The sequence below is a fragment of the Noviherbaspirillum aerium genome (genome assembly GCF_008929045.1).
GTDB classification, from domain to species: Bacteria; Pseudomonadota; Gammaproteobacteria; order Burkholderiales; family Burkholderiaceae_D; genus Noviherbaspirillum; species Noviherbaspirillum aerium.
Genome location: NZ_VFAH01000004.1, coordinates 229760 through 344392 on the forward strand (window position 1 = coordinate 229760; position 114633 = coordinate 344392).

The 114633-nt window shown below is 58.5% G+C and carries 107 protein-coding genes and 4 tRNA genes (2 of these 111 only partly in view); 37 read left to right on the forward strand and 74 right to left on the reverse strand.

Annotation, left to right across the window (positions count from 1 at the left end):
* Both serB and FH061_RS08600 read left to right on the forward strand, forming a co-directional pair.
* Positions 1-511 carry the 3' portion of a phosphoserine phosphatase SerB gene (gene serB / locus FH061_RS08595; RefSeq protein WP_151634982.1) on the forward strand. Its footprint begins 338 nt before the window's first position, so the window shows 511 of its 849 coding nt (coding positions 339-849); its start codon lies beyond the left edge, outside the window; the stop codon is at positions 509-511.
* A 33-nt stretch (positions 512-544) separates the two neighbouring features.
* Positions 545-907, forward strand: coding sequence for a DUF4870 family protein (locus FH061_RS08600; RefSeq protein ID WP_151634984.1), 363 nt, complete (start codon positions 545-547; stop codon positions 905-907).
* A gap of 106 nt (positions 908-1013) precedes the next feature.
* Here the strand turns inward: FH061_RS08600 and FH061_RS08605 are convergent, their stop codons facing one another.
* The 5 genes from FH061_RS08605 to phaC form a co-directional block, all read right to left on the reverse strand.
* Complete coding sequence (locus tag FH061_RS08605; protein WP_151634986.1) at positions 1014-2201, reverse strand: cystathionine beta-lyase; 1188 nt, start codon at positions 2199-2201, stop codon at positions 1014-1016.
* Positions 2202-2224: 23 nt separating this feature from the next.
* Complete coding sequence (locus FH061_RS08610; protein ID WP_151634988.1) at positions 2225-2701, reverse strand: hypothetical protein; 477 nt, start codon at positions 2699-2701, stop codon at positions 2225-2227.
* Between the two features lie 11 nt (positions 2702-2712).
* Positions 2713-4071 (reverse strand): 30S ribosomal protein S12 methylthiotransferase RimO, encoded by a 1359-nt coding sequence (rimO, locus tag FH061_RS08615; RefSeq protein WP_151634990.1) that lies wholly within the window; start codon positions 4069-4071, stop codon positions 2713-2715.
* Positions 4072-4213: 142 nt separating this feature from the next.
* Complete coding sequence (gene phaR, locus FH061_RS08620) at positions 4214-4789, reverse strand: polyhydroxyalkanoate synthesis repressor PhaR (protein ID WP_151634992.1); 576 nt, start codon at positions 4787-4789, stop codon at positions 4214-4216.
* 351 nt (positions 4790-5140) lie between these two features.
* Entirely contained in the window at positions 5141-6865 is a 1725-nt protein-coding gene (gene phaC, locus FH061_RS08625) for a class I poly(R)-hydroxyalkanoic acid synthase (protein ID WP_404822432.1), read from the reverse strand.
* A gap of 65 nt (positions 6866-6930) precedes the next feature.
* On the opposite strand from phaC, the gene FH061_RS08630 reads away from it, so the two are divergent.
* A complete protein-coding gene (locus FH061_RS08630) occupies positions 6931-7179 on the forward strand; it encodes a hypothetical protein (protein WP_151634994.1) in 249 nt (82 codons plus the stop codon).
* A 36-nt stretch (positions 7180-7215) separates the two neighbouring features.
* On the opposite strand, the gene pgeF is transcribed toward FH061_RS08630, so the two are convergent.
* The gene (gene pgeF, locus FH061_RS08635; RefSeq protein ID WP_151634996.1) at positions 7216-7986 is read right to left on the reverse strand and encodes a peptidoglycan editing factor PgeF; all 771 of its coding nucleotides are present in this window, start codon (positions 7984-7986) and stop codon (positions 7216-7218) included.
* 5 nt (positions 7987-7991) lie between these two features.
* Positions 7992-9038 carry an RluA family pseudouridine synthase gene (locus FH061_RS08640; protein ID WP_151634998.1) on the reverse strand — a complete coding sequence of 349 codons (1047 nt, stop codon included), beginning with the start codon at positions 9036-9038 and terminating at the stop codon, positions 7992-7994.
* Between the two features lie 45 nt (positions 9039-9083).
* Between FH061_RS08640 and FH061_RS08645 the strand changes: the two genes are divergently transcribed.
* A complete protein-coding gene (locus FH061_RS08645) occupies positions 9084-9881 on the forward strand; it encodes an outer membrane protein assembly factor BamD (protein ID WP_151635000.1) in 798 nt (265 codons plus the stop codon).
* Positions 9882-10045: 164 nt separating this feature from the next.
* Here the strand turns inward: FH061_RS08645 and yaaA are convergent, their stop codons facing one another.
* Positions 10046-10822, reverse strand: a complete 777-nt coding sequence (yaaA, locus tag FH061_RS08650) for a peroxide stress protein YaaA (RefSeq protein ID WP_151635002.1) — start codon at positions 10820-10822, stop codon at positions 10046-10048.
* Positions 10823-10856: 34 nt separating this feature from the next.
* Here yaaA and FH061_RS08655 point away from each other — a divergent pair, with 34 nt between their 5' ends.
* The 3 genes from FH061_RS08655 to FH061_RS08665 all read left to right on the forward strand — a co-directional run bounded on the left by FH061_RS08655 (position 10857) and on the right by FH061_RS08665 (position 13906).
* On the forward strand, positions 10857-11306 hold the full coding sequence (locus tag FH061_RS08655; RefSeq protein WP_151635004.1) for a putative toxin-antitoxin system toxin component, PIN family: 450 nt from the start codon (positions 10857-10859) through the stop codon (positions 11304-11306).
* Between the two features lie 42 nt (positions 11307-11348).
* On the forward strand, positions 11349-12536 hold the full coding sequence (locus FH061_RS08660; RefSeq protein ID WP_404822434.1) for a pyridoxal phosphate-dependent aminotransferase: 1188 nt from the start codon (positions 11349-11351) through the stop codon (positions 12534-12536).
* A gap of 221 nt (positions 12537-12757) precedes the next feature.
* Positions 12758-13906 (forward strand): HD-GYP domain-containing protein, encoded by a 1149-nt coding sequence (locus tag FH061_RS08665; RefSeq protein ID WP_151635008.1) that lies wholly within the window; start codon positions 12758-12760, stop codon positions 13904-13906.
* An 81-nt stretch (positions 13907-13987) separates the two neighbouring features.
* Here the strand turns inward: FH061_RS08665 and FH061_RS08670 are convergent, their stop codons facing one another.
* Complete coding sequence (locus FH061_RS08670; protein WP_151635010.1) at positions 13988-14638, reverse strand: glutathione S-transferase; 651 nt, start codon at positions 14636-14638, stop codon at positions 13988-13990.
* 195 nt (positions 14639-14833) lie between these two features.
* Between FH061_RS08670 and FH061_RS08675 the strand changes: the two genes are divergently transcribed.
* From FH061_RS08675 to FH061_RS08695, 5 genes are all read left to right on the forward strand, one after another.
* The gene (locus FH061_RS08675) at positions 14834-15613 is read left to right on the forward strand and encodes an oxepin-CoA hydrolase, alternative type (RefSeq protein WP_151635012.1); all 780 of its coding nucleotides are present in this window, start codon (positions 14834-14836) and stop codon (positions 15611-15613) included.
* An 8-nt stretch (positions 15614-15621) separates the two neighbouring features.
* Positions 15622-16332, forward strand: coding sequence for a histidine phosphatase family protein (locus tag FH061_RS08680; protein WP_151635014.1), 711 nt, complete (start codon positions 15622-15624; stop codon positions 16330-16332).
* Positions 16333-16447: 115 nt separating this feature from the next.
* On the forward strand, positions 16448-17509 hold the full coding sequence (locus FH061_RS08685) for a phosphotransferase family protein (protein WP_151635016.1): 1062 nt from the start codon (positions 16448-16450) through the stop codon (positions 17507-17509).
* Positions 17510-17583: 74 nt separating this feature from the next.
* Positions 17584-18846 carry an acyl-CoA dehydrogenase family protein gene (locus FH061_RS08690; RefSeq protein WP_151635018.1) on the forward strand — a complete coding sequence of 421 codons (1263 nt, stop codon included), beginning with the start codon at positions 17584-17586 and terminating at the stop codon, positions 18844-18846.
* 131 nt (positions 18847-18977) lie between these two features.
* Entirely contained in the window at positions 18978-19670 is a 693-nt protein-coding gene (locus FH061_RS08695) for a glutathione binding-like protein (RefSeq protein ID WP_151635020.1), read from the forward strand.
* A gap of 63 nt (positions 19671-19733) precedes the next feature.
* On the opposite strand, the gene FH061_RS08700 is transcribed toward FH061_RS08695, so the two are convergent.
* From FH061_RS08700 to gcvH, 11 genes are all read right to left on the reverse strand, one after another.
* Positions 19734-20192: a MaoC family dehydratase gene (locus tag FH061_RS08700; protein ID WP_151635022.1), complete on the reverse strand. Its 459-nt coding sequence runs from the start codon at positions 20190-20192 to the stop codon at positions 19734-19736.
* A gap of 50 nt (positions 20193-20242) precedes the next feature.
* On the reverse strand, positions 20243-20701 hold the full coding sequence (locus tag FH061_RS08705; protein WP_151635024.1) for a MaoC family dehydratase: 459 nt from the start codon (positions 20699-20701) through the stop codon (positions 20243-20245).
* A gap of 18 nt (positions 20702-20719) precedes the next feature.
* Positions 20720-21859 carry an acyl-CoA dehydrogenase family protein gene (locus FH061_RS08710; RefSeq protein WP_151635026.1) on the reverse strand — a complete coding sequence of 380 codons (1140 nt, stop codon included), beginning with the start codon at positions 21857-21859 and terminating at the stop codon, positions 20720-20722.
* Between the two features lie 7 nt (positions 21860-21866).
* Positions 21867-23063: an acyl-CoA dehydrogenase family protein gene (locus tag FH061_RS08715; protein WP_151635028.1), complete on the reverse strand. Its 1197-nt coding sequence runs from the start codon at positions 23061-23063 to the stop codon at positions 21867-21869.
* A gap of 261 nt (positions 23064-23324) precedes the next feature.
* Positions 23325-23753, reverse strand: coding sequence for a DUF1178 family protein (locus FH061_RS08720; protein ID WP_151635030.1), 429 nt, complete (start codon positions 23751-23753; stop codon positions 23325-23327).
* 330 nt (positions 23754-24083) lie between these two features.
* Positions 24084-24368 (reverse strand): hypothetical protein, encoded by a 285-nt coding sequence (locus tag FH061_RS08725; protein ID WP_151635032.1) that lies wholly within the window; start codon positions 24366-24368, stop codon positions 24084-24086.
* A gap of 455 nt (positions 24369-24823) precedes the next feature.
* Positions 24824-25807 carry a lipoyl synthase gene (gene lipA / locus FH061_RS08730; RefSeq protein WP_151635034.1) on the reverse strand — a complete coding sequence of 328 codons (984 nt, stop codon included), beginning with the start codon at positions 25805-25807 and terminating at the stop codon, positions 24824-24826.
* 7 nt (positions 25808-25814) lie between these two features.
* Entirely contained in the window at positions 25815-26939 is a 1125-nt protein-coding gene (gene gcvT, locus FH061_RS08735; protein ID WP_151635036.1) for a glycine cleavage system aminomethyltransferase GcvT, read from the reverse strand.
* A gap of 61 nt (positions 26940-27000) precedes the next feature.
* Positions 27001-28380 (reverse strand): L-serine ammonia-lyase, encoded by a 1380-nt coding sequence (locus tag FH061_RS08740; RefSeq protein WP_151635038.1) that lies wholly within the window; start codon positions 28378-28380, stop codon positions 27001-27003.
* 99 nt (positions 28381-28479) lie between these two features.
* The gene (gene gcvP, locus FH061_RS08745; protein ID WP_151635040.1) at positions 28480-31347 is read right to left on the reverse strand and encodes an aminomethyl-transferring glycine dehydrogenase; all 2868 of its coding nucleotides are present in this window, start codon (positions 31345-31347) and stop codon (positions 28480-28482) included.
* A gap of 108 nt (positions 31348-31455) precedes the next feature.
* A complete protein-coding gene (gene gcvH / locus FH061_RS08750) occupies positions 31456-31836 on the reverse strand; it encodes a glycine cleavage system protein GcvH (protein ID WP_151635042.1) in 381 nt (126 codons plus the stop codon).
* 764 nt (positions 31837-32600) lie between these two features.
* Here gcvH and FH061_RS08755 point away from each other — a divergent pair.
* The 12 genes from FH061_RS08755 (at position 32601) to FH061_RS08810 (ending at position 45178) form a co-directional block, all read left to right on the forward strand.
* Positions 32601-35420: a monovalent cation/H+ antiporter subunit A gene (locus FH061_RS08755; RefSeq protein WP_151635044.1), complete on the forward strand. Its 2820-nt coding sequence runs from the start codon at positions 32601-32603 to the stop codon at positions 35418-35420.
* 2 nt (positions 35421-35422) lie between these two features.
* Entirely contained in the window at positions 35423-35758 is a 336-nt protein-coding gene (locus tag FH061_RS08760) for a Na+/H+ antiporter subunit C (RefSeq protein WP_151635046.1), read from the forward strand.
* A 1-nt stretch (position 35759) separates the two neighbouring features.
* A complete protein-coding gene (locus tag FH061_RS08765; RefSeq protein WP_151635048.1) occupies positions 35760-37316 on the forward strand; it encodes a monovalent cation/H+ antiporter subunit D in 1557 nt (518 codons plus the stop codon).
* The gene (locus FH061_RS08770; protein ID WP_151635050.1) at positions 37316-37810 is read left to right on the forward strand and encodes a Na+/H+ antiporter subunit E; all 495 of its coding nucleotides are present in this window, start codon (positions 37316-37318) and stop codon (positions 37808-37810) included. Before FH061_RS08765 ends, FH061_RS08770 begins: the two co-directional genes overlap by 1 nt.
* Complete coding sequence (locus FH061_RS08775; protein WP_151635052.1) at positions 37804-38073, forward strand: K+/H+ antiporter subunit F; 270 nt, start codon at positions 37804-37806, stop codon at positions 38071-38073. The genes FH061_RS08770 and FH061_RS08775 overlap by 7 nt, the downstream gene beginning before the upstream one ends.
* A gap of 11 nt (positions 38074-38084) precedes the next feature.
* A complete protein-coding gene (locus tag FH061_RS08780; RefSeq protein ID WP_151635054.1) occupies positions 38085-38426 on the forward strand; it encodes a Na+/H+ antiporter subunit G in 342 nt (113 codons plus the stop codon).
* 101 nt (positions 38427-38527) lie between these two features.
* Positions 38528-39592 carry a calcium/sodium antiporter gene (locus FH061_RS08785; protein ID WP_225984548.1) on the forward strand — a complete coding sequence of 355 codons (1065 nt, stop codon included), beginning with the start codon at positions 38528-38530 and terminating at the stop codon, positions 39590-39592.
* Positions 39593-39714: 122 nt separating this feature from the next.
* Positions 39715-40629 carry a sugar kinase gene (locus FH061_RS08790; protein ID WP_151635058.1) on the forward strand — a complete coding sequence of 305 codons (915 nt, stop codon included), beginning with the start codon at positions 39715-39717 and terminating at the stop codon, positions 40627-40629.
* Between the two features lie 64 nt (positions 40630-40693).
* A complete protein-coding gene (locus FH061_RS08795) occupies positions 40694-41116 on the forward strand; it encodes a universal stress protein (protein WP_151635060.1) in 423 nt (140 codons plus the stop codon).
* Positions 41117-41448: 332 nt separating this feature from the next.
* Positions 41449-42213: an SDR family NAD(P)-dependent oxidoreductase gene (locus tag FH061_RS08800; RefSeq protein ID WP_151635062.1), complete on the forward strand. Its 765-nt coding sequence runs from the start codon at positions 41449-41451 to the stop codon at positions 42211-42213.
* Between the two features lie 72 nt (positions 42214-42285).
* A complete protein-coding gene (treF, locus tag FH061_RS08805) occupies positions 42286-43965 on the forward strand; it encodes an alpha,alpha-trehalase TreF (protein WP_151635064.1) in 1680 nt (559 codons plus the stop codon).
* 403 nt (positions 43966-44368) lie between these two features.
* The gene (locus FH061_RS08810) at positions 44369-45178 is read left to right on the forward strand and encodes a YihY/virulence factor BrkB family protein (protein WP_264158732.1); all 810 of its coding nucleotides are present in this window, start codon (positions 44369-44371) and stop codon (positions 45176-45178) included.
* A gap of 3 nt (positions 45179-45181) precedes the next feature.
* Here FH061_RS08810 and FH061_RS08815 read toward each other — a convergent pair whose 3' ends face one another.
* From FH061_RS08815 to FH061_RS08840, 7 genes are all read right to left on the reverse strand, one after another.
* The gene (locus tag FH061_RS08815) at positions 45182-45700 is read right to left on the reverse strand and encodes a DUF421 domain-containing protein (protein ID WP_151635068.1); all 519 of its coding nucleotides are present in this window, start codon (positions 45698-45700) and stop codon (positions 45182-45184) included.
* A gap of 95 nt (positions 45701-45795) precedes the next feature.
* Positions 45796-46461, reverse strand: coding sequence for an MlaC/ttg2D family ABC transporter substrate-binding protein (locus FH061_RS08820; RefSeq protein ID WP_318840970.1), 666 nt, complete (start codon positions 46459-46461; stop codon positions 45796-45798).
* 58 nt (positions 46462-46519) lie between these two features.
* Positions 46520-47335, reverse strand: coding sequence for a PRC-barrel domain-containing protein (locus FH061_RS08825; RefSeq protein ID WP_151635070.1), 816 nt, complete (start codon positions 47333-47335; stop codon positions 46520-46522).
* Between the two features lie 134 nt (positions 47336-47469).
* On the reverse strand, positions 47470-47553 hold the full coding sequence (locus FH061_RS31975; protein ID WP_449866990.1) for a hypothetical protein: 84 nt from the start codon (positions 47551-47553) through the stop codon (positions 47470-47472).
* 153 nt (positions 47554-47706) lie between these two features.
* A complete protein-coding gene (locus tag FH061_RS08830) occupies positions 47707-48348 on the reverse strand; it encodes a DUF4142 domain-containing protein (RefSeq protein ID WP_192804969.1) in 642 nt (213 codons plus the stop codon).
* Positions 48349-48458: 110 nt separating this feature from the next.
* Positions 48459-48923 carry a hypothetical protein gene (locus tag FH061_RS08835; RefSeq protein ID WP_151635075.1) on the reverse strand — a complete coding sequence of 155 codons (465 nt, stop codon included), beginning with the start codon at positions 48921-48923 and terminating at the stop codon, positions 48459-48461.
* 170 nt (positions 48924-49093) lie between these two features.
* On the reverse strand, positions 49094-49876 hold the full coding sequence (locus FH061_RS08840; protein WP_192804970.1) for a lipid-binding SYLF domain-containing protein: 783 nt from the start codon (positions 49874-49876) through the stop codon (positions 49094-49096).
* Positions 49877-50790: 914 nt separating this feature from the next.
* On the opposite strand from FH061_RS08840, the gene FH061_RS08845 reads away from it, so the two are divergent.
* Complete coding sequence (locus FH061_RS08845) at positions 50791-51114, forward strand: hypothetical protein (protein ID WP_151635078.1); 324 nt, start codon at positions 50791-50793, stop codon at positions 51112-51114.
* Between the two features lie 148 nt (positions 51115-51262).
* On the opposite strand, the gene FH061_RS08850 is transcribed toward FH061_RS08845, so the two are convergent.
* Positions 51263-52351, reverse strand: a complete 1089-nt coding sequence (locus tag FH061_RS08850; RefSeq protein WP_151635080.1) for a glutathione S-transferase family protein — start codon at positions 52349-52351, stop codon at positions 51263-51265.
* Positions 52352-53085: 734 nt separating this feature from the next.
* Here FH061_RS08850 and FH061_RS08855 point away from each other — a divergent pair.
* The 3 genes from FH061_RS08855 (at position 53086) to FH061_RS08865 (ending at position 56587) form a co-directional block, all read left to right on the forward strand.
* Entirely contained in the window at positions 53086-54405 is a 1320-nt protein-coding gene (locus tag FH061_RS08855) for a DUF2254 domain-containing protein (RefSeq protein ID WP_192804971.1), read from the forward strand.
* Between the two features lie 375 nt (positions 54406-54780).
* On the forward strand, positions 54781-55473 hold the full coding sequence (locus FH061_RS08860; RefSeq protein ID WP_404822435.1) for a hypothetical protein: 693 nt from the start codon (positions 54781-54783) through the stop codon (positions 55471-55473).
* A 325-nt stretch (positions 55474-55798) separates the two neighbouring features.
* Positions 55799-56587, forward strand: a complete 789-nt coding sequence (locus tag FH061_RS08865; protein WP_151635086.1) for a hypothetical protein — start codon at positions 55799-55801, stop codon at positions 56585-56587.
* A 190-nt stretch (positions 56588-56777) separates the two neighbouring features.
* Here FH061_RS08865 and FH061_RS08870 read toward each other — a convergent pair whose 3' ends face one another.
* Together FH061_RS08870 and FH061_RS08875 are read right to left on the reverse strand one after the other, a co-directional pair.
* Entirely contained in the window at positions 56778-57779 is a 1002-nt protein-coding gene (locus FH061_RS08870; protein WP_151635088.1) for a mechanosensitive ion channel family protein, read from the reverse strand.
* A gap of 105 nt (positions 57780-57884) precedes the next feature.
* Entirely contained in the window at positions 57885-58541 is a 657-nt protein-coding gene (locus tag FH061_RS08875; RefSeq protein WP_151635090.1) for a pentapeptide repeat-containing protein, read from the reverse strand.
* A gap of 647 nt (positions 58542-59188) precedes the next feature.
* On the opposite strand from FH061_RS08875, the gene FH061_RS08880 reads away from it, so the two are divergent.
* Positions 59189-59566, forward strand: coding sequence for a four-helix bundle copper-binding protein (locus FH061_RS08880; protein ID WP_151635092.1), 378 nt, complete (start codon positions 59189-59191; stop codon positions 59564-59566).
* A gap of 127 nt (positions 59567-59693) precedes the next feature.
* Here the strand turns inward: FH061_RS08880 and FH061_RS08885 are convergent, their stop codons facing one another.
* The 5 genes from FH061_RS08885 to FH061_RS08905 all read right to left on the reverse strand — a co-directional run bounded on the left by FH061_RS08885 (position 59694) and on the right by FH061_RS08905 (position 64540).
* On the reverse strand, positions 59694-60293 hold the full coding sequence (locus FH061_RS08885; protein WP_151635094.1) for a beta/gamma crystallin domain-containing protein: 600 nt from the start codon (positions 60291-60293) through the stop codon (positions 59694-59696).
* A 276-nt stretch (positions 60294-60569) separates the two neighbouring features.
* Positions 60570-61592 carry an ATP-binding protein gene (locus FH061_RS08890; protein WP_404822433.1) on the reverse strand — a complete coding sequence of 341 codons (1023 nt, stop codon included), beginning with the start codon at positions 61590-61592 and terminating at the stop codon, positions 60570-60572.
* Positions 61593-61930: 338 nt separating this feature from the next.
* Positions 61931-62602: a response regulator gene (locus FH061_RS08895; RefSeq protein ID WP_151635098.1), complete on the reverse strand. Its 672-nt coding sequence runs from the start codon at positions 62600-62602 to the stop codon at positions 61931-61933.
* A 670-nt stretch (positions 62603-63272) separates the two neighbouring features.
* Entirely contained in the window at positions 63273-64172 is a 900-nt protein-coding gene (locus FH061_RS08900) for a haloalkane dehalogenase (RefSeq protein ID WP_151635100.1), read from the reverse strand.
* 275 nt (positions 64173-64447) lie between these two features.
* Positions 64448-64540 (reverse strand) — tRNA-Leu (locus FH061_RS08905).
* Positions 64541-64734: 194 nt separating this feature from the next.
* Here FH061_RS08905 and FH061_RS08910 point away from each other — a divergent pair.
* A complete protein-coding gene (locus tag FH061_RS08910) occupies positions 64735-64926 on the forward strand; it encodes a hypothetical protein (RefSeq protein ID WP_151635102.1) in 192 nt (63 codons plus the stop codon).
* A 368-nt stretch (positions 64927-65294) separates the two neighbouring features.
* Here the strand turns inward: FH061_RS08910 and FH061_RS08915 are convergent, their stop codons facing one another.
* From FH061_RS08915 to FH061_RS08945, 7 genes are all read right to left on the reverse strand, one after another.
* A complete protein-coding gene (locus tag FH061_RS08915) occupies positions 65295-65567 on the reverse strand; it encodes a DUF5985 family protein (RefSeq protein WP_151635104.1) in 273 nt (90 codons plus the stop codon).
* The gene (locus tag FH061_RS08920) at positions 65567-65824 is read right to left on the reverse strand and encodes a DUF5985 family protein (RefSeq protein ID WP_151635106.1); all 258 of its coding nucleotides are present in this window, start codon (positions 65822-65824) and stop codon (positions 65567-65569) included. Before FH061_RS08920 ends, FH061_RS08915 begins: the two co-directional genes overlap by 1 nt.
* A 4-nt stretch (positions 65825-65828) precedes the next feature.
* Positions 65829-66254, reverse strand: a complete 426-nt coding sequence (locus FH061_RS08925; protein WP_225984550.1) for a hypothetical protein — start codon at positions 66252-66254, stop codon at positions 65829-65831.
* A gap of 92 nt (positions 66255-66346) precedes the next feature.
* Positions 66347-67096 (reverse strand): trehalose-phosphatase, encoded by a 750-nt coding sequence (otsB, locus tag FH061_RS08930; RefSeq protein WP_192804972.1) that lies wholly within the window; start codon positions 67094-67096, stop codon positions 66347-66349.
* 29 nt (positions 67097-67125) lie between these two features.
* Positions 67126-69399: an alpha,alpha-trehalose-phosphate synthase (UDP-forming) gene (locus FH061_RS08935; RefSeq protein ID WP_225984551.1), complete on the reverse strand. Its 2274-nt coding sequence runs from the start codon at positions 69397-69399 to the stop codon at positions 67126-67128.
* 27 nt (positions 69400-69426) lie between these two features.
* Positions 69427-70509 carry a mechanosensitive ion channel family protein gene (locus FH061_RS08940; protein ID WP_225984552.1) on the reverse strand — a complete coding sequence of 361 codons (1083 nt, stop codon included), beginning with the start codon at positions 70507-70509 and terminating at the stop codon, positions 69427-69429.
* A gap of 995 nt (positions 70510-71504) precedes the next feature.
* Positions 71505-72521, reverse strand: coding sequence for a LacI family DNA-binding transcriptional regulator (locus FH061_RS08945; protein ID WP_318840971.1), 1017 nt, complete (start codon positions 72519-72521; stop codon positions 71505-71507).
* 866 nt (positions 72522-73387) lie between these two features.
* On the opposite strand from FH061_RS08945, the gene FH061_RS08950 reads away from it, so the two are divergent.
* The 4 genes from FH061_RS08950 to FH061_RS08965 all read left to right on the forward strand — a co-directional run bounded on the left by FH061_RS08950 (position 73388) and on the right by FH061_RS08965 (position 84197).
* Positions 73388-74809 (forward strand): alanine/glycine:cation symporter family protein, encoded by a 1422-nt coding sequence (locus FH061_RS08950; protein ID WP_151635114.1) that lies wholly within the window; start codon positions 73388-73390, stop codon positions 74807-74809.
* Positions 74810-76229: 1420 nt separating this feature from the next.
* Positions 76230-77747: a BCCT family transporter gene (locus FH061_RS08955; protein WP_151635116.1), complete on the forward strand. Its 1518-nt coding sequence runs from the start codon at positions 76230-76232 to the stop codon at positions 77745-77747.
* Between the two features lie 652 nt (positions 77748-78399).
* Positions 78400-80199, forward strand: a complete 1800-nt coding sequence (locus FH061_RS08960) for an autotransporter assembly complex protein TamA (RefSeq protein ID WP_151635118.1) — start codon at positions 78400-78402, stop codon at positions 80197-80199.
* An 8-nt stretch (positions 80200-80207) separates the two neighbouring features.
* Positions 80208-84197, forward strand: coding sequence for a translocation/assembly module TamB domain-containing protein (locus tag FH061_RS08965; RefSeq protein ID WP_192804973.1), 3990 nt, complete (start codon positions 80208-80210; stop codon positions 84195-84197).
* Positions 84198-84445: 248 nt separating this feature from the next.
* Here the strand turns inward: FH061_RS08965 and FH061_RS08970 are convergent.
* The 28 genes from FH061_RS08970 to FH061_RS09105 all read right to left on the reverse strand — a co-directional run bounded on the left by FH061_RS08970 (position 84446) and on the right by FH061_RS09105 (position 107365).
* Positions 84446-84519 (reverse strand) — tRNA-Cys (locus FH061_RS08970).
* A 113-nt stretch (positions 84520-84632) separates the two neighbouring features.
* Positions 84633-84708 (reverse strand) — tRNA-Gly (locus tag FH061_RS08975).
* A gap of 81 nt (positions 84709-84789) precedes the next feature.
* Positions 84790-84865, reverse strand: a tRNA-Gly gene (locus tag FH061_RS08980).
* A gap of 181 nt (positions 84866-85046) precedes the next feature.
* Positions 85047-85631, reverse strand: coding sequence for a CDP-diacylglycerol--glycerol-3-phosphate 3-phosphatidyltransferase (gene pgsA / locus FH061_RS08985; RefSeq protein ID WP_151635268.1), 585 nt, complete (start codon positions 85629-85631; stop codon positions 85047-85049).
* A gap of 83 nt (positions 85632-85714) precedes the next feature.
* On the reverse strand, positions 85715-87580 hold the full coding sequence (uvrC, locus tag FH061_RS08990) for an excinuclease ABC subunit UvrC (protein WP_151635122.1): 1866 nt from the start codon (positions 87578-87580) through the stop codon (positions 85715-85717).
* A gap of 13 nt (positions 87581-87593) precedes the next feature.
* Positions 87594-88646, reverse strand: coding sequence for a beta-N-acetylhexosaminidase (nagZ, locus tag FH061_RS08995; protein ID WP_151635124.1), 1053 nt, complete (start codon positions 88644-88646; stop codon positions 87594-87596).
* Positions 88643-89035: a holo-ACP synthase gene (acpS, locus tag FH061_RS09000; protein WP_151635126.1), complete on the reverse strand. Its 393-nt coding sequence runs from the start codon at positions 89033-89035 to the stop codon at positions 88643-88645. The genes nagZ and acpS overlap by 4 nt, the downstream gene beginning before the upstream one ends.
* A complete protein-coding gene (gene pdxJ, locus FH061_RS09005; protein ID WP_151635128.1) occupies positions 89032-89799 on the reverse strand; it encodes a pyridoxine 5'-phosphate synthase in 768 nt (255 codons plus the stop codon). The genes acpS and pdxJ overlap by 4 nt, the downstream gene beginning before the upstream one ends.
* 14 nt (positions 89800-89813) lie before the next feature.
* Positions 89814-90605, reverse strand: a complete 792-nt coding sequence (gene recO / locus FH061_RS09010; protein ID WP_225984562.1) for a DNA repair protein RecO — start codon at positions 90603-90605, stop codon at positions 89814-89816.
* 115 nt (positions 90606-90720) lie between these two features.
* A complete protein-coding gene (era, locus tag FH061_RS09015) occupies positions 90721-91623 on the reverse strand; it encodes a GTPase Era (RefSeq protein ID WP_151635132.1) in 903 nt (300 codons plus the stop codon).
* A complete protein-coding gene (gene rnc, locus FH061_RS09020; RefSeq protein WP_151635134.1) occupies positions 91620-92618 on the reverse strand; it encodes a ribonuclease III in 999 nt (332 codons plus the stop codon). The genes era and rnc overlap by 4 nt, the downstream gene beginning before the upstream one ends.
* A 29-nt stretch (positions 92619-92647) precedes the next feature.
* Positions 92648-93031 (reverse strand): DUF4845 domain-containing protein, encoded by a 384-nt coding sequence (locus FH061_RS09025; RefSeq protein WP_151635136.1) that lies wholly within the window; start codon positions 93029-93031, stop codon positions 92648-92650.
* Positions 93032-93052: 21 nt separating this feature from the next.
* Entirely contained in the window at positions 93053-93964 is a 912-nt protein-coding gene (gene lepB, locus FH061_RS09030; RefSeq protein ID WP_151635138.1) for a signal peptidase I, read from the reverse strand.
* Positions 93961-95754 carry a translation elongation factor 4 gene (gene lepA / locus FH061_RS09035; protein ID WP_151635140.1) on the reverse strand — a complete coding sequence of 598 codons (1794 nt, stop codon included), beginning with the start codon at positions 95752-95754 and terminating at the stop codon, positions 93961-93963. Before lepA ends, lepB begins: the two co-directional genes overlap by 4 nt.
* A 161-nt stretch (positions 95755-95915) precedes the next feature.
* Complete coding sequence (locus FH061_RS09040) at positions 95916-96185, reverse strand: glutaredoxin family protein (protein ID WP_151635142.1); 270 nt, start codon at positions 96183-96185, stop codon at positions 95916-95918.
* A gap of 299 nt (positions 96186-96484) precedes the next feature.
* On the reverse strand, positions 96485-97978 hold the full coding sequence (locus tag FH061_RS09045) for a DegQ family serine endoprotease (protein ID WP_151635144.1): 1494 nt from the start codon (positions 97976-97978) through the stop codon (positions 96485-96487).
* 17 nt (positions 97979-97995) lie between these two features.
* Complete coding sequence (locus FH061_RS09050) at positions 97996-99000, reverse strand: MucB/RseB C-terminal domain-containing protein (protein WP_151635146.1); 1005 nt, start codon at positions 98998-99000, stop codon at positions 97996-97998.
* Positions 99001-99005: 5 nt separating this feature from the next.
* Positions 99006-99662, reverse strand: a complete 657-nt coding sequence (locus FH061_RS09055; protein WP_151635148.1) for a sigma-E factor negative regulatory protein — start codon at positions 99660-99662, stop codon at positions 99006-99008.
* A 61-nt stretch (positions 99663-99723) separates the two neighbouring features.
* The gene (rpoE, locus tag FH061_RS09060; RefSeq protein WP_057293164.1) at positions 99724-100326 is read right to left on the reverse strand and encodes an RNA polymerase sigma factor RpoE; all 603 of its coding nucleotides are present in this window, start codon (positions 100324-100326) and stop codon (positions 99724-99726) included.
* A gap of 106 nt (positions 100327-100432) precedes the next feature.
* Positions 100433-100939 (reverse strand): protein YgfX, encoded by a 507-nt coding sequence (locus FH061_RS09065; RefSeq protein ID WP_318840972.1) that lies wholly within the window; start codon positions 100937-100939, stop codon positions 100433-100435.
* A 77-nt stretch (positions 100940-101016) separates the two neighbouring features.
* Positions 101017-102264: a beta-ketoacyl-ACP synthase II gene (gene fabF, locus FH061_RS09070; protein WP_151635151.1), complete on the reverse strand. Its 1248-nt coding sequence runs from the start codon at positions 102262-102264 to the stop codon at positions 101017-101019.
* Between the two features lie 30 nt (positions 102265-102294).
* Entirely contained in the window at positions 102295-102534 is a 240-nt protein-coding gene (acpP, locus tag FH061_RS09075; RefSeq protein WP_040041346.1) for an acyl carrier protein, read from the reverse strand.
* A 123-nt stretch (positions 102535-102657) separates the two neighbouring features.
* Positions 102658-103404: a 3-oxoacyl-ACP reductase FabG gene (gene fabG / locus FH061_RS09080; RefSeq protein WP_151635153.1), complete on the reverse strand. Its 747-nt coding sequence runs from the start codon at positions 103402-103404 to the stop codon at positions 102658-102660.
* Positions 103401-104333 carry an ACP S-malonyltransferase gene (gene fabD, locus FH061_RS09085; RefSeq protein WP_151635155.1) on the reverse strand — a complete coding sequence of 311 codons (933 nt, stop codon included), beginning with the start codon at positions 104331-104333 and terminating at the stop codon, positions 103401-103403. Before fabD ends, fabG begins: the two co-directional genes overlap by 4 nt.
* 18 nt (positions 104334-104351) lie before the next feature.
* Entirely contained in the window at positions 104352-105338 is a 987-nt protein-coding gene (locus FH061_RS09090; protein WP_151635157.1) for a beta-ketoacyl-ACP synthase III, read from the reverse strand.
* A gap of 16 nt (positions 105339-105354) precedes the next feature.
* Complete coding sequence (gene plsX / locus FH061_RS09095) at positions 105355-106431, reverse strand: phosphate acyltransferase PlsX (RefSeq protein ID WP_151635159.1); 1077 nt, start codon at positions 106429-106431, stop codon at positions 105355-105357.
* Between the two features lie 146 nt (positions 106432-106577).
* Positions 106578-106760 (reverse strand): 50S ribosomal protein L32, encoded by a 183-nt coding sequence (gene rpmF, locus FH061_RS09100; protein WP_057293158.1) that lies wholly within the window; start codon positions 106758-106760, stop codon positions 106578-106580.
* Between the two features lie 119 nt (positions 106761-106879).
* Positions 106880-107365 (reverse strand): YceD family protein, encoded by a 486-nt coding sequence (locus FH061_RS09105; protein WP_318840974.1) that lies wholly within the window; start codon positions 107363-107365, stop codon positions 106880-106882.
* A gap of 115 nt (positions 107366-107480) precedes the next feature.
* On the opposite strand from FH061_RS09105, the gene FH061_RS09110 reads away from it, so the two are divergent.
* Positions 107481-108092, forward strand: a complete 612-nt coding sequence (locus tag FH061_RS09110; RefSeq protein ID WP_151635161.1) for a Maf-like protein — start codon at positions 107481-107483, stop codon at positions 108090-108092.
* A 6-nt stretch (positions 108093-108098) separates the two neighbouring features.
* Positions 108099-108851 carry an SAM-dependent methyltransferase gene (locus FH061_RS09115; RefSeq protein ID WP_151635163.1) on the forward strand — a complete coding sequence of 251 codons (753 nt, stop codon included), beginning with the start codon at positions 108099-108101 and terminating at the stop codon, positions 108849-108851.
* A 333-nt stretch (positions 108852-109184) separates the two neighbouring features.
* Here FH061_RS09115 and FH061_RS09120 read toward each other — a convergent pair whose 3' ends face one another.
* Genes FH061_RS09120 through rluC form a run of 4 tightly spaced genes read right to left on the reverse strand, consistent with a single transcriptional unit; the run spans position 109185 to position 112315 of the window.
* On the reverse strand, positions 109185-110189 hold the full coding sequence (locus FH061_RS09120) for a S49 family peptidase (RefSeq protein ID WP_151635166.1): 1005 nt from the start codon (positions 110187-110189) through the stop codon (positions 109185-109187).
* Positions 110190-110217: 28 nt separating this feature from the next.
* On the reverse strand, positions 110218-110604 hold the full coding sequence (locus tag FH061_RS09125; protein ID WP_225984553.1) for a Rieske (2Fe-2S) protein: 387 nt from the start codon (positions 110602-110604) through the stop codon (positions 110218-110220).
* Positions 110597-111256, reverse strand: a complete 660-nt coding sequence (locus FH061_RS09130; protein ID WP_151635168.1) for an HAD-IA family hydrolase — start codon at positions 111254-111256, stop codon at positions 110597-110599. Before FH061_RS09130 ends, FH061_RS09125 begins: the two co-directional genes overlap by 8 nt.
* Positions 111257-111307: 51 nt before the next feature.
* A complete protein-coding gene (rluC, locus tag FH061_RS09135) occupies positions 111308-112315 on the reverse strand; it encodes a 23S rRNA pseudouridine(955/2504/2580) synthase RluC (protein ID WP_151635170.1) in 1008 nt (335 codons plus the stop codon).
* Positions 112316-112892: 577 nt separating this feature from the next.
* Here rluC and FH061_RS09140 point away from each other — a divergent pair.
* Positions 112893-114633: the 5' portion of an Rne/Rng family ribonuclease gene (locus FH061_RS09140; RefSeq protein WP_151635172.1), read on the forward strand. It continues 1259 nt past the right edge of the window; only the first 1741 of its 3000 coding nucleotides appear in the window; its start codon is at positions 112893-112895; its stop codon lies beyond the right edge, outside the window.

Below are 114633 nucleotides of genomic sequence, written 5' to 3' on the forward strand. Positions count from 1 at the left end.
GCGCGGTGAAATCGAATTTCGCGAAAGCCTGACGCGCCGCGTCGCACTGCTCAAGGGACTGGAAGCCTCGGCCCTGCAGCGGGTATATGACGAGCGGCTGAAACTGTCGCCGGGCGCGGAGCGCATGCTGGAAGCGGTCAAGGCAGCGGGCCTGAAAACCCTGCTGGTATCCGGCGGCTTCACTTTCTTTACCGATCGCATGAAAACCCGTCTCGGGCTGGACTACACCCACTCCAACGTACTGGAGATCGTCGACGGCAAACTGACCGGCCGGGTGGTGGGCGGCATTGTCGATGCGGACGAGAAAATGCTGACGGTGGAACGCGTCTGCGCCGAACTTGGGATTTCCACGCGGAAAGCCATTGTGATGGGCGACGGCGCCAATGACTTGAAGATGATGGGGATATCCGGCATGTCGGTCGCGTTCCGTGCCAAGCCGGTCGTACGCGCGCAAGCCGACGTGGCCTTGAATTTTGTGGGGTTGGACGGAATCTTATCGATGTTCGACTGATCTTCTAGAAAAGATCACCACTTTGGAGGAATAATGGCCCAGGAACTCGTTCTTGACAGCAAGTTGCAATCCACCAAAAGCCTTGCCTGGTGGCTGTATATCCTTCATGGACTCAGCTTCCTGTTTTCACTCGGCGCCTTTTCCTGGATTCCGCTGATCATCAATTACATCAAGAAGGACGACGCGGCCGGCACCTTCGTCGAAAGCCATCACCGATGGCAGATCCGTTCGTTCTGGTGGTATTTGTTCTGGATGGTGGTCGGCGGCATTCTGTTCATGACCGTGATCGGCATACCGTTCGCCTGGCTCATCTGGACCGCAGCATGGGTATGGAAGGCCTATCGTCTGATCAAGGGCATACTTGATCTGAACGACAACAAGGCAATGAAAATCTGAGCGGACCAGGTTGAATGCATCGGGTGCCATGGCGAGCCATGGCGCCCGATATGCAATCGATATGCGATACGCCTGACGCAATATCTCTCTGGCCGGCTGAACGACCCTACCTGTTCAATACGTTCAGCGCCTGTTCGATATCCGCGATCAAGTCCTCGGGATCTTCCAGGCCGATATTCAGGCGCACCAATTGACCGCTGCCTTTCCAGCCGCGCCGCATGCCCTGTATCCGGTAAGGCACGCACAGGCTGTTCGCCCCGCCCCAGCTGAATCCGATCTTGAACAGTTTGAGGGCATCCACGAAAGCATCAGTCCGGGCTTCCGCGTAGCGCTCATTGAATACGATGGAAAACAGACCGCCCGCACCGGTGAAATCCCGCTTCCAGATCTCATGCCCGGGACAATCCTCGAATGCGGGATGCAGCACGCGCTCGACCTCGGGACGGTTCTTGAGCCAGGCCGCGATCTTGCGGGCCGCGGCGTCATGGGCATCGAAGCGCAGCTTCATGCTCGGCAGGCCGCGCAGAACGAGGTAGGCATCGTCGGCGCCGACGCCATAGCCAAGCCGCATGTGCGCCATTTCGATGCGGTGGATCAGCGCCGCGTCGCGTGTGGTCACCGCGCCCATCAGTACATCGGAGCCGCCCGACTGGTACTTCGTCAGCGCCTGCATCACGATGTCGACGCCGTGATCGAAGGCCCGGAAGGCGATCCCCGCCGACCAGGTGTTGTCGAGCGCCACATGAATATCCTGCCCGGTTGCGCGTCGCGCCCGGACCGCCTGGCAGATGGCCGGAATATCCGGCACTTCCATCGATACCGATCCCGGCGCCTCCGTCCAGACCAGGCGGGTGTTGGGCTGTATCAGTTCCGCGATGCCGGCGCCGATGAGCGGATCGTAGAAACGGGAGGTGATACCGAAATCCTGCGACAGCCAGCGCCCCAGTTCGCGATTCGGGTTGTAAACATTGTCCGGGAGCAGGACGTCATCTCCCGACTTGAGCAGCCCCAGATCGACCATCGAGATGGCGGCCAGCCCGCTGGGGGCCAGCAGGCAATGCGTGCCGCCCTCGATCTCGGCAAGCCGGGCTTCCAGCGTAAAAGTGGTCGGTGTCCCGTGCAGTCCGTAGGTATAGGCGCTCTTGTCCTGCCAATTGCGTGAACGCATGGCGGCGACATTCTTGAACAGCACCGTCGACGCATGATGAATCGGCGTCGGGAACGCGCCAAAGCCTTCCGGCGCCTGGTAATCGGTGTGAATGAGAGCGGTTTGCAGCGATTTACGGTCTGACACGCATGGACTCCCTGGTAATTGAATTATTGCTGCTTTCCCTGACCGGCCGCACGGCCATTCTGGCCCGGGCTGCCTTTATCCTCGGCGCGGACAATACGCAGGCTGAAAGGCTTCTTGATCTTGCCGTCCGCTGACTGCCATTCTCCCGTCAGCGTCTCGCCCGCCAGCTTGCCATCCCATTGGCCCGAGACATCGGTGCCGTTCTCGGATTCCTCCATGAACACTTCCTGCCCCTCCACTTCACCGGCTAGCAGGACCCGATGCGATCCGCCGAACACGAAGTACTCGCCTTCGATGCCGTCCTCGGCCGGTTCCTTGGTGCGCAGCGTCACCTGGATCTGTGCATCGCCGAGCATGCCGCGCAGGGCGACGGGTTTCATGAAAAGTGCTTTGCCCGAGGTATCAGCCGGCGCGGCGGACGTGGATGCGCTTGCCGATAACGCCGGCGAAGCCGGCATGCCCGCCAGGAGCATCGCGCCGGCAAGCAATGCCGTGTTCAAGCACCGCTTCATCATGCTTCCGCCCACAAGTCGTGCGCATCGGCAGCCGTTATCTTCACCTCGACGAATTCACCCACCTTGAGCTTGCGATGCGGCTCGTACGGCGGCTTGACATACACGACGCCGTCGATCTCCGGCGCATCCGCCACGGAGCGACCGACGCCGCCCGTGGGGCCGACTTCATCCAGCAGAACACGCAAGGTCTTGCCGACCTTTGCTTGCATGCGCTGCTTCGATATCTCTTCCTGAAGCTCCATGACGCGTCCGCGGCGTTCGTCGCGCACTTCCTCGGGTACCGGATTGGCCAGCGCATTGGCAGTCGCGCCTTCAACCGGGGAATAGGAGAAGCAGCCGAGCCTGTCGATCTGGGCTTCCTTGAGGAAGTCCAGAAGGTATTGGAATTCTTCTTCGGTCTCGCCCGGAAAACCCGCAATGAAAGTGGAGCGGATGGTCAGGTCGGGACACATCTTGCGCCAGGCCTGGATGCGTTCAATATTCTTTTCGCCGCTGGCCGGACGTTTCATGCGCTTGAGCACGTCGGGATGCGCATGCTGGAGCGGCACGTCGAGGTAGGGCAGCACCCTTCCCTCCGCCATCATCGGAATGACGTCGTCGACATGCGGATACGGGTACACATAGTGCAGGCGGACCCAGGCGCCGTACTGCGCCGCCAGCTCGCCGAGCGCACCGACCAGCTGCGTCATGTGGGTGCGCAGCGGCTTGCCGTTCCAGAAACCGGTGCGGAACTTCACATCGACACCATAGGCGCTGGTGTCCTGGGAAATCACCAGCAGTTCCTTGACTCCGGCCTTGAACAGATTTTCCGCTTCCAGCATCACGTCCGCGACAGGACGGGACACCAGGTCGCCGCGCATGGAAGGAATGATGCAGAAGCTGCAGCGATGGTTGCAGCCTTCGGAAATCTTCAGATAGGCATAATGCTTGGGCGTCAGCTTCACGCCTTGCGCCGGTACCAGGTCGATGAAGGGATCGTGCGGCTTGGGCAGGTGCTTGTGTACCGCGGCCATGACTTCACCGACGGCGTGCGGGCCGGTGACTTCCAGCACTTTCGGATGCACCGACTGGATGATGTCGTTGCCGGCCGCGTCTTTCTTTGCGCCCAGGCAACCGGTCACGATGACCTTGCCGTTTTCGTTCAGCGCTTCGCCGATGGCATCCAGCGATTCTTGAACGGCGGCATCGATGAAACCGCAGGTATTGACGATAACCAGGTCGGCACCGTCATAGGACTTGGCCGTATCGTAGCCTTCGGCGCGAAGTTGGGTGAGGATTTGTTCGGAGTCGACGAGCGCCTTGGGGCAGCCAAGCGAGACGAAGCCGACTTTCGGAGAATGGGAAGCGTTGGACATGACAGGATGAGGTACAAAGCGAATCCGCTATTGTACCCTCCGCAGGCAACTTCCCGGTGCAGACAGGCACGCGGACAGACACGTGGTCCGGCTTGCCTTTTCGCCATCGGAGCCGGACCGCGACAGCGCTGATCGAAGTGGATTACTTGTTTTTATCGGTCGGAGGTACCGGCGGTACGGGTGGTACGAACGGGAAAGTGCCGAACATGTTCTTTGTCTGGCTTTGCATCTGGTCTTGCATTTGCAGGAACAGGTTCTTGCTCTGTTCGATGTAGTTGCTCATCATCCCCTGCATCATGGGGCCCTGCACATTCATGAACTGGGTCCACATTTCCTGACTGAACGGCTTGCCTTCGTAGAACCCTTTGGAACTCTCGGCCAGTTTGTTCTGGATATCGATGAACGCCTGGATATTCTTTTCCAGGTAGGAGCCCATCATCCCCTGCATCGCATGCCCATAGTAGCGGATGATCTGCGACAGCGCGCCGCTGGAAAACATCGGCGTGCCGTTGGCTTCTTCTTCAAGGATGATTTGCAGCAGGATGCTGCGGGTCAGGTCCTCTTCGGACTTGGCGTCAACAACAGTAAATTCCTCGTTGTCAAGCACCAGTTGCTTGACGTCCGCCAGCGTGATGTAGGAACTCGTTTGCGTGTCATAAAGACGGCGGTTCGGATACTTCTTAATCAAGCGCTCGGAAAGCTTTTTTGCACTGTTCATCGAATATTCCAGTTTTTGCGTCGCAACGCGTCATTGCCGTTTTTTTAATAAAGCGAACAGGCGTTCGCTGTCTCCAGTTTTATTATAGTGCGAAAAAACAAAGCTTTAGGGAAGTCTTGCAAAATGCACATGGCTTTATTGCAATGCGTTTGAGCAAAATCGCCTTTCGACGTCCGTCAGCTTCCGGGCAACATCCCGCCTTCCCTCGACGCCTTGGGGCTCTGAACGCAATTTCAATTTTCGGTCTTGGAATACGGGACGAACTCCCGCGCGACAGGCTCGCGACCGGTGGCAATGCGGGATGCTGGCGTCCCGCATTGCCACCGGTCGCTATGGGCTAGACTTGCGCCGCTACTTGGTATCAGCCTTGACCTTCACGTATCGGCCAGGCGCCGGTTCGATCGGCTTGTAATTGGCATTGCCAAATTTTTTAGGTGCGGGAACCTGCTCGCCGGCATTCTCCGCCAGGAAACCGGTCCATTCCGGCCACCAGCTGCCGGGCGTTTCCGTCGCTTTGCCGAGCCACTCCTCGGCGCTGTCGAACGCCTGGTCGGCGCTCCAGTAGCTGCGTTTCTTCTTGGCGGGAGGGTTGATAACTCCGGCAATGTGTCCGGAGGCACCGAGTACGAAGCGGTTGCGCTCGCGCTTCTTCGGGTTGAGCAACTTGACCGACTCGTAGGCGGCGGTCCATGGAACGATATGATCTTCGCGGGAGCCGTAGATGAAGGTCGGTGCATCGATCTTCGACAAGTCGATCTTTTCGCCGGCAACACTCACCTTGCCGGGCGTACGCAGCCGGTTCTCGAGATAGAGATTGCGCAGATACCAGCAGAACATCGGGCCGGGCAGATTCGTGCTGTCAGCATTCCAGTACAGAAGGTCGAACGGAGGCGGATTCTCGCCCTTCAGATAATTGGCCTTGACGTAATTCCAGACCAGATCATTGGGACGCAGGCTCGAAAATGCGGAGGCGAAATCACGTCCGGGCATCAGCCCGCCCTTGCCCAGCTGCTGCTCACGCAGCGAAACCTGCGCTTCGTCGATGAACACCTCGATCACGCCGGGATCGGAAAAATCGAGGAAGGTGGTCAGCAGGGTGAGGCTGGAAACCGGGTTTTCGCCGCGCGCATACAGCAGCGCCAGCGCAGTCGACAATAACGTGCCTCCCACGCAGAAGCCGAGCGCATTGATCTGCTCCTGACCGGAGATTTCCTGTACGACATTGATGGCCTTGACGACGCCTTCGAGAATATAGTCATCCCAGGTCCTGTTGCCGAGCGATGCGTCGGGATTGACCCACGACACCAGGAACACCGTGTGGCCCTGCTCCACGGCATGCCGCACAAGCGAGTTCTCCGGCTGCAGGTCCAGGATGTAGTACTTGTTGATGCAAGGAGGCACCAGCAGCAGCGGCCGTTCGAACACCGACTTGGTGAGCGGCTTGTACTGAATCAGCTGGAAAAGCGCATTCTCGAATACCACCGCTCCCTCGCTGGTGGCCACGTTCTTTCCAACTTCGAAGGCCGATTCGTCGGTCTGGGAGATTCGCCCCTTCTGCATGTCTTCCAGCATGTGGGCAATGCCCTTTGCCAGGCTTTCCCCCTTGGTTTCGACGATCTTTTGCTGCGCCTCGGGATTCGTCACGAGGAAGTTCGCCGGCGACATGGCGTCCACCATCTGTTGCACCGCAAAACGAATTTTCTGCTTCGCACGGGGTGCTGCTTCGACGGCATCGGCCATCGCCATCAGGAAGCGCGCATTAAGCAGATAGGCGGCCGCATTGAATGCGAACAGGGGATTGGATTGCCATTCGGGCGAAGTGAAACGCTTGTCGGCAATCACGGGCGCCTTCGCGGAGAGCATCTGCTGCCAGAGGTTCGACATTTCCTGCATGTAGTCGCCCTGCAGCTTGGCGAGAACCGACGGATCAATGGTCGCGCCGAATTCCTTGACCGTGGCAGTAAAGGGCCGGGTATCGAGCTGCGGAGTCTGCAGCATGGACTGCCAGGCATTCGGGTCGGCGAACTGTGCCATCCAGGTCTGCGGATCGCCTTGAGGGGTGAACATGTTATTCATGCTTGAGTCTCTTTTTTCGCGTAAGGTTACGGTTTGTCGAACTTTCGAAACTGCTTGCGCCTGCTATGCTTATCGTCGCCATCGCATGGATTTATGTCGTCTTGATGATGTCCATCACCGAACACTCGGTCACTGCAGGCGTCATGACCTTCCTGCTCTATGGCGTCTTGCCCCTGACGATCATTTTATACTTGATGGGTGCGCCACGACGCAAGCGTAACAGGGCAAAAGCCGAAAAATTACTACTGGAAGAAGCCGCGGAACGAAAGAATACGGGAGAGATCAGGAGTGAAGACCGCAACGGGACACCGTAAGTTGATGCATGGCATCACGGCTCTCCTGAAAGAACGCTACTTGAACCAGATCAACGAGGCCATGCGGCCAGTCACGCCGTCGCGTCGATAGGAATAGAAATGCTCCCGCTCGCTTACGGTACAGCGATTTCCTCCCCATACGCGGTTGACATTGGCGCTTGCAAGACGACGCCGTGCCAGTGCATAGATATCCGCATGATATTTTGAAGAACCTGCGGTAACCGGTGTAAATGCCGCGGCAGCCTCCCGGTCTTGTTCGGCGAACGCCTGCAGCACATCTTCGCCCACCTCGAAACAGGCTGGTCCGATGGCTGGTCCCATCCATGCCAGAATGTCCCCGGCGCCGGCTTCGCGCATGCGTGCCACCGTGTTTTCCAGCACCCCGTGCGCGAGGCCCCGCCAGCCGGCATGCGCCGCGCCGACGACCCTTCCTTCGGTATCGCAGAACAGCACCGGCAGGCAGTCCGCCGTCTGGATGACGCAGACGACACCCGGTGCGGTCGCGATGCAGGCATCGGCCTTCAGCATCTCCCCCCGCTCCGCTGCCGGAGCAGCATCATGGGCATTGACGACTTCACTGCCATGCACCTGCGTCAACCACCCGGGTTCGCCGGGAAGCATCGAGCGCAGCAAAGCGCGATTGGCAGCGACCGCTTCCGGCGAATCGCCCACATGCACTCCCAGATTGAGGCCATGAGCGCCGCTGCCGTCGTCATAGGGCGCAAGGCTGGTCCCGCCGCGCCGCGTCGTCGACAGCGACGAGACATTGGCCGGCGCATCCCAGTCGGGAACCAGAGCGGGAACCATGCCGCCTACTCCGACACCGCCGCTGCGGCATCAATGCCGGCGCGCGCCAGCAGGTCCCGCATGTCGTCCGGCAGAGGCGAAGTCCAGTCGCATTCCTTCTGGCTGGAGGGATGCACCAGTCCCAGACGATAGGCATGCAGCGCCTGCCTTGGAAACACGGCGGCAAGATGAGGCTTGCCGTAAAGAGGGTCGCCGACGAGCGTAAAGCCGATGGACTGCATATGAACGCGGATCTGGTGCGTGCGTCCGGTTTCGAGCCTGCATTTCAGCAGGCTGACCGGGCGGCCATCCAGACTTCCGGTCGCAATCCTTTCGTAATGCGTCACCGCCGGCTTTGCACTGGCGTTCTCCGACACCGCCATCTTGATGCGATCGCGCGGATGACGTCCGATCGCGGCATCGACCCTGCCGCTGATCTGCGGCGCTCCCCAGACCAGCGCCAGATACTCCCTGTGCACGCTGCGGGACTGCAGCTGTCGCACGAGGTCGGTCTGTGCCTGCAGGGTTTTTCCCACCACCATCAACCCGCTGGTTTCCTTGTCCAGGCGGTGCACGATGCCCGCCCTCGGCACCGAGGCGATGGCGGGAAAGTGGTGCAGCAGCCCATTGAGCAGGGTGCCCGACCAGTTGCCGGCGGCGGGATGCACGACCAGTCCGGCCGGCTTGTCAATGACGAGAATCGCGTTGTCTTCGTAAAGAATGCCCAGTGGAATCGGCTCCGGGCTGAAGGCGGTATCCTCGGGCGCGGATTGCGGGCGGATGACGATGGTTTCATCGCCCAGGGCCAGCGCCTTGGCTTTGGCGGGCTGGCCATCGACAGTCACATGTCCGGCTTCGATCCATTGCTGGAGCCGGCTGCGGGAATATTCCGGCACCAGCTGGGACACCACCTTGTCGATGCGGATGCCGCAGAATTCGGGGGTGAGTTTCAGTTCGATGGAAGACGCTTCCGGCACCAGGCCGTCGTCTTCATCGCCGTCATAAACGTCGTTTTCAGGGGAAGTTTTATTCAAAATCGGAAATTCAGTTGTATCGTTGCAAGAAGTCGCCATCGGCTATAATCATGGCCTTGTTCAGCCGTGTTCCTGCAAAACCTCATGCGAAATAGATCGATCAAAATTGCTGCCATCGCCCTTGCTCTGTCTCTGTCCGGATGCGGCATGCTTCCCGAAAAGATCGACGAGACCAGAACCTGGTCGGCCTCGAGATTATACTCGGAGGCACGCGACGAACTGGCAAGCGGCAATTATGAACGCGCAATCCAGCATTTTGAAAAGCTGGAATCGCGCTATCCGTTCGGCACCTATGCGCAGCAGGCACAGATGGAAATCGCTTACGCCCATTATCGCCAGGGAGAGCAGCCCGAGGCGCTGGCCGCGGTCGAGCGCTTCATCAAGCTGCATCCGAATCATCCGAATGTCGATTACATGTATTACCTGCGCGGCCTGATCAACTTCAACGACAGGATCGGCTTCCTGAGCTTCCTGTCGAGGCAGGATCCGAGCGAACGCGATCCGAAAGCCGCGCGCGACGCCTTCGACTCCTTCAAACAATTGGCGGAGCGCTTCCCCGACAGCGTGTACACCAAGGATGCGATTGCACGGATGAAATATCTCGTCAATGCAATGGCCCAGTATGAAGTCCACGTGGCGAAGTATTACTTCCGTCGCGGCGCCTATGTCGCCGCCGTAAACCGCGCGCAGATCGCGGTGGCGGAATACCGCGAAGCGCCGGCGGTGGAAGAAGCGCTTTTCGTGATGGCACAGTCTTACGATGCCTTGGGCCTGCCCGATCTGCGGGATGACACGAACCGCGTGCTCAGGCAGAATTTCCCGAACAGCGTCTATTTCAGCGGCGGTCCGCAAACCAGCAAGCCCTGGTGGCAGATCTGGTAGGTCCGCCGCCCGCCGTGAAAGCCTGGCAATGAATAGCGAAGAGCCCCGTTTTACGGGGCTCTTTTCTTTAACGGGGCAATCCACCGGCAAGCCGCTGAAGAATGGGCGGCTTCCGCCGGAAACGGCTCGCTTCCGGCATCCCCTGCTGCATATCCCCTGCCACTTCAGGCTTCGACGCGCCGGCGAAACACCCAGTGATTGTCATCAGACGCCGCCGGATCATGGGCATAGCCATCGAGGTTGAACTGCTTGAGCTTTTCAGCCTGCGTGATTCCCTTGATCGCGGCATAGCGCGCCATCAGGCCGCGAGCCCTTTTTGCAAAGAAGGAAATTACCTTGTATTTGCCGTTTTTCCAATCTTCGAACACGGGGTAAATGACGCGGGCATCAAGCTGCTTGGGCTTGACCGCCTTGAAATACTCGTCAGAAGCCAGATTGACCAGCACGTCTGACCGGTTGGCCGCCAACTGTGCATTCAGGGCCTCGGTGACCAGGTTTCCCCAGAACGCATACAGGTTGCGCCCGCGAGGATTGGCCAGCGAAGTGCCCATTTCAAGGCGATAGGGCTGCATCAGGTCAAGCGGACGCAGCACGCCGTAAAGACCCGACAATATTCGCAAGCGGGATTGCAGGTAAGCGATCTGCTTCTCCGTCAGCGAGGCTGCGTCCAGTCCTTCGTACACATCCCCATTGAATGCGAGCACGGCCTGCTTGGCGTTTTTCGGTGAAAATTCCGGCGACCATGTGGCATAGCGGGTAACATTCAGCACCGCAAGCGCATCGGAAATATCCATCAGGGAAGACAGCTGGGCTGGCGACAGCGGCCGGAGTGTCTCGATCAGTTCGGCGGAATGGTCTAGGAAATCCGGCAGGGTATGCACCTTGGTGGTGGACGGCGTTTCGTAGTCGAGCGACTTGGCGGGCGAAATGACTAACAGCATGAAAAAGCAGTTTCTACAGGAAATGAATTGCCGAATGATACCGAATCGCATCGTGATCGACACGAATGTCTGCCTTGATCTTTTCGTCTTCCGCGACCCGAGGTGGCAGCCCTTGCTTGCAGCGCTCGAAGAAGGTCGAGTCGAAGCGGTCACGCGCGACGATTGCCGCACCGAATGGCTGCGCGTGCTGGAATATACCCACCTGCCTCTTGATGCCGATTCCCGCGCCACGGCCACCCGGAAATTCGATGCGCTGATCACCCTGCTCGCGCCGGAACAGATGGCAGTCAAGACCGAGATCCGCCTTCCGGTCTGCAAGGATCCCGATGATCAGAAATTTCTCGAACTGGCACGCGATACCGGCGCCCGCACGCTGCTTACCAAGGACAAGGCGCTGCTCAAGCTGGCCAAGCGCACCGCCAAGGCGGGACTGTTCGAGATCGTCGTTCCGGAGAGTTGGGCACTGCCCGCCGACCCTGTATAAAATGCATTCTTTGCCCTGACCAATTAATCGTTCACCATGAATATGCCGACGCTCTCCTCGCCCGCCCCGGACCAGTCGCTCAACTCGCTGCAATCCAGATTGCCGAACGTCGGCACCACGATTTTCACCGTCATGTCCGCCCTTGCGTCGGAAAAGGGAGCGGTCAACCTCGGACAGGGCTTCCCCGACTTTGATTGCGATCCCGCCCTGGTCGACGCCGTCGCCTCCTCGATGAAGGAAGGTCTCAATCAATATCCGCCGATGACAGGTGTGCCCGCGCTGCGGGAAGCGATCGCCGCCAAGGTGGAAACCCTGTACGGCCACCGCTACGACCCGGCAACCGAGATCACCATCACAGCCGGCGCAACCCAGGCGCTGCTGACCGCCATCCTGTGCGCGGTGCATCCGGGCGATGAAGTCCTGATCATCGAGCCGGTCTATGACAGTTACGTCCCTTCGATCGAACTGGCCGGCGGCAAGCCGGTCTTCGTGCAGATGGAAGTCGGCAAGGAAGGCTACTCGATTCCCTGGGCAAAGGTCGCCGCCGCGGTGACGCCGAAGACCCGCCTGCTGATGGTCAACTCTCCGCACAATCCCACCGGTTCGGTGCTGAAGCCCTCCGACATGCAGGCCCTCGCCGATATCGTGCGCGGCACGAATATCCTGATTGTTTCGGACGAAGTCTATGAGCACATGGTTTATGACGGCTCCCGTCATGAATCGGTATGCCGCTACCCGGAACTGGCGGCGCGTTCCTTCGTGGTATCGAGCTTCGGGAAAACCTATCATGTCACCGGCTGGAAAATCGGCTACGTCGCTGCCCCGGCCGCGCTGTCGGCCGAATTCCGCAAGGTTCACCAGTTCAATGTCTTTACCGTCAATACGCCGGTCCAGCATGGCATGGCCCGCTACATGGCGAACCCGGCGCCCTATCTCGACCTGCCCGCCTTCTATCAGCACAAGCGCGACCTGTTCCGCGACGGCCTCAAGGCCACCCGGTTTCGCCTCCTGCCTTCGGAAGGGACCTATTTCCAGTGCGTCGACTACTCCGCCATTTCCGATCTGCCCGAAGCGGATTTCGCAAAATGGCTGACTGCTGAAATCGGTGTTGCCGCCATCCCGGTCTCCGCGTTCTACAATCAGCCGAGGGAATCGGGCATCGTGCGCTTCTGCTACGCCAAGAAGGATGAAACCCTGCAAACCGCCCTGCAGCGGCTGGCACGCCTGTAAAGCTTTCGATTTTTTCGGAGCGCACTCTTTAGAAGGGGCCATGCGCTGCCGTTAACCCTCCTGACGGCAAGGAGTTCCATCGCCCCGCATGACCAAGGTTGGCAGGGTGATGCATCACAGCACTTCGACATACACAAGGACACGGCACGAACGACCAAGAGTACCCCAGCGGCGACACCTAAGACCCATTCGGCAGGCCTGCCGAGGCGAAAGGGAAGTAGATGGAACATCGAAGACTCAGTCTGTCCGATATCGCCATTGGCGAACCGCTGCCCTGGGACGTATACGGCGAAGGCAAAACGCTGCTGCTGCGGCGAGGCCATGTGTTGCAAAGCGCCGGCCAGGTCGAGTCGCTGCTGCAACGTGGACTCTTTGTCGACGCCGCCCTACTCGACGGCGGTCACAAGCGCAAGGATCTGCAGGCACAGCAGGCCAGGCGCGAAACGCCATCCGCGCTGCGCTTCATCAATCTCGCCAACAAGCGCCTTGAGCGCCTGCTCTATAACTTGGCCAACGAAAGCGATGCCGCATCCAAGATCCTGGAGGTGGCCAAGGCCCTGAGCTACGCGGTGGACACCAATGCCGACGTTGCGCTAAGCAGCGTCCTGCTCAACCAGCAGGCCGGCAGCTATGCGATACGCCACAGCGTCGATAGCGCGCTGCTTGCCTTGCTGATCGCGCGGTCGATGCGGAAGTCGCAGGAGGAAATCCAGTTCATCATGGCGGCCGCGCTGACGATGAACATCGGCATGCTTCGCCAGCACGACCTGTTGCGGGACAAGCAGACTCCCTTGACCGAGCCGGAACAGAACCTCATCAAATCGCATACGAAGACGAGCGTGGACCTGCTTGCACAGGCCGGCATCACGCAGCCGGAATGGCTGGAATATGTCGCCCTGCATCATGAGAACGACAACGGCAGCGGCTACCCTTTCGGCAAAAAGCTCGCGGACATTCCCCAGAATGCCAAGATCGTGTCCCTTGCGGACCGTTACTGCGCCTGCGTCACGCAGCGCGCCTATCGGAAAACGCTGCTGCCCAATGCGGCGCTGCGCGATGTTCTGCTCAATGGCGGCAAACCTGGAGACCCCATGCTCGCCGCCTACTTCATCAAGGAAATCGGTACGTATCCGCCCGGCTGTTTCGTGCGGCTGCAGAATGGAGAGATCGGCGTCGTGACCCGGCGCACCAAGGACGCTGCCGCGCCTGTCGTCCATGCATTCGTCGGCCCGCGCGGCGCTCCGCTCTCCTTCCCGATACAGCGCGACACCACCAAGGAACTGTATGCGATCCGCGAACTGCTGCCGCCCGAGCAGGCAACCCTTCGCTTCAGCATGCAGCAGCTTTGGGGCGACGAGGCGGCGCTGTAGCCGCTTGGCATTGAAGCACTGCCGCATCGACGCGCCGCCGCCTTAACGTACGCCTTAACGTACGCCTGCTACCAGCGCCTATTAGCGCTTATTGCGTGCCGCCATGGCTTCCTGATTCGCCTTGCGGTCAGCATTGACACGCTGCGCCACCGGTCTTTCGCCCAACATCTTCACATATTCGCGTACCGGCAGTGCCGCCAGCGCATCTTCCCCGTAGATGATCTTCGACGCCATGCTGACCAGGGGCAGATGCACCATGCCCGCGCAGTCTGCCATCGTGAATTCCGCGCCGGCGATATAGGGAGAGAATTTCGCAAGCCTGGCGAAACCCTCGACGTTGCGCTTCAACAGCTTCTGCACACGCTCCTTGGTTTCATCGCTGACCTTGCCGCCGAAGAAAGCCTCGGGATAAAGTTCACGCGCCACCAGTTCCAGGTGCAGCTCGGTGAAGGTGATCAGTTCCCGCACCTTGGCAGCGGCCAACGGGTCGGCAGGCAGCAAGGGGTTTTGCGGATAGGCGGATTCGATATAGTCGAGGATGACCTGCGATTCGCAGAGACGTCCATGTTCCGTCTCGATAAAAGGCACCTTGCCGAGCGGGGAGCGTTCAAGCAGCTCCGGCGTGCGATCCAGCCACACCAGCTCCTCCTCAAATTCGATGCCTTTTTCCAGCAGCGCGAATTTCACCTTGTTGTAGTAGTTGCTCGCGGCAAATCCACATAGTTTCAGCATTCTCGTCTCCGTTGGTTTCACTGTTTTGCGAGCGGCAAGCTTACCGCAGAACCGCCCGGGTCTGCCAGACCTCCTCCACTTCCACCGCTGTCCGGCATTTCGGCAATAATAGCGGGGTCATTACATCAACCCGTCCAATGCCGATTGACTTGCTCAACGACAGGCGGGCTTTCAACCAACCTGATACCCGCCGACATGTCTGCCGAACTTCGAGCTTCACGCCAGGACGCGACGCTGATCCTGACCATTTCCAACCCCGGGGCAAGAAACGCGCTGCACCCCGACATGTATGCTGCCGCCATCGAAACCTTGAATACGGCCGAACGCGACGACTCGGTGCGCGCCGTCGTGCTGACGGGGGCGGACGGTTTCTTCTGCTCGGGCGGAAATCTCAAGCGCCTGCAGGAGAACCGCAGCAGGGACCGCTCCGTGCAGGCGGAGTCGATCGACAATCTGCACGGCTGGATACAGGCCATCCGGGACTGTCCGAAGCCGGTGATCGCCGCGGTCGAAGGCATGGGCGCCGGCGCCGGATTTTCGCTCGCGCTGGCCTGCGACCTGATCGTTGCCGGCGCCTCCGCCAAATTCACCATGGCGTATGTCAAGGTCGGCCTGACGCCGGACGGCGGCGGCAGCTGGTTTCTTTCCCAGGTATTGCCGCGCCAGCTGGCGCTGGAAATCCTGCTCGAAGGCAAAGCGATTGGCGCAGAGCGCCTGCATCAGCTTGGCGTCGTGAACCGTCTGGTTGCCGATGGCACCGCGCTCGATGCCGCGCTTGCATGGGCCGATGAACTGGCCCAGCTGTCGCCGAATTCCGTCGAGCGCATCAAGTCCCTGACACTGGAAGCGGCCGGCAACAGCCTGGCGCAGCATTTCGAGGTGGAGAAGCGCAATTTCGTCGAAAGCCTGCATCACCGCGATGCGCATGAGGGCATCACGGCCTTCTTTGAAAAGCGAAAGCCCAATTACAAGTAAGGAGACCCATGAGCGAACATCAGCGCCGCCGCATTTACCTGATGCGGCATGGCAACGTCACCTATTTCGACAACCAGGGCAAACCCTTTCTTCCCGAACTGGTTCCACTGAATGAACTGGGACAGGCTCAGGCCACGGCGGCGGGCAGGATCTTCGCTGAGGAAAAGCTGCAATTCGATCGCGTCATCGTTTCAGGCCTGCCTCGTACCGTCGAGACGGCTACCAGGGTTCTTGCCGAGACCGGGCAGAAGATCGAGCTTGAGCGCTGGCCGGATCTGGTCGAACTTCGCGGCGGAAAGCTGTCGGCGATTCCCGACGAACACCTGCGGGACGCCTTCGTGGGCGCCTTCGACGGCGTCGTGCCCGAAGACAGACGCTTTCTCGGCGGCGAGTCGATAGGCGAGTTGATGGACCGCATCCATCCCTGCATCGACAGGCTGCGTGCCGACAAATCCTGGGATACGGTGCTGATGGTGCTGCATGGCGGGGTGAACCGCGCCATCCTCTCCTATGCACTGACGAACCAGCGCCTGTTCCTGGGCAATCTCGCCCAGACCGCGGGCTGCATCAATGCCATCGACGTCGGCGAAGCGCAGGCGGACTGGGTGGTTCGCATCGTCAACTTCTCGGCCATTTCCAGCTTGCAGGGCGAATCGCGCCATACGACAATGGAAGTCCTTCTGGATCAATACCTGCGGTCCCGCAACCGTCAGAATTAAGGCCGCATCCCCTCTTCCTCTCCCCGAAAACAGAAAAAATAGAATAGTACGATCGTACGCTTTTCGCTGTAGAATAAGGCGATAACTATTTCTCGCTGTTCCCAAAGGAGACAAGATGTTTGAAGAATTCATGGGCACGCGTCCGGTATCGGAGCGTCAGAAGTTCGACATCGGCGCCATGCAGGAATACATGCGGCAGCATGTGGAAGGCTTTTCCGGAGAACTCGCCGTCGAGCAGTTCAAGGGCGGCCAGTCCAATCCCACCTTCAAGCTGACCGCCGGCGGAAAGAGTTACGTGCTGCGCACCAAGCCCGGCCCCGCCGCCAAGCTGCTGGCCTCCGCCCATGCGATCGACCGTGAATTCCGCGTCATGGATGCGTTGAACAAGGCGGGCTTCCCCGCCGCGAAACAGTTCGCCCTGTGCACCGACGAATCCGTGATCGGCCGTGCCTTCTACATCATGGATTTCGTCGACGGCCGCGTGCTCTGGGACCAGTCGCTGCCCGGCATGAGCAACGACGAACGGGCTGCGATCTACGACGAGATGAACCGCGTGATCTCCCAGCTGCATACCATCGACTATGCGGCAATCGGCCTTGCCGACTACGGCAAGCCGGGCAATTACTTCATGCGCCAGATCGATCGCTGGACCAAGCAGTACAAGGCTTCGGAAACGGAAAAGATCGAGGCCATGGACAATCTGATCGAGTGGCTGCCGAACAATATTCCTCCCGGCGATGACACCAGCATCGTGCACGGCGACTACCGTCTCGACAACATGATTTTCCATCCGACCGAACCGCGCGTGCTCGCGGTGCTCGATTGGGAACTGTCGACGCTCGGCCATCCGCTGGCCGACTTTTCCTACCACTGCATGAGCTGGCATATTCCGCAGGGGCAGTTCCGCGGCATCGCCGGCATCGATTACCTCTCGCTCGGCATACCGAGCGAGGAGGATTACATCGCCAGGTATTGCGAGCGCACCGGCAAGAGCATCAACCGCAACGATTTCAATTTCTACCTTGCCTACAACATGTTCCGCCTCGCGGGCATCTTGCAAGGCATCATGAAGCGCTATGTCGACGGCACCGCGTCGAGCGAACAGGCGCTCAAATCCGGCCAGGCGGCACGACCGATGGCTGAAATGGGCTGGGCTTACGCCTCAGGCCAGAAGTAACGGACATCTGGCAACACAGATTACCGGCATGACCGGGACTAACGAGACTACCGAGAGACCACCAAGGAGACGACATGGAATTCGAATATTCCGACCGCTGCAAGGAACTGCAGGAAAAGCTGCTGAAGTTCATGGATGAGCACATCTATCCGAACGAAAAGGCATTTGATGAAGAAGTCGACCGCAACGGCCGCGAAAAAGGCAACCGCTGGATCGCGACGCAGCTGATCGAAGACCTGAAGCCGAAGGCCCGCGCAGCCGGCCTGTGGAACCTGTTCCTGCCGAAGTCCACCCGGGCTCCGGAAGGCTTGTCCAATCTCGACTACGCTCCGCTGTGCGAAATCATGGGCCGCGTGTCCTGGGCGCCGGAAGTCTTCAACTGCGCTGCGCCGGATACCGGCAACATGGAAACCATCGAGCGCTACGGCACCGAGGAGCACAAGCGCCAGTGGCTGGAGCCGCTGCTGCGCGGCGAGATCCGCTCCGCCTTCGCGATGACCGAACCGGGGGTAGCCTCGTCCGACGCGACCAATATCGAGACCCGCATCGAGCGTGATGGCGACGAGTATGTGATCAACGGCCACAAGTGGTGGATTTCCGGCGCCGGCGACCCGCGCTGCAAGATCTTCATCCTGATGGGCAAGACCGATCCGAGCGCGCCGCGCCATTCCCAGCAGTCGATGATTCTGGTGCCGCGCGACACGCCCGGCGTGACCATCAAGCGTCCGCTGCCGGTATTCGGCTACGACGATGCGCCGCACGGCCATTGTGAAATCCTGTTCGAGAACGTGCGCGTGCCGGCATCCAATATCCTGCTCGGCGAAGGCCGCGGTTTCGAGATCGCCCAGGGCCGCCTCGGCCCGGGCCGCATCCATCACTGCATGCGCGCCATCGGCGTGGCGGAACGGGCTCTGGAACATATGTGCAAGCGCATCAACCAGCGCGTCGCGTTCGGCAAGAAGGTATCCGAGCAAAGCGTCTGGCATGAGCGCATCGCCGAATCCCGCATCATGATCGACACCGCGCGACTGCTGACGCTGAAGGCTGCCTACATGATGGATACCGTGGGCAACAAGCATGCGAAGGCCGAGATCGCCATGATCAAGGTGCTGGCGCCGAACGTCACGCAAAAGGTGCTCGACTGGGCCATCCAGGCACACGGCGCCGGCGGCGTCTGCGACGACTTCCCGCTCGCCGGGCAATGGGCCGGCAACCGTACCCTGCGCATCGCCGACGGTCCGGACGAGGTGCATCGCAACTCGATCGCCAAGCTGGAAATGGCCAAGCACATGTCCATTCCCGCGCGCGACCAGGAACTGCCGATCACGCGTTCCTGATGTCCGGGCCGGCAGTCGTGTAGCTCCGATGCAAGGACTGTCAAATCGCTGCATAATCTTGCTGCTTTTGACAGTCCAACAACTATTGCACAACTGCAGAATTGCAGAATTGCGCCATTGCCGGAGCCCTCATGATCGACGTTTACTCTACTGCCACGCCGAACGGCCACAAGGTTCACATCATGCTGGAGGAATGCGGTCTTCCCTACCGCATCCACCATATCAACATCGGCGAGGGCGACCAGTTCAAGCCGGAATTCCTCGCCATCTCCCCCAACAACAAGATCCCCGCCATCGTCGATTCCGACGGACCGGACGGCGAGCCGATGTCGCTCTTCGAATCGGGCGCGATCCTGGTCTATCTCGCCAGCAAGACCGGCAAGTTTCTCGGCAATACCGACCGGGAAAAATTCACCACCCTGCAGTGGCTGATGTTCCAGATGGGCGGAGTCGGACCGATGCTGGGCCAGGCGCATCATTTCCGCATCTACGCCCCGGAAAAGATCGAGTACGCGGTCAACCGCTATACCAATGAAGCCAGGCGCCTGTACGGCGTGATCGACCGGCAGCTGGCAAAGACCGCCTATCTCGCCGGCGACGAATACACGATTGCCGATATCGCCACCTTCCCCTGGCTGCGTTCATGGAAGAACCAGGGCATCGACTGGGAAGAATTCCCGAATGCGAAACGCTGGTTCGACGAAATCAGCGAGCGCCCCGCGGTTCAGCGCGGCGTTGAAGTCCTTGCCAACCTGCGCAAGCCGCTGATGGACGACAAGTCGAAGGAAACACTGTTCGGCTCGACCCAGTACCAGAAGCGCTGAACAAGGCGCGCAAAAAAACGGGCTGCCCATGCAGCCCGTTTTCATTACAGCTTCGCCAGACGCTTACCAGTAGCGTCGCGACACCGACTCCGCAACGCAGACCGGCTTGTCGCCGCCTTCGCGCTCCAGCGTCACGGTCCAGACATTCTGGACGCCGCCCGGAATTTCCTCGACTTCCTTGAGGACCATGCGGCCGCGCACCCGGCTGCCGCTCGGCACCGGCGCGGGAAACCTCACCTTGTTGAGCCCGTAATTGACGCCCATCTTCGCCGTCGGAAACGAGATCGCGCTTTCCGTGATCATCGGCAGCAGCGACAGGGTCAGAAAGCCGTGCGCGATGGTAGTGCCGCCGAACGGCGACTCCTTCCGGCAACGCTCTTCATCGAGGTGAATCCACTGATGATCGCCGGTCGCTTCGGCAAACATCCGGATGCGGTCCTGTGAAATCTGGAACCAGTCCGATACCGCCACTTCCTGGCCGATCAGGCTCTTCAATTCTTCTACCGATGCAATCTCGCGCATGCTGTCTCCGTTCTTGTCTTAATGAAGCGGCGGCCGTGCCGATGTCCGCGCTACTGCGGCCGCCGGCCGTACATTCCCATGCCCTTGACCGTCGCCACCACTTCGCCGTGCTGGTTTTTGGCCTGCCACTGCGTCATGATCACGCCGCGATCGGGCTTGCTTGTCGAAGGCCTGGTCTCGAGGATGGTGGTGGATACCGAAAGCGTATCGCCGGCGCGAACCGGCTTGAGCCAGCGTATCTCATCCACGCCCGGCGAACCCATGCTGGATGACTGGCGCAGGAAATGATCCACCATCATGCGCATCATCATGCTGCAGGTATGCCAGCCGCTGGCGATGATGCCGCCGTAGATGGAATTCGCCGCCGCATCCTTGTCGACATGGAAGGGTTGAGGATCGAACTTGGAGGCGAAGTCGATGATTTCCTCTTCCGTCACCGTCCGCGTACCCACTTCGATGGTCTGACCGGCTGCAAAGTCTTCGAAATACCACTTCTTCAATTCCGCCATCTCGATCCTCCTTCTGGTTCAGGCTGCGTTCCGGAAGCCTGGCTGCGCTGCGAAACGGGCCAGGTGATGATCGGTGTCGCCCAACGTCAGGTCGATCATCGTCAGACGCTTGAAATGATGCGCCGCCGGCATTTCATCGGTGACGCCCATGCCGCCGTGCAGCTGGATCGCCTGCTGGCCGACATACTTGAGCGCCTGTCCGACGCGCGCCTTGGCCGCCGATACCGTACGGCGGCGCTCTTCGACGTCAGCGGACGAGACCTTGACCGCGGCCAGCGTCGCCATCGAGCGCGCCTGTTCCGCCTGCATGAACATTTCCGCCATGCGATGCTGCAGCGCCTGGAACTTGCCGATCGGGACGCCGAACTGCTGGCGCGTCTTCAGATATTCCAGCGTGGCGCCGTTCAATGCATCCATGGCGCCGACAGCTTCGGCGCACAGCAGGGTGGCGCCGTAGTCGGCCGCCGCGTCGAGAATATCCCAGCCGGCGCCGGCGCTGCCGAGCAATGCGCTCGCAGGCACGCGCACGTTATCGAAGCGGATATCGGCTGCGCGCAGGCCGTCGATGGTGCGGTAATCGCGGCGGGTGACGCCGCTTGCATCGGCCGGAACGACGAACAGGGAAATGCCGTCGGTGTCACGCTGGGCGCCGCCGGAACGGGCGGAAACGATCAGCATGCCGGCCTGGCCGCCGTGGATCACGACGGTCTTGGTGCCGTTGATCACATAGCCGTCGCCGTCGGCCTTGGCCGTCGTCGCGATGTCGAACAAGTCATGGCGCGCCTGCTTTTCGCCGAGCGCCGCCGCCAGTTTCAACTCTCCGGACGCGACCTGCTCCAGGAGCGCTTCCTGGCCGCCAGCGAGCTTGAGGAACTGCGCGCCCAGCACGGTGGCGAAATAAGGCTCCACCACGATGCCGCGGCCGAGTTCCTGCATCACCACCAGCATGTCCACCGCCGAGCCGTTGAAGCCGCCCTGCTCTTCGGGAACCGGCAGTGCGGTCATGCCGAGCTCGACCAGCGTGCCCCATGCCTGATCGGAAATGCCCTGCTCCGAATGAATGATCTTCTTGCGATGCTCGAAGGTGTAATCCTTGTCGATGAAGCGGCGCAGTGCATCCTTGAATTGTTGCTGCTCTGGTGTGTAATTGAAGTCCATGTCCGCCTCACAGTCCCAGGATCATCTGGGAGATGATGTTTTTCTGAATTTCGTTGGAGCCGCCGTAGATCGACGTCTTGCGGAAATTGAAGTAGTAAGGCGCGAGCGGCGCGGCATCGTCGTCTTCCGTGACCGCATGCTCCTGCTCGCCTTCGAGATAGGCCGGATCGAAAGGCATCGCATAGGGGCCGACCGCTTCCACCATCAGTTCGGTCAGCATCTGCTGCACTTCGGTGCCTTTCACCTTGAGCATCGATGCCTCGGGACCAGGGCCGCGCTTGGCGCTTTCCTGCGACAGCACCCGCAGCACGGTCATTTCCAGCGCCATGATTTCGATTTCCAGGCTGGCGACCTTGGACGAAAACATCGGATCATCGAGCAGCGGCTTGCCGCTCTTCATCTGCTTGCCGGCGAGGCGCTTGAGGAACAGCAGTTCACGCTTGGCGCGGCCGACCGCGGCGATGTTGGTGCGCTCGTGGCCAAGCAGATACTTGGCGTAAGTCCAGCCCTTGTTTTCTTCGCCGATCAGGTTCTCGACGGGCACTTTCACATTATCGAAGAAGACTTCATTCACCTCATGCTCTTCATCCAGCATGATGATGGGACGCACGGTGATGCCCGGCGTCTTCATGTCTATCAGCAGGAAGGAGATGCCTTCCTGCTTGCGAACGGCCGGGTCGGTACGAACCAGGCAGAAAATCATGTCGGCATGCTGCGCGAGCGTAGTCCAGGTCTTCTGGCCATTCACGATGTAATGGTCGCCCTGGCGTTCCGCGCGGGTCTTCAGCGATGCGAGGTCGGAACCGGAACCCGGCTCGGAATATCCCTGGCACCACCAGTCGTCGCAATTCAGGATGCGCGGCAGGTAGTAGCTCTTCTGCGCTTCATTGCCGAAGGCCATGATCACGGGCGCCACCATGTTGACGCCGAACGGCAGGATGGAAGGCGTACCGGCGGCGGCGCACTCCTCTTCCCAGATATGGCGCTGAACCGGCGTCCAACCCGTGCCGCCGTACTGGACCGGCCAGCCGGTGCCGACCCAGCCCTGCTTGGCGACGATCTTGTGCCAGCGGACGAAGTCTTCTTTTGAAAGGCGTTTGTGGTTGAGAACTTTTTGCTGCAGGTCTTTTGGCAGGTTCGCGTCGAGGAAGGCGCGAACGGTATCGCGGAAAGCCAAATCTTCCGCCGTGTAGTTCAAATCCATGCTGTCTCCTTGTAATCCCGGCTAAATAGCACGACCGTTCTAAAACGATTATACAGGGGTTTTTTTCTGCATGTCCAAATAATATGAAACCCGCTTCTGCGAAGCGAAGCCGAGAAGCAGGAGGCGATAAAAAAGCACGGCATGCGTGCTTGGTGCTTGGTGCTTGGTGCTTGGTGCTTGGCGCTTGGTGCTTGGCGCGGCGTTGCCGGACAGACCGCACGCATCCGTCTGCCCGCACCTGCCTGGCCCGGGCAAGGATCATCATTGAAGCGGCTGCTTGAGCGCCGCGGGGATAGGCAGGGGCAGGACATCGATGCCCTCGTCCGCAAGCGCTTCGCACTCCGCGACCGAAGCCACGCCGCGTATGGCGCGCTCCGGCGCCTCCTGATAATGAATGCGGCGCGCTTCCTCGACGAATCGTTCGCCGACATCTTCAGTCTGGGCGACCACCTTGCGCAGCATTTCCATCATTGCGGCCTGCGCATTCACGAGTGCGGCATTCCTGTCTTCGGATTTGCCCCCCGCGGAAAGGTTGAGCCGCGGCGCCGACGGCAACCGGGAAATATCCGCGCTTTCGCAGACTGGACATTCAATGCGGCGCTCGTTCGCCTGCGAGGTGAAGTCCTGTTCCGAGGAGAACCATCCCTCGAAACGATGGCCGGTTGCGCAGCAAAGGTTATAGACTTTCATGCTCGGGATGAAAAGGATTGAAACGACGGCAGGAGGCGCATCACTCGCGATGCCTTCGCCTCACCCGCAGGAAAAGCGGTAATTCAAGATAGCCACCGCGACGGTATTGTACCGCCCCTGTTTCATCTCGTTCCACACGGAGGCCAACCGTCTTGGGATTCGGGGAGTGTCTAGTATGGTGAGTTGAAAAATTGTCGATGACCACTATGGCGCAATCATGCCGGGACAAGGAAGAAAGCACTGCAGGGCCGGAGCCTTGCGCGCCTACCAGCCGGAGTATCGGCGGGATGCTTCTCCGTCATACGACAAGCAAATTGCTGACTCTCAGCGCTAGTCTTTGAACTCGAACTGCTGCTGAGCATTGTTCAGCACACCCGGAAGCTGCTGGGCCTGTAGAATGGCTTTTGCACGGCGTCTGGCGCTCTGGGTTTCGATCGTGCCCGTGAGTTTTCTGACACTGTCCTTGATTTCCATGACCTGTTCAGCCTTCGCCAGGCGAACCAGACTGCGCAGGCTTTCGCGGTATGCGTGGCGTTCCCGCGCACAGGATTTTTCTCCCAGAGTAACAGCGATCAGACTTTCAATCACCGCGTCAGTCTCGAGCTTTTTCTTCATGGCTTCGCACTTGCTGATTAAAGGACAGAACAAAGGACCGAACCGAAGATGCAATTTTAGCGTTGCAATTCTGCTTCTATTTCCCACCTGAATGATTGAGAAATATCAAGCATAGATCCTGACGGAAACAATTGGCCGATTTTATTTCTACGGACTCGTGATCCGGTCAAGCGCCGGCCGCGCATGGAGACATGAAAGAATCCTTGCCCAGATTGTATGGCAAGGCAAGGGGAACGCCAGCGGATAACCGCGACGACCGTACTATCCTCCACGGTCCGATCGGGATAGGACTCCGGATAAAAAATGCCCGCATGACCGAGAAGGCGATGCGGGCAAAATTCCTGGGAGGTTTAAAGAACCGATTTCATCTTAGCCCTTGCCTGTCCATTCTCATTGCGCTTTCGCAAGGGGCCATACGGCGTTGGGCCGCGCCAATCGGCATCTCCGATCTCCTCCTAAGCAACTATCTTTCTGGCTTGTTCATCTGCATGGTAGGAAGAGCGCACCATCGGGCCCGATGCGACGTGTGCGAAGCCCATGCCTTCTCCCAGCCGGCGCAGTTCCTCGAATTCGGCGGGCGTCACATAACGCTGCACCGGAAGATGATGGGCGCTCGGTTGAAGATACTGGCCAAGCGTCAGCATTTGCACATCGTGGGCTCGCATGTCGCGCATGACCTGCTCGACTTCTTCCAGCGTTTCACCAAGTCCGAGCATCAAACCCGACTTGGTGGGCACCTCAGGCTGCATTTCCCGAAAACGCTGCAGAAGCTGCAGCGAGCCGAGATAATCGGCGCCGGGGCGCGCCTGCTTGTACAGGCGCGGAATCGTTTCCAGGTTGTGATTGAACACATCCGGCGGCGCAGCCTTGAGGATTTCCAGGGCAACGTCGACCCGGCCACGGAAATCCGGAACCAGGATCTCGACGGCGATGCCGGGGCTCAACTCCCGCGTTTCCGTGATGCATGACGCAAAATGCGCCGCGCCGCCATCGCGCAGATCGTCCCTGTCCACCGAAGTGATGACGACATACCTGAGGCCCATGTCCCGGATCGTGCGCGCCAGGTTTTTCGGCTCTTCCGGATCGAGCGGATTGGGACGGCCGTGGCCGACGTCGCAGAACGGACAGCGGCGCGTGCAGATATCGCCCATGATCATGAAGGTGGCCGTGCCCGACTTGAAGCATTCGCCGAGGTTGGGGCAATTGGCTTCCTCGCAGACGGTGTGCAGCTTGTTCTCGCGCAGGATGGACTTGAGGCGCTTGACTTCCTGCGTGCCGGTGAACTCGGCACGTATCCATTTCGGCTTGCGCAGCATCTGGTCGGGTTGCGTGGGCACGATCTTGATCGGGATGCGCGCCATCTTTTCCGCGCCGCGCAGTTTTTCGCCTGCCACCACCGGCCGCACAGCCGGCTTGTCCTGCGTCTTGATATCGCTCATTGTTTCCTCAGCCACGGTAATAGCGCTGCGGCGTGAACGGCGCCTTCGCCACTTCGACCGGCACAGGCTTGCCGCGCACGATGGCTTGCAGCGCGGTGCCGATGCCGGCGGCAGCGGTCTCGACATACCCCATTGCCACCGGCGCGCCGACGGTCGGACCGAAGCCGCCGCTGGTGACCTTGCCGATGCTGCGTCCCGAAGCATCGACCAGTTCGGCGCCCTCCCTTACCGGCATGCGATCCTTGACCAGCAATCCGACGCGCTTGCGGGCAACGCCTTCGGCCAGCTGCCGCAGGATGACATCCGCGCCGGGATAGCCGCCCGGCCGGGCGCCGTCCGCGCGCCTCGATTTGGACAATGCCCAGGACAGGCTTGCCTCGACCGGCGTCGTGCTTTCATCCATGTCGTGCCCATACAGGCACAGGCCGGCTTCAAGCCGCAATGAATCGCGGGCGCCGAGCCCGATGGGCGCCACTTCGGGTTGGGCCAGCAGCAGGCGCGCCACCTCCTCCGCCTTGTTGCCCGGCACCGAAATCTCGAATCCGTCTTCGCCGGTATAGCCGGAGCGGCTGATGAAGCACTCCGCGCCGGCAAGGCTGACCTTCGTGCTCTTCATGAAGATCATGGACGCGGTTTCCGGCGCCAGCCTTGCCATGACTGCCGCCGCCGCAGGACCCTGCAAGGCCAGCAGTGCGCGGTCATCCAGGGATTCGATGACACAGCGTCCGCCGAGATGTTTCTGCAGGTGGGCAAGATCCTGCTGCTTGCAGGCGGCATTGACAACGACGAAGAGATGATCGCCGCCGTTCGACACCATCAGGTCGTCGAGGATGCCGCCGTTTTCGTTTGTAAACACCGCATAGCGCTGCATGCCGACCGGCAGGTCGATGATATCGACCGGGACCAGTGTTTCGAGGGCCGCCGCGGCATCCGCGCCGGACAGCCTCACCTGACCCATGTGAGACACATCGAACAGACCGGCCTGCGTACGCGTATGGGTATGTTCCTTGAGAACGCCGGTCGGATACTGCACGGGCATCTCGTATCCTGCGAAAGGCACCATCTTGGCGCCGAGTTCCAGGTGCAGGTGATAGAGCGGCGTGCGCGCCAGTGCTTCGGTTTTGGTATCCATGGGTCCTGTTCCTCGTATTTCCCGTGTTTCTCGTTATTGAATGCCTGCCGGATTACGTCTCTCAGCATTCGATGACATTGACTGCAAGGCCGCCCCGCGCGGTTTCCTTGTACTTGATCTTCATGTCGGCGCCCGTCTCCCGCATGGTCTTGATCACCTTGTCGAGCGAAACAAAATGATGGCCGTTGCCGCGCAGCGCCATGCGCGCGGCGTTGATGGCCTTGATCGAGCCCATGGCGTTGCGCTCGATGCAGGGCACCTGGACCAGCCCGCCGATCGGATCGCAGGTCAGGCCGAGATTGTGCTCCATGCCGATTTCCGCCGCGTTCTCGACCTGGGCGGGCGTGCCGCCCATGACCTCGGCCAGCGCCCCGGCGGCCATCGAGCAGGCAACGCCGACCTCGCCCTGGCAACCGACCTCGGCGCCGGAGATGGACGCGTTTTCCTTGTACAGGATGCCGATGGCCGCCGCCGTCAGCAGGAAGCGGATCACGCCATCGTCATCGGCGCCCGGTATGAAGCGGTGGTAATAATGCAGCACCGCCGGAATGATGCCTGCCGCACCGTTGGTCGGCGCCGTGACGACACGGCCGCCGCCGGCGTTCTCTTCATTGACAGCCAGCGCATACAGGTTGACCCAGTCCAGGGTGGTCAGCGGATCGCGCAGGTTCGCTTCCGGCTGGCTGGACAGCTTGCGGTACAGTTCCGCCGCGCGGCGCTGCACCTGCAGGCCGCCCGGGAGAGTGCCCTCCCGCTCGCAGCCCCGCCTTACGCAATCCTGCATTACCTGCCAGATGCGAAGCAAGCCCCGGCGCGTCTCGGCCTCCGGCCTCCACGCGGCTTCATTTTCCAGCATCAGCTGGCTGATGGACAGCCCTTGCTCGCCGCACATGGCAAGCAGTTCATCGCCGCTATGGAAAGGATAGCGGGTGACGGTGGAATCCGGCACGATCCGGTCGGCTCCCAGGGCTTCCTCATTGACGACGAAGCCGCCGCCGACGGAATAATAGACCTTGGACACCAGCTCCGCGCCTGCCTTGTCGAAGGCGGTAAACCGCATGCCATTGGGATGGTGCGGCAGGGATTCGCGCCGGTACATCAGCAGATGTTCCCGCTCGATGAATGGAATCTCCTTTTCGCCGAGCAGGCGAATCCGCTTCGCCTCGCGGATCGCCGCCAGCCGCCCGGGAATGCTGTCGGTGTCCACCAGGTCCGGCGCCTCCCCCTCCAGCCCGAGCAATACCGCCTTGTCGCTGCCGTGTCCCTTGCCGGTTGCGCCAAGCGAGCCGTACAGCTCGGCCTTGACCGATTCGGTCAAGGCGAACTGCCCCGTCGTCTTCAGGCCCGAAACGAATTCCAGCGCAGCCCGCATCGGGCCCACCGTATGGGAGCTTGATGGCCCGATGCCTATCTTGAACAGCTCGAATGCACTGATGGCCATATCATTGCCTGCAAGTGGGTCGCGTGGGTTGCGCCGGTTGAACGGCTGGAGTCTGCATGCGCTGACGATACGTTTTTACTGGTGTTTATCCGTGCGTGCTCATTCGTAGTCCGACATCGGCGGGCAGGCGCAAACCAGGTTGCGGTCGCCATACACATTGTCGATACGTCCGACCGGCGGCCAGTACTTGTTATTGCGCAGCGACGCCACCGGAAACGCAGCCTGCTCCCTGGTATAGCCGCGCTCCCAGTCGCCGATGACATCCATCGCCGTATGCGGCGCGTGCCGCAGCACGCTGTCGTCGGCGGTGGTCGTTCCGTTTTCGATCGCGCGGATTTCTTCGCGGATCGCAATCATCGCGTCGCAGAAGCGGTCGAGCTCCTCCTTCGATTCGCTTTCCGTCGGCTCGATCATCAGTGTGCCCGCCACGGGGAAAGACATCGTCGGCGCATGGAAGCCGAAATCCATCAGGCGCTTGGCAACGTCGTCGACAGTAATGCCCGTGTCCTTCATCGGACGCAGGTCGACGATGCACTCATGGGCGACGATGCCGTTCTCGCCCGCATAGAGAATCGGATAATGCGGCGCAAGCCGGCGGGCGATGTAATTGGCGTTCAGGATGGCGACCTGGCTGGCCTGCTTCAGGCCCTGGCGGCCCATCAGCTTGATGTATGTCCAGCTGATCGGCAGGATGCTGGCGCTGCCCCAGGGCGCGGCGCAGACCGGCGCCGCTGCATCGCCGCCGATCATGCGGTGGCCCGGCAGGAAAGGCGCCAGATGCGATTTGACGCCGATCGGCCCCACGCCGGGACCGCCGCCGCCGTGCGGAATGCAGAAGGTCTTGTGCAGGTTCAGGTGCGACACGTCGCCGCCGAACTTGCCCGGGGCGCACAGGCCGACCATCGCATTCATGTTCGCGCCGTCGATGTAGACCTGGCCGCCGTGCTCATGCACGATGTCGCAGATCTCGCGGACCGCCGCCTCGAACACGCCGTGGGTGGACGGATAGGTGATCATGATCGCGGCCAGGTCGGCCGCATGCTTTTCCGCCTTGGATTTCAGGTCGGCCACATCGACATTGCCGCGCTCGTCGCACTGCACCACCACGACCTGCATGCCGGCCATGTGCGCTGTCGCCGGATTGGTGCCATGCGCGGAGCTCGGAATCAGGCAGATGTTGCGGTGCCCTTCGCCGCGGCTCTTGTGATAGGCGCGGATGGCCAGGAGGCCCGCATACTCGCCCTGCGAACCGGCATTCGGCTGCAGCGAGACCGCATCGTAGCCGGTACAGGCCACGAGCATGTCTTCGAGTTCGCGGATCATGGCCTGGTAGCCCTGTGCCTGGTCGAGCGGCGCGAACGGATGAATGGCGCCGAACTCCTTCCAGGTGACCGGGATCATTTCGGTCGTGGCATTGAGCTTCATGGTGCAGGAACCGAGCGGAATCATGGTGCGGTCAAGCGCCAGATCCTTGTCGCTCAGGCTGCGCAGATAACGCAGCATCTGGGTTTCGGAATGATGCGTGTTGAAAACCGGATGCGTCAGATACTCGCTTGTGCGGCGCAGACCGGACGGGATGCGGTCTCCCGCCGCCGACTCGCATGCCGCAAAGGAGGGAATCGCCTGGCCTTCGCCGGCAAAGACTTCCCACAATGCTTCGATATCGGAGCGCGTCGTCGTCTCGTCGAAGGACACGCCCAGCGTCGTGCCGTCGATTTCACGCAGATTCATGGAGCGGGCGCGGGCGGCAGCATGGATGGCCTGCGTGCGGTCGCCGGTGCGCACGGTGACGGTGTCGAAGAATGACGCGGTGCTTACCCGGAAATCGAGCTTGCCAAGGCCGTCGGCAAATGCGCAGGTCAGGCGATGTACGCGCTGCGCAATGGTCTTGAGCGCCTTGGGGCCATGATAGACCGCATACATGCCGGCGATGTTCGCCAGCAGTACCTGGGCGGTACAGACGTTGCTGGTGGCCTTCTCGCGGCGAATATGCTGTTCGCGTGTCTGCAGCGCCAGCCGGTAGGCCTTGTCGCCGTGGCTGTCGATGGAAACCCCGACGACGCGGCCGGGCATCAGGCGCTTGTTGGCGTCGCGTGTTGCGAAATAAGCCGCATGCGGGCCGCCATAGCCCAGCGGAACGCCGAAGCGCTGCGCGGAACCGACCGCGACGTCGGCGCCGAATTCACCGGGCGGCTTCAGCAGGGTCAGCGCCAGCAGATCGGCGGCAACCACCACGAGCGCCTGCTTGTCGTGCGCCTTCGCCACCGTATCCGCATAATCATGGACATCACCGTCCACGGCGGGATACTGCAGCAGCACGCCGAAGCAGTCGCACTGCTCCAGGTCGGCGCGGTGATCTCCCACGACCACCTCGATGCCGATCGGCTCGGCGCGCGTGCGGACCACATCGATGGTTTGCGGCAGGCAATCCCTGGAAACGAAGAAAGTCTTGCTCTTGCTCTTGGAAACGCGCTGGCAGAAAGTCATTGCCTCGGCTGCCGCGGTCGCCTCGTCGAGCAGGGATGCATTGGCGATTTCCAGCCCGGTCAGATCGCAGATCATGGTCTGGAAGTTGAGCAGCGCTTCAAGCCGGCCCTGCGAAATCTCGGGCTGATACGGCGTATAGGCGGTGTACCAGGCAGGATTTTCCAGCAGGTTGCGCAGGATGACGGTCGGCGTGTGGGTGTTGTAATACCCCATGCCGATGAAGGACTTGAACACCTTGTTCTGGGAAGCGATGCGGCGCAGTGCGTCGAGCACCTCCGGCTCGCTCTGTGCATTTTCCAGCGCCAGCGGCTGGTGCGACAGGATCGCTTGCGGCACCACCTTGCCAATGAACGATTCCATCGAATCGAAGCCGAGTTCGGCCAGCATGGTCTGCTGATCTGCGTCCGACGGACCGATATGCCGTTCTATGAAATCCGCGTGCTGTTCCAACTCTTCAAACGCGACCCGATTCTCAGCCATGCTAACCTCTATCACAATGAATTAAATGCCCTGCCTGATGCCTTGCCATTGCGCCGCCGCTTGCGGCTTGCGACCGGCGCCTGATACCGCCCGTGGATCGCGGGCCGCTCAGCCCAGCGATTCGATATATGTCTTGTACCCTGCCTCATCCATCAAGGCATTGATTTCATCGAGCGCGGCGGGCTGAAACCTGAAGAACCATCCGCCGCCCATCGGATCTTCATTGACCTTGCCCGGTTCGTCGCCAAGCGCGTCGTTGACCTCGGTGACCGTTCCGCTCGCAGGCATGAGGATCTCGCCAGCCGTCTTCACGGATTCGATCACGGCCGCTTCGTCGCCCTTGGCGTATTCCTTGCCCGCCTCGGGAAGCTGTACATAGACCAGGTCACCCAGATGATCCTGGGCGTAATCCGTGATGCCTACCGTGACCTGCCCGTTATCTTCGATTCGCAGCCATTCATGTTCCTGGGTGTACACGGTCTTGCTCATCAGATTTCTCCTGAAAATGGTGGACAAAAATACCTGGCGAAATGCCTATTTGGAATGCCGCAAATTTTAGAGGCTTCCATGTTTTCTTGGTGGTCAAAACAGCTTGCAAATCATTCAAATAACAAAAAACCCTTGAAAATTTTTATTTTTATAAAAATTTACCGGGCTTAGTTTTTGATTCAAAACAGAGCGATTCCACGGCCAGCAAGCCCTCCTGCCACCAGTTAAGAGACAGGCAATTCAGGCGTCGTCGCCGACACTGGATAGGAGTTGCATGCCTGCCGGTACGTTCCACGCTCCCGGCCCGATTGGGACAGGAACGACTCGGATGACCTCATAAACAGTGGCCATACCGGCCACGGATCATCCTGAGCGCCATGAACAGGCTTGGAGTTTTCCTTGAGAAAGGATCCCGGCATTATCTTGCCCGCACACTGACCGGAAAAGCTTTTGGAAGATGCTTGAATGCCTGATGCGACGGCCCGGCACCGTTCCCGCTGACAAATGCTGCTTTTCCTGGAAGCACGAAAAACAGCTAGCCTGACCGCGTTTAAATCAAATGCTATTGCATGGCGCGGAACATTGCTGAACAAGCAATCTCCTATAGCCTAATGGCTTGCTCAAAAGGCGGCCGGTTCGCCTGCGTCCGTCTCCTGTGCGCAGACAGTTGCCACCTGGAAGTGAATGCAATCTCCGACGTCGGGCGACCTGGCGACAGCAGTCTTCCGGCGGGAATCATCCGCGCCCTTGAAAAAGGAATGCACGTGGTCTTATCGCCTCAATTCATAGTTGCGGTTCCGCTGATGCTGTTCTGGATGCCTGCGCTGGCGGTACGCATGGGCAGGAGAGCCGCATCCTGGTGCGCAGCGTCCGTGCTCGCGGGGTCGTTCTCGCTGCTGCTTCTGCAAAGCGGTGCGGTATTTGCCGGACAGACGCTTCGCGGATCGATGGCCTGGCTTCCGCAGGCTGGCCTGCAAGCGTCGTTCCGCCTTGACGGCCTGGGCCTGCTGTTTTGTCTCCTGATACTCGGCATCGGACTGCTGGTCGTGCTGTATGCGCATTACTATCTCTCCGAAAAAGATCCGTTCGGACGCTTCTACTGCTACCTGCTGTTGTTTGCCGCCGCCATGCTCGGCGTGGTGTTGTCCGACAACGTGATACTGCTCGTCGTGTTCTGGGAACTGACCTCGCTCAGTTCCTTCCTGTTGATCGGCTATTGGGATTACCGCTCCGACGCGCGCGCGGGCGCGCGCATGGCGCTTACCATCACCGGCGCCGGCGGGTTGTGCCTGCTCGCCGGCATGCTTTTGCTGGCCAATGCGGCCGGAACCCATGAGCTGTCGGAAATCCTGGAACGGCGGCAACAAGTACAGGACAGTCCGCATTACCTGCCGATACTGATCCTGTTTCTCATCGGCGTCTTCACCAAATCGGCCCAGTTTCCCTTCCATTTCTGGCTGCCGCACGCGATGGCGGCGCCGACGCCGGTCAGTGCCTACCTGCATTCGGCCACCATGGTCAAGGCGGGCATCTTCCTGCTCGCCCGATTCTATCCGGTGCTTTCCGGCACGGATGCCTGGTTCTATATCGTTGCCACCACCGGCTTCGTCACATTCGCGTTCGGCGCCTATGCGGCACTGTTCAAGCATGATCTGAAAGGCTTGCTTGCCTATTCCACCATCAGTCACCTGGGCCTCATCACCCTGCTGTTCGGCCTGCAGACTCCGCATTCGGTGGTTGCCGCGGTCTTTCACATCATCAATCACGCCACCTTCAAGGCCTCACTCTTCATGGCGGCCGGCATCATCGACCATGAAACCGGCACGCGCGATATGCGCAAGCTTGGCAGCCTCTGGAAATACATGCCGTACACCGGCGCGCTGGCCCTGGTCGCGTCCGCCGCGATGGCTGGCGTTCCACTACTTAATGGTTTCCTGTCGAAGGAAATGTTCCTGGCGGAGACGCTGCAGATCCAGGCCGATGGCGTCTGGCGCGCGATGATACCGGCGGCGGCCGTGATCGCCAGCGTGTTCAGCGTGGCGTACAGCGTACGTTTCGTGGATGACGTGTTTTTCAGGGGCGAACTGGTCGGCGTGACCAAGGAACCCCATGAACCCCCGATATGGATGAAAGCGCCGGTATATCTGCTTGTGCTGCTGTGCCTTGCGGTCGGCATCCTGCCCTACTATACCGTGGCGCCGCTGCTGGCCACGGCGGTCGAAGCGACGCTCAATGGCCCGCGCCCGGAATACTCGCTGGCCATCTGGCATGGTTTCAACCTGCCGCTGGCGATGAGCGTGTTCGCGATGGCCGGTGGCGCAGCCGTGTACTTTTTCCTGCAGCGCGCATACGACCTGCACCGTTACGTGCAGAGCCCTTTCGGCGGGCACTGGCTGTACCGCGAGGCGCTGGCAAACTTGCTCAGGTTCTCCACGGCACTGACGCGGGGGCTGGAAAACGGGTCGCTGCAACGCTACCTCGCGTGGACCGTTGCCGTGGCGCTGGTCATGGGTGCATCGCCTTTTCTTTCATGGGAATGGACGCTCGGCGAGCAGCCGCACACCGCGGTCAACGGCGTCGCCGTGGTCATCTGGATCATGCTGGCCGTGGTCACCGTGGCGACCGTGGTGTTGCACGAGCAGCGCCTGGCGGCACTGGTTCTGGTCGGCCTCGTCGGCCTGATCAGCACCCTGGCATTTGTCTACCTCGCAGCGCCGGACCTGGCGCTTACCCAGGTTTCCGTCGAGGTGGTGACGATCGTGCTGATCCTGCTCGCGCTGTACTGGCTGCCCCAGCACACGCCGCCGGAGACCGGCGCTTGGTCCACGCTGCGCAAGTGGCGCGACGCCGCCCTGGCGGCGGCGGCCGGACTGGGCATCACGGCGATCACCTACGCGGTACTGACCCGGCCGTTCGAATCGCTGTCGGCCTATTACCTGGACAACAGCGTTCCTGGCGGCGGCGGCACCAATGTGGTCAATGTCATCCTGGTCGATTTCCGCGGCTTCGATACCTTCGGTGAAATCACCGTGCTGGCGTTGGCGGCCCTGGGCATTGCGGCGCTGATGGCAAATCCTCTGGCCGCGCGCAGAACCGGCGACGGTGAAGGACGGGCATGGGCAAAAGATACGCATCCATTGATGCTCACCTCGCTGACCAGCGTCATGCTGCCGCTGGCACTCACGGTGGCGGTATATATTTTCCTGCGCGGTCACAACGTGCCCGGCGGCGGATTCGTCGCCGGCCTCGTCACCGGCATCGCCCTGATCCTGCTGTATATCGCCAACGGCATCGAATGGGCGGCGGCACGCATGCGCATCCAGTATCCACGCTTGCTGGGCGCCGGCATACTGATCGCCGGCCTGACAGGCGTGGGAAGCTGGTTCTTCGGGCGCCCCTTCCTGACCAGCGCACATGGCCACCCGCATCTGCCGCTGCTGGGCGATGTGCCGCTGGCCAGCGCCATGGCATTCGACCTCGGGGTGTACCTCACCGTGGTAGGCGCCGTCATGCTGACGCTTGGAAGCCTGGGCCGCGCCGGTTCGCCCGCTTCCGTCAATACCGAAACCGCAAAGGAGGCCTGAACATGGAACTGCTGATCGCCAGCGCCATCGGCATACTGGTCGCGGGCGGCGTGTATCTGCTGCTGCGCGCCCGGACCTTTCCCGTCGTGATCGGATTGACCCTGCTTTCGTATGCGGTCAATCTTTTCATCTTCGTGATGGGGCGGCTGGCGCCGCACGCGCCGCCGATCATCAACGACCAGTCGGCCGCCTATGCGGACCCGCTTCCGCAGGCGCTGGTGCTGACCGCCATCGTGATCGGTTTCGGCATGACGGCATTCGTGCTCGCCCTCGCCGTGCGCGCCAGGCATGAATTGGGTACCGATCATGTCGACGGTGCCGATCAGGGAAAGGAGTAACGTGGACCACGCGATCGTAGCGCCCGTCGTACTTCCCGCCATTGCCGGCGCGGCGCTGGTGCTGCTGCGCCTGCCTCTCGCAGCGCAAAGGGCGATCGGCGTGGCGGCGACACTCGGCCTGGCGGTGATCGCCATCATGCTGGTCGCCGACGCATCCGGAGGCGCCCATGCAAGCTACAGCCTCGGAGACTGGCCTTCCCCGTTCGGCATCGTGCTGGTGCTCGACCGCATGTCGGCATTGATGGTATTGCTGACGGCGCTGATCGCATGCGGGAGCCTGCTGTACGCGGTCCAGGGCGGGGACACAACAGGCACGCATTTCCATGCGCTTTTCCAGTTCCAGCTGATGGGACTGAACGGCGCCTTCCTCACCGGGGACCTGTTCAACCTTTTCGTGTTTTTCGAAGTCCTGCTGATCGCCTCCTATTGCCTGCTTCTGCATGGCGGCAAGACGCAGCAGCTCATCCCGGGGCTGCACTATGTCGCCATCAACTTCGCCGGTTCCTTCCTGTTCCTGATCGCAGTCAGCCTGCTTTACGGAATGACGGGCACGCTCAACATGGCGGATATGGCCGTCAGGGTGGCTGCCGCCGCGCCTGCGGACGCCGCCCTCATCCGCAGCGGCGCACTGCTGATGCTGGTGGTATTCGCGGTCAAGGCGGCGCTTTTGCCGCTGTACTTCTGGCTGCCGAAAGCCTACAGCGTGGCCGAGGCCCCAGTGGCCGCGCTGTTCGCGATCATGACCAAGGTCGGCGCCTATGTCATCCTGCGCGTCTACAGCCTGATCTTCGGACCGGACGCGGGCGTGGCGGCCGATGTCGCCATACCGTGGCTGCTGCCGGCCGCGCTGCTGACGCTGGTCGTTGCCACCTTCGGCGTCCTGGCCAGTACTACCGTGCGGTCCATGGCGGCGTATCTGACCATCGCTTCGGTCGGCACCATCTGCGCCGGCATCGGGCTTGCCACCGAGCAGGCGGTCGGCGCGGCGATCTATTACCTGCTGCACAGCACGCTCACCATCGCCCTGCTGTTCCTGGTTGCGGACCTGATCCGGCGCGGAAGGGGGCCGCTCGAGGACCGTCTCGAACGAGGCGATGCGCTGCCGCGGGAAGGCTTGCTGGGATGGCTGTTCTTCGCTGCGGCGATCGCCGCGGTCGGCGTGCCGCCGCTGTCGGGCTTCCATGGAAAAGTGCTGCTGCTGCAGGCATCGGCGGATCATGCGGCGGCGGTCTGGGTATGGGCGGCAGTGCTGCTCAATGCATTTCTCGCCCTGGTTGCGCTGGCCCGCGCCGGCAGCAAGGTCTTCTGGCATACCTCCGACGCCGAACCGGTCGCGGCGCCATACCGTACCGCCGCCTTCCTGCCGCCGCTGGGGTTGCTGGCATGCATCGTCGCGCTGACGGTCTGGGCGGCGCCGGCGGCAACCTATGCCTCCGCCGCGTCGTCGCAGTTGATGCGGCCGGCCGGCTATATCCGCAGCGTGCTCGGCGCTTCCGCGCCGAACGGCCCGAGCAAGACCGGACCGACCGGCGCGCCGGCGTCAACGGGAGCAAGATAATGACGGGCGCAAGATGGTTTCCTCATCCGCTGGTATCGCTGTCCTTGCTGGCGATCTGGCTCATCCTCAACAGCAGTATCGCGCCGGGGCAGGTCCTGCTCGGCGCCCTGCTCGCCTGGGCGATCCCGTGGTCTGCCCGTGCCGTCTGGAGCCGCCATGTCGTGGTTCGGCATCCCGCGACGGTGCTGCGCCTGCTGGCGACCGTGCTTTACGACATTGTCGTCGCCAATCTGAATGTCGCGCGGCTGGTATTGGGGCCGGTTTCAAAGCTGCGCCCCGCCTTCATACGCTTCCCCCTCGAACTCGACGAACCCTACGCCATCTGGACCCTGGCGAGCATCATCACCCTCACGCCGGGCACGGTGTCATCGGACATCAGCGAAGATCGACGCACGCTGCTGGTGCATGTGCTGGATACCGACGATGCCGATGCCTTGATTGCGGAAATCAAGCACCGCTATGAAACCCCGTTGAAGGAGATTTTCGAATGCTGACCTCCGTTATCTGGATCGCCGCGGCCGCCTTCGGCCTTGCCCTGCTGCTCAACCTGTATCGCCTGATCGCCGGGCCGACGGTGCCCGACCGCATCATCGCGCTCGATACCGCCTACATCAATTCCATCGCGCTTCTCGTGCTTTACGGCATCCATGAAGAGACCACGCTGTACTTCGAGGTGGCTTTGCTGATTGCCGTGTTCGGGTTTGTCAGTACCGCCATGCTGGCAAAGTACCTGCTTCGCGGCGACATCATCGAATAAGCGGAGGAAGAATGTCTTTTGTCATTGAATTGGTGGTGTCGGCGTTCCTGCTGCTTGGCGCGGCTTTCGCCCTGATCGGCTCATGGGGGCTGGTGAAGCTGCCCGATTTCTACACGCGCCTGCACGGGCCGTCCAAGGCATCCACGCTTGGAGTCGGCGGCATCCTGATGGCTTCCATCATTTACTTCGCGGCACGCGGCATGCCGGGATTGCATGAGCTGCTTATCACCCTGTTCCTGTTCATCAGTACGCCCGTCAGCGCCTACCTGCTGGCCAGGGCTGCATTGCACCTGAAGTTGAAGTCAATTGGAAAGATGCCGCCGGGGCAAGACAATACCCTGCCTCGAAAATAGACGCCGGGGCCGGTTCCCGGCGTGCACGGCACCGCATTGCATCTTGAAAGCTTAAGTAAACGTAGACGGTTCATCAATCACAAGGCATAAGGGAGCGCTCCGTGATACTCGGCTTCATCGCAGGTCTGGTTGCACTCGTTGCGGGTGCCGAACTACTCGTGCGCGGCGCATCGAAGCTGGCGCTCTCCGCCGGCATTTCCCCTCTGGTTGTCGGCCTGACGGTGGTTGCATTCGGCACCAGCGCACCCGAGGTGGCGGTGGCAGTCGGCGCGGTGCTTGAAGGCAAGAACGATATTGCAATCGGCAATGTCGTGGGAAGCAATATCTTCAATGTCCTTTTCATACTCGGTCTTTCCGCGGTCATTACGCCACTTTTTGTCAATCGCCAGGTCATTCGCCAGGAAGTGCCGATCATGGCCGGCGCGTCCCTGCTGCTGCTGGTGTTGAGCCTGGACAGGAATCTCGGCCTGCTGGATTGCGCACTGCTGATTCTGCTGCTGGCTGCCTACACGGTGTTCCTGGTGGTGCAGTCCAGACAGGAAGAGAACGGAGCATCCGATGAATACAGAAACCTTGCGCAAGACACGAGCCGATGGGATGCGCGCTGGCCGGTCCAGATGCTGCTGATGGGAGCCGGCCTCGGGCTGCTGGTGCTTGGCTCGCGATGGCTGGTGACGGCTTCGGTATCCTTTGCGCAAGCGCTCGGGGTCAGCGACCTCGTCATTGGACTGACCATTGTCGCCGCGGGAACATCGATGCCGGAAGTCGCCACGTCGCTCCTGGCATCGATGCGCGGGGAGCGTGAGATTGCGATCGGCAATGCCATCGGCAGCACCACGTTCAATATCCTGGGGTGCGTCGGCATCTCGGGCCTTGTATCGGCGGGCGGCCTCGCCATTGCGCCTTCCGTGCTCAAGTTCGATATCTGGGTCATGCTTGCCTCGGCATTTGCCTGCCTGCCGGTCTTCCTGAGCGGTCGAAAGATCGCCCGATGGGAGGGCGCGATCTTTCTCGCTTATTACATCGCTTATACGAGCTACCTGATACTCGCGGCGCAGAATCACCGCGCACTGCCGGCGTTCAGCAATATCATGCTGTCGTACATCCTGCCGATGACGGTGGTGACTTTCGTGGTCATAATCCTGAAACCCGCCGACCGTCGCTGATCGCACGCCGTCGACGCGCTCCGCTATGCAGCGCAACGACTTAAGGCAGCATTAAGGCTGGAAGCCTAGACTTCGGACAAGGCACTTCTGCGACGCGCCCGCAAACAAACGAAGGCAACGACATGAAACATGGATGGTTCATCGGCGAATGCATGCTGGAACTGCGCCCTGCATCGGCCAGCACGCTTGCGCAGGCATTTGCCGGCGATGTCTACAACACAGCTGTCTACTTCCATCGGCTTGCGCCTTCCTATCCATGCGCGTTCGTTTCCTGCATTGGCACCGATCTCCTGAGCAACGCCCTGCTTGAAGACACAGCCGGCCACGGACTCGATGTCACCCGGGTGATGCGTATTCCAGACCGCCAGCCGGGCTTGTACTGGATCAACACCGATGCGTCCGGCGAGCGCACCTTTCTCTATTGGCGGAGTCAGTCGGCGGCTCGGGAAATGCTTGACGCAGCGCATTCTTCCGCGCTTCTCCGTGACGCCGCCGTGTGCGGCCTGCTCTACTTTTCCGGCATCACTCTTGCCATACTGGATAAGGACCGCAGACAGCGCCTGCTCCAGCTGGCGGAGGTCGTGCGCGGCGCGGGTGGCATGGTGGCCTTCGATTCGAACTATCGCGCTTCGCTCTGGGAAGACCGCGACACGGCCCTGCAATGGACGCTGGCAGCAGCCCGCCTTGCCTCGCATCTGCTCGTCACGGACGATGACGAGGCGGCGCTGAATGGCGACTCCGATGCCCGGCATACCCTGGCGCGCTCGCTCGCCCTCGGCCCCGGTGAAGTGGTCGTCAAGATGGGCGCGCAGGGTTGCCTGGTCCAGTCCAAGGCGATGAGCGCTCCAGTTCCCGTTGCTGCCGCAAAGGCCAGCGTGGTTGATACCACGGCAGCAGGCGATTCCTTCAACGGCGCCTATCTTGCCGAACGGATCGGCGGTGCAGGACCGGTGGAAGCCGCTTATGCGGCAGGACTGCTCGCCGCGAGGGTAGTCGGCTTTGCCGGCGCCATCATCGACGCCGGAAACATGCCTTGAAAGACACTGGCGTCAACCGTAGACGCGCCTGACAGGAAAACACTTTTGCAAAGGAGAGTCCAGTATGCGTACCTTGCTCGTGCCTTTTGACGGATCGGAAAGCGCCATGCACGCGCTTCAATACGCCATGACGCTGGTGCAGGAGAAGTTCGCCACGGAACTTGAGTTATTGCATGTGGGCGATCCGATGCCGATCGGCACTCACGGGACCATGACCCATGACGAGATACAGCAGCGTGAAGCCGACGAGTCCGGGCGCGTCCTTCATCCCGCTCGCAAGATCCTCGATGAAGCAAAGCTTGCATATCAAGTCCGTTCCCGGGTCGGATCGGCAGCGAATGAAATCGCAAGACATGCCAGAGAAAGCAAATGCGACGGCATCGTGATGGGTACGCGCGGAATGGGGGCCATTGCCAATGCGATGATGGGATCGGTGGCGACACGCGTAGTCAGTCTGGTCGATGTTCCGGTCACCTTGGTCAAATGACAGTGTGACAGTGCTCGGCATACCTCCGACCGCGTGCGCTGCCGCTCCTCAACGCAAGGCGACTCGGAACCGCTTGCGGCGCTTGTCAGTCCCGGCCTAGAGCGGATTGCAGGTGGGTGTATGAAAGAATCGGTTTGCCCTGGGTGCAGGGCAAGGCGGGAGGAGCGCCGTGTGGCGGGCCACACCAGCGACGAACAACGCGGCCATGTGCCCAGGGCAAGGCGTGGCGACCGACCATTCACCTGCAACCCGCTTTAGGAAAGGCAATTGTTCCGGCAACGTCAGTGCGGTCAAACCGGAAGCGCTCCGGTCGCAACCTCAGGAGAGAAGGAATGAAGCTTGAAGGCAAAGTCGCTCTGGTTACCGGCGCCGCCCAGGGTATTGGCAAGGCGATCGCCCTCCGCCTCGCCCGCGAAGGCGCGGATATCGTGGTGCATGCATTGCCCGGCGACCCTCTGGCCGACCAGACGCTCGAAGAGGTGACGGCCATGGGCCGCCGCGGCTGCATATCGTATGGAGACATCAGCAAGGTCGATGACGACTATCGCGCGATCGAGGAAGGCGTAAGCCAGCTGGGCCATATCGACCTGCTGGTCAACAACGCCGGCATCGAGATCAAGGCCGGGCTCGAAGAGACCACCGAGGAAGCCTATCAACGCGTGCTTAACGTCAATCTTAAAGGCGCCTTCTTCACGATCCAGGCTTTCGTCAAATATCTGCGGGCCGCAGGCAGAACGGGCAAGATCGTCAACATCAGCTCGGTCCATGAGGAGCTGCCTTTTCCGGGCTTTACAAGCTATTGCATGAGCAAGGGCGGGATGAAGATGATGACCCGCAACCTCGCGGTGGAGCTTGGACCGCTCGGCATCACGGTCAACAACGTGGCGCCGGGAGCCATCCGCACGCCCATGAACGCCGCCCTGCTCGCCAATCAGGCCAAGGTTGAGGCCTTGATCGGCAACATTCCGCTGAAGCGGATGGGCAAGCCGGAAGACGTTGCCGGCGTTGTCGCCTTCCTTTGCTCGCCGGAAGCCGATTACGTTACGGGATCGACCATGTATGTCGATGGCGGGCTGCTGTGGAATTATGCCGAGTAGCTGCCGCAGTACTCACCAGCACGAAAACCGGCTGTCAATCGCAGGAAGCCGGACCGAACTCAAGGAGAACGCATGCGTGTTTCAGTGCGCAAGACGGAAATCGCATCGCCGCGGGCCGCGGGCGTGGGCGTGGGCGCGGATCCGTACATTGCCTCGCTCAGGAAAGTTGCGCGCATCTCGCCTGCGGATACCCTGACACCATCCGAACGGTACGAGGAGTTATTCGTCGCCGTACAGTCGCAACGCATTTTCGACGACAGCAAATGCTTCGTCGATTGCGTACCGCTTCAATCCAGCCCGACGCATATCGTTGAGGATTTCAGACAAGAGAAAAATCTTCCAGGCTTCAATCTTGAACGTTTTGTCCGGGCCCATTTTTCCATTCCCGTCCCGCCCGTCTCCGCTTATGTTTCCGATGCCAGCCGGACGCTGCGCGCGCACATTGACAGCTTGTGGCCGGTGCTGACGCGCAAGCCGCGCGAGCATCCAGCCCACGCATCCTTGCTGCCCCTTCCCTACCCTTATGTAGTACCGGGCGGGCGCTTCACCGAGCTGTACTATTGGGATTCCTACTTCACGATGCTCGGCCTGGCAGCAAGCGGGCGCCATGGTCTCTTGCGCAACATGGCCGACAACTTTGCTTATCTGATCGATGCCTATGGCCATATCCCGAACGGCAACCGGACTTATTATCTGAGCCGTTCACAGCCGCCGGTCTTTGCGCTGATGGTGGAATTGTTCGAAAGCGTCGGCATCCGGCCGGCGACGAATTACCTGCCGCAGCTGCTCAAGGAATATGCATACTGGATGGATGGCGTCGAGGAGCTGCGCCCGGGCGAAGTCCACCGGCATGTCGTGCGCATGCCCGATGGCGAACTCCTGAACCGCTACTGGGATGACCGCGACAGTCCGCGCGACGAGTCTTACCTTGAAGACATCATGACCGCACGCGCCGGGTCGCGGCCCGTACATGCGGTTTACCGCGACCTGAGAGCCGCCGCGGAATCTGGCTGGGATTTCAGCTCACGCTGGCTCGATGGCGCCGGCGGGCTCGCAAGCATCAGGACCACTGCAATCCTCCCGGTCGATCTCAACTGCCTGCTATACAAGCTTGAACTGAAGATCGGCGAACTCAGCCGCCTGACTGGCGATGTCGCCTCATCGGCCATTTTCTTAAAGAAGGCCAGCGACAGGCAGGCTGCTGTCTTCCGCTACATGTGGGACGAGCAGCAAGGCGCGTTCTTCGACTATGACTGGCAGCGTGACCGGATGCGGCCCAATCTCACCGCAGCCTGCGCGGCGCCGCTGTATGTCGGTCTCGCCACCTTCGAACAGGCGGCCCGCTTGACGGCCACCATCTCGGCGCGCCTGCTCAAGCCTGGCGGTCTGGCAACGACGGAAGTCATCAGCAGCGAGCAATGGGACCGGCCGAACGGCTGGGCGCCCTTGCAATGGATGGCCATACGCGGCCTCACCGATTACGGCCAGCACGTCCTTGCCGACGATATCGCATGCCGCTGGCTGTCGATCGTCGGCCGGTATTATCAGCGTGAACACAAGCTCATCGAAAAATATGCGCTCAGCGAGATTGCCCCGGAAGCCGGGGCCGGAGGCGGCGGAGAGTATCCGCTGCAGGACGGCTTTGGGTGGACCAACGGCGTCACCCGGATTCTGATGGCGCAGTTTCCGAAACACCATGCCTGCAGGCCGCGAAAGGATACCGGTGCAGTCCTCCGGCTAACGCCGCAATGATTTCTCAGCTCTGGGACGCTTCTCATGACGTCTTCCCCGGCGTAGTCACGCTGGCGAAGCCGCTACACAAATAACTGCCAAAGCAAACGGCGCGTTCGCGAGCGAAAGAATACGTTGTCTCGCATATTTTCACGTACTTGCATGTCTAACCACTGAGCCGTCATGCCGGCATCGATGCGGCAGCCTCGGTCGAAGCCGCTGCGCCGTCTACGCGGGACAAACGCGTCCGGCAGCGCCTGCACGCCGGAATCGAAGCGGAGGATGATCAGGCTTCCGCCCTGCCGAGGCATGGTCCTTGAGCCCGGATGGACAACCCAAGCATCTTGAATGCAAGCTAATGCAGACACCTAATAGGCAATCGCCCACTGGCGGGCGCGCGTTTGCATCCGTGCTCAGACTGGCATTGAAAAAATTTCTCCGGGACGACATGAGTACGTATGCGTCCGCCCTCGCCTATCACATCCTGTTTTCGTTTTTTCCATTCGCAATCTTCCTCATTGCATTGCTCAGCTTCTTTGAACTTTCAGTCCTGCTGGATTATCTGCAGCAAGCCGCCTGGCAGGTGCTCTCGCCCGGAGCGATGGAAAGAATACGGTCGGCATTCAACGAGTTGCGCGTGCCGCAAGGGGGATTGTTATCCTTCGGCGTATTGCTTTCCGTGTGGCTGGCGTCACGCGGAACACGCTCGATGATGAATGCGCTCAACGTCGCCTATGGCTGCAAGACGGTTCGTCCGGGTTGGCGGCACTATGCGGTGTCGTTAGCCTACACGGTGGGCATTGCCGTATTTCTCGCAGCAGGCCTGGGCATGCTGGTGATCGGACCGGAGGCGGTCGGCTGGATGGCGAGTTTCGTGGGACTTGAGCAATTGATTGTGGTGATATGGACATGGCTGCGATGGCCGGTCGGCGTGTGTCTGCTGATGGCCGGCGTGGCAGCGGTCTATCACATCGCTCCCGGCGTCGGCCGTCGCTTTCGCCTGGTTTCGCCCGGCGCGGTGATTTCCGTCATGGTCTGGGTGGCCGCCACAATGGCATTCAAGTTCTACTTGCAGAATTTTGCGAGCTACAGTGCCATGTTCGGCAGCATAGGCAGCGGCATTGCGCTGCTGCTTTACCTGCAAATTTCTTCTGCGGTCTTGCTGTTTGGTGCGGAAGTCAATGCCGTATGGGCCAGAATGGCCGGCGCGGCCAGCGTGGCACAGACAGGCTGATGCCTATGACTTGCGTGATCCTTTGACTCCCTCCAGCGCGGACAGATTGCCTGCCTTTTCCTGGCTGATGACGGAGAGGCTGCCATCCGTTTCCAGAATGACCGCGCTTACCTGATCGAGCGACCCGATCCCGTGCTGCCGGATGGCGGCGCGAATCTCATCCTCTGTCACGCGCACCGATCTCATGGCATCGCCGAGAAATCCGGAGTCGTTCATCAGCAGCGTCGGCGTTGTTTTCACGATGCCGTTGACCCGCCTCGACCGCACCGACAGCCACGTGATCACGAATTGCAGAATGACAAGCAGCGCAACCGCCGCCAATCCTTCCGCAAGAGTCACGTTGCGGTTGATCAGAATCGTGGATAACGTGGAGCCGAAAGCCACGGTCACCACGAGATCGAAGGAATTCATCTTCGACAGCGTCCTGTTGCCGCTGATGCGCAACAGGAAGACCAGTCCCGCATAGGCGAGCGTGCCGATCAGGCCGACTCGCCAGATGTTTTCCCAGTCCTCGAAGAACATGAGCACCCTTTTCTCTTCGGATCAAACGTTATCAAGCGGCTTTGCCGGAATGCAGATCACTGCACCGGCAGGTAATCGCGGGCAAGGGGCGGAAGTCAGGACCCGCCCGACGGCGCACCGCCCTTGCCGGAAAGCTTGGCGTTCTTCGCATCGAGCGTCCTGATCAGGCCATCAATGCCCCCGCTGCCGATTTCATTGGCAAAAGTGCTGCGATAAGATTGAACCAGCCACACGTCGAGTACGCTGACATCATAGATTTTCCAGCCCGACGGACCGTCGGCAAGCCGGTAATTCAATTCAATCGGCTCAGCGCCGCCTTTCTGGATCACTTCGGATTGCACGATCACTTCGCCGGTGCGCGGATTTCCTCGCAAGGGCTTGACCACGAGTTGCTTGTCCTTGACCTGGGCAATGGCGCCCGAATACACATGCACCAGCAAGTCGCGGAACTCCTCCGTCAGGCGCTCGCGCTGCTGCGGCGTCGCCTCGCGCCAGTAGCGGCCCACCGCCAGGGAAGTCATCCGTTCGAAGTCGATATGGGGAAGGACATGCTGCCTTACCAGGGCGAGGACACGCTGCTGGTTGCCGCGCAGGATGGCTTCATCGGTCTTGGCGATATTGATGACCTCTCCGCTGATTCGACGCACGAGGGCATCGGGAGCTTCCGCTGCCGATGCTCTGCCGCCGTAACCCAAACCGAGCGTTGCGAGCAGCAAGGCGACAAGCAACTTCCTCGCGGAACAAAACATCGTGAATTGCATGGCGTCCATCCTTTATCTGAGCGGCGCGTCCATCCGCCGAACGACCGCAGCCGCGAAATCATGGCCTGCGGCTCCCTTGTCCCGCGACGGCATCAGCCGGGGTGAACGGAGGCATTTCGGAAAAGCCCTTCGCATGACGGTAGACTTCGTCATATCTTGCCGATGGCGAATGCTTCTCCTGATATTCGGCACTCTGTTCGACTTCCGCCCGGGAAAGACCGACCACCACGCGTCTTTCCGCCCAGTCCACTTGCCGGATGCGTCTTGGCGAAATGAGCACCTGTTTTCCCGGCCACCAGTTGCGCGTATCGACAATCATATGGGAAATCGACCAGTCGCGGTCATCAAAGAGAAAATCCTCCACATGCCCGATTTGGTCATCAGACGCTTCAATGCGGTATCCGACCACCTCGTCCTTGCTTCGCAAATGGGGATCCCCATCCGGCTGCGCAGGATGTCCATCATTGCCCGGTTCCTCGGCAGGCAGAGGATTGATCATCGCCGGGCTCACCATCATTGGCATCGCGGTTGCCCCCCAGATATACGGTCCCGACCAGTAGTAGGGATAGCTGTAGTGATTCGCTATCAGGGCTTCCTCCTGGCGGGAAACCGGCATTGCCGTGTCCCTGCCCGGACTGTCCTTTACCTGCGCCCGGCTCAGCCTGACCATGACTTCCTGACGGTTCCAGTCGACGCCAAGCACGGAAACCGGCGAGATCAGAACATGACGTCCGCTTAACCAGCCTCCCGTGTTCACTTCAAGGTACCGGACAACCCATTGATGATCGTCAAAATAGATATCCTTGACCTTACCGATCAGGCCTTCCGAAGTCATGATCGCGAATCCGTCCAGCGCCTTAAGGCTATGTAACATGATGACTCCTCAAAAACCCATTGGCGGTTCAAACCGACAATGGCTCGCAGCGAGCAAGCCGGCGGGCCGACGGCCTGCTCCAATGCGGGACTTCACTTTTCCAATGCCGCTGCCGCGCCAGGACCCTTGCGGGATTAAAAAATCAGCTTCAGCACGCCGCTCACGACAAGCAGTCCCACCAGAAAGATAATGACAACCAGCCAAAGCAGAATTTTCATCAGGCCTCCATTGAATGATCATGCAAAACCAGTGGAAATGCAGGAAAGGCGTGCGGCGCGCCGGGCCGCGGCCGGTAAAGAACGGCGCCCCGGAATCCCGATGGCCTGCCCGCTACAGATGTGCGTCTGCGGTGGAATTCCCCCGCGTGCTTCTCATTTCTTGATCTCCATCTTTTTCGCCGCAGCGAGATGCTGGGCGACGACTTTCATGGTTTTTTGCGCATAAGCCCTGAGATCCTTGTCCTTGGCGGTCTTTTGGGTTTTCTGCAGCAATTCATGCGTGCGCTGATGATCGCCGACACCGACACGCTGAATGAACTGGTTGTCGAACGTCTCGCCGGACAGCGCCTGCAAGGCCGTGGCAATGGCCTTGTGCTGGATATCGGTCTCGTTCGGCAAGCTGGCACCTTTGGACTTCGCCAGTGTTTCGAGTTCTTTATTCGCTTTCGTGTGATCATCGATCAGGCGCTGCGCAAATTTGCGTAACTGTTCGTTCTGGGATTTTTCCAGGGCCATCTTGCCCACTTCGATTTCCGCAAGGTTGGCATGCGCAATGTCCTGCATCATCTCCTGATCACCCTCGGTCAATTTTCCGCTGCGCGGTTCGGAGGCGCCGCTCGTATTCATGCTGGTTTCACTGCGTATATCGGCGCTGTTGGCTGCGGTAGTCTGGCTACTGCGGCCGTCATGCGTCGTTGCAGGCTGCGTGGGTCGAGCCTGCAACGGTCCCGCTGCGAACAGTAGCGCAATGGCGCCGATACCGGCGAATCTGGATAAGAAATAAGCTTGCTTCATGACTTGGGCTCCTTTGGTCATTGAACTGCCTGCAGAATCAGGCATGAAAACATGCAAGTATCAGCACGAGAAAGATGCCCATACCGCCAGTGCGGGACGGCGAACACGCACTATCTCCCGATACCGTTCGTAGGCCCGGGTGCAGGACCGGCTGGCGACCCGGTCGCTCCGCTTCCCATGGAACCGGAACCGACGCTGGTGGGATAGTCCGACTCGCTGATTGTCCTGTCGCGGTCGCCGCTGGTGCCGATGGGCATGGAGTCCGTCGTAATTACCGACGAACCGCTCGAACCATCCACCGGGCAGTTCACGCTGGACGGACGGCACTCGGCCGGTGTGCCGGCTGTGGCCGGCCCTGGTTTCCCAGGTATCGAGTCGGCATTTTCAGGCGCCTTTTGCACGGAATCGGTCCCAGTTCGGCCCCCGCGGGACTCCGCGCTGTTCGAGGCAAGGGCAGGCCGATGGCCCGCACCGCCGAAGGCATCGACGACTGTGAGTGTCGCCGGCGTTTGTGCGCCGGCGACATTCATCATCGTCGCGAATGCGGCAAGTGCCGCCAAGGTCGGTTTGAACATAAGACCTCCGGATAACTAACACCAATTCTGCATTGTCGACGACGGGTTCCGCAGGCACGACCCCGTTTCTCGTCATCGTGGCCTGCGGCGCATCCGTTGTTGTCGACGCGGGTGCCCGTTGGACATGGGATCGCCTGCGCTATCCTGCAGCCGCCCGCCTGGCTCTTCGCTTATTTCGCCGGTGCGGATGACGCGCCCACCGCGCCGGTTCCCGAATCGCCTGACGACTTCATTTGCCCCGATCCCTGAGTGGAAAGAGCCTGCTTCAGTGATTTGGCGCGGGACCCGCCGGTTTTTCCGGAAATGATGTCCTTCGCCGACACCTGCGCCCGGTAGTACTCGCGGTTGTCGCCATCGTCGTAATGAATATCGGTAATGCCGACGGTGGCATTGGCAAACGCGCCCTTGGTATCGGACCAGACCACCACGTCGCCGTTGCCGGCAGCCGCCTGAGCCTTGCCTGTATAGTTGACGATCGTGAGGCCAGCGCCGGCATTGAGCGCAAAGTTATTCTCTTTAGAGAATTCATTGACTGCCTTATCGTTCATCAGCAGCATCGCTATCGACCCCACTTCGACGCCGGCCTGGAGGCCGGTACTCAAGCCGCCGTAGTTATAGAACACGGGAGAACTCCATTGCCCGTCTTTGTTGACCAGCATGACGCCTTCGCCGCCGCGTGCGCCGATGCCCCATCCGCCACGCGCATAGGTCGGCACGATGAATATGCCTTTGGCCTTGCCGAGCAGGTCCCTGATCTGCGGTTCAGACTCGAGCTTTTCCACAACGCGGGTCGCGGACGCGACTTGCTGCTGCGTGTCCGACAGCATCGGCCGGGTCTCACCCATTGATGCACCCGACGCCGGTGTGTCCGACGCAGCAAAGGCAAATGCGGCCGGCGCGGCGATCGCCACTGCGCAAGCGACGTTTATCCAAGTTCTTTTATCCGATTTCATGCTCATTACTCCTATGGAATTGATTGCAAAAGCGCTGCGGCGCCAATCCCGAGCGTGATGTGCTTTGTCTGTGCCAACCGCTGCGCAAGACCGTCCAAAAGCGTATGGAAGAAGCTTACTGACCGAGAGTTAAGCGAAAATTAAGCTCGAAGTTGCTTAGGAGTCCGCAGCGGATGCGCTGGGATGAATAGGGTTCTGCCCGCCATGCTGATAGTCTGCCAGATGGCTGGTTCATAGGGGCTTGCCGATGCGTGCCGCGTTCGCCTTTTCATTCGCATGCCATCCTGCATCACGCCCAGCCTGCGAAGGGAATTCGACCGGTGGAACCTTCGGCAGTTACATCCTGAACGGACTCGATGTCATGGCGACAGACAAAAAAAGCCCCGCTATCCCACGGGGCAAAGAAAGGAGGTACATGAAGATCCGGCCCGGCTCATCAGCGGCGAAAAGACGAATGCCTTCAACTTCAAGACTGCTTCACTCAAAAGACAGTATAGGAATTATGGGATAACAGAATTAAGCGAAAATTAAGATGGGGGCCGTTGTTCATATAACCCGAAACTCCATGGCAAGGCATCCATCTAAGCCCGTAGGCAGAACAGGATTTTGCCGCGCACGCTTTACCAGTTGGTCCATATCGACTTCGTCCGTCCATGAAAGGAGCCATCATGACCCGCACTAGTCGCCACCTGTGCATGTTCCTTCCGTTAGCGATCGCTCTCGGCATTTCCACGATGGCGAACGCCGATTCATCCATGCCTGCCAAGACACAGGCGAAAGCACAAGCAGGGCAGCCGGTACAGGAAAGCGGCCCGATGGCCCAGTACCAGCTGTCGAGACGCGAAGCACGTGCCGCCTATGCCGATGCGCTAAAAGCCTGCAGGAGTCTGGCACCCGGCGCGAGAGAGCCATGCATGGGCGAGGCGCAGCAGAACTTTCAGAATGATCTTGCCTATGCATCGCAACTGTATAACCGCGCCCGCCAGATGCTTCCCATACCCAGCCCCCAAGCGCAGTACAAGAATGCTCGGAGGGAGGCATATGCAGCCTTTAATGAGGCGAGCGGGGGCTGCAAATCGATGGCCTCGCATGACAGGAAGGATTGCATGAAAAATGCGAGAAGCCGCTTGCAAGCCGACCTGGCATACGCCAAAAATGAACTGGCGACCATGACGAATGGCGGCGACGGCAGCGAAGGCGCATCGCAAAGCAGGCAACATGGCCAAAGCGGTCAATGAGGCCGGTACGGCGCTTGCGCGCACCTATGCCTTTTCTGCGAGGACTCGGTCCGCGCAATCGCTGTCCAGGCCTTCGACGCGGCCACGGGGCCGCATACGTAGGGCTGCGCGCCAGAAACCCGCTACAGCCGCATCGCTTGCCGGCACCTTATGCAGGTCTCACGCTCAACCCGGCGCGCGCCAAAGGCGGCGGATCGTCAAAGGTGATGAAGGCGTCACCGCCCGCCGCTCTCAGCATCCGATCCGCCGCCGCCCTGCTTTCAACGTCAAGCGCCTGATAATAATGACGCGCACGCTGCAGCATCCACAGGCTGTAGGGCCGGATAATGCGCTTGCCCTGGCTACCTTCCAGCGCAAATGAATGCATGCCTATTGAACGCGGCAATGTCTCCCCGGGATGAGCCGCCATCCAGTCCCGAACTTTCTTCGCCGAGTCGGCAAGTACGGGAAGCTGTTCGGCAAACATGCGCCGCAGGATTGGAAAGAGGGTTGCCGGCACATGGTCGTTTTGCAGAAACTGTCCACTCAGAGGTTCCGGGTGCTGCATGCGCCTGACCCACTCCGCCACATCCGGCGCATGCCGTTTCATATGTTCCCCGGTCGCCGGGTCCCGATACTGATGAGCGTAGAGCGGACCGATGAGTCCGAAATCACCGATTGACGGTCGATCCCCGAATAGAAACGGGTACTCCCGGAAATGGGACGATAGTTCTGCCAGAAGCTTTTCATAGGAGGCTTCCACAGCCGCATGCATGTGCGGTTCAGCGCCGAGCAGCACGGCGGCTTTGGAAAAAGGCTCGGCGCGACGCTGGCCAATCTCGAACTGCTGTTCCGGAGGCGCATCAGGTGCGTTGAGCGCGCCGAACGCCCGGATCGCCCACTCTTTGTTATGGTGCCAGCGATAATGCATGGCAGGTATCACCAGCCATTCGTCACCAAAGGTTTCAAGCAACAGGGCGGCGAGCCGCTGGCATGGCGTGGAAGGATATACGGAAGGTCCGCCATGGCGCGCCTCCAGGGCGTCGATGATATCGGTACTGTCTTGCAGGCAGCTGTTGTCCGGTGCGATCAACACCGGAATGACAGGAAAGCCGACTCGTGGAACGATGACTTCCTTGAAGACCCTCGCGTCGGCCTGGATCTCCTCGAACGCCAGGCCTTTCCAGCGCAGATAGGCCCGCACCTTGCCAGTGAAATAGCTGATATCAGCGCCATAGAGCTTGTATTGTGCTTGCATGCTCCTCTCCGGTTGGACGTGGCGTGCACCCGCGTGCAGAACCATGGAGAGCCATCTTACAATAAAAGCACGGTCGTGCTGATTATGACGGATGCGCGTCGCGCAATGCACGGCTCGTGCAATGAAGCGATGTCCGTAAAACCGATGCAAGACGACAGGGCGCCATTGGCAAAACATACATGCGTTAACTATGAATTACAAAGAAAAGAAATCTTTACAAATGAATCCGCCTGTCATTGCCATCGTCCGCTAGGCGCCTTGTGCCGATCTGGACTCATCACGCGCCAAATGAAATCGATGTTTTTTCGACTGGCGAAGCCGAGGTTGCAGGCGCGGCCAGGTGGAAAAAGACGCGGTCTCGCGGCATCGTCTGGCTCGGGATTGGTATTCGATGCAGGCGGAGGTACTTGCGCTGCCGAGTCATGGACTGCAAGTCTTGGTATGAAAAATGCACGGGTATGGATGAGCAATCGCTCCACGGAGATCCCCGCCTTCAGTAAGGCATGCAACACGATCGCACTGCTCACTGTGCCATCACTGTTGGATCGAACGTTAACCGTACCTGAATACCCGTCGCAGCACGGATGATGGACTTCCTTGCAGGCGCTAATCTGGAATAGCAAGCAGCACGCATATCATCGCTTCGGGCGACACAGAAAGTGCAGTGAGCCCGCGAACATCGATTCCCCGCGCGTCGCCTGCCCATGTCTTTACCGATCTGCAAAGGAGACCAGATGTTGAAGCTATTGCAAGGACTCCAGGATATACGGCATGGCCTGTGGTTCGTGCCCGCGATACTGGTGACCCTGGCCATATTCCTTGCTGCCTTGCTGGTGGAATTTGATGCCACCCTGGGCCACGATGCCCTGGCGCAGTGGCCACGGCTTTTCGGCGCGGGCGCCGAGGGCGCGCGAAGCACCCTGCAAACCATCGCAGGCGCGATGGTCAGCGTCGCCACCCTGACCTTCTCCATCACCGTTTTGGTATTGTCCACCGCTGCTACCCAATACACGCCGGCGGTAATACGGACGTTCATGGCGAGCCGCCCGACCCAGTGGGTACTGGGCGTGTTCCTCGGCATCTTTGTCTATTGCCTGGTAGTCCTGCGCTCCATCCACGGCGGAGATGAAACCTTCATTCCTTCGCTGGCTGTCACCTTTTCCCTGGTATTGGCCGTGCTGGGCGTGGGCATGCTCGTCTACTATATCCACCATATTGCTTCATCGATTCAAGCCTCGTTCATTGTCTCCAACGTGGCCGAGGAAACGATACGGGCGATCGATGCAACCTATCCTGAACTTTCCCAGAAGGAAAGCCGGCCCAAATCCGCTGGCGCCACCTTCTCCTGCCGCGATTGCCACCAGGTCAATGCCGCCCATACCGGCTATCTGCGCACGGTAGACAGGAAAGGCGTCGCCGCCTTCGCCGACAGGCATGGGGTCACGGTACAGTTCATCAAGAAAGTCGGAGATTTCGTCATTGAAGACACCACGCTCGCGCTTTGCGACCGGGAGCCGGACAGTCGCATGCAGCGGGAATTCAAGGACTTGTACACCGTCGGCCACTATCGTACCGTCGAGCAAGATATAGGCGTCGGCATACGTCAGCTGGTGGATATCGCACTTCGGGCAAACTCTCCTGGAGTGAATGACACAAGCACCGCACTCCTGTGCATTGATTATCTGGGCGCCGTCGTGATACGTCTCAGCTCCAGGGACCTCGGCGCCAAAGACAAGCCGGCGGCAGAACACCTCTCGGAAAAGGAAATAGTCATAATGCCGGACAGAACGTTTAACGACTTTCTGTCCGACGTATTCGATCCGCTTCGCTGCAACGCGGGCGATAACATTGAGGTCTACGTTCGACTTGTCGACACATTGCAACTTGCTGCCGACAATGTCCGCAATCCGGCACACCGAGAACGATTGCGCACCCAGCTGGCGCGGGTACATGAAGATGCGCGCGCGCGGATTACCGCGCCAAACCAATTCGCATTGATCTCGAAAGCGCTTCACGGGGCGGGAACGCCCGGTGCATTGACGAATGGTCCATGACATCGGCATCGCGCCGTCACGGACGGAGCTTCTTCTTCTGCATTCCAGTTGGGAAGCTTCCGATTGCAAGGATCGTCCTTGCGCCGGAGCGATTTCGGCTTGGCTGGACTAGGCGAGGCCGAGAAGATTTGCGCGCAGGACGTAGGCAGGGTTTCGCAAAGCCTTGGTTTTCGCCGCCATAGCCGACTGGCATGCAAGCCGGTCCGCGGGCAGAGGCGTGGCGACGCGCCATGACTAAGCCACGGCAAGGAGCCACAACGCAGTACTGCCGCCAAATGTTCCGGCATCGCCAGTAAAGTCAAACCGAAAACACCTTACATACTCGATACTGGTCAAACCATGTTCCTACCTACCTTGCTCGCCACATCAGGATTGATGATCGTGCACCTTTTTTCCGGCAAGCTGCGCTTCCTTGAAGGCACTCCGCGCAGCATCTGGCTTTCCGCAGCGGGCGGCATATCGGTGTCATATGTATTCCTGCACATTCTCCCGGAACTCGCACGGGGCCAGTCCATCATCGAAGACGCCATCGCGAGCCCATTGCAGATTCTTGAGCATCACGCCTACCTGATCGCGCTTCTCGGCTTGATCGTGTTTTACGGCCTGGAGCGGATCGCAAAGGTCTCCCGTGCCCGTCAACGGCATGTCGATGGAAACGACCGTCCTTCCGCCGGCGTCTTCTGGTTGCATCTTGCATCCTTCCTTGTGTACAACGCCCTGGTGGGATACCTGCTGGTCAACGATGTGCAGTCCGCATCCGAACTTGGATTTTTCTTCTTTGCGATGGCCTTGCATTTTCTAGTGACCGACTATGGCCTGCGGGAACACTACAAGGAACAATATGCAACCTTGGGGCGCTGGCTGCTTGCCGTTGCGGTACTGGCAGGCTGGATGGTCGGCTGCGTGATCGAGTTGCCGGAGCTCGCGAAGAGTCTGCTGGTGGCCGCGCTCGCCGGAGGCATCATTCTGAATGTGCTCAAGGAAGAGCTTCCAGAAGAGCGGCAAAGCCGATTCAGCGCCTTCCTGCTCGGAGCCTTGGCCTATGCGGCATTGTTGCTTGCGGTCTGACGTCGACGAGCAAAATCTCCTGGCCGCCACGAAATCTGCATGCCGCAGATGCCGGATCAGTCCATGGACTTGACCGTTATCGAAAACACACGCGGCATCAAGCGCAGCTTGCCCCCTTCTGCTGCCGTGCAATCGCCGCCGGCATTTAATTTACGCTTAATTAAAGCGCCATAGACTCAACGCCATGGACAACCCCTGATCCGGATGCACTGATCGCATAAACCTGGCTACGGCAGATAGAGATGCGTATGGTCTGGAGAAAACTGTCCTTGTTTCTCCGGCCATGCAGACAGCATGCGGATCATCCAAACATACGGAGGTCATCTTGAAGCTGAATACACAACACCACATTCTTGCGGCTTTGCTGACGGCGGCCCTGGCGAGCGCCTACCCCATCGCGAATGCGCAAACGACCACCGGTCATACCGGTCCGGCAGCCACGTCCGGCAACACCGGCACATCAAGCCAGGCGGGAAAATCCAGCGTGCCGGCCGGATCGCGCGCCGATACCGCCGAGGATGACAAGGCGATCCAGAACCTGCGCGGGGCGGCGCAAGCCTTGCGCGAGTCGATTCAAACGCTCGCCCGCATGCCGGCCGGCGAAAAGCGCTCTGCCGCCATCAGGGAAGGGAATGAGGCACTGCTCCGCGTGCAAAGCGCCATGGCGGCACTGCCTCCGGAACTGCTGACGGCGAATGCCGATGAAAGCCATTACAAGAAATCGCTCGACAAAATGAAAACCGCCAGTGACCGCCTTTACTCGGCGGCGGATGCTCTCGCCAACCAGCCGCCGGGAAAAGCGCGCAATGACGCTGTTAAACAGATTAATCAAGCGCTGTTGCAGACCAACGAAGCGATGCTGACCGGCTTGCAGCTCCAGGCCGCCAGCGGCAAGTCGCAAACGACGGGCGGCACATCGAGCGGCGGCTCAGGAACGGCAGGCAACGCGGACAGCGGCAAATCGTCGATGACGGGAAGCGCTGCGGTGACAGGCCGCCCGGGCGCCAACACCGTGGATCTGGGCGGGGCCGGCAGCAGCGGTGGCTCGGCGAGCAAGGGGAAGACCGATACCGGCAGCCAGGGTTCTTCCGCCGGCTCGGGTTCGGCCAAATAGTGGAACATCAACGCGCGGTTGTCTACAGTCGCTCGTCTGCCGCTCTTCTGATTTGCGCCGTGGTATAAGCGGCGCGTTCGCATTGTCGGAAGCGAAGATGCCAACGCGAGGCATCTTCGCACCGCCTTTCAGGCAGTTGCCACCGACAGTGCGCAAGACTGCATCCATCGACACTTCAGCGAAGGCATCATCAGTGCTTCGGCCCGTCTGCACCGGAGCCTCCTCTCGGGCGTTCCCGACGTTCGGCCATGGCTGACAGGATCTTGCTGATGCGCGCCGGTTCCGGTGCGGCATTGCGGCCTGCCGGCCACCCTTCCCTCTGGCGTGCGCGGTCGCCGTCAGTTTCCTCGGTCTGGTCGTGGAACAGGATCTGCGTCGTCGGGAACGGCAGATCGACACCGCCTGCCATCAATGCGTTCTTGACTGCTTCCAATACCGCATCCCGTACATTCAGCACATCCATTTGCCGCGGCGGATGTACCCACCAGCGTACGCGGAGATTGACCGAACTCTCCGCAAGGTCGACGACAAGCACGTCAGGAGCGGGATCATCGAGCACATCTGGAATGCCCTTGATTGACTCCATGATGATTCGCTTGGCATTGGCGATATCGTCACCGTAACCGATGCCGATATCGTACTCAAGCCTGCGCTTCTCATAAGCGGTATTGACCGTTACCGCATTTGTGAACAGTTCCGAGTTGGGAATGACAATGCGCCGTCCATCATAGGTGCGCAGAAAAGTGGCGCGGGTTTCGATGTTTTCCACAGTTCCTTCAAAGGACGAAAGTATGATCTGGTCCCCGATGCGAAACGGCTGGGTCAGCAGGATCAGGATCCCTGCCAGGAAATTCTGCAGGATATCGCGAAACGCAAAGCCGATCGCCACGCTCGACAGGCCAAGAAGGTTGACCAGCTGCCCCGGCGTAAAGCCCGGTATGGCAATCACAAGGGCGATCAGCAGGCCGATGAAGATGCTGATGCCATAGCCAAGCCGCCCGAATACCATACCGAGATTGCGATGCTTGCGGTGGTTCTCGGAGAAGGTGCGTATGGCTTTGCGCACGATCTGGCCGGCAGCCACAAACAAGACAAACACTGCGATGGCAATGGCGAAATGAGGAAGGCGTTCAATGAATCCATTTGCCATCGCCTGCACTGATTGTGTCGCTTCGGACCAATGGAAGTTCATGCGTTTGCCCGTTCGTTGAAAAGTTCTGCACCGTCTTTCGCAATTCCTGCACAGCATCAGGACAAGCGGAAAACATGTTTCCGGCTCGTCCAAATGGCGATTTGGTTAGCGCGGAGCCTGGCTCGGCGATGCGGGGCATCCAGTACATCCTGCCATATCGGCCCCCGTGAACGTCGCACCGTGCAATTTGGCTTTACTCAGGTTGGCATTGCGTAGCGTAGCGCGGGTGAAGTTCGCGCCTTCCAGATTTGCCCCTCTGAAGTCTGCACCGCTCAAGTTCGCCGAACGGAAATTGGCCCGTCGCGCATCCGCGCCCTCAAGCTTCGCGTCCCGCATTTCTGCGCCTGCAAGATCCACGCCGGCCATGACCGCATCCGTAAAATCTCCATTGGTTCCAATCAGGTTTTCGAAGTTGGCATTGCTCAGATTCGCCCCGCCAAGCATTGCATTTGTCAGATTGGCCGCCCTGAGATCGGCATTGCTCAGATTCGCCTTGCGCAGATTGGCGCGCGTAAGGTCCGCACGGGTCAGATTAGCCGCGGTCAGGACTGTGCCTGCCAGGTTTGCGCCCTCCATGTTTGAACCTGAAAACTGCGCATTCGATAAGTCGGCCTTGCTCAGGTCCACTGAATTCAGGTTCATATCGGCACATAGAGTGCCGGGACGAATCCGGCAGTTATTGATCACCGTCTTGTCTTGCGAGAACGCGGACGCTGCGCAGAAAAACGTCATTGCGAAGACCATACCGAATCTTTTTGTCATGGTTGAACTCCTTTACTGAACGCCTTGCATGAACGCTCTTTTACGAATACGTAAGGCTTGACGGACCTTCCGAAGCAGAATACCGCTCCGCCACTCCTCCCGCCGTTTGTTTGAACACCGAAACACCTCTTCAACTTTTCGCGTCATGTACCAGGAAATGATTCAAGGAGCGGACTTCACGCGCCTGGAGTGGCATTCGGTTCCAGCGGCAACACTTGGCTGCCTATTCGGCTATCCGGCGATATAACGAGGCGTTGCGCCCGCCATGCCAAGTCATCACGCCTTATCTCATAAGCGCCTTATTCCAGCCTTGCTTGATCGGGTCAGAAAGAAAGCGCTCTAGCAGCCTATAGAGCGAAACTTAAACGAAGATTAAGTTTCGCATCCAGTCGAGTATGGAAGCAGCATCACCTCATCATGTACCGGACAAGTTTTCGTTAACCCATCATTGCCGATACACGACGGCATGAACAGTCGCTGTCTTGCGGACTCTCCAATTTCCATGTCTGCGATTGGTACAGGAACTGCGATGGTCGCCTTAATTTTGGCTTAATGAGGAATCACTATTCTCTGAGGGGCGTCTCGCCACAATCACCTCGATTTTCTGAATAGCGACCCTGGGTCTTTCCGATTCAAAGGAGCAAATCATGACAAACCGGCAATTCCAGTCTTATATCGAGGCATGCTATGCCTGCGCTGCGGCATGTGACCGCTGCGCTGCAGCTTGTCTTCAGGAGCAGGACGTAAAAATGATGGCGCGTTGCATCGCGCTTGACATGGACTGTGCAGAGATCTGCCGCATGTCAGCTGCATACATGGCACGCGGAAGCGAGATGGCATCAGCGCTTTGCCAGCTTTGCGCGGACGTGTGTGAAGCTTGCGGAGATGAATGCGGGCAGCATCAGATGGGGCATTGCCAGGAATGCGCACAAGCATGCCGCAGTTGCGCCGGCGAGTGCAGGCGCATGGCCGGAGGATCCGGGCGACAGCAGCAGAACATGGGGACCGGCGCTACGGCTCATTGAACTTGCATAACGTGCGGGACAACGCATGTTGTTCCGCATAAGGACGCAGTTGTGCGGTCAGTTGTGCGGTCCTGAGAATGCGATAACCGCGAATATCCACTCCGGGCCCGATCAGCTGGTAGCCGCTTCAAACTTTACAAGAGATTCTTAGCGAAGAAAAATCGTCGAAGTAACCCATCTTCTTGCTGAGATCAGGGATCCTTTCGCCAGGACTGAATGAGGTTATTTGCTGTTTGAAATCCATATTGTCATAAACCGTCACTGCGGCGTTTTTGCCGACCTCGATGCTCCGCACCCGATTTTTCCAGTTGATGCCAAATGGGCCTAGCATGGTAGGCATCGACAAGGGACCGCTCAACGTAAGCGCACCGCCGCTGAAGTTGCGGTCATCATAGATGCGCGCCCAGCAGCCTGTCTTTACCGCTGGTTGCTGTTCCAGTGCTTCGGCAGGCATCAGGAGATAGGAAGACGACGATCCTTCGGCGAGGCTTGCAGTCGGTAGAACACCGCGCGGCGATGCCGGCGTGCGCAGCGGAATATCTTCCTTGATGGTTTCTCTACGGGCCGAGGGTCCGACACCCGTTTCAGCGAGGTTTATCCTCGCCTTTTCAAAAGTTTCCGGCTCTGCGGCATATACGCCGGCTGACCAGCCTGCGCTGAATAGCGAGGCGGCAGAAGCTAATGCCAGCCTGGAAAGCATGGTTCTACGCGTGTCTTGGATATACATGATCGCTCCTGCGTGATGCCCGCGGCGACCGCCCGGAACGGTCTCCCATCTCACTGAATTTGTTGCGGCGATGGGCGGAATCGCCTCGTCTGGCGCGGCCGGGGCTTCTATACTCTTCTATCGGACCTGTCGCAGGGATTCCACCTCGTATGGGGATAGTGCCTTGAGACGTATGATGTTCCCTCCATACAGGCAATCAGTCATCCCGGCACTCAAGAGAATAAGGCAGCTGAATTAAGACAAAATTAACAGGCTGTTTTCATGCCCATGCCTTGGTTACCCGGCATGATCGGCGTGCAGATTTCGTTGAGCGTTTCCGCTGGTGTGACGAGGAACGCCAGATCCCAGCCGCATGCAGACCCGTACATGCAAACCGCCCAGCACCGAGTCATCGAACTCGATTGTCGCCTGATGCTGCACGACGATATTCTTGACGATAGCCAGGCCCAAGCCATTGCCGCCTTGCGAAGTGCCCTGACCTCGATAAAATCGCCGGAATACCCGTTTCCGCTCGTCAGGAGGAATGCCCGGACCGCTGTCGTCAATCGTAAGACAGGCATGGTCTTCTTTCTTTTCTATTCTTGCTTGAACGCTTCCATTTTCGGGAGTGTATCGGATCGCATTGTCAATCAGATTGCGTATCAAGATATAGATTTGTCCGGTGTCACCTGGCACCGTCAATGCTTCCGGCGCTTCCAGGCCAAGATCGATGTTGCGGCTTTGAGCAAGGGAAAACAGATCCGCGATCACCCTGCGCATCATTTCGACAACATCGACAGGCACTTCCTGATAGGTCGCTTCGCTGTATTCCGTACGGGCGGCGGTGAGCAGCTGTTCAATCATGCGGCTTGCCCGGTCCACCCCTTCGTTCAGGTTGCGCAGCGCAACCTTCTTTTCCACCTCATCCTTGGCGCTTTCAAGAAGGTGAAGTTGTATCTTCAGCGCGGTTAAAGGCGATCTGAGTTCATGCGCGGCATCGGCGACAAACGCCCTTTGTCCAGCGAAAGCCTCTTTGAGCTTGGTGAGAAGCGCATTGAGTGCATGCACGACAGGAATGATCTCGCTGGGAAGCCCTTCCTCGGAAACAGGATTGAGCGATCGCGCTCCCCGGGAGGTCACCTCCCTTTCCAGACGTCCTAGCGGGCGCAGCGCCTTTCCGACGGTGAGCCATACAAGCAGCGCCATCAACGGCGCAAATGCAATCAGCGGACGCAGACTGTGGAAGGCCGCGCTGGCGGCCAAGTCATGCCGGATCTGATAGGGTTGGGCAACCTGAATGATGCGGTCGCGGCCCTTCATGCTGTAGACACGCCATTGCTGCGGCCCTGCTTGCACGTTTTCAAACCCCATCTTTACTTGTGCCGGCAAAGGAAGCCCGGGATGCGAGGCGTAAAGCACATTGCCGTTGATCGTCCAGATCTGAACGATGACGTCATTCTTTTCATCGTCGATGAAATCCGGTTGCCAGTCGTCGACCATGCCCTGATCACGCAGGGAGAGCGCTGTCTGGCGCAGCTGGTAATCGAACAGGCGCTTGCTCTGCTCGAGCGTTTCGTTATACGCAAGAACTCCTATGGCACCCGCAGTTGCCATGGCGGCGAGTATCAGGAACAGAAAGAGTTGCGCGCGAAGCGAGGTCAGGAGCTGCATTTCGGCTTCGGTATGAAATACCCCACTCCCCGCACATTCTTGATAAACTCGCTGCCCAACTTTCGCCGTATCGAGTGGATATGAACCTCCAGGGCATTGCTTTCCACTTCATCGCCCCAACCATACATCCGCTCTTCCAACTGTGCTTTCGATAGAATATTTCCGGGTCGCAGCATGAGAGCCTCTACAACGGCGTACTCCTTTCCGGAAAGGTAAACCGGTTCGTCATCGCGCCAGATCTGCCTCGATGCCGGAGAGAGCCGTATGCCTTCAAGGGTGATGTCGGGTTCAGCTCTTCCGCTGCTACGGCGCAATGCCGACCTGATTCGAGCGCTCAGCTCCTCCATCTCGAATGGCTTCATGACATAGTCGTCCGCCCCTGCATCAAGACCCCTGATGCGATCGTCAACCGCGTCCCTGGCGGTAACGACGATAACAGGAACACTATTCTTCTTCTGCCGTATATTTTCAAGGATTTCCAGACCATGCTTGCCGGGCAGCCCGAGATCCAGTAGAACCAGATCGAAATGCTCGGTGGATACCGCCGTTTCCACCATTCTCCCATCGCGTACCCAGTCCACGATATAGTTGTCCCGCATGAGCGATGCCTTTACGCTTTCGCCGATCATTGCGTCGTCCTCGACGAGTAATACCCGCATAGTGGTCTCCACGGCATTCATATGAAACTGTAGCTTTTCGCCCATCTCGAATATTGGAGCTTTTTCCTACATCCAATGTTCCTTTCATTTGTTCCATCAGGCTGGAGCGATTGACACACTGGCCTTTCTCCAACGCCAGGTCACCATGCGCGACTACGGCGCCGTGGGCCTTATAGAGTTTCAATTTCATCTGGCCAACGGATAGACGCGAAGCTTCTTTTTTGCAAGGATTGCTTGATCGCAGCCAGGTAACGAACTTGGTCCTGAGCATACTTTTATTTTCGTAATGCTTTATTAAGCGAGGCTTAAGAGTGTCGGGAAATATATCGCTGGAAATCAAAGGTTCTACGTTCCGTTGTCGGCAAAGCTGTGAAACTTGAAATTTTATCCCTGCGCTTTACAGCGTTTTCCATTCGACCGGCTTGACGATGCCGGAACAGTGGTCGCCGGTATTGCATCTTGCAGGAATGCCGAGTCCTGCTTGCCCACAGCGGGAGGCCGAGTTCGCCATGTCGCCTGACCACGCCTTCGCGCACAGAAAAATTTTCTCGGCCTTGCCCGGACTGTGCTTGATAAACTGCTGTTCGGTCCGGAGACGGATCCGCGCCTTTGGCGCTTATCAAACACGGCCTTCCTATTGCGCAGTGGCGTATCCGGTGTCCGTGTGGATTCAGAGTACCTTGATTGCCTGCTCTGCGATTTCCTGGCCGTGCTCCTGTACAAAGTGCCCCCCTTCGGCGACTTCGTACGGAACAGGGCAATTTCGGATGTGCCGGCGCACTTCCGTCATGATGGCCGGACCGAGCACGGGGTCTTTCATGCCTATGGCCATGAAGGTCTTGCCCGTCCACTCTGTCGACCACCACTCGCGAGCGCGCCGCGATAGGGCTGCGCCTTCCGCGTCGGGATGGTCCGGTACCAGGTTCGGGAAGCGGCGCACGCCGGCCTTGAATTCGATGCCGGGAAACGGCGCATCATAGGCTGCGATTTCGGCCGCGGACAATTGCGGATTGCTGCGTCCCATCAGCTTGCCGACGGCCATGTCGGGATTCGCGTTGCTCCATGCTCTCCAGTCCAGGAAACCTTTGCCAAGAGGCATGTCTCCCGTCGCAAAGCTGGTATTCATGACCAGAAGACCGGTGAAGCGTTCGGGCATGTCCATTGGCAGCGTAAGCCCAAGCAGCCCTCCCCAGTCCTGCACAACGAGGACGATATTGCGCAGGTCCAGACGTTCGACGAACGCCTTGAGCATGTCGCGATGAAAAGCAAAGGTATAGATTGCGTCCTCGGCCGGCTTGTCGCTCTTGCCGAAGCCAAGCAGATCGGGCGCGATGCAGCGATGTCCTGCTGCCGTAAAGACAGGCAGCATCTTGCGGTACAGGTAGCTCCAGGTAGGCTGCCCATGCAGGCACAAGAAGACTTTTTGCCCCGGTTGCGGTGCCTGGCTGCTCTCATCGAGATAATGAACCCGCATGCCCTCATATCCAATGAGGTCGTCCAGGTAGTGAGGTGAAAAAGGATAGTCTGGCAAGTTGCTGAATCGATCCTCGGGCGTGCGCAATATGCTCATCGACATCTCCTATGTTTTTATTAAAGTATTGAAAACCGATGAGGAATGCTAGCGCAAATTCCAGGATGCCGCCCGTTGCATGCGGCGGGCACGACTATCCTTGCAGAAGGCGATACCAGCCAATAAGCAAAAACCTATAGCAGGTAGAAAATGAGGACAACGCTTGGTCGCGTTACGGGATGAGATGAAATGGAACCACCACGACTATTGCCTGATACCGGCTTTCCGGGATCAGTGCTTGCGGTGTCGGTCAGGACTTCGCAGGAAATTCTTATTGGTGCCCGAGACCGGAATCGAACCGGTACGCCCCCTCTCGGGTAAGCGGCGGATTTTAAGTCCGCTGTGTCTACCAATTTCACCACTCGGGCAAGGCAGATGACCTCCGCCGATAAAAAGCGCACAGGGCACTTTCAGTAAACCGGAACGGGGTCAGGATGGGACCGGCGCTAGCGGCTTGGGACCATTCTATCCTTTAAAATCAAAGGGCTAGCTACCTTAGCTTCGATGCACCAAATGTCTTGTGCCTGTTGCGACAAAGCAGCGCGAATTTTAGCATGGCGACATGATTTTTTGGAATACCGGCGTCCTGCCGTTGCAGCCGCTATACGAACCGACAATTGCAGTCATCGCGACACAGGTTCTCAAATCCGCTGCTCAACCGTCTTGCTTTCCGTGCTGGTCGCTTTGCCTGCGCAGCTTAGGCCTGCAGATGGAAGCGCCTCTGCCATTCATCGTCGGCACGGTGGCTAAATGAATAACCGCCGCGTATGGAGGTGAGGTAGGAAGTCACTTATCTTCGGCGAAAAAAGTTCAGCGCTGGATATACCAGGATACGCCATGACGTGTTTGGCAAACAAACGCGTCCGGCATGGTCTGGCACCCGCAAATTGTTGCTATACAAGATAATGAAAAGCAACGCCGTCCCGAGATGCAGAGAAGTCCCCAGATGAAAACTGCCTACTGCCAAAGTTGCCACAAGCCGCGAAGCATGCTGCGGAGCGCCAGATTCCCGGCTACCAGCATGCGCAAGCCAAGCCGCAGATCCGCTTTCTGATTGCCCGGGTACGCCGCGCCGGGGAGCAACTGATAAGGGATGATCATGGCCGTGGCTTACGAAGATGATCAGCCCCGCTTCTTGCCGCCCCTATTCTTAAGCCATATGCCCGCAAGGATGAGCGTATAGGACACTAGTCGAAGCACATAGATGGAATAATTCTCCGTGGTCGCGCTCATTCGCAATATGCCGCCCAGAAGCAGCCTGTTCGCGCCTTCGACAATGAAGGCCAACGCAAAGTACATGAACAGCCGATCACCCGTGCTTTTCCAGAAGCGAAGGAAGAAAAGCGCTGCGATGAAGGATCCCATCGCTATCGCTCCAATCAGGATCTCGTCCATTAGTCTTCCTCCCAGATCAAGCCGTACAGCAAGGGCATCAATGCGACCAAAGCACACACGAGGCGCCAGGTGGTCAGGTTCACAGTGGGAAATACAATGCGGTCGAATACGACCAATGCATTATTGATAAAGAGGATGGAAAACGATAAGCCGCTCCAAAGCAGGATACGGTGCCGGAATATCGCGTAACTGCGGAACAGCAGCACTGCGCACAGGAGGCTGGTCAACGCGCACATTGTGTAGATCAAAGCAGCCATGACATTAATCCTTCCTTAACTTGAATGCATCGGCGAACTGCTGTGCCTTTCTGTTTGTTTTCGCGTGGATCAGATTGCTGATTCCAACCAGATTGCTGGCATAGGCCATCTTCACCTCGGCAACCAGTTCCTTGATGTCGTCTGAGCGCGGGTGGTAATAAACGACGCCCGGAGCCTCTTCCGCAGCAAAGCCTGCTGCGTGCAACTCTGCAAGAACGGCCGCGCCGGCGCGCTCGGACAGGTACAGACGCCGCGCCAGGGCATTGGCATCCCATCTCGCTTGCGGCATGGCCTGCAGCAGCAGCAAGGCCTCCAGAAAGGGAACGGAAGGAATCGACGTCAGCACAAACCGCCTTACGGCGTCTGGAATTTCATCAGAAATCATTACTTGCTCATCATGCGGAGGAAGGTATCCTGTGCCAAACAGCAAAGTCCCTTCGCACCGAAATTGTCTTGAGAATGCCCATTGCCGGATGTATCCGGATGTCTGGCGGCATCCGAATTGCTTCTCGTGCGCCGGATTCAGGCCTGGAGCAATTGTTCGCTCAGGCGTTTGAGGAGCATGTCAAGGAATGCGGCCATTTCCGATATGTCGGAAAGGTGGAATTCGGCAGCCGTAGCCGGGCCTTCGCCAACGCGGATCGTAAGAAGGTCCTTATGCGGAAGGCTGAATACCGCCTCATCGGTCACATCGTCTCCGACATAAATAGCAGCCGGTGCCCGGGTCGCTTCACGCAGCTGAAGCAATGCGTCGCCCTTGTCAGGCGCTTCCCGCGGCAAAATATTGAAGACGAATTTTCCGTCGACGACTTTGGCGGCTGGCGCTGTTCTTTCAATCAGCCGGAGCAGGCTTGCCTTTGTTGATGCGGCGTTCCTGGCCTGTCGATAATGGATCGATACGGAGTAGGTCTTGTCTTCGACCCACACTGCCGGATCATAGACCCCGCTGTCCAAGGCCGACTGCAGATCGCGCACCCAGCGTGCGCAATCGCGACGGTACTGCTTTTCTCGCTCTTCCCAGCCGGGCAATCCTTCAAGTCCGTGGTTTCCGATCACGAATTCAGGAAAGAAGTCTAGGCGAAGGCTGATGTCTTCCACGGACCGCCCGGTGATGACTGCCACCGGCGTGAATTCCGCGAGTGCGGCGAGCCTGCGCAGCAAGGACGGCGGAATGCGAGCCGCCGCCGGGTCGTCGACGATCGGCGCGATGGTGCCGTCGAAATCGAAGGCGCATAGAACACCGGGTTGAACCGATTCCAGCAGGCGTCCCATGCCGTACTCCATGAATGGCCTGGACATCATCAGATGACGCGGCGCAAGGGCGCGCGATGATGAAGATTGATCTTTTGAGTCACGCGTTCGCGCTTGCGAAGGCGCGCCGCATCCAGCAGCATATGCCCGGCCCATCGATAAACATTAAAGTCTTTCACCAGCGTTCGCATACTGCGCATCCTTTCTTTTTGTTCGGCATCCGGCATGGTTAATGCCTGATAAAGCGCTTCGGCGCTTTGTTCAATATGGTAGGGATTGACGATCAGGGCCTCGTGCAGTTCACGCGCCGCTCCGGTGAACTGGCTCAGCAGAAGAACGCCGCGTTCGTCATATCGGGATGCGATGAATTCCTTGGCCACGAGGTTCATGCCGTCGTGCAGACTGGTGACCATGCAGACATCCGCGCCCCGGTAATACCGGTTGAGCTGATAATGGTCGTGATGCTCGACCTTCAATACGATCGGAACATAGCTTCCGTCGGAGAATCGCTGATTGATGCGCAGTACGAGCGCCCGGACACGGGATTCGAAGTTCTGGTACTCCTCCAGCGACGAGCGCGTGGGCGCGGCAATCTGCACAAAGGTAAATTTGCCGACCATTGCAGGATTGAGTTCCAGCATGCGTTCAATCGCCTGAAAACGTTCGACGATGCCCTTCGTGTAGTCGAGGCGGTCCACGCCGATTCCCAGCAAGTGATCGGCATGCAATGCCAACTCCCTGCGAACATTGTTCCGGCACTCGGCGCGGCTTTCCGCGCTCGTCTCCGAGGCGCCCGGCCAGGCGATGGAGATCGGATAGTCTTCCACCTGCGTGAGCTTGCCGCCGTAGGAAATAGTGGACGCCTCCGATTCGATGCGTGTTTCAAGATAGCGGTCCACCGTCTCAAGGAAATTCTTGCGGTGGAACGGCGTATGGAAGCCAAGGATCGTGCTGCCGAGCAGGCCCGCAAGGATTTCCTCGCGCCAGGGACAGATGCCGAAGGACTCCTGGTTGGGCCAGGGAATATGCCAGAAGGTGATGATGGTTGCCCGGGGAAGCACCTCGCGAACCATGCGGGGAAGCAGCGCGAAATGATAGTCCTGCACGAGAACGACGGGATTATCCGTACGCGCCTGTGCGATCACGGCATCGGCAAAGCGCTGGTTGACCTTCACGTATTGTTCCCAGTCCGATGAGCGGAATACCGGACGCACATGGGCGATATGGCAAAGCGGCCATAAACCTTCATTTGCAAAGCCATAGTAGTAGCCCTGCTCCTCTTCCTTGGAAAGCCATACCCGGCGCAAGGTGTATTCCGGCCGGTCGGGAGGAACGGACACGCAGTCCTGATCATCCACGACGGCGCGATCACCGCTGCCGCTGCCATGCGCGATCCAGGTCCCGGAGCAGGCGCGCATCACGGCTTCGACCGCGGTGACCAGACCGCTTGCCGGGCGACTTACTTCAATGCCGTCGGCGGTCTGGCGGTGAATGTAGGGTTCCCGATTCGACACCACCAGGACTTCGTCACCGGCGAGTTCGTTGCGCAGCAGGCCGCGCAAGCGATCCGCGGTCCATGCCTGCCCGGCATCCTGATGACTCTGGCGTTCCCGGTGGTACTCGCTCAGCAGCGCCCGCAGATCAGCGACGAGCGGGCTCACCTCGGGCGACGGGCGGGAATGCGGAGCCGGCAGCAACTCGCCGCGCAACAGGCCTCGCACGCCATGAATCCAGCCCCTCCAGCTCAGATGCGCAATCGCGACGGTGATCAGCGAAATGACGATGCCCAACAGGATGAAGAAGCCGATCACGTATTTCTTGGTATCGGCACTGCGCCGCTCGATGAAGCTCATGTCATGTACCAGAACCAGCTTGCCGACCGGCTCGCCGTCTCTGCTCAGCGCACTGCGCGCGACGTGCACCGGGCCGCGCGGCAGATGCACCAGAGCTTTTGCGCCGGCAGCACCAAGTCCCTGGTTGTCCAGGCGTTCCTGACTGTGGCAACCGAGCGAAGCCGGATAGGTGGAAGTGGCATAGACCACGCGCTCGGTCTGGTCGCAGAAAGCCAGCGCATACAGGCGCTCGTCCTCTACCGCCCTGTTGAACAGCTGGTTTATCTTCGTTTTTTCCTTGGCCGGAACATAGTCGAGCAACGGGGCCTCCAATGTACTCGCCAGCACCTTTGACCTGATGTCCAAATCCCTGACAAACCAGCGCAGCGTAAGATCGTCGAGCAGGGGCACGACGACATAGGCGCACAATGCCAGTACCAATGCCAGCGGCGCTGCAAAGCGCAGCGACATTCGGGTCCAGTGAAGGTGCATGTTGGTCGCTCCCTGTAAGGCGGTCGATCAAGCCACGAGTTTTTCGGCGGCAGCCGACAGTTCTGATGCTTTCGCTGGCGGTGCCAGATGCAAGGTGCGTGTCGGATAGGCGAAAGACACATTGCGCTCGCGCAGCGCGGCAAGCAGCGCGATATTGATTTCCTGCTGGATATCCATGTATTTGTTGTAATCCGGGTCCAGTACGAAATAGACGACTTCGAATTGCAGCGCGCTGTCTCCATAACCTTTGAAATGCGCCCTGTCGAACCTGGTTTCCAGGTAATCGGCCGAGATGATTTCCATGACGGTATGGGGAATGCGTTCGATCTCCGCCAGCGGCGTCTCATAGGCGACGCCGAACTCGAACAGCACTCTTCGTTCCTGCATGCGCTTGTAATTGCGTATCCGGTTCTTGAGCAACTCGGCATTGGAAAAAATGATCTGCTCGCCGCCGAGACTGCGTAGCCTGGTGGTTTTCATTCCAACGTATTCGACGGTGCCCATGTAGGAATCAACGACGATGAAGTCACCGATGACGAATGGTTTGTCCATCGCGATGGATACGGAAGAGAATATGTCGCCGAGGATGTTTTGCACGGCAAGCGCAACAGCAATACCGCCGATACCCAGGCTCGCCATGATCGTCGTGATATTGAAACCCAGGTTATCGAGAATCACGAGGGCAGCGGTCGACCACAGCATGATGCGCCCAACCAGCCCCGCGAGCATCAGGTGCGTGGCGCCTGCGGGATCGGTCTCGCGCTGTCGAATAAAGGCGCGTTGAACGGCAACCGTGATGATCCCGTTACCCCAGAGTGCGATCTGCGAGACGAGAATGATGATCCATGCGTAGTTCAGCCAGCGGTCATGCGAGGCGCCGAGCTCTATCTGGCTTACTCCGGCCAGCAAGCCGATACCAATGAAAAACGGCATGCGGGTGCCGCTGACAAGCTGTTCGGCATACCTGAAGAATGGGAGGCGGCCTGCCTGCGCCAGGCGGCGCAATTGACGACCCACGAACGCCTTGAGCAGCAGGAGCGTGGCGACCACCGCCATGAAGACAGCGCCGGCAAAGGCGAGGTCGTAGGATACCCATGTCAAACTATTCACCGTTACTCCTATAAACATACGGCTTGGATGCAAGCATTTTCAAGATATTTGCCTTCGAAAACAGGCGGCCCGTCCTTGTTGAGGGCCGGTTCCTTTTTTCTGAAAAACCAGGGGAAACCGCGTGCGAACTTGTTCGCTTCGCGCCCGAGGAACTGATGAAAGCCTTACGCCTTCACGTGAAATCGTTGACAGCGAGGACGCCTTGTTCAAAGCAATGACGCCACAGCGTCACCGGCGGAACATTCGTACCGCGACGCAACCGCCGTTATTCGGATTTCCGCTGCGCGACTGCAATCTGTCCGGAAGACTGTACGCAGTGGCAGCGGGCATATGCACATTCCGCAGGTATGCGTACGAGCACGGAACCGACTATATCGAATTTTGCTTAGGCTTAACTTAAGACACAGGATGGGGCAGACCAGGCACAGCACATCCTGCGAGTGCGCATCGATGTCGCGCCGCGCATGGCATGCGCCGCAGCGGCTTTCTGAGGCCGCGGCATCCGCTTAAGTTGCACTTAATGTTGGCGGCGTATAGTCAACTGCAGCTTTCGTCATGTCTTCGCCGCAGCATGGCGCACAGGACTGATCCAATACAACGATGGAAACAGACTATGGCCCTTACCTTTGATAGCAATCATCTTCCGACGTGCTGCGGCATCGGCCTCGTCCCGGGCGAACCGCATACTGTCTGCCAGATCTGCCTTGCGCGATTCGATACGCAAAAGCTGTCTTTGCAGATCACGTCTCTCAGGAGCAAACGCGCCGCAGGTGCAAGAGAAGTCCGAGTGGCTTCTGCCTGAGTCCGTCGAACATAACGCATGCAGTCATCGCCTTGCCCCTCGCAACATGCGTGGATGCGTGGAAAAACGATAAATGTCATTAAACCAGCAGGCCGTTTGCAAGGCGTGACGACGCGTCGGCACAGCACCACAAGGAGCCGTAACGCGGTGTACGGCCCGTCCCGATGGCTTCCGGGCCTTTTTATTGGACTACCTAGAAAGCACAGGGACCGATGGTCTCTCCGTCAGTCATCTCCACCGGCTGACGCTCTTGCAGTTCGGTGGCCGGTTTACCGTCGATCAGGTCCAGCAGCATTCCAACAATCTTTGCCCCTGTTTGCTCCGGCGCCGGGTCGACGATGGATGTCTGAGGCTGCGCCCATTCATAATTCGACAAGCTGCCCCAAGTCACAATTGAAATATCCTGTCCCACGCGAATACCGGCGGACAGCATCGCATGCATGGCGCCCGCGCCTGCATGAGGATTGTCGACGATAACAGCCGTGGGACGCGGCGAGCGCTGCAGGAAGTTTTGCATGGCCAGATAACCGGATCGCCGGTCGCCGGCATGGGTTGCCATCAGGGCCGGATCGGCAGAAAAACCTGTATCCCCCAGATGCGCCTTGAAGGCTTCAAGCTTCTGTGCTGCCGAAGCCAGGTCGGGAGCGTCACCGATGTAGGCGATGCGTTGGTGTCCAAGCTCAAGGAGTTTCGATAACGCAAGCCGCATACCGGCATCATAGTCATAATCGAACCAGGCGTGCTTCAACCCTTCCCCGCTATGGCCCATGGCAACAAAAGGCACACCGCGCCGCGCAAGATAATCGATCCGTTCATCCTGAACTTTGCAATGCGTCACCACCAGTCCATCGACGCGATGGTTATTGACCAGGTTTTCATAGCTCTCGATCAGATGGGAATGCGAGGCGGGCGTGATGAAAAAATTCATGCCCCTGGATTCCAGCTCCTTCGCGGCGCTGGAAAGAAACCCCAGGAATTCCTGATTTTCCAGTTCCGCATTCATTACCGGGAAAATCATGCCGATCGCATTCATCCGCCCCACCGCCAAGCCGCGAGCGATGGGATTCGGCTGATATCCGAGGGCCTTGGCCGCGGCAAGCACTCTTTCCCGCGTCTTCTGGCTGACTTCCGGATAGCCGTTGAGTGCGCGGCTGGCTGTCGTTTCCGAAATATTGAGGCTTTTGGCAAAGCTTCGTAAATTCATGGTCATTACGCGTCGTTCCGCCGGCTTTCCGGCACTAAAAAGGTCTTGGAAGGCACATTGGCTCTGCCATGAAGCTGCCGCGATGCTGCCCGTCGGCATGAAATGCGGTGGGAAGGCATTCAAAAACCACCTGCCGCATTGAGGCGACTTCTGTCACAGCCATGGCTTGTGCGTGCGAAGCAGTAAATGTAACAAAAACATCTCAACAATGTAGTCACTATAATGGAAATTGCTTAAGCGCAACTTAAGTTGGCATGCCCAGTTTTCCGGCCGTCCGGACCCCGTGATGTCATTTCGGTGCTGGCGGCGAGTTCCCTTGCGAGGGCCGTTCCTGATCTGCCGGGTTTGGCTTTTCCGGGCTGCGCGCCTGCAGTTCGGTCGAACTCCTTCCGATCTCATCTGTTTTTCCAGAGGAAGGGAGCCGATTGCCAATCCTTTGCCTATGCATCCGGCCCGAAAATAGGTTCGGCCGGATCCCCTCACCCCAGCCCTCTCCCAGAGGTAGAGGGTGGGATCATCGGCCCGGAAAATGAAACACTTTCCAGGCCGAATCAATAATGACCCGCCTTTATTTTTGCCTTCCCGGTTTTGCCGTGCCTCTTGATGGAAATACAGCGTTCCATGGCCTGCCCACGCTTCATCCGGGAGTGCAAACAGACGCCAAAAGGCTTGATCGAGAAAAGGGACACGCAGCGCCCCCGAGAGCATCGACACAGCAATATCCGTCCTCGCTATCGATCTATGTCTAGTGATTGAACCCGGCAAAACTTTATAAGTCGGAACGGAGTGAGATTTGCCCAGATTCATCTTGATGACAGCACGGGGGCAAGGGGAAGCTGCAGATACGGCGTATTTCAATGGGAGGATTCGCAATGGATGCTGTGATCGATTTCATCAACAAGATCATCTGGGACTACATCCTTATCTACGGCTTGCTTGCGGTCGGGCTTTTCTTCACCATCCGACTAGGCTTTGTCCAGTTCAGGCTGTTTCCCGAGATGTTTCGCACGGTATTGGGAAGCGGCGAAAAAGATCGCGCCGGCATTACCCCTTTTCAGGCCCTGTGCACCAGCCTCGCCTCGCGTGTCGGCACCGGGAACATCGCCGGCGTTGCGGTTGCCCTCTATCTCGGCGGTCCTGGTGCCGTATTCTGGATGTGGATGGTTGCCTTGCTCGGCATGGCCACAGCGTATGCCGAATCGACGTTGGCCCAGCTGTACAAGATACGCAATGAGAATGGCGAATACCGGGGCGGCCCCGCCTTTTACATGGCCAAAGGTCTGAACGCGCCTTGGGCCGGCGCGCTGTTTTCCGTGTCACTGATACTTGCTTTCGGACTGGTCTTCAATGCCGTCCAGGCCAATTCAATTGCCGATGCCGTCGAAGGCGCCTTTGACATTCCCAAGCTGTGGGTCGGCATCGGGCTTGCCGTCGCGACAGCTGCTGTCATCTTCGGCGGCATTCGCCAGGTGGCTCGCGTATCACAGGTGGTCGTGCCCTTCATGGCAGTGTCCTACCTGCTGACGTCGCTCTACGTGATTCTCACCCATATCACGGAGGTTCCCGCGATCTTCACGCAAATCGTCAGTAGCGCCTTCGGCCTCGATGCGGCGGCCGGAGGAGTAGCCGGGGCGATGCTCAACGGTGTCAAGCGCGGGCTGTTTTCCAATGAAGCCGGCATGGGCTCTGCCCCCAACATCGCCGCCGTGGCAACACCGGATCCTCATCATCCTTCATCGCAGGGCTTGGTTCAGGCGCTTGGCGTGTTCATCGACACGCTGCTCATCTGTACCGCAACGGCACTGATGATCCTGTTGTCAGGGGCGCTGGTGCCCGGCTCGGACGTCACAGGCACCCCGCTCACCCAGGCCGCGATGCGCGTCCACTTCGGAAGCGCGGGAGAATACTTCGTAGCCATCGCGATCCTGTTCTTCGCCTTTACTTCCATCATCGGCAATTACACCTACGCGGAAAACGCCATGACTTTCCTTGGCGTCGGCGGTCGAGCCGGCATCATGCTGTTGCGGCTTGGCGTCGTGCTGATGGTGATATGGGGCGCTTACGAAAGCGTCACCACTGTCTTCAACGCTGCAGACGCGTCGATGGGAATCATGGCAACCATCAATATCGTCGCCATCACCTTGTTGTCCGGAACGGTGTTCAAGCTGACACGCGACTATCAGGCACAGCGCAAGACATCGCGCAAACCCGTTTTTCATGTCCAAGATTATCCGGAGCTTGCATCGAAGGTCGACGGCTCGATCTGGACCAGAAATGATGCAGGAGGCCGCTGATACTGTCCGTCATGCGTCCTTGCTGGTGCGGCCTTGAAACGTTGAGGCGATGCCGGCCGCCCTTGGGCTGATGCTTGAAAAAATCGGCTCATTTGCTTGCGGTGCGCAGCAAATGAGCCAAAGGGGATATCTTCCCAAGAAAGGAACAACTCATCATTCGTACAGGTCCATCAGCTTGACATCAGTTTGACAATGACAACAACCGGAACGGAGTCTGACTGAACGATGAGACGGATTGTGAACCAGTAGCCTTATAGGAGCCTTAATCTGCATGCCGGACTCGCGCTCATCATCCGCGGCCAGGAACAGCGCGGCATATACCAGTCCCTGCTGATTGCAGCTGTCACAGTCGCCGGGAATCAGGCTCAAGCGGTTCGAAGGCAGTCTGCCCGGTATGCACTGATGGCTACAAGGTTGCGCAGAGTCGCTTTGCGTGCATTGCGGGTTATGGGGGACAGTCGCCCGATTTCCCTGTTCTCAATTGCTTGGAAGCACACCTGGGTTGAAAATTTAAGATTCACATAAGCTGAAGACGTTACAGTCGCGCCTTGCTTTTCAATAAAGATCAAGAATATGGTGTGTAATCGATCCCCAAGGCACTTCGCAACTTTGCGCTCTGGCCGCCTGCCCTTGTCGCAAAGCCGCGGCGCATGCAGGCATTGCGCAGTCCATTGACCGCCGGCTCGCATGTAGCCGCAAGTGGACACATTGGTCCAGTTCGTGTTTCCTTGCTGACGCTGCAGCCGGCAAGCGTGTTTCAGCCAAGGTACATGCGGCATCCGCAGTACCGGACCTGTCCGCATGCAGGGTTTCATATCACGTCGTTCATTGCTGATTGACGCATTGAATAATTCGGCTTCCTGTTTCGATATTCCCGTCTTGCCGCTCTTCCTCCTTTCGACGATCCAGCAGGCAGGCCTATCCGGTTAGGCGGTATCTGCTCAACATCGCGAGCGCTCAGAAGTGGCGTCGAGGAGCAGGTGCGCATGCGTGCGGACTGTACGGACGTACGCTGAGAATCACAGGCCAGGAGCCGGACCGTGCAGTAGCTTGGCAATGGCAACCCAAAGCGTATTCGGATTGACGGATCAGGAGAGGCCGAGACGATTTTCCTGCACTACCGCAGGAAAATCGTCCGGGATCATGAATACATTCAAGTTAAATGCGCTCTAACCAGCGCAGCGCACAGCATTGCGGCGCGCGGTTGAACGGATAACGGCAGCTTGCTTCGGCTCGGACTTAATGCGCTTGCGCAAATACGTCCGCGCGCCTGCGCGCGCGCACGTCGAGGTTCTACTGCATTTTTCCGGCGCGTCTCGCCATGTTCCTCATTGGCTGGCATTCACTACGCCTATTCTGTGCAGCCTGGCAGAGGAGTCGGTCGATGCCTTTTCGCATCTTTCCAATCTCAACCAATACTATGCAACAACTCATTTCCATCGCATTGATTCTTACGATTGTCGTATGGGGCATTTTCTCGCCGGCCTCGCTGGCCATGGTGTTCGACACGGCGCTGGCTTCCATCACAAAGAACTTCGGCTGGCTCTACCTGTGGGTAGTTCTCGCCCTCGTCGTCTTTGCGGTCTATCTCGCATTCAGCCGGTATGGCAATCTGAAACTTGGCAGCGACGAAGACGAGCCGGAGTTTTCCTTGGGCAGCTGGCTCGCCATGCTATTCGCGGCCGGCATGGGAATCGGCCTCGTTTTCTGGGGCGTGGCCGAACCTGTGTCGCATTACATCGCGGCGCCGCCCGGACTTTCATCGGCGACTCCCGAGGCCGCCAATGCCGCAATGCGCTACAGCTTCTTCCACTGGGGCATTCATCCATGGGCGGTCTACAGCATCGTTGCGCTTGCCATCGCCTTCTTTCAATATCGGCGCCAGCGCCCGGCGCTGGTGAGCGCCTCCACCAGTGCGCTGCCATGGCTGCCATTACAGCGCTTGTCGGGACTATTCGACATGCTTGCCGTCATTGCGACGGCATTCGGCGTGGCGGCCTCGCTGGGCATGGGAGCGCTGCAGATCAATAGCGGCCTGCAGACAATGATGGGCCTGGAGATCAGCAAGACCGCCCAGGTCGGCATCATTGTCGTGACGACGGCGCTGTTCGTGGCTTCGGCCACGACCGGCGTAACCAGGGGTATCAAGTGGCTCTCCAACCTGAACATGCTGGTTGCCGCGGCGCTGACCATGACCGTGTTCCTGCTGGGGCCGACGGTCGCGATCATTGACACCCTCACCAACACGCTGGGAAGCTATCTCAGCGAATTCGTGCGCATGAGTCTGCGGATGACGCCGTTCAGGGACAGCAACTGGGTCGGCGGCTGGACCGTATTCTATTGGGCCTGGTGGGTCTCCTGGTCGCCGTTTGTCGGTCTCTTCATCGCAAGGGTATCGCGCGGACGCACGATCCGGGAATTCATTGTCGGAACGGTGCTGCTTCCTTCGCTGCTCGCCTTCATGTGGTTTTCGGTTTTCGGCGGAACGGCCTTGCATATGGAAATCTGGCAGGGTGTCCCCGTTGCCGAAGCAGTCAAGGGCGACGTTTCCACAGCGCTCTTTACGGTATTTGACGCGATGCCGCTGGGCGCGCTCATGTCAGCGGTCGCGACCTTTCTTGTCCTGGTGTTTTTCGTGACCTCGGGCGACTCGGCAACGCTGGTGCTTGGCATCATGAGCAGCAAGGGAAATCCAAACCCGTCCGCGAAGGTGAAGGCGGTGTGGGGAGTGCTGGTGGCGGGCATTGCAATCAGCTTGCTTCTTGCCGGCGGCATCAAGGCCGTGCAGACCGCCACCATTGTTTTTGCATTGCCTTTCACTGCCGTCATCATCCTGATGGTGGTATCCCTGTGGCGGGCAATACGGGAAGACTGGCAGGAGGAGCAGCGCAAGGAACGGGAACTGCGCCTTCGTGTGCGCGAACTGATGTCCCGGTAAGTTGAAGACCGCCGTGATGCAACTCCTGGGATGACGAACATCGGCGCATGGCAGGCCGCCGCAGGGCATGAAAAAGACGGTGTCAGGCGCTGCCCTTGATCCTTCATGGACAGGGGCGCGGCCTGTTTACGGCCCTGAATGCGTGGTTTGTCCCGATCGGACGAGGCATGGCATGGCCTTTGACTTCAGAGTTTCTGGAGCAGTTTCGGCTTGCGTGTACCGACAATCGCGGACGATTTGCTGCAGTACCAGCTTGTCCGAGGCCCGAGCCTACCCTGCCGCGTTGCCACGCCTTCTTCTGCATGCCTCCCCGGCCTTACCGGGTTCAGTCAGGCAGAAAGCGCGCTAAAAATACGGCTCCCGAATTTCCTGCTCATGGACAGCAGTGAAATAAAGTATCTCCTGGGAACTGGTTCGTGCCTCGTGCCGGAGCAATGTGCGGCAACTAGGCGAGGTTGTCGCAAAAAATATTGGAAATGGCGCAAGAAACCTTCATGACAAGCTGAACATGGATACAGCTTCTGTTGTCATTGAATCATGGACGTGATTCCTGGCGTTATGCTATTGCCGCATTGGTTACGGCATCGACTTGCAAGGATGGCATCCGTTAAACCTTTGCACCGATAAGATCAACTTAAAATAAAGAAGAAACATGTCGATTTTCCAGAAATGGCGCTCGATCGCCCTGGACAGCGCCAGACCGATTCTGCTGGCGGCTTGCGCTGCCTGTATCGGATTGCCGGCTTCGGCAGCACCCGCCTACCGGGTGGAACTCGACGCGCCTCGCCCCCTGGAAGGCCTGCTTCGTGAATTCCTGGACTTGTTCCGCTTTCGCGAACGTGACGACATCAATGACACGCAATTGAATTTCATGGTCGCCACAACCCCCGACCAGGTCGGTCGCCTGGCAGCGACAGAAGGCTATTTTTCCCCGGTGACGCGAGTCAGGGTGGAGGACGACGCCGGGACGCAGGTCGTGCATGTGTCAGTCGATCCCGGGCCTCGCACGCGAGTATCAGCGTTGAATCTCGATGTGACAGGCTCGGCACCGGAACGCTCGCCGGAACAGGTGGAGGCGTTGCGGTCGGCATGGCCGATGCGGCTAGAAACTCCCTTTCGCCAGGAGACATGGGCGGACGCCAAACAGGGCGGTCTGCAGGTCTTGCAGCAGGAGCGCTATGCCGCCGCCCGCATCGCCGAGTCCGAGGCTCGCATTCTTGCGGACAAGCAGCAGGCCGAGCTGAGCGTGACTTATGACAGCGGCCCCGTCTTTACGCTTGGCAATACGGAAGTCGAAGGCACCGACAGATACCCCGAGAGCATCATCCGCAATGTCAACCCGCTGCGTCCCGGGGAAGAATACCGGGCCGAACGGCTGCTCGAATTCCAGCGCCAGATTCTGCGCACGCCCTACTTCAGCAACGCCGTTGTCGGCATCGACAATGATCCGGCAAAGGCAGACTTGGCGCCGGTCATGGTGCGCGTCACCGAGTTTCCCACGCAGCAGATCCGCGGCGGCGTCGGCTATACGACCGATACCGGCGCGCATATTGACGGCCTGTACTCGCATTACAACCTCTTCGGACGTGCCTGGGTGCTCAATGCCCAGACCCGGATCGAGCAGCGCAGGCAACTCGGCTCGCTGGAGCTTGCCTTGCCGCCGAAGCCGGGAGCCTGGGTTGACAGCGCGCTCGCCTCGGCCGAACGCACCACGCTCGAAGGCGTGGACTTGCGTACGCGGCGATTCGGCTTGCGCCATTCGCGCAATACCGACAAGCGCGACACCGCATACACCATCGATTACTACCGCGATCAGCTGACCCAGCTCAACGGTGCTCCCGTGCCCGCCGACGTCGTGGTCCAGCCCGGCACCCACCAGGCACTCGTCGCCGGTATGGGCAAGACCCGCCGCGCAGTGGACAATGCACTGAACCCGCGCAAGGGCCGCATCGTTTCCTGGCAGGCCGGCGTGGCGGTAAAGGGATTGCTCACCGACCAGAGCTTTATCCGCCTTTACGGCCGCGGACGCGAGTTTCTCCCCATCGGAAAACGCGATCTGGTGATTCTGCGCGCTGAAATCGGCGCCGTCATCAGCAAGGGCGGCAATGCGGCCATCCCCGCCTCTCTGCTGTTTCGCGCCGGCGGCACTGAGTCCGTGCGCGGCTACGGTTTTCAGAGCATCGGCAATGAGCGCAATGGCACCGTCTACCCGACACGCTACATGGCGACCGGGGGCGTCGAATACATTCATTGGCTCAACGAGCAATGGGGCGGCGCGGTCTTCTATGACGTCGGCATGGCAAGCGACCGCTGGCGCGACCGTTCCCTGTTCCACGGTGTGGGTGTCGGCGCCCGCTGGCGCAGCCCGGTGGGACGGGTCAACGTGGATCTGGCCTATGGCATCCAGGAGAGTCGCCTGCGGCCTCACCTGTCCCTCGGTGTAGCCTTTTGAGTATGAGCATGCAAGACGCCCAGTCAACGACATCGCCGCCGTCCACCCGACCCGGGTCCCGCCCTCCACGCCGGGGCGCACGCCGCGTCCTTGTCTGGCTGGCCGCCATTCTCGGGCTGCTGGCGGTCATACTTGCGGCGGCGGCATTTGTGCTGCTACGTACGGAATGGGGAGCCCGCACCCTATGGGAGAATGCCGCACGCTTCGTACCCGGCGGACTCAGCGGGGAATACCAGGGGGGATCGCTGACTGAAGGCATACGGCTGCGCAATGTGGCTTACAGCGATGAAGGCATGCAGATACGCATCGACAGTCTCGACGCCGCATGGCGCTTCAGCTGGTCGCCTGCCGGCCTGCATATCCGCTCGCTGCAGGTCGGCACGGTGGATGTGACGCTGCAGCCGACACCGCCTGACAAGGAGCCCGCGAAACTTCCGGCCCAGATCCGCCTGCCGATACAGCTGGAGCTGGAACGGGCAACAGTGCAGCAGGTGCTGCTGCATCAGGACGGCAAGGATAGCCGCTATGCGGACATCCGCCTGAGTGCCAGCTCAGACAAGGTGCATCATCAATTGCGGCTGGAGAACGCCATTACCCCCTACGGCACCGCAAAAGCGTCGCTGCAATTGACCGGCGACCAGCCATTTCCAGTCAAGGGGACGGCCAGCCTCGCCAGTCAATACCGCGAGCAGCCTGTGGAAGTCAGCACCAGCCTCGATGGCAGCCTTCAGGATCTCGCCGTCAAGCTCGGCGTCAGTGGCAAGGGGCTCGACGGCAATGCCGACATCCAGGCGACGCCGTTTGCCGATGTGCCGCTGCGGCAGGCGCAGGTGCGGATCAGGGGTTTCGATCCGCGCGCCATCAATCCCGAATGGCCGCAGGCAAGGCTGGATGTCGATGCTTCGCTGCAGCCGGCCGGCAATTCCGGGAATCAGGCCGAACTCGTGGTCGCCGGGCCTGTCGAGATACGCAATGCCGAACCGGGACCGATTGATGAAGCCCGCGTGCCGTTGAAATCGGCGCGCGCCGACGTCCGGCTGGATGCCGATTTGCAGCGGCTCGAAAGTTTCCAGGCCAACTTGTCCGGCGACGCCACCCTGCAAGGCAGCGGCGAGCTGCGGGCCGGCGGGAACGGCGAATTTTCTTTCCGCGCTTCCAAACTGGATCTGCATGCCCTGCATGGCGCTCTTGTCACGACCTCGATGTCCGGGCCGATTGACGTCAAGCTCAAGGATGGAACGCAGGTGGTGCAGCTCGATCTGACCGGGCCGAAGCTGTCGGCACGAGTCGATGCCACGCTGGACCCGGCCAACATGACCCTTCATGCGGCACGGCTCGGCACAGGCCCGGCCGCGCTGACGGTGAATGGAAATCTGGCGCGCACCGATCCCTCGACATTCTCCTTCAGCGGCGCTCTGAGCAAGTTCGATCCTGCGCTGGTGCTGGCCAATATTCAGCCTGCGCAGCTCGATGCCAAGACCCGCTCCCGGGTAGCGGCCATCGATGCCAACATCAACATGCAGTTCAAGGCCGACGGCAGGCTGTCTCCCGAGCCGGCGGCAAAGATCCGTTTCGACGTGCAGGACAGCCGCTATGCCGGGCTGCCGCTGACCGGCGGCGGCCTGGTGCAATTCGAAGGCAAGCGGATTCTGCCGAGCGATGCGAAATTATCGATCGCCGGCAATGACATCAGCCTCAAAGGCAGTTTCGGCCAGCCGTCCGACCGGCTCGCCTTCAATGCCGATGCACCGGCGCTCGGCCGTCTCGGCTACGGCTTGTCGGGATTGCTGAGGGCAAGCGGCGAGCTTGGCGGCACGACGGACAATCCGCGCATCGATGCCCGTTATCATGCCGAGAACCTTGCTTTCGGAAGCCACAGGCTTGCGCTGCTCGACGGCAGTGCAAAAGTCAACGGGCTTCCCGGCTCGGCGCCGGATGCCGGCATCGCCCTCGACCTCAAGGCACGCGATGTACGCAGCGGCGATATCCGTCTGGCCAACGCCAGCGCCGCCATTGATGGCCGCTACTCGCAGCACACGGCCAGACTGGAGGCCGATGGCCGCTTGCGCGGCGCGCAGCTTGATCTGACGCTGGCCGCGCAAGGCAACCTGCAGCAGCAAAAACAGGGTTTCTCATGGAACGGCACAGTGCGCACCCTGGAAAACCGCGGCTTGCCCAAGCTGTCGCTGGCATCGCCGGTCGAGGTCAGCGTCGCTCCGGACAAGGTGGCAGTCGGTGCGGCCCAATTGAGCTTTGCCGAGGCCCGCATCAACCTGCAGGCCCTTGATTATGCAAACGGCCGGCTGCGCAGCGAAGGCGCCTTTTCCGCGCTCGACATCGGCCGCGTGCTCGCGCTGCAGCAGCAGATTACCGGCACCAAGCCGCCGGTGGATACCAACCTGGTCCTCGACGGCAGCTGGAATCTTACTCTGGCCGACAAGGCGGATGGCTTCCTGCGCATCGATCGCCGCAGCGGCGACATCAAGCTGCCGGGCCCGCTCGCCGGCAATATGCTGGGGCTGGAAGCACTGTCCCTGCGCGCCGACCTGCAGGGCGAGAAGGTCGCGCTGTCGACTCAGGCCAGAGCCCGCAGGATCGGCTCGCTGGATGGACGCGGCACGGTCGCGCTGCAGCAGCAGAATGGAAGCTGGACGATCGCTCCGGACGCTGCGGTCGACGGCCGGGTGACTGCGTCGATTCCGAGACTCTCGGATATCGCCGCGATGGCTGGCCCGAGCATTGCGCTCAACGGGCAGGTGGGATTCGACATCGGCGTCGGCGGTTCGCTGGCAAAACCCAATATTTCCGGCAACATCAACGGCGACAAGCTGTCGCTGACCTTGTATGAACAAGGCGTACGCCTGAACGACGGCACCGCGCGCATCGTGGTCGACAATAATGTGATCGATCTCAGGGAAGTGATCTTCCATGGCGGCGACGGTACACTGAGGATGGCCGGCCGCGTCCCGCTCTTCGACGAGAGCCAGGGCCTGCAGGCCACCATTACCGCAGACAAGCTGCAGCTGCTGGCCAGTCCCTCCGGCCAGCTTACGGTATCGGGCCAGGCCACCGCGGCCCGGGTCAACGAACAGATGCAGGTCGTCGGCAATTTCACCGTCGACCGCGCCCTGTTCAGCCTGCCCGAAAAAACCGCACCCAAGCTGGATGGCGATGTCGTCGTCATTCGCGGCGACCAGCCGCCTCCTAAGCGCCCTGCCGCAGGCGAGGCACCGAAAGCCAGTCCCTATGCTCCCCGCATCGATGTGACGGTCGGCCTGGGTGATGATTTCCGGTTCGCAGGCGCGGGCGCCGATCTGCGGCTGGTCGGATCGGTGCGGGTACGGGGCGAGCCGGCGGAGTCGCCGCAGGCCTTCGGCACGGTGCGCATCGCCGAAGGTACTTATGAAGCTTTCGGCACCGAGCTGGAAGTTGAACGCGGCGTCATTACTTTCCAGGGGCCGCTTGCCAATCCGAACCTGAATATTCTCGCCATGCGGCGCAAGCAGGAAGTCGCTGCCGGCGTGCAGATCACCGGCACGGTTTCGCAACCCCGCGTGCAGCTGGTTTCCGAGCCCAACGTTGCCGAAGAAGAGAAGCTCTCATGGCTGATCTTCGGCCGCAGCGGCGGCGGCGCGGCGCAGGGACAGGCGCAGGCAGCCGCCAAGGGTGCCGCGCTCGGCCTGCTGAACAAATTCGGAGGCTCACGCATCGCCAAGGGATTCGGGCTGGATGAGTTTTCCATCGGCTCCAGCGAATCGGGTCTTGGCAGCGATCAGGTCGTCAATCTTGGCAAGGAGCTGACCGACCGCCTGTTCATCGGTTATGAACAAAGCCTCGCCGGTGCGGAAAGCGTGCTTAAACTCACCTACGAGCTGAGCAGGTACTGGACTGTCGTGGTTCGCGGCGGCACCATCGCAGGCCTTGATCTGTTTTATAACAGGCGCTTCGACAAGTTTGGCGAGAAACAGGCCGTACGTCCTGCAATGGCCGAAAAATGAATGGCGCCCAGCCGCAATGCGAGCGATGTACTTGCCTATACAGTGCAGGGTCAGGCGGTTTTTCCTTCTGACGCGGAAAGATTGCAAGATGTGCAGCGGGATTGGATTGGGAGGAGTAAAAAGCTGCTGGAGGGTCTGCATGGGTGCCTGCATGGACCCATATAGCCCTTGGAGTGGGTTGCCGCCGTATCAACAGCGACCTGAAAAGCAAATGGGCCAGTTCCCTAAGAACTGGCCCATCGATTGTTTGGAGGCGGGGGTCGGGATCGAACCGGCGTAAACGGCTTTGCAGGCCGCTGCATAACCACTTTGCTACCCCGCCATGGGGAAGTATTTTAACCACAAACCGCAATTTGCGTTTGCACCGGATTCCAACATCCATATGCTTCCGCAAAGGGAGTTCAATCAGTCAGGACTGATTGAACAAGGCAAAACTGGAGCGGGAAAAGAGTCTCGAACTCTCGACCTCAACCTTGGCAAGGTTGCGCTCTACCAACTGAGCTATTCCCGCATAACCTGCTTGTATTCACAAGAAAGGACTGGCACTTTCTAATGAAATAAAAAAGGAAGCTAGAAGCTTCCTTTCGGATTCTGGAGCGGGAGAAGAGTCTCGAACTCTCGACCTCAACCTTGGCAAGGTTGCGCTCTACCAACTGAGCTACTCCCGCATTCACAACAGACACGCATTATAGAGAATTAAAGATTCTTGTCAACCCTGGTCCCTGAAGCACTCTCAATGAAACGCCTTATACCGAACACAAGCCATACCATGCCAAATCATTCAAGTGGATGACAAACGCACGGCATGCACCGCTGGCTCATGTCTCATCAACATCGGCGAGGCCGAATTCAGAATACGGGCCCTGCTTTCTCCTTGATCAGCGGCCAAGCCTTGCGCAGATAGTAGAACATCGACCAGACGGTCAGCACTGCGGCAATGACGAGCAGCCATGCGCCCCACATGCGGGTATCAATGAAACCAAACAGAGTATCGCTGAACAGCAGCATCGGGATGGCGATCATCTGCGCCATGGTCTTGATTTTTCCAAGTGAGCTGACTGCAACTGATTTTGATGCACCCAGCTGCGCCATCCACTCCCGCAGCGCGGAAATCGCAATCTCTCGGCCGATGATGATAAATGCGATGACCGCATTTACCCGATCGAACTCGACCAGCACTAGCAATGCGCCCGCCACCATCAGCTTGTCAGCCACGGGGTCGAGGAAGGCGCCGAACGCCGACGTTTCATTCCAGCGCCGCGCAAGGAAGCCGTCAAACCAGTCAGTGACCGCGGCAATGATGAAGATGGCGGTCGATGCCAATCCCTTTGAATAAGGGGAGAGCCATGTGTCCGGAAGATAGAACACGCCTACCACGAGAGGAATAAGCGCTACGCGCAGCCAGGTAAGAAGTATCGGGATATTGATGGGCATAGTCGGTGCCATTGAATTAACCCGATTATCGCGTGGAAATTGCGTTCACCGCAATTCCCACGATACAGGGTGGATCGAAGCGGTCAATGAAGCTGCTTATAAATTTCTTCCGCGAGTTGACGCGAGATGCCTTCCACGGAGGCGATTTCCTCGATGCTTGCATTGGCGACCCCGCGCAAGCCGCCAAATCGCGCCAGCAGCCTTTGCCGCCGCTTTGCGCCAACGCCCTCAATTTCTTCCAGGCGGGACGTCTGCCGTGCCTTGGCGCGCTTGGCGCGCATGCCGGTAATCGCAAAACGATGCGCCTCGTCGCGTATCTGCGCAATGAGCATGAGTGCCGCGGATTCCTTGCCAAGTTCCGCTGGCTGCCGGCCATCTGCGAAGATGAGCGTCTCCAGGCCTACCTTGCGCCCTTCCCCTTTGGCTACGCCGACGATCAGGCTGATATCGAGCCCGAGTTCGCTGAAGACCTGGCGCGCCATTTCAACCTGCCCCTTGCCTCCGTCAACGAGCACGATGTCCGGCATGACGCCATCGCCATTGGCCACCTTTTCATACCGGCGCGACAGCACCTGGCGCATCGCCGCATAGTCGTCGCCCGGCGTGATGTCATTGATGTTGTAACGCCGGTATTCGCCGTTCTGCATGGCATGGTGATGGAATACGACGCATGAAGCCTGGGTCGCTTCGCCTTGGGTATGGCTGATATCGAAACACTCGATACGCAGGCTTTCGAGGTCGGCTACATCTATTGCCAGGACATCGACAAGAGCGCGTGTGCGAGCCTGCTGGGAGCCTTGCTCGGACAGGAGGCGGGCCAAGGCGATTTCAGCCCCTTTCTGCGCCATTTCAAGCCATTGCCGGCGCTGTCCCTGGGGTTGGAATACCAGCGTGATCCTGTGCCCGCACTGATCCATCAGCGCCATCATCAATTCGGGCTCATCGAGCTCCACGCTCAGAATGATGACGGAGGGAATGAAGGTATCGATATAGTGCTGGGCGAGGAAGGCCTTGAGAACCTCCACTTCAGGCGCGCCCTCGGCGGCGGCAAGCGCTTCGTCGACATGCGTCGGAAAGTAGGCGCGGTCGCCGAGGTGCCGCCCTCCCCGCACCATTGCCAGGTTCACGCAGGCGCGCCCGCCCTGCACGACGATCGCAATGACGTCGATGTCGGCGTCGCCCACGGTTTCCATCGTCTGCTGGTGCAGCACCCGGGACAAGGCGGAGATCTGGTTGCGTACCGCGGCAGCCTGCTCGAATTTCAGTTCGGAGGCAAAGCCATGCATCTTGCCCTCGAGGGTTTCCATCACCTCGGTCTGTCTGCCCCGGAGAAACTTTGCGGCGTTTTCCACATCGAGCGCATAGTCCTCTTTGGCAATCGCGCCAACGCAAGGCGCGCTGCAGCGCTGGATCTGGTGCAGCAGGCAGGGACGCGTGCGGTTGGCGAAGACGGTGTCTTCGCATGTACGGATGCGGAATACCTTCTGCAGGATCTGCATCGACTCCTTGACCGCCCAGGCGCTCGGAAACGGGCCGAAATACTGATTTTTCTTGTCGACCGAGCCCCGGTAATACGCCATGCGCGGCGTATCCTGCGCCGTGATCTTCAGATACGGATAAGACTTGTCGTCACGGAAAAGAATGTTGAAGCGCGGCTGCAGGGTCTTGATCAGATTGTTTTCCAGCAGCAGCGCTTCAGCCTCGCTTCTGGTAACGGTGGTTTCGAGACGAACGATGCGCTCCACCATCATTGCCGTGCGCGGGCTTGAGAGCGTTTTCTGAAAATAGCTGGATACCCGTTTCTTCAGGTCGCGCGCCTTGCCCACATACAGCAGCTTGTCATCCGCATCGAAATAACGGTAGACGCCCGGCAGATGAGGCAGCTTGGCCACTGTTTCCAGCATGGCGGCGCGCGGATCAGGTGTTTCGGACACGGCGGAATCGGACATCAGAGAATCGTGTTTATGCGTCGCTCAGTGAGAGGACGGTCTTTCTTGCAGCTTGGTACCGGGGATCCATCTGGAGCTCATTCCAGGACGGCGCGGGAGATTGCGGCACGAGGGAAGCGATTCGTACAGCGGATTCCTCCGATGCCGTTCCCTGCCTAGGTTTGAGTTCGGAAAGCAATTCATCGGCCTTGTCAGGCGAATTGCAGATCAATACCATGTCGCAGCCCGCAGCGAGCGCGGCTTTTGCTCCGTCGGTGACGTTGCCTGCGACCCTGGCGCCCTCCATGCTGAGGTCGTCGCTGAAAATGACTCCCTGGAAGCCCATTTCCTTGCGCAGGATGCCAAGCCACTTCTTCGAGAACCCCGCCGGGTTCTTGTCGACCTTGGGGTAAATCACATGCGCCGGCATGACTGCCGCAAGGCTGAGTCCCATCCAGTCATAAGGCGCGGCGTCTTCACCGAGGATAGCCTTGAGATCGCGCTCATCCACCGGAATGTCTACATGGGAATCGGCCTTGACGAATCCGTGGCCAGGAAAGTGCTTGCCGCAATTGGCCATGCCAGCCAGCGCCAGCCCGTGATTGAGGCTTTTGGCCAGTACGCTGACGACGCGCGGATCGCGGTGGAAGGATCGGTCGCCGATTACCCCCGACTCTCCATAGTCCAGATCCAGCACAGGCGTGAACGACAGGTCGACACCGCATGCCCGCAACTCGGAGGCCAGCACGAAGCCCACGTCGGTTGCCGCCTTCATGGAGGCCAGCACATCCTTGTCCCAGAGTTCGCCGAGCCTGCGCATTGCGGGCAGGCGGCTGAAGCCGTCGGTCCTGAACCGCTGGACCCGGCCGCCTTCATGATCCACGGCAATCAACACGCCTGGGCGTGCCGCGTGAATGGCTTCGGCAAGGGCAGTCAATTGCGTACGGTTCTCGTAATTACGTGCAAACAGAATCACTCCGCCCGTCAACGGATGCCGGATGCGGCGAACGTCTTCCTCGGTCAACTCCTTGCCAACCACGTCAAGCATGACTGGCCCAAGGGCCGCGTTTGCTGCCAATTCACTCATTTCTTCTCCACGATGACGAAAGCAACCGCATAGTCGGCCTCATCGGTAATCGATACCTGGGCGGTCAATCCGTTTTGCTCCATGAAATCTTTCAGTGCCCCACTGGGAACTGCGACAGGTTTTCCGCCGGGTGCGTTCAATGTCTGCATGGCGCGCCATGTCATGGGCATCCGCATGCCCAAGCCGATCGCCTTGGAAAAGGCTTCCTTGGCGGCAAAGCGCGTCGCCAGGAACCGAATACCGCGAGCCTCAACTTTCGCCTTGCGGCTGAAATATTTTTCCAGCTCCTGCGGCCCGAGGATTTTCTCGGCAAAGCGCTCACCGTTGCGGGCGAGCGCCGCTTCGATACGCGAGATCTGAATGATGTCGGTTCCGATGCCGTAGATCATTTCTTGTGTATGCCGAGCCGGGCGGCGGTCATGATGGCCTTCATTTCCTTGATGGCGTTCTTCCAGCCGATGAATACGGCTTGCGCGACAATGGCATGGCCGATGTTCAATTCCTGAATCTCCGGGATGGCGGCAATCGCCTGCACATTGGTGTAATGCAGTCCGTGACCGGCATTGACCTTCAGCCCCTGCGTCATCCCGTCAAGCACCGCCTGCTGCACCCGCGCCAGCTCGTGCTGGACTTCGCTTTCGGTAGCGGCTTCGGCATAGCGCCCGGTATGAATTTCGATCACGGGAGCGCCGGCTTCGGCGGCAGCTCGGATTTGAGCAGGATCGGGATCGATGAACAGGCTCACGCGGATGCCGCTTCGCTGAAGCTGGCGTACGGCAGCCTGAACCTCCGAGAAATACCTGACGACATCCAGGCCGCCTTCGGTGGTGACCTCGTTGCGCCGCTCAGGCACGAGGCAGACATCCTGCGGCTTGATGCGGCAGGCAAAATCAATCATTTCATTGGTGACAGCCGATTCCAGATTCATCCTGGTGCGCAACTGGGGATGGATCGCTTCCACATCCGCATCCCGGATGTGGCGACGGTCTTCCCGCAAGTGCAAGGTGATGCAGTCGGCGCCCGCCTCTTCGGCGAGCAGCGCAGCTTGTATGGGATCGGGATAGATGGTGCCGCGGGCATTGCGCAAGGTCGCAACATGGTCGATATTGACACCGAGGTCGATGACAGGCGTATGGGGATTCAGAAGGCTCATGGCGATCGGCGTAACTATAATTGCATCAAATCTAACAGAATTTGCCGCGTGTTGAGGGGCGCTCCGCCAAGGTGGTGCGCAAGCAGGAAGCGCATCAGGAACTTGCTCTGCAACTGCGTATTGCTGTCCGAATAATCTTCCCGCTCCATGTCCAGCAGCGTCTTGCCTGATACACGGGGCGCTGTGTCTTCAGCGCGGGGCGTGCGCGGTCCCTGCTCCGGGTCAACCACATAGGTATCGGAAATGACAATCGCCTCGCCGGTTTCAGCGCTCGTGCTGAAGTCACCGCCGACTCCGGTTTCCTTCAACAGCATGCGTTCAAATTTGCGCAGAACGATGGGAGGCGGCTCGTCATGCGCCAACTGGTTCAGCGTGGCAACATAATGATCGAACAAAGCGGGATGCGGATCGTCCCGCGCCATCAGCTTCATCAAAAGCTCATTGAGATAGAAACCGCAAAGCAGCGCCGACCTTTCCAATGGCAACAAGCCGCCTATCCACTCGGCATCGGTAAGCGTCTTGATTTCCGCCTTGCCGGTCCAGCCTACCGACAATGGCTGGAAGGTCTGGAGGACGCCGCGCAATTTGGAGTGCGGTCGCTTGGCGCCTTTGGCAACCAGCGCGACGCGGCCATAATCGCGAGTGAATACATCAACGATGAGGCTTGTTTCCTTATAGGGATAGCTGTGCAGCACAAAGGCAGGCTGGCCGGCAATCCGGATTTCCTTTTCATGGGGTCTGTTGCGGCTGACCGTGCCCCCGCCGGCGCGGCGCGGCGCTTGCGCGACCGACCGGCCTTGCTGCACATGATCTGATTGAGACAAACCTGCAGACTCTAAGATTGGAGACGGTTCGTTTTGTGTGAGAGGCACGAGCGTATCTGCGTTTTATGGCTGGCAGTCGCGCGACGGCGTCACCCGGCTATTCATATCCGTATGCACGCAGGCCGGCTTCGTTGTCTGCCCAACCGGACTTTACCTTAACCCATATTTCAAGATAGATGGGGCCGCCGAACAGTTTTTCCATATCCAGCCGGGACTGGGTTGAAATTTCTTTCAGCTTGGCGCCTTTTTGGCCAATTACCATTGCCTTGTGCCCATCCCGTTCGACAAGAATTGCCGCAAAAATTCTGCGGAGATTGCCTTCCTGTTCAAATTTTTCTATCAGTACGGTGCTGGTATAGGGCAGTTCTTCTCCAACAAAGCGGAATACCTTTTCCCGGACAATTTCTGCAGCCAAGAATTTCTCGCTGCGATCGGTGATGTCATCAGGCCCGAACATGGGGGGATTGGCCGGCAGGTACTTCGCTATTTCCTTTTCCAGCAGGTCCAGCTGGAACCGCTGTTTCGCCGAGACCGGAACGACTTGGGCGAAATCGTGTTCCGCAGCGACCTTTTGAGCAAACGGCATCAATACGGCCTTGTCCTTGATGCGATCGGACTTGTTGATGACAAGTATGCAGGGAACATTCTTGGGCAGGAGTTCGATCACTTGCTTGTCTGCATGATCAAATGTGCCTGCCTCGACAATGAACAGGATCACGTCTGCGGCGGTCAGCGTCGTAGTCACCGTCCTGTTCAGTGTTCTGTTCAAAGCGTTGGAGTGCTTGGTCTGAAACCCGGGCGTATCGATATACACGAACTGTGCCGTGTCATGGGTCTGGATACCGGTAATTCTGTGCCGAGTCGTTTGCGCCTTGCGCGAGGTGATACTGACTTTTGCGCCGATCAGCGCGTTCATCAGGGTGGATTTCCCTACATTGGGACGACCAACGATGGCGATATAGCCGCAACGGAAGTCGGAAGATTCGTCTGGAGAAGTCATGCAGTCTTTGTCTGGGATGGCGAGGGAGACGCGCCTTTATCTTCCGAAGCCGGGGGAGCCGGTGATTTTTCTGCGACCCGACTATCCGCATCCGCCTCGGACTCGGACTCGGACTTCAGGTCGAGGCGGGTCTGATTTCCCTCTATCGTTCTATCATCAATTTCCGTCTTCGGTTCCGTGGTTTTTGCTGAAGCCCTGCCGGATTTGCGTGCCGGAGTTTCGCTTCCCGTTGCCGAAGTCTCGGACTGAATCGTCGCAATGCCTGCGAGCTTGAGCTGCGAGGCGCGAGGCCGTGTCTTGCGCGCCGCCCCGGTGCTCTTGAGCAGCGCATTTTGAACGGCTTCCAGCGCCAGCTTTGCGGCGGCCTGTTCGCCTGCCCTGCGGCTGCCTCCGGTACCGAACACCTGAATGTCGAGCTTGGGCACCAGGCATTCCACCTCGAATTCCTGATTATGCGCGGCGCCGTGGGTTGCCACGACATTGTACTGAGGCAATGCTATCTTTTTACCTTGCAGATATTCCTGCAGCAAGGTCTTGGCATCCTTGCCCAGCGTCTTGGGGTCGACGGTATCGAGAATCGGAATGTAGAGTGCGCGAATCACATCGCGCGCAGCATTGAAACCGCCGTCCAGGAAAATTGCGCCGAACAAGGCTTCCAGCGTATCAGCCAGAATGGAAGGTCGCCGGAATCCGCCGGATTTCAGTTCGCCCTCGCCAAGACGCAGGAACTGCGACAATTCCAGTCTCTGCGCAATTTCATACAGCGATTGCTGCTTCACCAGATTCGCACGCAGGCGCGACAGATCGCCCTCGTCGATTTTCACATAGCGTTCGAACAGAAGAGAGGCGACGACGCAATTCAGGACGGAATCACCAAGAAATTCCAGCCTTTCGTTATGCACGCTGCTGTGGCTGCGATGCGTCAAGGCTTGCTGCAACAACGCAGCATCCTTGAACGTATGCCCCAGCCTATCTTGCAATAACTTGAAATCCATCTCTCTCCGTCGCCCAAATCCTCTTGCTCTTACTGTCCAGGTTTACCAGCCGCGCCCTTGCCGGTCGCTGCCACATAATCAATTACCAGACTTGCCGGCCCTACCAGCGGAATACGCTTTTCATATGCCACGCTAACATCGAAGCCCTCCGCGGTCTTGACGATCTCAAGATCTTTGCCGCTTACAGATTCAATATATCCAGCGCTACGCTGTTTCTCGAAAGAATCTTGGATTTCGCGAGCGGTTGTGCCTGTGCTCTTCGCATTCGCGATTGCCTTCTTGATCGCACTATACTCGACGACAGTCGGTACGACTTTGAGTCCCAACACTGCCAGTAATGCAACAACCACGATAACAAACAGAAAACCTGTTAGAGACAAGCCCGACGCCCTGGTGGCCGACCTCGTATTCATTCACTACTCCCCTAATGCTTTTTATTGAAAACCGCCGATGCGCTTGATGTTTCCAAAGTTCATCCAGACAAAAAACGCTTTGCCTACGATGTACTGATCCGGCACAAACCCCCAATACCGGCTATCAAGGCTATTATCCCGATTATCCCCCATCATGAAATAATGTCCAGCAGGGACTGTACAGGTAAATCCCTCGACGTTATAACTGCATGCCTCATGCATGGGGAAGGGATCGGGATTTTGCACGTACGCAGGCGCACGCTCATCATTGAGAATCTTGTGCGTTATGCCGGATATATTCTCAAGATACTGCTTGGAATAGCTCAGGTGCTCCTCATCCAGATAGTCTGGAAGAGGCTGATAGGAAAGCTCCTTGCCATTGATCACCAAGCGCTTGTTTTTGTAGGTGATTTTATCCCCCGGCACACCAACGACACGCTTGATGTAATCCAGAGAAGGATCCTTCGGAAACTTGAAGACCATGACGTCGCCGCGTTGCGGATCATTGATTTGCACTATCTTTTTATTGATGATCGGCAAACGGATACCATAGGTGAATTTGTTCACCAGGATCAGGTCTCCGATAACAAGCGTCGGCACCATGGAACTGGATGGAATCTTGAAGGGCTCGTACAGAAATGACCTGAGGAAAAACACGAGGGCAATAACAGGGAAGAAACTACCCGAGTATTCGATCCAGGTTGGCTGCTTGAGGATCTCGGCTTCCAGGCGGCTGCGGCCGCTGTCATCAACCTTGATGCCATCGGCCCTGAGCTTTGCATGGCGCGCATCGAATTCGGCCAGTGCCTGATTCGCCCTGGCACGGCGGAGCCGGGAGAAGTGAAAAACATCCAGGAACCAGATGATTCCCGTGGCGATAGTCAGAATAAAAAGAATTAGTGCAAAGTTTCCGAGAATCGATTGCAGACTCATTTATCTTCCACTTGTAAAATCGCCAAGAATGCCTCCTGAGGCACCTCCACCGAGCCAACCTGCTTCATTCGTTTCTTGCCCGCTTTCTGTTTTTCCAGCAGTTTGCGTTTACGCGAAATATCGCCCCCATAGCACTTTGCCAACACATTCTTCCGCATTGCCTTGACGTTTTCGCGCGCAATGATATTTGCGCCGATCGCGGCCTGAATCGCCACGTCGAACATCTGGCGCGGGATGAGTTCACGCATCTTCGCCGCAACCGCCCGCCCGCGGTACTGGCTGCTGGAGCGATGCACGATAATCGCCAGCGCATCTACCTTTTCACTGTTGATGAGCATGTCGACCTTTACGACATCGGCGGCGCGATATTCCTTGAATTCATAATCCATCGAAGCGTAACCGCGCGATGTGGATTTCAGCTTGTCGAAGAAATCCAGCACAATTTCCGCCATGGGCATTTCATAGGTCAGCATGACCTGCTTCCCGTGATAGCTCATGTTGATTTGCACGCCGCGCTTCTGAGTGCAGAGGGTGATTACGGAACCGACATATTCCTGCGGCATGTACAGATTGACTGTGACGATGGGCTCGCGAACCTCCTCGATTTTGGACGGGTCCGGCATCTTGGATGGGTTGTCCACCATAATGAGCGATCCATCGCGCTGTACGACCTCGTAGATCACTGTTGGAGCCGTGGTGATCAAATCCATGTCGAATTCGCGCTCAAGGCGTTCCTGCACGATTTCCATATGCAGCAAGCCAAGGAAACCGCAACGGAAACCAAAACCCAGTGCCTGCGACACTTCAGGCTCATACTGCAACGCAGCATCATTCAGCTTGAGCTTTTCCAGCGAGTCACGCAGCGCGTCATACTGGTTCGCTTCGACCGGGAACAGACCGGCAAAGACCTGCGGCTGGACTTCCTTGAAGCCAGGCAGCGCGGAAGATGCAGGTTTGCCGGCAAGGGTGATCGTGTCCCCTACCCGCGCCGCCTTGAGTTCCTTGATTCCTGCAATGACGAAGCCGACCTGTCCAGCGGACAGGGATTCCCTAGCTTGCGATTTCGGGGTAAAGACACCGATGTTTTCGGTCAGGTATTGGGCACCGGTCGCCATCAGGGAAATTTTTTCCTTGGGGCGCAGGGTTCCATTGACGATGCGGACCAGCATCACGACGCCTACATAGTTGTCGAACCAGGAGTCGATGATCAACGCTTGCAATGGCGCGTTAGGATCGCCCTTCGGGGCCGGAACCTTGGCAATCAAGGATTCGAGCACGTCTTCAACGCCCATGCCGGTCTTTGCGGAACAACGCACCGCATCCCGCGCATCGATGCCGATCACGTCTTCGATTTCGCCGATTGCGTTGTCAGGATCAGCCGAGGGCAAGTCGATCTTGTTAAGCACCGGCACGACTTCGACATTCAGGTCAAGCGCGGTATAGCAGTTGGCAACGGTCTGGGCTTCAACTCCCTGGGATGCGTCAACCACCAGCAAGGCACCTTCACAAGCTGACAGCGAACGGCTGACCTCATAGCTGAAGTCGACATGCCCCGGCGTATCGATCAGATTGAGATTGTAGGTCTTGCCATCACGCGCCTTGTAAGACAATGCTGCCGTCTGCGCCTTGATGGTAATGCCGCGCTCACGTTCGAGGTCCATCGAGTCCAGCACCTGCGCTTCCATTTCACGGTCCGACAAGCCGCCGCAGATCTGAATGATGCGATCGGCCAGGGTCGACTTTCCATGGTCAATGTGCGCGATGATGGAAAAATTGCGAATGTTGTCCATTAACTAAGATGCAACCACAAAAAAGGCGCTCCGAGCGGGGTAAGCCCCAGTTGAGCGCCTTATGACAGAAGGATATCCGATGCCCGGCATTCTACCGGATTTCGGAAGGGAAAGCCCATAAAATCGCCTGAAATCTAACGCCTTAGGCCCTTATGGGTGTGTCAACGCACATTGGACAGGAACTCGCGCGTCCTTGCCTCATTGAGAAAGTAATTACACAACTCAACCGCACTCTCGTCATTCTTGCGGCCGAAGAGCACAGGAACGCGCTCGTCAAATTGCGCCAAGAGTGTCTCGTCAGAGTCGACGTCGATCGTTTCCACCGTAAAGGGAAACTCGCTGCTAAGGGCCTGCAGGGCCTCCAGCATGTCATCGCACAAATGACAATAGGAACGGGAATATAAGGTGAAGTGGACCACGACTTCGTTCATCAAGTGGTAGCTGGGAGCAATAACAATAGCTGTCAAGCCGGCTATTGTTACCGCGCGATGACTTGGAGTATACCTTCTCCCCTTTGGGAATGATACCGCCCAGGGTTGAGTCGGGGGAGCATACCGAACTCTGCATTCGGAACTCCCGGAACCTGACAACGCCCGCACCTCGGCTACACCTTATTCGCAAATCAGCTGATGCGCGGCCCGGAATGGCGAGACCAGATTGGACTGCATGGTGCAATCGGCAGGCGCTCACAGGACCGTTAGAGAAGCGGCGACCCTGCGAGGCCAATGACTTATTGCCCATTAGGACGGATGGGAACAAATTGCGAAGCCTCGCCCCGGCGAACCAGGACTACAACAGTTTTTTTGGGTTCCAGCTTTGTCACCAGGCCGTTGAACTGCTTTGCATCCTTAACATCATTATTATTCAGTCGCAGAATGATGTCGCCGGCGCGCAGACCCGCACGCGAAGCAGCCCCCTCGACATTCTCCACTACTGCACCGCCATCCAGTTTCAACTCTTTCTTCTGGGCTTCTGACAGATCTGTGACCACCAGGCCCAGCGCATTCGGGGCCTGCTCAGGTTTAGGTTTGCGCTCCTCTTTCTTGGCGACTTTTTCCGGCTCGAGTTCGGCCACTGTCAAACTCACATCCTTGTTTGACCCTTTACGCCAGATCGTCAGCGTCGATCGCGTTCCTGGCTTGGTCGCACCGACAATGCGCGGCAAGTCTGAGGATTTCTCGATAGACGTCCCGTTGAATCTCAAGATAATGTCGCCAGCTTCCAGACCACCCTTCTCGGCGGGACCGCCAGGTTCGACCCGCTGGATCAAGGCGCCTTGCGCACGCTGCAATCCCAGCGACTCGGCGACATCCTTTGTGACCTCTCCGATCTGAACACCGATACGCCCCCGCGTTACACGACCGCTGACGCGCAGTTGTTCTGCGACTCGCATCGCCTCATCGATCGGGACTGCGAACGAGATGCCCATGTACCCGCCGGATCTGCTATATATCTGAGAATTGATACCGACCACTTCACCGCGCAAGTTGATGAGCGGTCCACCGGAATTACCGGGGTTTACCGCCACATCGGTCTGAATCAGAGGCAGGTAATCACCCGTATCACGAGCTTTGGCCGAGATAATGCCGGATGTCACCGTATTATCGAGTCCGAACGGTGAACCGATCGCGATCACCCATTCGCCAACCCGCAGTTTGCTGGGGTCTCCAATCGGCAGCCTCGGCAGGTTATTGCCTTCAATCTTGACGACAGCGACATCCGTACGCTTGTCCACCCCAATGATCTTCGCCTTGAATTCACGCTTGTCAGTCAATGTGACATAGACCTCATCGGCGCCTTCAACGACGTGTGCGTTTGTCAGCACAAACCCGTCAGCAGAAATGATGAAACCGGAACCAACACCTCTCGGCACCTCTTCTTCCTGCTGTGGCGACTGCTTGCGTCCATTGCGCGGGGCACGTTCCGGTTGCGGCTGTCGAGGCATCGGCACGCCAAAGAACTTTCGGAAGAATTCCTGCATTTCCTCGTCTTCGGCCCCTGGTACTCCTGTACCGCCCTGACCGGGCTTGACGCGTTCAGTTGTTCTTATATTGACGACTGCAGGACCAGTCTTTTCAGCAAGATCGGCAAAATCCGGCAATGCTGCAACCGGCGCCGTCTGTGCCTGCGCTGGAGCCAGACCTGCCAATGTGGGAAGGGCCGCGCCAGCAACGCTTAACAGCATGCTCAACAGGGCAGAACGAGCAAGGAAGACTGTTTTCATGGAAACCTGTTTTTCTACTATTTCGGTTTGAACTCAATGGAATTGGCCACTTGCCGGATCGCGGCAGAGGGCACTTCTCCCACAATAGTAAGCCAAAAGTCTCCCTGACGCTTTCCTACTATGTTTGTTGCCCCTTGCTGAATCGATCCTTCAGTACGACTTTGCGATTCAGGCTCGATGAATACAGATATCGCCGCAAGCCCATCTGAAAAAACAATCTGGGAAACTTCGCGCTGATTCCCCTGACCTGCCAATGAAGTCGTATCGGAAACCAAGCGCTTGACTTCGCGAATTTTCTTGAAGCCTTTTGGCAAGGCCTTAACCGACCAGCCCGACAAATTTACTTGACTCATGGTGGAGCTTTCCACCTTCCATCCATTGGTATTGGTATAGCTCGGCTTGACGCGATGTCGCTCAATATTTCCTATGGATATCTGAGTGAACGAAATCTGTTCGACGACTTCGTTTTTTTCATTGAGGGTCTGCGCCCGCAATAACAGGCCGCTTCCCTTTTCCGCCCAAAGCTTATAGCCATAGCGCAGTCCATCTTTTGGCTGGAGAGATATTGCCTGGCAGTCATGCCCGGCAATGCGTCCGCTTTCTTCCTTGCGCACGTTGTAATGCTCAGTCAGTTCGGTTGCATTGTTAGAAAGAATGGCGGGAAATATGTCATGCGTTACCCGCTTCTCCACCAACAGGGTTTTCGCGTCGGGCACATAACATATAACCTCCTCGTTATTACGTATGTATTCACGAGGCTTGCCATCCAGGATCTCAAGCTTTTCAATTTCGTTGCGTCCGTCAAGCAAATGCGTGATGCGGGAGGTCCGCATCTGATTGCCCTGTTGATAGACGAAGGTCCCGGAGTAGTTAAGTTTTTGCGCTGCCGACTGGATTTTTCTCAACCAGGATTGAGCATCTCTTCTGTCGGATAACGAATCAGTGTTTTCAGCCGAAGCTGGAAACGTAAAGAGAATCGAGATAGCAACGACAAACTTAAATAACGCGTGTGTTTGCCGCATAAAAATTATTTAGTGGATTCGGTTGCAAAAGTAGCTGATCGCGCATATTGCGCAGTGCTATAAACAGAAGGCGAATAACGCTGGTGGGCAAAGAGATAGTCGTCGATATGCGGATCCCGAACAACAACTTCCCCGGAGGCGGAAGCAGCCAATACCGTCTCTTGAGAGGAGCCCCTGTCGCCAGCAGTCGCCGCCGTGTTGCCAGCGACCGAAATGGAGGCAGGCTCACTTGCGTCCTTGCCTTTGAATGCGACCATGAGTTGAGGCGTAGCAACAAAAGCAACAGCGGCCATGGCCGCTGCGGCCGCCATCCCCGGAATGGCCCAACGTTTCGCCGCAGTCTTGGCGGCCCCCGTACCGTGTTGGCACTCTTGATCGTGGGCAATGCAGGCGGCAACGCGAGTAGATTCCTTGCTTACAGCCGGAGCAATGACTACCGGTTCAGCATCCAGGCGAGCCGCCATCCGTTCGGAGAAGCTAGCGCTCAAATGAAAATTCATGTCATCCGAGCGCAACAAATCCCCAATCTGGTGATAGAGCTTCCAGTCATTCTGGGCATCTTCATTGCGCAGCGAAGCCAACAGTTCATCAAGCTGCTCAGCAGAAATCTCCCCGTCGGCCATTGCCGAAATCTGCTCCTGCTTCGTTATTTTGGTATTCATCCTTACCCCGTTCAGGCTGCGCCACACCCTGTATATTCAAACTTGTTATGTTCCCCTGCTACTACCAGCGCTTGTCGATCGCAGTTCCCAATAGCGGTCTTAATTTTTCGGCAATGGCTTCACGAGCACGGAATATCCGGCTTCGCACAGTACCTATCGGACAGCCCATTGCCTCCGCAATTTCATCGTAGCTCAACCCCTCTATTTCGCGCAATGTAATTGCTATGCGTAACTCATCAGGAAGAGCATCCATTGCAACATTCACGGTTTCCGCTATCTGTTTTGTTGCCAACATCGATTCGGGCGTATTGATGTCCCTAAGATGCTCTCCGTCATCAAAAGTTTCTGCCTCTTCAGCATCCGCCTCCGTTGAAGTAGGTGCGCGCCGGCCCTGCGTCACAAGGTAATTTTTTGCGGTGTTGATACCTATCCGATATAACCATGTGTAAAACGCAGAGTCACCCCTGAACTGGGGCAACGCCCTGTATGCTTTTATAAAAGCTTCCTGAACGACATCCTCGGCCTCTGCCTGATCCCGGACCAGCCGGGATACCAAGCGCATGAGTTTGCGCTGGTATTTGCTTACCAGAAGCTCGAATGCCTTCTTGTCGCCGCGCTGTACGCGTTCGACAAGCAGTTGATCAATATCGCGTTCTGTCGTCAATCCCCGTTCCCTTGTTTCATTGCAACATTCACGCGCCTGTGTAGTTGACTGGAAGAAATGTAATTGGTTCAATGTACTGCACAGTAAATTTAGCGCTATTTACAAGTTAATGATTTGCTTTGGATCGCACTTCATTAGCGGTAATCCATCTACAGGCCACTGAGAGCGCCCGAAAACCATCCTGCGAGACGCTATCGCGCAGAATCGGCACGGTGATGCGCCTTCCATTTGCATCCTCAAACTGCAGCAGAAGCATCAGCGGCCAGAGCGTTGACCCCGGGAGTAGCCGGACTTCTTCCCCGTATGGAGCTACATGCGTCCTCTTCGACTCTCTGCAAGAGCTGACGATGATGGACCGCTCTGCAACTCGAACTTGACCTATGCCGGAGATATCAAGTTGTATGGGTTTTCTCCTCTGCATGCCATGATAAAACCCAAAAAATGAGAGGATAAGAATCGATGCGCTGATAGCGAGGCGAAGCAGGAACACCATCTCGCCGATCGCGCCAAGGCCGATAAGAATACCTACTGTCGAGGTAAGTGATGCCATGGCCAGCATCATTGCAGCGAGAATTCGAGAGGGCTTGACGATTGCCGATACCGCGATTGACATGGCAACGAATAGGAGGACTGTCAGTCTCTCCCGTATGGGAATGAATCCATAGGAGAGAGACTGATGAAACGGATACGCTAGACTTTACCGAACACCAAAGTACCGTTCGTACCGCCGAATCCAAACGAGTTTTTGACGGCGATATTGATAGGCATGTTACGCGCTGTGTTAGCGCAGTAATCCAGATCGCATGCCGGATCCTGGTTGAAGATATTGATGGTCGGCGGCGATATCTGGTGATGAATGGCCAATACCGTAAAGACGGATTCGAGACCGCCCGCGCCGCCAAGCAAATGGCCCGTCATCGACTTCGTCGAATTGACGACGATGCTTTTCGCATGATCCCCTAACGCGCGTTTGATGGCGACCGTCTCGGCTATGTCGCCCAATGGCGTAGAGGTGCCATGTGCATTCACATAATCGACTTGATCAGCATTGATACCGGCATTCGACATTGCCGAGATCATGCATCGCCGGGCGCCATCCCCATCCTCCAACGGTGCCGTCATGTGATGTGCATCTGCACTCATGCCGAAACCAAGCACTTCGGCATAGATTTTCGCTCCGCGCGCCTTGGCATGCTCGTATTCTTCGAGGACCATGACACCGGCCCCCTCACCGAGCACGAAACCGTCGCGATCCTTGTCCCAGGGACGGGATGCAGTCGCCGGATCATCATTGCGAGCTGACAGGGCACGAGCCGCTGCGAAGCCGCCGACACCGAGTGGCGAAACCGTAGATTCCGCACCGCCCGCGATCATGACGTCTGCATCACCGTATTCAATCATGCGAGCAGCTGCTCCGATACAGTGCAGACCGGTAGTACAAGCAGTGACGATCGCAATATTTGGCCCCTTGAAGCCATATTTGATCGACAGATGCCCGGAAATCATGTTGATGATTGACGCCGGAACGAAAAACGGACTGATCCTGCGCGGTCCGCGATTTGTCAGTTCCGCGTGCGTCTCTTCGATCATTGGCAGGCCACCGATACCCGATCCGACAATCACGCCTATTTTTTCAGCGTTCTCCTCGGTGACGGTCAATCCGCTATCCTGGATCGCCTGGATTCCCGCGGCCATCCCATAGTGGATAAATGTATCCATGTGGCGCGCTTCCTTACCGGGGATGTAATCCTCGATATTGAAGCCCTTAACTTCACCCGCAAAGCGCGTTGAGAAAGGCGTGGCGTCGAATTTAGTAATGGTCGCAATACCTGATCTGCCTGCGGTCAGGGCTGCCCACGCATCGGCAATCGTATTGCCAACGGGGGAAACACAGCCGAGGCCGGTCACTACGACGCGACGTTCACGTGAGCGGCTCAAGCGGTTCTCCTGGAATCAAACTGAACGACATTAAGCCTTGACGTGTGCCTTGGCATAATCGATTGCTTGCTGCACGGTGGTGATCTTTTCGGCTTGCTCATCCGGGATCTCCATTTCGAATTCGTCTTCGAGTGCCATCACAAGCTCAACGGTATCAAGGGAGTCGGCGCCAAGATCGTCGACGAAGGACGATTCATTCTTGATGTCTGCTTCAGCGACGCCAAGTTGCTCAGCGACGATCTTCTTAACGCGTTGTTCGATATCGGACATATTATCCCTCCAGTGGGTTACAGAAAGTGCGCGCATTTTATCAGGTTTGCGCAACGAAAATTCATTTTTGGCTTTTGTTTTGATCAAGCTGCCAACGTCGGCCAATTGTCTTCAATACGCTTGTCAGCTCATGTACATGCCGCCATTGACGTGCAGTGTGGTACCAGTGATGTAGCCTGCTTGCGGCGAGGCAAGAAATGCAACCGCCGCCGCGATATCCTCGGGTTGACCGAAACGGGCCAAGGGAATTTGCTGCATCAGTGCTGCCACCTGCTGCTCGCCGAGTTCACGTGTCATGTCGGTATCGATAAATCCCGGCGCAATACAATTGACCGTGATATTGCGACTGCCGATCTCGCGTGCCAATGCGCGGCTCATGCCGGCCACACCGGCCTTGGCGGCCGCATAATTCATCTGCCCGGCATTGCCCGCGGAACCGACAACGGAAGTGATGTTGATGATCCGGCCGTTGCGGGCTTTCATCATGCCCCGCAGCACCAGGCGGGACAACCGGCCGACTGCGGTCAGATTGGTCGCAATGACTGCATCCCATTCCTCATCCTTCATCCGCATCGCAAGCTGATCCTGGGTGATGCCGGCGTTATTCACAAGAATGGAAACGCTGCCAAATTCCTTCTGAACTTCATCAATGACGGCACTACAACGCTCGGCATCGGTGACATTGAGGACGACACCTTTTCCTGAATCAGCCTTCGCGGCGGCCAGATACTCTGTAATGGCGGCCGCACCGGTTTCAGATGTGGCCGTCCCGATCACCTTTGCCCCTTGGCTGGCGAGTTCCAAGGCGATCGCACGACCGATACCCCTTGATGCGCCTGTCACCAAGGCAACTTGATTGCTTAGATTCAATTGAACAACTCCAGCATTTTTTCGAGAGAGGCTTGATCAGTGATGGCGTCACCAATCAATTCGCTATTGATGCGCTTCGTCAGTCCCGCAAGGACTTTGCCTGGTCCGCATTCAATGACATGGCTTACTCCTTCTGCAGCCATTTTCTGAACGCTTTCCACCCAGCGCACCGGACTTGCAGCCTGCCTGACAAGAGCATCCTTGATCGCCGCCGGGTCGCTTACGATGGCCACGTCAACATTGTTGATCAGCGGGATAAGCGGCGTGGAAAAGCTCAGCGGCTCCATGTATTCGCGCAGGCGATCCGATGCCGGTTTCAACAGCGAAGAATGGAATGGTGCCGAAACCGGCAGTGGCAATGCTCGCTTGGCACCCTTGGCCTTTGCCGCTTCGCATGCGCGCTCCACTGCGGCTTTGTGTCCGGCGATCACGACTTGCGCAGGTGCGTTGAAGTTGACCGCCTCGACAACCTGACCCTGCGCGGCTTCCTGGCAAGCGGCCCGGACGTCATCGTCGGACAAGCCAAGAATGGCTGCCATTCCACCTTGCCCGACGGGCACGGCTTCCTGCATGGCTTGCGCGCGGTAGCGGACGAGCGGAACGGCATCGCGGAAAGCGATCGCGCCGGCAGCAACGAGCGCGGAATATTCTCCGAGACTATGGCCGGCGACGATCGCCGGAACCTTGCCTCCGGCAGCAATCCATGCGCGATACATGGCTACCGCGGCGGTAAGCATGACCGGCTGGGTATTGGTTGTCAGGTCGAGATCTTCCTTGGGGCCATCGGCGATCAGTTTGCCGATGTCCAGTTGCAGGGCATCGGAGGCTTCTGCAACAGTTTGGTCAACGACTGCATTGCCGGCAAAGCCGTTCAGCATGCCGACGGCTTGAGAACCCTGCCCCGGAAAAACAAAAGCGAATTTGGTCATGCGAATAAATGAAAGTAATTACATTCGTGCGAGAACCGCACCCCAGGTAAAACCACCGCCCACGCCTTCCATCATGACGTTGTGTCCGGGCTTGACGCGACCGTCTCTTACCGCGGCATCAAGCGCCAAGGGGATCGACGCAGCTGAGGTATTGCCGTGCTGATCGACCGTAACGACCATTTTCTCCAGTGGCAAGCCGAGTTTTTTTGCCGTGCCCTGCATGATGCGAATATTGGCCTGATGCGGGATAAGCCAATCTATCTGGTCGGCGCTCATGTCAGCAGCCTTCAATGCTTCGTTGGCGACTTTTTCAAGCACGGATACCGCAAGCTTGAATACGGCTTGCCCATCCATATGCAGGAAGGCGCTTCCCTCCACTGCACCGCCGCTGACATTGCCAGGGATGCAGAGAATGTCGCCATGGCTGCCGTCCGCATGCAGCTTGGTGGCAAGAACGCCAGGCTCTGCTGAAGGTGTCAGCACCACTGCTCCGGCGCCATCGCCAAACAGGACGCAAGTTGTGCGATCCTTGAAATCGAGGATGCGCGAGAAGATTTCGGCACCGATGACGAGCACATTGCGATGCGCTCCCGATCGGATGAAACTGTCGGCCACGGACATTGCATAAACAAAGCCACTGCAGACTGCCTGCACGTCGACCGCAGCGCAGGCGTTGGTGATGCCCAGCTTGCGCTGGACGACGCATGCCGTGCTCGGAAAGCCTCCGAAATGGTCAGGCGTGGAAGTGGCGAGGATGATGAGATCGATATCGTTAGGCAGGAGTCCGGCCGCGTCGATGGCTTGCCTGGATGCTTCGACAGCCAGATCGCTGGCCAATGCACCCTTGTCAGCATAATGCCTGGCAGAAATTCCGCTGCGCGAGACGATCCATTCATCGGAAGTTTCGACGCCCTGCTCGGCCAATTGAGCTGCAAGCTCATTGTTGGTCACGCGCCTGGGCGGCAGATAGCTTCCCGTGCCTGCAATTTTGCTATAGAGGGTCATGCTGTCTTTTATCCGGTTAGATCATTGCGCTGGATGCGCCTGCGGCATCGGATGCAGATGCGCCGTTCGGCTGAGGCATCAATTCGGCAATCGTGGTGGAGATGCGCGCCAACACATCATGCCGGGCCGCTTCATAAGCCCTCTTGATCGCCCACTCATAGCCGTAGGCATCTTCGCCGCCGTGGCTCTTGAACACCAGGCCGCGCAAGCCCAGCAGGCTGGCACCATTGTAGCGGGAAGGATTCATTCGCTGGGAAATCGACTTGAGCGCGCCCTGCGCGATCACCGCTCCGAGCATGTTGATGGCATTGCTCTTGAATTCGCTCTTGACGATATTTTTCAGAAAGCGTCCCAGACCTTCAGACGCCTTGAGAACAACGTTGCCGACGAAACCGTCGCACACCACGATATCGGTCGTTCCCTCGAAAATATCATTGCCTTCCACGTTACCGTAGAAATTGAGGGTGCCCTTTTCATGATCGGCGCGCAATAACGCGGCGGTCTGCTTGACGACCTCATTGCCCTTGATGTCTTCCTCGCCGATATTCAACAGGCCGACGGTCGGCTTGGCCTTTCCCTCGAGCGCTGATACCAGTGCCGATCCCATCAGGGCGAATTGATGCAAGTGTTGCGGTTCGCAGTCGACGTTCGCGCCCAGATCCAGCATGTAGGTCGGCGAATCCTTTTGGTTCGGCATGGGAAAACAGATTGCCGGCCGGTCCACTCCAGGTATCGTCTTCAGCACATAGCGCGATACCGCCATGAGAGCGCCGGTATTGCCCGCGGAGACGCAGGCATTCGCCTTGCCGTCTTTGATCAGACTGACGGCAACACGCATCGAGGAATCTTTTTTGCGGCGCAGTGCAACCTCTATTGGATCATCCATGCCAACGATTTCTGTGGCATGAACAATGCTGAGGCGCGGATGTGCTGAAGCATTCAGCTTTTTCAACTCGGCCCTGATGACATCTTCAAGACCGACCAGAATCAGCTCTGCATCCTGCTCATGATTGACGAAGGAAACAGCTGCGGGAATGGTGACCGACGGGCCATGATCGCCGCCCATGCAGTCGATGGAAATTTTTATTGTCATTGTTTTGACTCAGTACCTCGCTCTAACCGCCTAGCGGGCCAGGTCTGGCGTGATTCAAAATGACGCGAAGCGCTTGATCAGCATATGAAAAAACGGCGCCAAGTCAAACTCTCTGCGCCGCTTCTAGCTTCGAAAAAAGAGCGAGATTACTCGTCGTTCTTGGTCTTGAGAACCTTGCGTCCACGATAGTAGCCGTTCGGGCTGATGTGGTGACGCAGATGAGTTTCGCCGGTAGTCGGCTCAACAGCCAACGGCGGAACGCTCAGATGATCGTGCGAACGGTGCATGCCACGCTTCGAAGGGGATTTTTTGTTCTGTTGAACGGCCATGATGACTCCTAAACCTTAAGATCCGAAATTTTAACATATCCAGCTCAGCATCTTATTGCTTGCCGGGAAACTTTTGCTGCACTTGTTAGGCGGCGTGCATCATGTACCGCTTTGCCACATTATTTCTTCAAATTCTTGAGCACCGCAAACGGCGACTCCTTTTCCACTTCCGCCACGTTGTCAGGCATCAGTTGCTTTTCACAAGCCTCATGCCTCGGCGAAAGAGGTATTGTCAGCAATGCCTCATCCTCTACCAGCTGCCGGAGATCGAAGGCATGGCTGCCAACAATTACCTCGACGTCCTCGTCGGATAGCAACGCATCCATCTCGTCGGCGCTTCCCTCATCAGGCGCCAACACCAGCACGGCGCCAGATTCGATCGCAAAATCGATCGGGGTAAGGCACCGCTGGCAAAGCAGGCGCACACGACCAGATACCGACAATATCATCTGAGGATGACCATGCAGGTTGGTACCACCCCGCAAGGACCACTTCACAGCGCCGGAACGGTCCACCGATTCCTCGGCAAGCCGCGGCAGCGCCTCAACCGAAAACTCGCCGTCGCGCTGATCCTTGAGCCGGCAGAACTCGAACGCGTCTATCACAAAAGCATTCATATCAAGACGAACCCGGAAAACCTGCGATAATAACAGGGTTTTCCCTTATTCGTCAAAGCCTTAGGCGGCTTTTCTCGAGCCGCCGCCTGAATTCCCGTACTCCATGCCTATTCATCATCACTTGCCGCGCCTGATTCTGGCTTCAAGCTCAAGATATCGGCGCGACCTGTTATCCCGGCTGCATCTTCCCTTCGAGTGCATTTCCCCCGATATCGATGAAAGCCCGCTTTCAGGAGAAGCGCCTGAAGTCACGGCACTTCGGCTGGCACGGCTCAAGGCCGCCGCCGTGGCAAGGCAGGTGCCGGATGCGCTGGTCATCGGGTCGGATCAGGTGGCAACGCTGGATGGGAAGCAGATCGGAAAGCCCGGATCTCACGAGAACGCATTGCAGCAGCTGCGCGTGATGCGCGGGCGCGAAGTCATCTTCCATACTGCTCTGTGCCTGTGGGATGGACGCATTCCTGATGCGCTGGCAGCGGCGCAAATGGAAAACGTACGCACCATTGTCACGTTCCGGGACCTCCCTGATGAGGAACTGGATCATTATCTGCGAATCGAGCAGCCTTATGATTGCGCCGGCAGCGCCAAGAATGAGGGACTCGGCATTGCCCTGCTCGAGAAAATTGAAAGCACCGATCCGACGTCGCTGACCGGGCTTCCCCTGATTGCCCTATGTACGATGCTTCGCCGTGCGGGCGTCCATTTCTTTACCTGAACTGCCATGACCGGAATCCTGTACCTTATTCCCAACACGCTCGGCCTGAACGACGGCACTCCGGCGAATCCACTGGCGGAAGTCATTCCCGAACAAGTCAGAGCCATTACCGCATCACTCTCCTATTTCATTGCGGAGAATGCAAAGACAACCCGTGCCCATCTCAAACTGATTGGTCTGACGCACCCTCTTGCGGCACCACTGCAAGAGATCGCCATCAGGGAACTCAATGTCAATACAGAAGCGAACGCTCTACCCGGATTGCTGGCCCCTCTTCTTGCCGACCAGGATGCCGGCCTGATTTCCGAAGCTGGCGTGCCGGCCGTTGCCGACCCGGGAGCAAATCTTGTGCGTCTCGCGCATGCTTCGGGTATCAAGGTGCGGCCTCTGGTTGGTCCGTCATCATTGCTTCTGGCTGTCATGGCGAGCGGATTGAATGGACAGAGCTTTGCCTTCAACGGCTATCTTCCAACCGATGCGGGGCAAAGGATGAAGCGGCTGAAAGCGCTTGAAGAGAGATCGCGGGGCGAGCGCCAGACGCAGATCTTCATCGAAACGCCATACCGAAACGCTGCATTGCTCGAAGCCATGGTGAATACCTGCAACGCGTCCACCGTCGTCTGTGTGGCAACGGATCTGAGCCTTCCTTCCGAAAGCATCAAAACACAAGCCGCTGGAAAATGGAAAGCCGAAATGGCGGCGGGCAGAATGCCTGACTTTCACAAGAAGCCCACCGTGTTTCTTTTCCTTGCGGAATAGAGTGAGGTCAAGCGCGCAGACCGAACAAGGCAGATAGATATGAAGCACGCAAGGTGTAGTTTGCGACAAAGTTGGCAGGTCGGCCGCACATGCGCAAAACGGCGGTATTGCGCCGCCGTTTTGCAAGCCCATCGGGCTGTTTAGAGAGGGATCGATACCTCTCATGCCGCGTCCCAGACGTGGCAAATATTGCCCGGCTCAAGAGTTTTTCCTTACTGCGTACGTCTTATGCATTCGAAGGATCGAAACGAAACCGGACAAGTGCAGTATAGAGCCCCATCCTGAAGATGCAAGGCGAAAGTGCCGCGCCCGGGCACGTCGCCGAATACCCGATCAGCGCAGGCTTGGCTTGCCTGCATTGCTTGAGATCGATGCCATGACTGCGGTACCGACTGCTCCACCGAATTTCTTCAGCAGGCGCTCGGATAGCCCTTCATGCTGGGTATAGTCGATGATGTCTTCAGCTTTCAATTCATCGCGGGCGACAGAATCCACAGTCCCGAAACCATCGGCCAAACCCATTTCGACGGACTTCGATCCACTCCAGAAAAGACCGGAAAAGGTTTCGGGTGTTTCCTTCAGTCGCTTGCCTCGCCCCTGCCGGACAACGTCGATGAATTGCTGATGCACTTCATTGAGCATCTCCTGAGCAAAATCCTTCTGCTTGGCGGATTGCGGACTGAAGGGATCCATGAAGCCCTTGTTTTCGCCGGCTGTCATCAGGCGGCGTTCGACACCGGCCTTCTCCATCAGGCCGGTGAAGCCGAAGCCCTCCATCAAGACACCGATAGAACCGACGATGCTTGCCTTGTTGACAAATATCTTGTCGGCCGCCGCCGCAATATAGTACCCACCCGATGCACAGATTTCGTCAACAACCACATACAAGGGCTTTTTGGGAAACTCCTTGCGCAGACGCTGGATTTCGTCATTGATGATGCCGGCCTGAACCGGGCTTCCTCCCGGACTGTTGATACGCAGGACGACGCCAACGGCATTGCTATCCGAATATGCCCGGTTCAACGCGGGAATGACCGCATCGGCCGCACCCGGCGTGCCCGATTCGATCGTGCCATCGATCTCTATAAGCGCAGTATGCGGACCGACGATCTCGTCTTCCTTGCCGGCCATGCCGAACGCCATCCATATGCCGAAAACAATCACGCCGAGTGTTATGAAACGAAAGAAAATGTTCCAGCGGCGCCGTGCCCGCTGTTCGGAAAGCGTTGCGAATGCCAGCTTTTCCAGCGTTTCGCGCTCCCATCCCTCTCGCCGCGGGACACTGCCGGAAGAAATTGGACCGTGCTGGCCGTGTTGTTCGTAGTTGTTTTCACTCATTATCGATTTGTCTAGCGTTACGGCCCTTTCAGGCCACGATTGGTTTTACATAGTCATCCGGTTGCCAGAATACCTGACCGTCCTTCTCGTAGACGGCGATGGGCCGCAGACGCCCGCCGCGGCAAGGACCGCCGGCACAGCGTCCATCTTCCGGGGTATATAGGGCGCCATGGGTGGAACACATCAGATACAGGCCGCCGGAATCGAAAAATTCACCCTCATTCCAGTCAAGTTCAATAGGCACATGGGCGCACCGGTTGAGGTAGGCATAGACCCGGCTGTCATACCGGACAACAAAACCGGTGCTGCCGCTGCCGCCGGCGATCAACGGAAACCGCACTCCCTTTCCACCGTCTTCGAGCGCCGACGATTCGCAGATGGGAATGCCGGCCTTATCCATCGCGGAATTATGCATTCTCATTAAGCCATGTGTGAAGTTCTGGAACGGAACTGGCCGCAAACAGTGGCGACAATTCCTCCAGTTCAGGCACGTCGTGAGCGCCGTAATGGACGGCTATTCCCGCCGCGCCGGCATTGATGGCCATTTGCAGATCATGCGTCGTGTCGCCGATCATCACGGTACGAGAGAGATCCTGGCCCAATTCCCGGGTCAGTTCCTGCAGCATCGCGGGATGCGGCTTGGAAAAGGTCTCATCCGCACAGCGGGTTGCATCGAACACTGACAGCAGGTTGGCGGCGTCAAGCGCCCGATTCAGCCCGACGCGGCTCTTCCCCGTGGCGACCGCCAGGAAATAGCCCTGCTGGGACAGGTCGGACAGCATCTCGCGCACGCCGTCGAACAAGGTTAATCCCTTGTCCTTGGTCAGGTAATGAAAACGATAGCGCTCCACCATGTGGGGATAGTGCTTTGCTTCCAGTCCCGGCAATACCGTTTGCATGGCTTCATGCAGTCCCAGGCCGATAACGTAGGCAGCCTGCTTGTTATCCGGCACCGGCAAGCCAAGATCCTTTGCCGCCGCCTGTATGCACGCCACGATGGTGGCCGTGCTATCCATCAATGTGCCATCCCAATCGAAGACAATCAGATCAAATTTCTTTCTAGGCATGTTCCGGGGCAGCGTGACCTGCTCATTGTTAGACGAGGTTGATGGAAAATTTCAAGAGTTTGGCTGGCCAAGGCTTTTCAGAAACTGTTCGCACTCCCTGGCAAGCGGGGCGTCGAGCGTTACCGGCTTCCCATGCTCCGGATGCCGGAATGTTATCCGGTATGCATGCAGGAACATACGCTTCAAGGCGATCCGGTTGCCATCCGCTTTCTGCATTGCCCGATTGAGGGCAAAGTCACCATATTTGTCGTCGCCGACAATGGGAAATCCGCTTGAGGCCAAATGGACCCGGATCTGGTGGGTCCGTCCCGTCTTCAATTCAGCTTCCAGCAGTGCAAATTCGCCGAACCTGCGCACCAGATTGAAGACGGTATGAGATGGAAGCCCATCGGCCTGCACCCTGACCCGGCGCTCACCGTCGGGAGTATTGTATTTAAATAGCGGCAACTTGACGTGCTGGCGGGAATTCTGCCAATTTCCGTGCACAAGCGCCAGATAGCGCTTGTCGATTTCGCCCTCCCGGATCTGCTCATGCAAGTTTGTCAGCGCGGAACGCTTCTTGGCCAGCAGCAGGATGCCGGATGTCTCGCGGTCCAGGCGGTGAACGAGTTCCAGAAATTTCGCCTGAGGCCGCGAAGCGCGCAATTGTTCGATGACGCCGTAACTGACACCGGATCCACCGTGCACCGCCACCCCGGCCGGCTTGTCGATCACCAGCAGATGATTGTCTTCCAGGAGAATATTGAATTCGGCGGCAGGTACATTGTTTTCAGGCCTGTCGGCAACGCGAACCGGCGGAATGCGCACCACGTCGCCGGTCTTCAGGCGGTAGGTCTGGTCGATGCGCCCCTTGTTGACGCGCACCTCGCCGGAGCGCAGCACCCGGTAAATATGGCTTTTGGGAACGCCCTTGCAGACCCGCAATAGAAAATTATCAATACGCTGGTCGGCTTCTTCGTCTGAAATAGTCACCAGTCGGACTTGAGCAGCTGCCTGGGAATACTGATTGGGCGGTTCGGAAACCGGACGTTCCCCAGAAAATCTCGCTAAGTCCTTCATTTTGAATATATAATTGTTTCGCACCGGTTACAAATCGGCGCGAGTGTAAGAATAAAAAGCACATTCTACACAGGGGCGTCTCCATCGGCCTCCGCGAGTTGCAAATTCGATGGAAAAGATGTGTATGCATCATCCTTGCGCGAGTCGGGGTCGCACCGCTGTTGTGACCGGACAGCGCGCATCGATGTTGAACAAGAATGCTTGAATATTAAGGATAAGTCTGGCGAGCACGCCCGCTGTCGGGATGCTCGCTGGTTGATGAAGTTGAACGCCGTTTTGCCGATTCTGCTTGAACTCATGATTTATTTGGTTCGATTAACATGCTCATTGCCTGGCGCTGCGCTCGATATATTCGATGCGCGCAGCGCGGATCAGGAGCGCGTCCGGCAGACGGATCAACCTCATTCGCGCCCCGTTGCGGCCCCATTGCGATCAAGATCATATGGATTGCATCCCGCACAATAGGCAATTCCCTCCTCAAGCACTCCGTTCCCGCGTACATCCATGTACCACGCAGCATGGGCGAGCTTCGCCTGTGCCGCACTAAAAATGACCTGAGAGTCACGGAGCACAAATAATGAAACGCATGTTGTTCAACGCCACGCAGCAGGAAGAATTGCGCGTGGCGATTGTCGATGGGCAGAAACTCATCGACATTGATATCGAGACGACCGGCCGCGAACAGCGCAAATCGAATATCTACAAGGGTGTCATCACCCGCATCGAACCCTCCCTCGAAGCCTGTTTCGTCAATTATGGTGAAGAACGCCACGGTTTCCTGCCCTTCAAGGAAGTGGCGCGCAGCTACTTCAAGGACGGTGTCGACGTACGCAACTGCTCGATCAAGGAAGCGTTGCGCGAAGGCCAGGAAATCATGGTCCAGGTCGAAAAGGAAGAGCGCGGAAACAAGGGCGCGGCCCTGACCTCCTTCATCTCCCTCGCCGGCCGTTACCTGGTCCTGATGCCGAACAATCCGCGCGGCGGCGGCGTCTCCCGCAGGGTCGAAGGCGAAGATCGCCAGGAACTGCGCGAAACCATGGACAAGCTGGATCTGCCTTCGGGCATGTCCGTCATTGCCCGCACGGCAGGCATCGGCCGCAACGTCGAAGAACTGCAGTGGGACCTGAATTACCTGATGCAGTTGTGGCGTGCGATCGAAGGTGCCGGCCAGTCGGCTGCAGGCGCCTTCCTGATCTACCAGGAATCGTCGCTGGTGATCCGTGCGATCCGCGATTATTTCCAGCCCGACATCGGCGAGATCCTGATCGACACCGATGAAATTTACGAGCAGGCCCAGCAGTTCATGTCGCATGTGATGCCCGACATGGTGCATCGGGTCAAGCGCTACCGGGACGACGTACCGCTGTTCTCCCGCTTCCAGATCGAACACCAGATCGAGACCGCGTATTCCCGCACCGTGCCCCTGCCTTCCGGCGGCGCCATCGTCATCGACCACACCGAAGCACTCGTTTCCATTGATGTCAACTCGGCACGCGCGACTCGCGGCACCGACATCGAAACCACCGCACTCCATACCAATCTCGAAGCCGCCGATGAAGTTGCGCGCCAATTGCGCCTGCGCGACCTTGGTGGCCTGATCGTGATCGATTTCATCGACATGGAGAATGCGAAGAACCAGCGCGAAGTCGAAACCCGGCTCAAGGATGCGCTGCGTTATGACCGCGCCCGGGTTCAAATGGGCAAGATTTCCCGCTTCGGCCTGATGGAACTGTCCCGCCAGCGCCTGCGCCCTTCCCTGTCCGAAGGCAGCCATGTCACCTGCCCGCGCTGCAACGGCACCGGACATATCCGCGATACCGAGTCTTCCGCGCTGCAGGTACTGCGCATCATCCAGGAAGAGTCGATGAAGGAAAACTCGGCAGCCATCCATGTGCAGGCGCCGGTCGACGTCGCAGCCTTCCTTCTCAACGAAAAGCGCGGCGAAATCCTGAAAATCGAGACGCGGCATCGCGTCACGGTTGTCCTGATTCCCAACAAGCATCTCGAAACGCCCCACTACAAGCTCGAGCGCATCAAGCATGACGATCCGCGTCTGGAAGATGCGCACGCCAGCTATGACATGGCCGAGGAAGCCGATACCGATATCAGCTACGGCAAGCGTCAAAAGGAAGAAGTGCGCCCCAGGCAGGAAGCCGTGGTCAAGGGCATCACGCCGGACCAGCCGGCACCCATCGTGGAACGCAAGCCCGTCATCGAACCTGCGCCCGTACCGGCGGCTCCCATGTTGCCGCCGTCGGAAGAAGGCTTTTTCAGCCGCATGTTCGGCTTCTTCCGCAAGAAACCGGTCGCGCCCGCAC

What these genes read in the sequence shown, in the direction of transcription:
- FH061_RS08600 (WP_151634984.1), top strand. Translation starts at nt 545, where the DNA reads ATGGCCCAGGAACTCGTTCTTGACAGCAAGTTGCAATCCACCAAAAGC.
- rimO (WP_151634990.1), bottom strand. Translation starts at nt 4,071, where the DNA reads ATGTCCAACGCTTCCCATTCTCCGAAAGTCGGCTTCGTCTCGCTTGGC.
- phaR (WP_151634992.1), bottom strand. Translation starts at nt 4,789, where the DNA reads ATGAACAGTGCAAAAAAGCTTTCCGAGCGCTTGATTAAGAAGTATCCG.
- phaC (WP_404822432.1), bottom strand. Translation starts at nt 6,865, where the DNA reads ATGAATAACATGTTCACCCCTCAAGGCGATCCGCAGACCTGGATGGCA.
- FH061_RS08630 (WP_151634994.1), top strand. Translation starts at nt 6,931, where the DNA reads ATGCTTATCGTCGCCATCGCATGGATTTATGTCGTCTTGATGATGTCC.
- pgeF (WP_151634996.1), bottom strand. Translation starts at nt 7,986, where the DNA reads ATGGTTCCCGCTCTGGTTCCCGACTGGGATGCGCCGGCCAATGTCTCG.
- FH061_RS08640 (WP_151634998.1), bottom strand. Translation starts at nt 9,038, where the DNA reads ATGGCGACTTCTTGCAACGATACAACTGAATTTCCGATTTTGAATAAA.
- FH061_RS08645 (WP_151635000.1), top strand. Translation starts at nt 9,084, where the DNA reads ATGCGAAATAGATCGATCAAAATTGCTGCCATCGCCCTTGCTCTGTCT.
- yaaA (WP_151635002.1), bottom strand. Translation starts at nt 10,822, where the DNA reads ATGCTGTTAGTCATTTCGCCCGCCAAGTCGCTCGACTACGAAACGCCG.
- FH061_RS08655 (WP_151635004.1), top strand. Translation starts at nt 10,857, where the DNA reads ATGATACCGAATCGCATCGTGATCGACACGAATGTCTGCCTTGATCTT.
- FH061_RS08660 (WP_404822434.1), top strand. Translation starts at nt 11,349, where the DNA reads ATGCCGACGCTCTCCTCGCCCGCCCCGGACCAGTCGCTCAACTCGCTG.
- FH061_RS08665 (WP_151635008.1), top strand. Translation starts at nt 12,758, where the DNA reads ATGGAACATCGAAGACTCAGTCTGTCCGATATCGCCATTGGCGAACCG.
- FH061_RS08670 (WP_151635010.1), bottom strand. Translation starts at nt 14,638, where the DNA reads ATGCTGAAACTATGTGGATTTGCCGCGAGCAACTACTACAACAAGGTG.
- FH061_RS08675 (WP_151635012.1), top strand. Translation starts at nt 14,834, where the DNA reads ATGTCTGCCGAACTTCGAGCTTCACGCCAGGACGCGACGCTGATCCTG.
- FH061_RS08680 (WP_151635014.1), top strand. Translation starts at nt 15,622, where the DNA reads ATGAGCGAACATCAGCGCCGCCGCATTTACCTGATGCGGCATGGCAAC.
- FH061_RS08685 (WP_151635016.1), top strand. Translation starts at nt 16,448, where the DNA reads ATGTTTGAAGAATTCATGGGCACGCGTCCGGTATCGGAGCGTCAGAAG.
- FH061_RS08690 (WP_151635018.1), top strand. Translation starts at nt 17,584, where the DNA reads ATGGAATTCGAATATTCCGACCGCTGCAAGGAACTGCAGGAAAAGCTG.
- FH061_RS08695 (WP_151635020.1), top strand. Translation starts at nt 18,978, where the DNA reads ATGATCGACGTTTACTCTACTGCCACGCCGAACGGCCACAAGGTTCAC.
- FH061_RS08700 (WP_151635022.1), bottom strand. Translation starts at nt 20,192, where the DNA reads ATGCGCGAGATTGCATCGGTAGAAGAATTGAAGAGCCTGATCGGCCAG.
- FH061_RS08705 (WP_151635024.1), bottom strand. Translation starts at nt 20,701, where the DNA reads ATGGCGGAATTGAAGAAGTGGTATTTCGAAGACTTTGCAGCCGGTCAG.
- FH061_RS08710 (WP_151635026.1), bottom strand. Translation starts at nt 21,859, where the DNA reads ATGGACTTCAATTACACACCAGAGCAGCAACAATTCAAGGATGCACTG.
- FH061_RS08715 (WP_151635028.1), bottom strand. Translation starts at nt 23,063, where the DNA reads ATGGATTTGAACTACACGGCGGAAGATTTGGCTTTCCGCGATACCGTT.
- FH061_RS08720 (WP_151635030.1), bottom strand. Translation starts at nt 23,753, where the DNA reads ATGAAAGTCTATAACCTTTGCTGCGCAACCGGCCATCGTTTCGAGGGA.
- FH061_RS08725 (WP_151635032.1), bottom strand. Translation starts at nt 24,368, where the DNA reads ATGAAGAAAAAGCTCGAGACTGACGCGGTGATTGAAAGTCTGATCGCT.
- lipA (WP_151635034.1), bottom strand. Translation starts at nt 25,807, where the DNA reads ATGAGCGATATCAAGACGCAGGACAAGCCGGCTGTGCGGCCGGTGGTG.
- gcvT (WP_151635036.1), bottom strand. Translation starts at nt 26,939, where the DNA reads ATGGATACCAAAACCGAAGCACTGGCGCGCACGCCGCTCTATCACCTG.
- FH061_RS08740 (WP_151635038.1), bottom strand. Translation starts at nt 28,380, where the DNA reads ATGGCCATCAGTGCATTCGAGCTGTTCAAGATAGGCATCGGGCCATCA.
- gcvP (WP_151635040.1), bottom strand. Translation starts at nt 31,347, where the DNA reads ATGGCTGAGAATCGGGTCGCGTTTGAAGAGTTGGAACAGCACGCGGAT.
- gcvH (WP_151635042.1), bottom strand. Translation starts at nt 31,836, where the DNA reads ATGAGCAAGACCGTGTACACCCAGGAACATGAATGGCTGCGAATCGAA.
- FH061_RS08760 (WP_151635046.1), top strand. Translation starts at nt 35,423, where the DNA reads ATGGAACTGCTGATCGCCAGCGCCATCGGCATACTGGTCGCGGGCGGC.
- FH061_RS08770 (WP_151635050.1), top strand. Translation starts at nt 37,316, where the DNA reads ATGACGGGCGCAAGATGGTTTCCTCATCCGCTGGTATCGCTGTCCTTG.
- FH061_RS08775 (WP_151635052.1), top strand. Translation starts at nt 37,804, where the DNA reads ATGCTGACCTCCGTTATCTGGATCGCCGCGGCCGCCTTCGGCCTTGCC.
- FH061_RS08780 (WP_151635054.1), top strand. Translation starts at nt 38,085, where the DNA reads ATGTCTTTTGTCATTGAATTGGTGGTGTCGGCGTTCCTGCTGCTTGGC.
- FH061_RS08790 (WP_151635058.1), top strand. Translation starts at nt 39,715, where the DNA reads ATGAAACATGGATGGTTCATCGGCGAATGCATGCTGGAACTGCGCCCT.
- FH061_RS08795 (WP_151635060.1), top strand. Translation starts at nt 40,694, where the DNA reads ATGCGTACCTTGCTCGTGCCTTTTGACGGATCGGAAAGCGCCATGCAC.
- FH061_RS08800 (WP_151635062.1), top strand. Translation starts at nt 41,449, where the DNA reads ATGAAGCTTGAAGGCAAAGTCGCTCTGGTTACCGGCGCCGCCCAGGGT.
- treF (WP_151635064.1), top strand. Translation starts at nt 42,286, where the DNA reads ATGCGTGTTTCAGTGCGCAAGACGGAAATCGCATCGCCGCGGGCCGCG.
- FH061_RS08815 (WP_151635068.1), bottom strand. Translation starts at nt 45,700, where the DNA reads ATGTTCTTCGAGGACTGGGAAAACATCTGGCGAGTCGGCCTGATCGGC.
- FH061_RS08820 (WP_318840970.1), bottom strand. Translation starts at nt 46,461, where the DNA reads ATGCAATTCACGATGTTTTGTTCCGCGAGGAAGTTGCTTGTCGCCTTG.
- FH061_RS08825 (WP_151635070.1), bottom strand. Translation starts at nt 47,335, where the DNA reads ATGTTACATAGCCTTAAGGCGCTGGACGGATTCGCGATCATGACTTCG.
- FH061_RS31975 (WP_449866990.1), bottom strand. Translation starts at nt 47,553, where the DNA reads ATGAAAATTCTGCTTTGGCTGGTTGTCATTATCTTTCTGGTGGGACTG.
- FH061_RS08830 (WP_192804969.1), bottom strand. Translation starts at nt 48,348, where the DNA reads ATGAAGCAAGCTTATTTCTTATCCAGATTCGCCGGTATCGGCGCCATT.
- FH061_RS08835 (WP_151635075.1), bottom strand. Translation starts at nt 48,923, where the DNA reads ATGTTCAAACCGACCTTGGCGGCACTTGCCGCATTCGCGACGATGATG.
- FH061_RS08840 (WP_192804970.1), bottom strand. Translation starts at nt 49,876, where the DNA reads ATGAAATCGGATAAAAGAACTTGGATAAACGTCGCTTGCGCAGTGGCG.
- FH061_RS08845 (WP_151635078.1), top strand. Translation starts at nt 50,791, where the DNA reads ATGGGCGAGGCGCAGCAGAACTTTCAGAATGATCTTGCCTATGCATCG.
- FH061_RS08850 (WP_151635080.1), bottom strand. Translation starts at nt 52,351, where the DNA reads ATGCAAGCACAATACAAGCTCTATGGCGCTGATATCAGCTATTTCACT.
- FH061_RS08855 (WP_192804971.1), top strand. Translation starts at nt 53,086, where the DNA reads ATGTTGAAGCTATTGCAAGGACTCCAGGATATACGGCATGGCCTGTGG.
- FH061_RS08860 (WP_404822435.1), top strand. Translation starts at nt 54,781, where the DNA reads ATGATCGTGCACCTTTTTTCCGGCAAGCTGCGCTTCCTTGAAGGCACT.
- FH061_RS08870 (WP_151635088.1), bottom strand. Translation starts at nt 57,779, where the DNA reads ATGAACTTCCATTGGTCCGAAGCGACACAATCAGTGCAGGCGATGGCA.
- FH061_RS08875 (WP_151635090.1), bottom strand. Translation starts at nt 58,541, where the DNA reads ATGACAAAAAGATTCGGTATGGTCTTCGCAATGACGTTTTTCTGCGCA.
- FH061_RS08880 (WP_151635092.1), top strand. Translation starts at nt 59,189, where the DNA reads ATGACAAACCGGCAATTCCAGTCTTATATCGAGGCATGCTATGCCTGC.
- FH061_RS08885 (WP_151635094.1), bottom strand. Translation starts at nt 60,293, where the DNA reads ATGTATATCCAAGACACGCGTAGAACCATGCTTTCCAGGCTGGCATTA.
- FH061_RS08890 (WP_404822433.1), bottom strand. Translation starts at nt 61,592, where the DNA reads ATGAAGGGCCGCGACCGCATCATTCAGGTTGCCCAACCCTATCAGATC.
- FH061_RS08895 (WP_151635098.1), bottom strand. Translation starts at nt 62,602, where the DNA reads ATGCGGGTATTACTCGTCGAGGACGACGCAATGATCGGCGAAAGCGTA.
- FH061_RS08900 (WP_151635100.1), bottom strand. Translation starts at nt 64,172, where the DNA reads ATGAGCATATTGCGCACGCCCGAGGATCGATTCAGCAACTTGCCAGAC.
- FH061_RS08910 (WP_151635102.1), top strand. Translation starts at nt 64,735, where the DNA reads ATGATTTTTTGGAATACCGGCGTCCTGCCGTTGCAGCCGCTATACGAA.
- FH061_RS08915 (WP_151635104.1), bottom strand. Translation starts at nt 65,567, where the DNA reads ATGGACGAGATCCTGATTGGAGCGATAGCGATGGGATCCTTCATCGCA.
- FH061_RS08920 (WP_151635106.1), bottom strand. Translation starts at nt 65,824, where the DNA reads ATGGCTGCTTTGATCTACACAATGTGCGCGTTGACCAGCCTCCTGTGC.
- otsB (WP_192804972.1), bottom strand. Translation starts at nt 67,096, where the DNA reads ATGGGACGCCTGCTGGAATCGGTTCAACCCGGTGTTCTATGCGCCTTC.
- FH061_RS08935 (WP_225984551.1), bottom strand. Translation starts at nt 69,399, where the DNA reads ATGCACCTTCACTGGACCCGAATGTCGCTGCGCTTTGCAGCGCCGCTG.
- FH061_RS08945 (WP_318840971.1), bottom strand. Translation starts at nt 72,521, where the DNA reads ATGACCATGAATTTACGAAGCTTTGCCAAAAGCCTCAATATTTCGGAA.
- FH061_RS08950 (WP_151635114.1), top strand. Translation starts at nt 73,388, where the DNA reads ATGGATGCTGTGATCGATTTCATCAACAAGATCATCTGGGACTACATC.
- FH061_RS08955 (WP_151635116.1), top strand. Translation starts at nt 76,230, where the DNA reads ATGCAACAACTCATTTCCATCGCATTGATTCTTACGATTGTCGTATGG.
- FH061_RS08960 (WP_151635118.1), top strand. Translation starts at nt 78,400, where the DNA reads ATGTCGATTTTCCAGAAATGGCGCTCGATCGCCCTGGACAGCGCCAGA.
- FH061_RS08965 (WP_192804973.1), top strand. Translation starts at nt 80,208, where the DNA reads ATGCAAGACGCCCAGTCAACGACATCGCCGCCGTCCACCCGACCCGGG.
- pgsA (WP_151635268.1), bottom strand. Translation starts at nt 85,631, where the DNA reads ATGCCCATCAATATCCCGATACTTCTTACCTGGCTGCGCGTAGCGCTT.
- uvrC (WP_151635122.1), bottom strand. Translation starts at nt 87,580, where the DNA reads ATGTCCGATTCCGCCGTGTCCGAAACACCTGATCCGCGCGCCGCCATG.
- nagZ (WP_151635124.1), bottom strand. Translation starts at nt 88,646, where the DNA reads ATGAGTGAATTGGCAGCAAACGCGGCCCTTGGGCCAGTCATGCTTGAC.
- acpS (WP_151635126.1), bottom strand. Translation starts at nt 89,035, where the DNA reads ATGATCTACGGCATCGGAACCGACATCATTCAGATCTCGCGTATCGAA.
- pdxJ (WP_151635128.1), bottom strand. Translation starts at nt 89,799, where the DNA reads ATGAGCCTTCTGAATCCCCATACGCCTGTCATCGACCTCGGTGTCAAT.
- era (WP_151635132.1), bottom strand. Translation starts at nt 91,623, where the DNA reads ATGACTTCTCCAGACGAATCTTCCGACTTCCGTTGCGGCTATATCGCC.
- rnc (WP_151635134.1), bottom strand. Translation starts at nt 92,618, where the DNA reads ATGGATTTCAAGTTATTGCAAGATAGGCTGGGGCATACGTTCAAGGAT.
- FH061_RS09025 (WP_151635136.1), bottom strand. Translation starts at nt 93,031, where the DNA reads ATGAATACGAGGTCGGCCACCAGGGCGTCGGGCTTGTCTCTAACAGGT.
- lepB (WP_151635138.1), bottom strand. Translation starts at nt 93,964, where the DNA reads ATGAGTCTGCAATCGATTCTCGGAAACTTTGCACTAATTCTTTTTATT.
- lepA (WP_151635140.1), bottom strand. Translation starts at nt 95,754, where the DNA reads ATGGACAACATTCGCAATTTTTCCATCATCGCGCACATTGACCATGGA.
- FH061_RS09040 (WP_151635142.1), bottom strand. Translation starts at nt 96,185, where the DNA reads ATGAACGAAGTCGTGGTCCACTTCACCTTATATTCCCGTTCCTATTGT.
- FH061_RS09045 (WP_151635144.1), bottom strand. Translation starts at nt 97,978, where the DNA reads ATGAAAACAGTCTTCCTTGCTCGTTCTGCCCTGTTGAGCATGCTGTTA.
- FH061_RS09050 (WP_151635146.1), bottom strand. Translation starts at nt 99,000, where the DNA reads ATGCGGCAAACACACGCGTTATTTAAGTTTGTCGTTGCTATCTCGATT.
- FH061_RS09055 (WP_151635148.1), bottom strand. Translation starts at nt 99,662, where the DNA reads ATGAATACCAAAATAACGAAGCAGGAGCAGATTTCGGCAATGGCCGAC.
- FH061_RS09065 (WP_318840972.1), bottom strand. Translation starts at nt 100,939, where the DNA reads ATGTCAATCGCGGTATCGGCAATCGTCAAGCCCTCTCGAATTCTCGCT.
- acpP (WP_040041346.1), bottom strand. Translation starts at nt 102,534, where the DNA reads ATGTCCGATATCGAACAACGCGTTAAGAAGATCGTCGCTGAGCAACTT.
- fabD (WP_151635155.1), bottom strand. Translation starts at nt 104,333, where the DNA reads ATGACCAAATTCGCTTTTGTTTTTCCGGGGCAGGGTTCTCAAGCCGTC.
- FH061_RS09090 (WP_151635157.1), bottom strand. Translation starts at nt 105,338, where the DNA reads ATGACCCTCTATAGCAAAATTGCAGGCACGGGAAGCTATCTGCCGCCC.
- plsX (WP_151635159.1), bottom strand. Translation starts at nt 106,431, where the DNA reads ATGACAATAAAAATTTCCATCGACTGCATGGGCGGCGATCATGGCCCG.
- rpmF (WP_057293158.1), bottom strand. Translation starts at nt 106,760, where the DNA reads ATGGCCGTTCAACAGAACAAAAAATCCCCTTCGAAGCGTGGCATGCAC.
- FH061_RS09110 (WP_151635161.1), top strand. Translation starts at nt 107,481, where the DNA reads ATGCCTATTCATCATCACTTGCCGCGCCTGATTCTGGCTTCAAGCTCA.
- FH061_RS09115 (WP_151635163.1), top strand. Translation starts at nt 108,099, where the DNA reads ATGACCGGAATCCTGTACCTTATTCCCAACACGCTCGGCCTGAACGAC.
- FH061_RS09120 (WP_151635166.1), bottom strand. Translation starts at nt 110,189, where the DNA reads ATGAGTGAAAACAACTACGAACAACACGGCCAGCACGGTCCAATTTCT.
- FH061_RS09125 (WP_225984553.1), bottom strand. Translation starts at nt 110,604, where the DNA reads ATGCATAATTCCGCGATGGATAAGGCCGGCATTCCCATCTGCGAATCG.
- FH061_RS09130 (WP_151635168.1), bottom strand. Translation starts at nt 111,256, where the DNA reads ATGCCTAGAAAGAAATTTGATCTGATTGTCTTCGATTGGGATGGCACA.
- rluC (WP_151635170.1), bottom strand. Translation starts at nt 112,315, where the DNA reads ATGAAGGACTTAGCGAGATTTTCTGGGGAACGTCCGGTTTCCGAACCG.